Source organism: Labrys sp. ALF-8 (assembly GCF_059699065.1).
This window is the reverse complement of the sequence record NZ_AP048537.1, coordinates 4,124,407-4,237,493: the sequence shown is the minus strand read 5'-3', so window position 1 is coordinate 4,237,493 and position 113,087 is coordinate 4,124,407. Positions and strand designations below refer to the sequence as shown.

The window sequence follows — 113,087 nt, the reverse complement described above, 5'->3', positions numbered from 1 at the left end:
GCGCTCCTCGTAGGAGCCACCGTCGCGGGTGGCGCCGGCCTTTTCGAGCAGGCCGCCGTCCGGACCATGGATGTCCTTTTCGGCAGGCTTGCCTTCCATCCAGTAAGCCCACTCGTAAGGCTCCATGTGCTCCTTGGCGGTGTCGAGCACGGCCGAATAGTAGCCCTGGCGGTTGAGGTAGGCGCCGGCCCAGCCCGAGAGGAACCAGTTGATGAACTCATAGGCGGCGTCGAGCTGCTTGCCCTTCAGCGTCTTGGGCAGGGCGAAGCCCGAGGCCCAGGCGCGATAGCCTTCCTTGAGCGGCTGGAACTTGCACTCGATGCCCTTGAGGCGCACGGCTGTGACGGCCGGCGACCACATGGACTGGATCACGGTCTCGCCCGAGGCCATCAGGTTGACGCTCTCGTTGAAATCCGACCAGAAGGCGCGGAACTGGCCTGCCTTCTTGGCCTCGATCAGGGTCGCGATCGTCAGGTCGATCTCGTCCTTGGTCATGTTGCCCTTGTCGGCATATTTGTGCTTGCCGGAGGCTTCCACAACCATGGCGGCATCCATGATGCCGATCGAGGGGATGTTGAGGATGGCGGCCTTGCCCTTGAATTCGGGATTCAGCAGTTCGGACCAGCTCTCGATCGGGCGCTTGATCAGGTCGGGACGGATGCCGAGCGTGTCCGCGTTGTAGGTGGTGGGGATCAGCGTGATCCACTCGGTCGGATCGGCCGAGAACTTCTTGGAATGCTGCCCTTCGAGGTAGAACACCTTCTTGGGCGCCGTGCCCTGGTCGCCGATCTTCTTGCCGTTGATCTCGCCCTTGGTGATCACGGTGGCGAGCTTATCGACCAGCTTGATCTTCTTGGCGTCCATGCCCATCAGGTTGCCCGACGGCACCAGCTTCTTGAGGCTGAAATACTCTGTGTCGACCAGGTCGAACGAGTTGGGCTGGGTGATGATGCGCTTGGTGACGTCGTCCGTGTCCACCGAGACGTACTGGATCTTGACGCCGATATCCTTGAAGGCCTGCTCGGCAATCGCCGGGGCCTGGTTGGTGGCGGTGGACAGATAGCGCAGCGTGATCGGATCGGCCGCATGCACGGCGGGGGCTGCCAGCACGCCGGCGCCGGCAGCAGCACCCGCCAGCGCAATGCCTCCCTTCAGGAGGTCGCGGCGCGAAAGGCCGCCCTGTTGGTCTTTCTTCATCTACAGTCCCCTTCTCGATCGGATTATCTTTTGAGCGCGGGCCCTCAGTGGGCACCGCCTTCAAGTTGGTGGGCGTCCGACGGCGCCCACGAAAGCGTGGCTCGCTCCCCCTCCTCGAAGGGGTGAGACAGGAAAAGCTGCTCTGGCACCATGGCCGTCATCTCGCCGCCACGGTCGTCCTTCACCTGCACGGAATAGCCGGTGCCGGCGAATTCGATGCCGGTCGCGGTCACGAAGCGGCTGGCGGCCGTGGCCTCCCCCTCGCCATGGGCGAGACTGACGCGGTCCTGGCGGACGGCGATGGCGCGATCGCCGAGGTCGATGACGTTGTGCCCCCCCACGAAACGGGTCACGAAGGCTGTGCGCGGGCGGTTGAAGACGTCTCCGGCCGTGCCCTGCTGCTCGATCCGGCCATTGTTCATCAGCACCACGAGATCAGCGAGCGCGAGCGCCTCGTCCTGGCTGTGCGTGACGTGCACGAAGGAAATGCCGAGGCTCTTCTGGAGGCGCTTCAGTTCGCCGCGCACCCGGATGCGCAGGAAAGGATCGAGAGCGGAGAGCGGCTCGTCGAGAAGCAGCGCGGAAGGCTGGGTGATGAGGGCTCGGGCAAGCGCAACGCGCTGCTGCTGGCCGCCGGACAACTGCGAAGGGAGGCGGTCGGCGAATTTCTCCAGTTCCACCACCTTGAGCATGGTCCTGGCCTTTTCGAGACGCTCCCGCTTGGCGACGCCCTTCATCTTGAGGGAGAAGGCAACGTTCTCGGCGACCGACAGATGAGGGAAGAGGGCATAGCTCTGGAACATCATCGCCGTGCCGCGCTTTGCTGGCGCGAGGTCCGTGACGTCGATATTGTCGAGCAGGATATCGCCGGAGGTCGCGATCTCGTGGCCCGCGAGCATGCGCAGAGACGTCGTCTTGCCACAACCCGAGGGACCGAGCAGGCAGCAATAGGTCGCCGCCGGAATCTTCAGGTTGATGGCATCGACGGCCTTGGACGAACCATAGGCCTTGGTCACGGACGCAAACTCGATCAGCCCCTTGGCAGTGCCTGTTTCAGTCGCGGTATTTGCCACATCCAACCTCATTCAGGATTGTCGACAATCCCTATGCATGGGCCGTGCCAAATGAAATTTCGTGATTCATCAACGCACTAAGAATTACTCCAGGACGGCTGCCAAAATATTGTACGTCGATGTGCAACATATTTGAGCAGTTTCGCCAGATATAGCTTCATGCTGCATCGCCACAACGTGTCAGCGATTGTCGACAATGAACATTTGACCGTCTTGACAAACGCCACTCGGCAGGCGTGAGATGTAATACTGGCGACTGTCGACCGCGACTCGATCCACGGAACGATTGCGTTCGGCCTCGTTAAGCTTTTCATTCTGCAGTCATGGCCTGCTGGGGATCATGCTCGACATCGAGTATTCTGGGCTGCCGTCCAACAAGTCCTCCGGTCTTCAGACCGAGAGGGAGATATTTGAACGTATTCTTGGCGCCATTGCCGAGCGCCGGCTGCCGCCCGGTACCAAGCTCACGGAGGAGAGTCTCGTCGAGATCTTCGGCGTCACGCGTGCACGGGTCCGCAAGGTCCTGCTTCTTCTCTCCCAGCGCGGCGTCATCGTGCTCGAACCCAATCGCGGTGCCTTCGTGGCCCAGCCGGGCAGAGAGGAGAGCATCGCCCTCTTCCATGCCCGCCGCGTGATCGAAAGCGAGACTACCGCGCTGGTGGCGGCCCTGCCGGAGCCGGACCACTTGCTCGCCATGGCACGGCTCGATGCCCATCTGGAGGAGGAAGCCGGCGCGCGACTGGCGGAACAACCGGGCGCCATCATCCGTCTTTCCGGCGAATTCCATCGGTTGGTGGCCGAATTGGCGGGCAATCCGGTGCTAACCTCGATCATCGAGAACCTGGTCTGGCGCACTGCCCTGGCCCTCGCGACGCACGCCGCGCGCCATGATACGGACTGCTCGCCGTCGGAGCATGTCGCCATCGTCGATGCCATGCGCGCGGGAGATGGGCCGTGGGCAGTGCATCTGATGATGCACCACCTCGACCACATCGTCCTATCCGTGCAGGAATAGGCGCGAAAACGCCTCGAATCCCTGGCTTTTGTCGGCCGCCCTGGCGCCGATCCAGGCTGCCTCGGCATCCGGCACGCCGTCCGCCATCCGCAGGAACTTCTCCTTCAGGGCCATTTCGGGCAAGGGGTGACCGGGATCGCCGAATGCATCGGTCCTCTCTGCCACGCGAACCGAGCCATTCGTCATGCTCAGTTCGATGCGGCAGGGACGCTCGGTCGGCAGCCGGCGGGTCATCGCCGGATCCTCCACCACCCTGACCCGCTCCGCCAATGCGCGGATGGCGGGATCCCGAAGCTTCTCCTCCCCGAAGGCATCGATCCATACCGACCCATGCATGAGGCGAAGAGCGAGCACGAAGGGGATCGAAAAACGCGCACCGATGGGCGTGACCGGGCCGGTTTCCTTGAGTGCCGATGCGGGAGCGAAGGTCGTGACACGGATCGTCTCGATCTGGAACGGATCGATGCTTGCCTCCGAGAGCATGCCTTCGATCACTTCCAGCGCACCCTGCGTCTCCCGGCAGGACGAGGCCAGCTTGAGGAAGGGTTCGGCGATCAACCAGCGCTCCCCAAGGCCATCCACCAGCTTCTCGTGTGCGAAGCGCGAGCCGGTTACGGAGCCGAAAACCACAGCGATGCCATTGGGTTCGCTGCTCATCCCGGCTTGTACGAGATCGCAGGCAAGCAGGCCGTTCTGGGCGGCGACGCCCGCATAGATGTTGCGGATGGCGCTGCCGCGCAGACTCGCCGTGACGCTGGTCGCGAGGCTGAGGCTCGCGGCGAGTTCCAATGCCGTGAGGGTCGCCTCGGGCGAAAAGCCGCGCAGCCGCGCCACGGCGGCGGCCGCGCCGATCACGCCCCAGGTCCCATGCGGATGCACGGCCGGACGCAAGGTCGTGGCCATACCCGTGCGTGCGCCGGCCTCGTAACCCACCAGCACCGCATTGAGGAACTGTTCACCCGGAAGATCCGGCCGTACGCTCCACTCCGCGAGCGCGGCAGCGACCGCATGGATGGCCGGATGCCCTCCGGCGGCGTAGTTGCCCTCATCGAGTTCGACCGCGGTACCGGCAAAACCTGTCAGGAAGGCGGCGGTCGCCGCATCCGCCTTGCGGGGCTGGCCGAACACGCTCGCCGCACCGGCATCGGCATAGCGGCGCCCGATCGCCTGCACATCGTTCTCCCGCCATCCGGCTAGGATGGCACCGAGCGTATCCGCCAGCACCAGCCCCGTCTGGTGGCGGATGGAAGGCGGGATGCGGTTGATGTCGGTCGACTGGATGAAGGAAGCGAGATCTTCGAAGGCGGGCATGTGAAATCCGTTTCAATTGCGGATATCCCCATGCAAGCACCGGGCCAGATTCAGCACCTCCTGCGCAGCACGAACCGGCGCGGCTCCGGGTGTGGCTTCAGCCTGACATACGTGCCCTGGCTGTCCTCGGTCAGGCTTCCGGACAGGCCGTTCAAGTTCGGTTCGGCGAGTTCCGCGTCATGGAAACCGGGAAAATGCAGGAATGACTCAATCGAGACCGGAGGCAGCCGCATCGAAAGCATCTCCGCCTCCAGCGACAGATGGGTGATCCTGCCCAGGAGGTTGGTGCGCATCAGAACGGCTTCGTTCCGGATGAGCGAGAGATGACGCTCAGCATCGATGACAAGGCGCACCTGGCCGGCCGGGCTGGCGAAGGGACCGAGATTCACGGGCCTGCCGGTATTGACGAGTTCCCAGTCATTCCACAGGCTGACGTCGGTGACGGCGGCGACCCCGAGCTTCGCCATGAGAGCGCCCCAGCTGTAGAAGCTCTCGGTATCCGGCTGGTCCAACGGTTCGCCCGTTTCGGCATTGTAGTTCTCGGGACAGATGCGCTCCCCTTCCCAGACATGGCGGAACAGCGAGAAGCTGTGCTCGGCGAGGGCCTCTGCCCGTCCATCCGCCCCGACGCGCCTCAGGCCCTGGTAAACGAGAAAATTGAACGGCGGCCAGATCCTGCCGCGCCAGTAAGTGTTGTCGGCGAAGGCCGGATCGTCGCGGCTGACGCCGGGGATGATCGGATCACCGCCGAAGGTGGCCGGGTCATCGAGCCAGCCGAACAAACGTTCGGCCTGCTCGGGAGTAGCGGCTCCGGCCAGCAGTGGATAGAAGCTGGTCGGCGCAAGGCTGCGCACGAACGCACCCGAGAAAAGCCGGTTGGCGAAGATGCCGCGACGTTCGTCCCACAGGTGCTCCCGAATGCGAGCGCGCGTGGCCTCGGCTCTCGCGGCGTGGTCGGCGGCATCGTCGGCACGACCCAGTTCCGTGGCCATCAGGCCGAGCATTTCGGCATCGAGCGCAAGCAGGCTGTTGAGACCGACGTCCCAGCCGTCGAGCGTGCGGGTGCCGGGGTCCCAGCGCATCTCGTCGTGGACCGGCGAATTGTCCATGGCCGACTCGTTGCGGGCACCGAAGGACGTACCCTTGTAAAGGCCGTCTCCGACATCCGAAGTTCCGAAGGAGGCGAGGCCGGACCGATTCGGATCGCGTTCGCGCCACCACCAGGCATGATTTCGAGCCAGGACGTCGTAAGAGCTTTCGAGAAGGTCGCGGGAGCGCAGCCGCAGATAGAGCAACCAGACCACGAAACTGCCGATCGGGCTCTGGCTGCGGTCGATCCAGGCATCGTTCGCCGTGAGCAGGCAGGCCAGGTTGCCCTGCGGCGTGGCGTTCGCCAGCGCGACCGCGACGTTCTCGCGCGCCAGCCCGGCGTCGAGCTCTCCCGCCAGGAGGGCGGCATAGAACTGGTCGTTCAGCCACACGCCGAAGCCGCCGAACTTTCCAAGGTCCCAGTTCCGGCTGATCCCCGTGTAGGATCGCCGGTTGATGCCGTCCCACACCGTGTTCCAGGCGACGACGTCGCGCAGCGCGTCCAGCGCAACGGCCGGGCCATCCTCATGCGTGGGCGCGACGGGGACAGCATCAGGCATCGCCAGCAGCGCCTGGGCTTTCACCACGGCGAGATCCTCCCGGTCGGCGACGGCCACGGCGAAGCGATTGTCGCGCATCATTTCCAGGTTGAAGCGCAGCATCAGTACAGGCGCCGAGGCCGCGCGGGACCCCGTGTAGAAATAGCCGTGCGTCTCATAGTCTTCCGCTGCGGCCCGAAGCGAGGCGTGGCCTGTCACCAGCACGGGAGCAGCCTCGCTCACCAGCGCCACGAAACGCTCTCCGATGCGAATGATGGCTGCCCCGGCCACGGAATCGTAGCGAGCGTCGCTGCCGTCCGCCGAGAAGCAGAGGTTGATCCAGAAGCGAAGCCCCCATTCGCCCGTCCCGACGGTTCGCCAGGTTCCCACCAGGCCATAGGGATCCGGCTTGAGATAGCGCCAGGACAGGCTCGTGCCGGCATGGCCAAGCTCCAGTTCCACCAGCGAAGCATCGAGCGTATGGCGCCCGAGCTTCACGCCATCGCCGGATCCGAACAGGCTTGCCTTTCCCGTGCTGGCGGCAAAGGCGAGCGGCGTCACCCGCACGCCGAGCGGCAGGAATACCATCTCGGCCGGCCGGCCCGACCAGCTGTTCCACGCCCTGTGCGAGGGGACGATACCGGGGGTCATGTCAGCCAGCCAGAACGACGGTATGGAAAGGCGACCAGGCCAGTCTCATGGCCTGGCCCGGGACGATCTGCCGTAGCTCGCGGTTCTGCGACAGGATCTTGATCTCGGTACCATCGGCTCCCGCCGCCAGGAATGTCGAGACGGCACCGGCGTAGATGATCTCCCGCACGGTCACGGTGTAGCTGTTTTCACCCACTTCAGGCTCGCCCTCCCCTACGATGCGCATTTTCTCCGGCCGCACGGCTAGCGTGACCTGCGTCCCCGGCTGCGGCAGGGCGTCGTCGGTGCGAATGAGGCTGCCGGCGACGTCGACACCCTTCGCCTCGGCCCGGCCCGTGAAGAAATTGGCGTCGCCCAGGAACGAGGCGGCAAAGCGGGTGCGGGGGCGCTCATAGATATCCAGGGGTGCGCCTTCCTGAATGATGCGCCCGCCATCGAGGATCGCCACGGTATCCGATAGCGTCAGGGCTTCCTCCTGGTCATGCGTAACGAAGATGGTCGTCAACCCGCTTTCGCGCTGGATACGGCGAAGTTCGATCTGCATGTCCTGGCGCAGCCTACGGTCGAGAGCCGAAAGGGGCTCGTCGAGCAGCAGGACGCGCGGCTTGGTGACGATCGCGCGGGCGAGCGCGACGCGCTGCTGCTGACCGCCCGAGAGCTGCTTGGGCTTGCGCTGCTCAAAGCCGGTGAGGTGCACCATCTCCAGCGCGCGTTTCGCCTCCCGGCGGGCGGCCTCACCCTTGATACCCTGTCGGTTCAAGCCGAAGATCACATTGTCGAACACGTTCATATGCGGGAACAGCGCATAGGACTGGAACACCATGCCGACCTTGCGCTGCCAGAGCGGGACGTCGGTGACGTCCTCACCGCCGAAGCGGATCCTGCCTTCGTCCGGCGATACGAAGCCCCCGATGATGCGCAGCAGCGTGGTCTTGCCGGAACCGGAAGGCCCGAGCAGGCTCGTAAACTCGCCCGCCCTGAAGGATGTGCTGACCCGGTCCAGCACCCGGAGGGAGCCGTAGCCCTTGCTGATGGAGGCCACCTCAACGCCGATCACGATTTCCTCCCAGGTTGGAGAGTTGGGCGAAGATCAGCACGAGGACGGCCGAGACTCCGAGGAAGATGGCCGAGATCGCATTGATCTCGGGCGTGAACCCCTTGCGGATCGAGGTGTAGATCTCGACGGGCAGCGTGCTCACGCCAGGCGTCGCCAGGAAATAGGAGACGACGAACTGATCGAGGGACACCGCGAAGGCAAAAAGGAGCGCCGCGACGATGCTCGGCGCCAGCAAGGGCAACGTCACCGCGAAGAAGGCATGGACCGGCGTGGAGCCGAGGCTCATGGCGGCTTCCTCGAGTTCCGCGCGCAGGGTCTGCATGCCGGTACCGACGATCAGGACGACATAGGGGATGGCAAGCGCGACGTGGCCGATCAACATCGCATGCAGGCCACGCCCGATGCCCGTCCAGAAGAAGAAGACCAGCATCGCCGTACCCGTGATCAGCCAGGGGATGGCGATCGGCGGTAGCAAGAGCAGCTTGAGCAGGGATTGTCCGCGAAAGCTGCGGCGGTTGAGCGCGAGGGAAGCCAGGGTTCCCAGGGTCGTTGCGACGATCGAGGTCACCAGGGCGATGAGAAGGCTGTTATACGTCGCCGAGAGCAGAGGGCCGTTCCCGGCCAGCACTCTGAACCAGTGGAAGGTGGGCTCGATCGGCAAGGTGTAGAGCGGCGAGGCGTTGAATGCCATCGCCACCATCACCAGGATCGGCAGATAGAGAAAGACCAGGGTGGCGCCGAGGAAGGAGCGGGCGAGCGCGATCATCATGGCCTCCTTACTGCGTTCCCACGCGCCCGGCGAGGACGCGCGAGGAAGCAGCGAAGATCAGGAGGACGACCGCCAGCATCGTGAAGGAGAGCGCGGCGCCGAGCGGCCAGTTGAAGGCTGCGGTGAACTGGTCCTCGATCACCGTGCCCATGGTGACGCCGATGCGGCCGCCCAGAATGCGCGGCTCCATGAAGCTGCCGATCACCGGCACGAAGATCAGGATCGAGCCGGATATCAACCCCGGCAGGCAGAGCGGGAGCAGGATCTTCCAGAACACCATCGGCGTCCGGGCGCCGAGGCTTCTCGCCGCCTCGATCGTCGAGTCCTCGATCGCCGACGCGGAGAGGTAGCAGGTGAGGATCATGTAGGGCAGGTAGGCGTGCACCAGACCGATGATGACGGCGGGAAAGGAGTAGAGAAGCGAGAAACTCGGCGCGGCCGGAATGACGAGGTGAAGGGCGTAATCGAGAATGCCGCCCTCACGAAGCACCATGGTCCAGGAAAAGACCCGCACCAGGCCGTTCGTCCAGAAAGGCAGGATGACGAGCAGGAACAGCACGTGCTTGGAGCGTCCGCTCGTAGCCCTGGAAAGCGCCAGTGCGGCCGGAAGGCCGATCAGGGCGCACAGGCCCGTCGTCCAGAGTCCGATCTGGATGGAGGTCCAGGCGACGTCGAACAGGTATGGACGCTTGATGAACGCGAGGTAGTTGTCGATCGTATAGGTGAGTGGTCGACCCGGGATGGGCGAGGCCTTCAGGAAGCTGAAGAACAGCATGGCGCAGAGCGGCAGGAACACGGCGAGCGTCAGCCAGCCATAGGCAGGCATCAGCAGGGCGGCGGTGCCCCAGCCCTGGCGGAAGCGTCTCGTCGGGGGAGGCGCGGGCATGGCTGTTTCGTCTGCGGTCGACATCATCCTGATCCGGAAGGCGTTCGGGCATGGCGGCGCCATTGCCAAACTGAGTCAGGGCAGGATGCCAAGCCCCTGCCCTTCCTCGCCTTTTTCTACTTGGCGTAGAAGGCCTTCACTTCCTCCCAGAGATCATTGAAGGCCTGACGGCGATCATCCGGCAGGGCGGCCATGAAGGTCAGCTTGGTGAGGTATTCGGCCTTGTGAATCTGCCGGTTGAGATCATCGGCCGGCAGTTGCTCCATCGCGCTCTGGTTGGCCGATGCCGGTGCGCCCGCCTCCTTGGCCCAGGTAAGGTAGAAGGTCGGGTCGATCATGTAATTGATGAACTTGAGCGCATCCTCCTTCTTCGTGCTCGATACGGGAACCGCCAGGCTGTCGAGCCAGCCGATCGCTCCCTCCTTCGGCACGATGAATTCCACCGGCAGATTGTGCTGGCGGATCGAACGGACGGCGGCCCCCGACCAGTAGACCGAGATGTCGAAGGAATTGGCGGCGAAGGCCTTGTTCCATTCGTCCTCGCTGGACCATGTCAGCTTGAGGTTGGCCTTCATCGCCTTGAGGGCGTCGGTGACGGCCTTGAGATCCTTGGGATCGTTGGCGTCCTGGCCGGTCAGCAGGGCACCGATGCCGACCGAGGTGACCGCATCGTCGAACAGAGCCAGCTTGCCGGCATATTTGGGATCGGAAAAGATCGCCCAGCTATCGGCGCTGATGCCCTTGCGGACCGCGAGCGAGTTCATGCCCCAGAGCCAGGCGACGCCGTAGACCTTGCCGTCGACCTTCAGGTTGGCATGTTCCTTGAGCGCCGGCGCGAGCCCCTGGGCATTGGAAATGGCGGTCAGGTCGATGGGGTCGATCAGCCCCTCGCCTTCCGCCTGCTGGGTGCGCGCGCTGTTGATCAGCACCACGTCATAGGCGCCGGGATTGGTGCGCAGCTTGGTGAGCATCTCCGGCTCGGAATTGAAATAGTCGTGCTTGACGGTAATTCCGGTGGCGTCGGCGAAGGCCTTGAGCGCAAAGGCTTCGTCCGTGCCGTAGCCCTTCCAGTTGAGCACGGTGATTTCCTTCGCCTCGGCAAAGCCCGGGCGCGCCCAGGCGCCGGCGAGGACGGCCCCGCCCAGGGCGGCCGTAAAGCGGCGGCGATTGATCTGATAGCTCATGGTTCCGGTTCCCTTGATCGATGGTGACAGCATTACTTTGTTGTTTTGATCCATCTGGGCGTTCGCTTCTCTTGCGAGAGATCCGCCCTATCTTATTGTATTTCCTGGCCTCATGCCGCCAGGAAAGCGTCCAGCTCCTCCGCATGCGGGGCCGTCGCCGGGCCCTTCCGGGTGACGGCGAAGGCCGCGGCGGCATTGGCACGCCTGGCAGCCTCGACCGTGCCGTGGCCGGCTGCGAGCGAGGCGAGAAACACCCCGGTATGGGCATCGCCCGCCCCGGTGGAATCGATCATGCGGACGGCCGGTGCCGGCACATGCCTGCCCGCCGCTCCGACCTCCGTGCCGAACAGCCAGCAACCGGCCGGTCCATCGCGGATGATGAGCAGGGCGCCCGACGGCAGGCGGCCCCCAAGAACGGCGGCTGCGTCGGCGATATCCTCCGACCCGGCCAGCAGCCCGGCCTCGCGGCGATTGAGCGTGAAGACATCGACGCGCGACAGGATGGCCGCCATGACCTGCTCCGGTATATCTGCCACGAGAGGACCGGGATCGACCGTCACGAACGTATCCGGCGGCAGGGCCGCCATCCAACGGGCAATGGCGAGGCCAAGCGCGGGATAGCAAAGGTCGTAACCCGAAGCGAACAGTGCATCGGTCGAGGCGAGTTTCAGCTCTTCCAGTCCTTGCGGGCCGGGGCGGGCCTCGACGCCGGGGCTGGTGATGAAGGTGCGTTCACCGTCAGGCTCGACCAGCACGATGCAGAAGCCGCTGTCGCCATCCCTGTTGGCCGGCGTCAGCGCCTCGATGCCCTCGGCTGCGAGCGCGGCACGAATGCGGTCACCATATGGACCGGTGCCATGCTGCCCGGCGAATACCGCCTTCAACCCGTTCCGCGCCGCAGCGGCGAGGATATTGAAGCCGCCGCCGGCGCTGACGAAGGCTCCGGAGCCCAATACGTCGCCACCCCGCGGCGGCAGGGACGGCACGTCGATGCGCACATCCGCAATGACGCTTCCCACCGACAGCAGCCTGGTTGGGCGAGGTCTCGTCATGCGATGCGCACTCCGGCTCGCCTCGCCGGCGGCAGGATGGAGGCGCTGCCCCGCAGGGTCAGCAGGCGGTCAGCCAGGCCCTTGAGGTCGAGCGCGGGATTTGCCGCCTCGAGGTCGGTGACCACACCCGGCGGAAATCCCTCCACGCCATGGCATGCGCCGGCGATCGCTCCGGCGATGGCCGCGACCGTGTCGCAGTCACCGCCCAGGCTGGCCGCCAGCCGGCAGATCAACCAGGGATCGTCCGGCACGAGGGACATGATCGCCATGGCGGCAGGCACGGCCTCCTGGGTCGCCACGCCGGTGCCGACGATGTCGTAGATCAGGTCGAGCGCCTCCGCTTGCTGCTTGCCGCGCACGAGCCCGATGGCCCAGCCGATGCGCGCAGCGATGTCGCCACCGGCGAAATAGTAACCTCTCCGGGCGCCCAGCCGGGCGCCTTCAACGGCGGCTTCCAGCGCCTCGCTCACCGTCGAACCATCGATGGCGGCGCTGACCGCGGCAGCCACGGCGCTGGCGCCAGCCAGGCCTATGGTGGTGTTGTGGGTGACATGGCCCGACTGGAACACGGCGTCGACCAGCGCTTCGACGGGTCTGGCGGGGAATGCTATGCCGACGGGGGCCACGCGCATGGCGGCCCCATTCGTTGCGCCCGTCCTGCCTGTCTCGTCGGTCGGCATGCCCTCCGCGATCAGAGTCAGCGCCTTGCGGGTGGAGGGACCCAGCAGGTCAGCCGAGCCGGCGGCGATCATACGCGTTTCCCAGGCGAGGAGTTCGTCGGCGAAGCGGCGCGGCTCGACATAGCCGCCTCCCTCCACCAGCAATTGGCCGAGGATTACCGCCTGGTCGGTATCGTCGGTAACCCGCCCGGCGGGCATGCCGCGGCTGATCGGATTGTCGTCGGGGGCCGGCTCGAAATGGTCGAGGATGCCGTAGCGCGCGGCCACAAGGGAACGAGGCATATATTGCGTGGGCATGCCCAGGGCGTCGCCGATCGCCAGGCCGAGAAGCGCACCGCGAGCACGGCTTTGAGCGGATATGGCCATTGACGCCCTTTCAGGAAGGAAGCCCGAATATCGTTTGTGTACTAACGATATTCCCCACACAAACCACAGACTGTCAAGAGGCGCCCGAAGAGGTGTAACCTGTTCTCACGCCGCCGCCTTGAACCGGAAAAGGAAAAGCCGGGGGAGCCCCCCGGCTATCCTCGCCCGAAGATCAGGACGGCTCGCGAACATAAGGAATTCGAAGCCGGCTGCAACACTATGCGCGGAGATCAGAAATCGAACTTTTCGATATTCTCCTTGGTGAAGGTGAAGGGCGGTCCAAGCAGAATTTCCGAGCCGTTGACGACATTGAGTTCGCCGAGCTTGCCGGCCTTGACCTTGGTGTCGCCCGGCTTGAGGGTGCCGTCGGCCGTGGCGCGCAAGACGTACATCGCGGCATAGCCGAGATCGACGGGGTTCCACAGCACCACGGACTTCACGCAATCCTTGGCGACGTAGGGCTTCATGGCGTTGGGCGTGGCGAGACCGACGACGGCGATCTTGCCGCACTGGCCGGCCTGCGTCACGGCTTCGGCGGAGGCCGGGGTGGCGACCGACGTCATGCCGAATATCCCCTTGAGATCGCTGCCATACTTGTTGATCAGGGTCGTGGCCTGCGAGAAGGACAGGGCGTTGTCTTCCTGGGCTTCCACCGTTTCCAACAGCTTCAGCTTCGGATGGCATTTTTCGGCATAGGCCGCCATTTCGGAGATCCAGCGCGCCTGGTTCGGCGTGGTGAAGGTGGAGGTGACGATGGCTACGCCCGCATCCTCGCCCGTTTCCTTGACCATGTTGTCGACCATGGACTTGGCGATGCCGTTGAACTCGGCCTGGTTGACGAACCACTGGCGGGCGTCCGGCGTGGAGTTGGCATCGTAGCCCACGACATTGATGCCCTTGGAGAGTGCCTTCTTCAGCACAGGCGCGATGGCGACGGGATCGTTGGCCGCGAAGAGGATGCCGTCCACGCCCGAGGTAATGTAGTTGTCGATGAAGGTAATCTGCTCGTCGATATTGGCCTTGGTCGGGCCGTCGGTCTTGGCATCGACATTGCCGAGCTCCTTCGCGGCATCGGCGATGCCCTTGGAGGTGGCGTTGAAATAGCCGATGCCGATGAGCTTGGGCACGTCGACCACCTTGATCGGCTTGCCGTTGCGGTCGGGCGCACCGGTGACGGCACCGCCGTCATAGGGCTTGGCCGCCGCCGCCGAAGGCGTCGCGTCGCAGGCGAGCGGATTGGTCGGCAGGTCGTCACCCCCGGTCCAGGCCGACGCGGCATGCGCGAGCCCGACAAGCGAGACGCTCATCGCGAGCGCCAGAGTCAAACGTCTCATGGTCTTCCCTCCTCTATGGGCCGGCATTCGACCGGCTGTTATGACAGTTGCATTGCCCGCAGGCGTTGGCCTCTTATCGGAGCAGGCGCGGAGCGGCGACCGACGTCGCGCGCTCCGTGTGCCTTTCCCTGCAAGGCCAGCCCCCGTGGTTACGCTGCCCGCCTGCGGCCGGAATAGCGGCTGAGCAGGACGATCAGATTGCTGAGCAGCACCGTCAGGATCAGCGCGGTGCCGATCAGGATGATGGTGCTGTCACCCTTGTAGCCCCGCAGCAGCAGGCCATTCTTGAGCGCCTGCATGAGCGCGAGGCCGAGCGCGGTCCCGATGATGGTACCACGCCCGCCGAAGATGCTGGTCCCCCCAAGCACGACGGCAGTGATGGCGTCGAGCTCCCAGCCCGTTCCCATGTCCGACCGGGTGGTCGTCACGCGAGAGACGAAGATCACGCCGGCCAGCGAGGCGCACAGGCCCGAGGCTCCGTAGATCACCAGCTTGGTGCGGTCGACCGAAATGCCCGAGAAACGCGCGGCGACCTCGTTGGATCCGATGGCATAGGTGGAGCGTCCGAAAACCGTGAGGCCGAGAATGCAGGCGGCGACGATGGCCGCGACGAAGAGCACCCAGACCTGGACCGGAATGTCGAACATTTGCCCCTGGCCGAACACGAGGAACCATTCGGGATAGCCGCGCACGGAGCGAGCCTGGCTGATGCCCTCGGCAAGGCCGCGATAAAGGGCCAGCGTCGCCAGGGTGGCGATCAGCGGGGGTACCTTGAAACGGGTGATGATGAGGCCGTTGACGACGCCGCACAGCGTGCCGATCGCAAGCGCCAGGACGATGGCGAGCGGCAGCGGCAAGCCGACATTCTGCCAGAGCACGCCCAGCAGGATGGCGACCACGCCGACGATGGAGCCGACCGAAAGATCGATGCCCCCCGTCACGATGACGAACGTCATGGCGAGCGCGATCAGGCCAACCTCCGTCATCAGGCGGGCCTGGTTGAGAAGATTGTCGATGGTGAGGAACTTGTCCGAGGACTCGGACAGGAAGGCCAGGACAACCACCAGCAGCAATGCCAGGACGGTTTCGTGGCGAAGAAGAAGGGAGCGCAAGTTCATATCGCCTCCCCCTCAGACCATGCGGTGGCGGCGGATCATGTCCGCCAGCACGGTGATGAGAATGAGCACGCCGACGATCGCCTGCTTCCAGAACACAAGGACATTCGAATAGGGCATGAAGGTCAGGGCCGATGTGATGGTGGCAAAGAGCATGGCTGCGATGGTCGAGCCGATCACGGTGCCCGTGCCGCCAAGGATGGAGACGCCGCCGATCACCGCCGCGGTGATCACGGTGAGTTCCAGGTTGGGCGGCACGGTGGATTGGATCACCTGCAGCTGCGTGGCGAAGAGCAACGCCGCCAGGCCGGCGAAGAAGCCGTGGATCGCGAAGACGATGACGGTGACGGGCTTGGCGGGGATGCCGGCTGCACGGGCCGCTTCCGGATTACCGCCGACCGCATAGATGGAACGGCCGAAGGCGGAGTAGCGCATCCAGAATGCCACGACGATCGTCAGCACCACCATGATGACGATCGGCGAGCGCACGCCGAACCAGTAGTGCTGCGCAATCAGGAAATCCGGCGGCAGGTTGCTGATCCAATTGCCGTTCGTGGCGAGGATCAGGGCTCCCTTGAGGATGGAGAGCATGCCGAGAGTCACCACGATCGAAGGGATGTTCGCATAGGCGACCAGCATGCCGACGAAACTGTTTATGGCGATGCCCACCAGCACCGGCACGAGCCAGGCCATCCAGACGGGATAGCCGCTGGTGGCGAGTGTACCGGCTATGGTGGCCAGCACACCGATCAGAGAGCCGATTGAGACGTCGATATGGCCGGAAATGATCACCATCGCCATGCCGATGGCGGCGACGGCGATATAGGCATTGCCCGAGAAGATGGCGTTGAGATTGCTGACGCCCAGAAAACGCGGATTGTAGAGGCCCACCACCACGAAGAGCAGGATGAGCGCGCCGAGCACCACGAGTTCCTGGCCGAGCCCGCCGACGAGGCGGGACATCGGTCCGCGCGAGGCACCGACGGGGAGAAATGCACCGTCCGACATCAGAACTCTCTCCCATACGCACGACGATCTCGAACTGTCATCTCACCCGGGTCTGTCCAACCGCTGCGGCGCTTCATGGGGACACTGACGGCCTGTCGCAAACCCCTCATCACGCGGCTCCCTTAAGCGCCTGAGACCCCGTCATGGCGGCGCCCACGGCATCGGGGGTCGCCTCGTCGCGGTTGAACTCGGCGACGATGCGCCCGGAATTGATGACCAGGACGCGGTCGCTCATGCCCAGGACCTCGGGCAGTTCGCTCGAGATCATCAGGATCGCGACACCCTGCTCGACCAGGCGTCCCATCAAGGCATAGATCTCGGCCTTGGCGCCGACATCGATGCCGCGCGTCGGCTCATCCATGATCAGGATGCGTGGATCGGCCTCCAGCCATTTCGCCAGCACGACTTTCTGCTGGTTGCCGCCGGAGAGTTCCTTCACCACCTGCTCCGGCCCGCGCGCACGTATGCCGAGGCGCTTTATCGCTTCCACCGAACGCCGGATTTCGTCGCCGAAGCGGATGGAGAAGCCGTTCGACATCTTGTCGAGGACGGCCATCGATACGTTCTCGCGGATGGTCATCGGCCGCACGAGACCCTGCGAGCCGCGATCCTCAGGCACGTAGGCGATGCCCAGGTCGCGGGCCACGCGCGGCTCGCCGATGACGACCTTCCTGCCGTTCACCAGGATCTCGCCGGTGGTGGCGGGGGTGATGCCGAAAATGGTAAGTGCCAGCTCCGTGCGTCCCGAGCCGATCAGGCCGGCAAGGCCGAGGATCTCGCCGGAGTGCAGCGTGAGCGAGATGTTCTGCACTTTCTTGCCGTGCGACACCTCGCGCAGTTCGAGCGCCACCTCGCCACGGGGCACGTCGATCTTCGGAAACATCTGCTCGATGGAACGGCCGACCATCATCGAGACCAGCGATGCCTCCGTGACCTCGGCGATGTCGCGCGTGCCGATATAGGCCCCGTCGCGCAGCACCGTGACGCGGTCCGCCAGTTCGAAGATCTCGGGCATGCGATGCGAGACATAGATGATGGCGACACCGCGCTCGCGCAGCTTCTTGACCACGCTCATCAACCGGCGGACGTCAGCCTCTACGAGAGCCGCCGTCGGCTCGTCCATGATCAGCACCTTGGCATCCTGCGACAGGGCCTTGGCGATCTCGACACGCTGGCGATTGGCGACCGACAGCGTACCGACCTTGGCATCGACGTCGAGATCGTGACTGTCCAGTGAATCGAGGAGCTGGCGCGCGCGCTGGCGCATCGTGCCCCAATCGAGGCCACCCCAGCCGAGTCGCGGCGCGTTGCCGAGGAAGATGTTCTCCGCCACCGTCAGTTCGGGAAAGAGCAAAAGTTCCTGGTAGACGGTGGCCACGCCGTGGCGGCGCGCCTGCCGTGGGGAATGGAAGACCACTTCCTCGCCCGCAACCCTCAAGATGCCACCGTCAGGCTGATGAACGCCGGCGACCACCTTGATCAGCGTGGACTTTCCGGCTCCGTTCTCGCCCAGCAAGGCATGGACCTCGCCGGGGCGCACATCGAAGCTGACATCCTTCAGGACCCTCACGCCGCTGAAGGATTTCGAGACGCCGCTCAACTCGACGGCATTGACGCCCGCCATGGCTCAGGCGACCCCGGGCCGAAGCGAGCGATTCTTCCCAAACTCCATCGAGCCGTACCTCCCTGGGACCGCCCATGACTATCGTGGGCAAAGACCTGCCGGCGCCGCTCTGCGGTTCATCCGACAAATCCATACTATAGCAGCGGCGCTCCAACACAACCGGGCGCCATATGTCTGACGGTAGGTAAATCCTCACTCATGGTCAATCAAAGCCGCTCAGACTTAGCGGGTCTTTTCTATTGCAGCGCAGTATTCGCTCACCATCGTGAGCGAATGCATAGAAAAGTGAGCGGATATGCAGATGACCCGGCAAGATGCAGGCCGATTTATCGTTTTCGTAACCACCTACGGCGGGAAGGCGCAGAGCTTCAAGACTTGCGGTTCAAGCGACGCCCCGCTGAATCATGGATGAAGGCGGAATCACCGGCGGGCTCCGCACCGGGAGACCGGAGCTTGAACGAAGGTGCCGCAACATGAATTGTCCGCGGCAGCGGCGCCAGGGCCGCCGCCGTGTGGCGTCACATCGCCTCGGCATGGACGAGATAGCGCAGCGGCCCATGCGTCACCGCACCGAAGGGCCAGCATGTCGCCAGGACCAGATGCCGGCCGGGGGCCGACGGGTCGATTCCGGACTGGTCCCAGCGCCTGACGTCATGACCGGTGACGCGAAAACGCGCCGTGCCGCCGTCGCGGCGAGTGACAAGAATTTCATCGCCGATGCGCACCGCCGCAAGGAAGGCAAAATGCGTGTCGCGATGAGCCGCGTAGACGGCGGTGCCATCCTCGCCGGCATCGGGCGTGCCGACGACATGGGCCGGTCCGAAGGCGAGGGCCTGGCCGCTGGCCCCCTCCAGCGCCACCGCACTCTCGCCGAGGCGCGGCACGCCGATGCGTGCGACCGGATAGGTATCGAGCCAGGACCACGGCTTGACCACCTGGCCTGTTGCCACCGATTGCTCGAACGCACGATCCAGCAGGATCTGTGCGAGGAATGCCTTCGCGTGGATCCACAGTCCCTGCCCGGCCAGGACAAGACCGGCACAGATGGCGAGGCCGATCAGGAGGCGGCGGACTGCCTGGAGCATCGATCCCTTTCGGATGCCCTGGCTTCCGGGGCTGGACACCGGGTTGGCGATGGCGGTCAGGGACCGCCACTCCATGTTGCCGATCTCGGTCATGCCGCCACTCCCCGCCGACGGGTGAGGAGGCCGAAGCCGAGCCCGATGGCAAGCAGGCCGATCCCTGCGATCAGTCGCAGTTCCGCGTCCGTCGCGGTTTGCGGCAGGGCGATCGAAGCGGCTTGCCCGACGGTCCTGACGTTCTTGCCGTCGAGATCGGGCAGGGCCTGGCGTTGCTCGCGATCGACCACCGTATCGCCACGTATGCCGAACACCTTGTCGAAGTCCCAGCCAGCCGGCAGGTTCAACGGGATATCGGACCGCGACAGCCGCACGCCGCGCGGGCGCACCGGCGTCTTGTCGACGGCCACCAGGCTGGTGAGTCGCGTGACGAGGTGATGGTCGAGGGCGAGCACCAGGATCTGCCTGTCGGCTTCCTCGCTCGATATCTGACGCAGGGTCTGCGCCACTTCTGCATCGTCGATCTTGCGGCGGGCCCAGAGCTTGGAGATGCCCACGCCGCGGGCCGCGTCGGCCAGCGGCATCGTCACGGACCAGGGTTTGCCGTTGAGCAGGCCGCTGATCCGCGCCGCGCCGGAGAGGTCCTTGACCTTGGCGGCCAGGACCAGCGTCTCGCCGTGATAGAGGTCCGGCAGGATGCGGGGCATCACATCGGCATCCGCCTCGGAGAAGCTGACGTCGACATTGGTCATGGCCGGATTCTCCAGCTTGTCGATCAGTTGCTTCATGCGCTCCTGTACCTGCTCCACGGAGCCGATCTGCATGAAGGCGCCGCCGCCGAGTTCGGCGGCTCGGGTCATCAGGTAGGAATTCGGAGCCGAACCGATGCCGACCATGAACACACGCGAGCGGCCGCGGTGGGAGGCGATGGCGTCGAAGAGTTCCTGCTCGTTGTCGATGCCGCCATCGGTGATGAACACGACCTGGCGCAGGAAGCCGTTGTCGCCGGGATGCGTATCCTTGAGGGCCTCGAGCATCGGGGCGACCATCATGGTGCCGCCGTCGGCTTCGAGATGTCCGACATAGTCCTGAGCGCGGGCGATGTTCTCCGCCGTGGCGGGCAGCGTGCCGCCGAACAGGTTCGTGAAGGTATCGTCGAATCGGATGACGTTGAAGCGGTCCGCCGGGGAAAGACGGCCAAGCGCGTAGGAGAGGCTGACCCGGGCCTGCTCGATCGATGTGCCTCCCATCGAACCCGAATTGTCGATGACGAAGGTGACGTCCCGCGGACGCTGGTCGGTCGCATCCGTCCGCACGCTGGGAGGCGTGACATAGGCGAGGAGATAGTCGTCCCTGCCGACATGTTCGCGGAACAGGCCGACCTGTGGGGTCTGGTCGGGCTTGGCCTTCCAGTTCAGCTCGAAGTCGCGATCGGCCGGCACGCTACCAGCGGCAAGTTCGATATGGCGACTGTCGGCCGCGGCCCCGGTGATGCTGACTGCGTGATAGGGGCTCTTCACCTCGCCGAGCGCGAAGCCGGCATTGAGGTCGACGCGGATCTGCACGGGATTGACGGGCCCGTTGCTGCGGGGATCGAGCACTGGAGCCTGTTTGGCAGGGGCGGCCGAAGGTGCCGGCGCCACGGTGCCCCACCCCTTCCCGTCCTGGAACTGCACCGTTTGGGCGGGGCCGGCGCTGCCGGGGGAGAACCGGGGAGCGACCACCAGCGGCACGCGCAGGGAGAAGGTATCGTCGGCCTGGTGGACCGGCTCCTGATATTCGATCTGGATCACCACCGTGTCGCCCGGACCGATATTGGCGATCGAATTCATGAACATGTTCGGACGCTGCTGCTCGACCAGGGCAGCCTTCTTGCCCTCTGCCTTTGCACGCTCATAGACGACCCTCGCCTGCTGCTTCTCCTTGACGTCGGCGACGACGACGCGCTGGCCGACCACCATCTTCATGGTATCCACGGCGGCGCCATCGGACAGCGGATAGACATAGATGCCTTCCACCCATTGTCTGGACGGATTGTAGAACATCTGCGTCACCGTCGCCCGGATGGTCGGGCCGCTGACCGTGAGTTGAACGTCGGTGCCGGTGCGCACCGCCTCGACATACTGCCCTGGCTCGTCCGTGCGCATCAGCAGCGAACCTGCCTTGACATCGTCGACAGTCAAGCGCTGCGGCTTCCCGGCGGCGTGGGCGCCGAAAGCGACGAGCAGGACGCTGGCAAGGATCAGCAGCACCAGCAGCAGACGCTCCGTGAGCGCGATGAGCGCGCGCCTGGAGATGCCGGAATGGGGCTGCCGTCGTCTGCCGGTTTGGCGGCCGGCAACCGCTTGTAAGCTGTGCATGTCTTCCTCGAAGTGAACGGTTCGGGCCGTCATCGGCCTTGTTCCGTTCTCCCTCGCAGGGGCCTGTGCGCACGAGCTTCATTAACTGCTTTTATTAGCCATAAGCCGCCAAGAACCGTCTTGTAAGGCGTGGATTCGTGCGGCAATGTCCGGTTTTGTACGTGATTGTGCTGGCCTGACTGGAAAGGCCGGCAGACGAGGCCGAGCATCTTGAGTTCCGACACGGACTTCAGCAGCGAACATAGCCACGAGATCGCCACAGCGGTGCGCGAGGCGCTGGCCCGGCGGCGCATTTCCCGGCAGACACTGGCGGAAAAGGCCAAGATCAGCCTTTCGACGCTGGAGAAAGCCTTGTCCGGCCGCCGGCCTTTCACGCTGGCGACCACGATCCGCCTGGAAGAGGCACTCGGCACAGCCTTGAGGGGGAACGACAGGCCCGGAAAGGCGGCGCCTCCCGCACCCGCGGTGGCGCTCGCCCCGGAGCATCTGGGTTCCTACACCCGCAACGCCGTCAGTTGGCTGACGGGACAGTATCTGACGCTCCGCCCTTCGTTCGGCGAAGGCAACGCCATCTTTGCCTACCGGACGGAAGTGGCGTGGAGCGACATCTCCTCCTGCCTCGTTTTCCGCGAGGCGGAACGGCTCGATACCGCCTTCAACCAGCAGGGCCTGGTTTCGGTGCCCAACCAGTCGGGCCACGTCTATTTCGTCACCTCCATGGCGGGACAGTATCGCCTCGCCGTTTTCGGCCGCCCGACGGTGGCAGGCGAGATGTACGGCATCCTTACCACGCTGCGCGCCGGCAAGGGCACGCAACTCACGCCCGTCTCGGCCGCCATAGCGCTGGTGCCGATCGCGCCGGGAACCGAGACGAGCCTGGACTTCGGCCGCATCGGTCCGGCCCATCGCAACTACGAGGCCTACCGTGCCTTCCTCGAACGCGTGACCGCCGAGGAGTTCGCCTGGTTCAAGCCGGGCAACTGAACGGCCCGCTGCGGGAGGCGCTGCCGTGCGGGGCCGGCTTCCATCAGGCCGCGCGGCCGAGAGTGCCGGGATCGGCTCCCGCGGCGAAGACGAGGCCCTCGTCCTCCCAGCCGGCGATGCCGCCGATCATGATCTTCACACGGCGGCCAAGCCGCGCCAGCCTGAGGGCGGCCCTGTCCGCGCCGTTGCAATGGGGACCGGCGCAATAGGCAACGAACAGGGTGTCGTCCGGCCAGGCGGCCATCCGGGCGCCGGTGATCTCGCGATGGGGCAAATGGAGCGCGCCGGGAACGTGGCGGCGCTGATAGGCCTCCTCCGTGCCGACAACGTGCAGCAGGACGAAATCCTGTTCGCCGGACCTGAGTGCCTGCGCCACGTCGGCGCAATCGGTCTCTAGCGCCAGCCGCTTCTCGAAATGTTCGATGACGACACTTGCCGGCGCGGCCGGAATTTCGCTGACGGTACTCATGTTTAGCTCCTCGCTTTGGGACGACAAGGTTCTAAAGCCGATCGGCATCGAAGCGCAGCTGGCAGGATTGCCATATACCGTCAATATCGCGCCAATCCGCCTGGTCGGCCGGGGGGCAGCCCGCACGGCGTCCAGCATGCCGGGGGTGTTGTCAGCCGGACACAGCCGGGAATTTTCGCAGTTCCGCAAGTCGCCGGTTAGGGCGCCGCGTTGAAGAATCCAAGGATCAGGGCATTGTTTGACTGTTGAATTTTCTGGAATCGGGGCTGATTCCGTTCAACTCTTCGGGGCTTCCATCATGCGTCGTCTTCTGACAGGCCTGTTCCTCGTTTCGAGCCTCAGCGCTCTCTCCTCCTCGGCCAACGCGGCCAGCATCTTCGAGAAACTGTTCAACACCCAGCGCCAGCCCGCCAATGCCGGTGCGGTTGCCGCCGTCTCGCCGGTCCCCCGCGAGGTCGTGCGCTATGACGGTCGAGAGAAGCCCGGCACCATCATCGTGAACTCCCCTGAGCGCCGTCTCTACCTCGTGCTGGATGACGGGACGGCGTTGCGTTACGGCGTCGGCGTCGGGCGTCCCGGCTTCGAATGGGGCGGTGTGCACCACATCACCCGCAAGGCGGAATGGCCCGGCTGGACCCCGCCGGCACAGATGCGCAGGCGCCGGCCCGACCTGCCCGCCTATATGGCCGGCGGCATCCAGAATCCGCTCGGTGCCCGGGCCATGTATCTGGGTTCGACCCTCTACCGCATTCATGGTTCCAACGAGCCGCAGACCATCGGCCAGGCCGTGTCCTCCGGCTGCATCCGGATGACCAACGACGATGTCAGCGACCTTTATGGCCGTGTGAAGGTCGGCACGCGGGTGGTGATCATCCGCGGCTGATCGGGAAGCCGGCGGGCACTGGCCCGCCGGCTCGCCTCGTTCCCCCGACGCGCCCTATTCGGCCGTCCAGCCGCCGTCGACGGAGAGCGTCGTTCCGGTGATCTGCTTGGCCGCGTCGGTGCAGAGGAACACCGCCACCCCGGCGATCTCATCGACGGTGACGAACTCCTTCGTCGGCTGGGCGGCGAGCAGCACGTCGTTCTTGACCTGCTCCTCGGTCATGTTGCGCGCCTTCATGGTGTCGGGGATCTGCTTCTCCACCAGCGGCGTCCAGACATAGCCGGGCGCGATGGCGTTGCAGGTGACACCGTCGCGCGCCGCTTCCAGCGCGACCGTCTTGGTGAGACCGGTGACACCATGCTTGGCCGCGACATAGGCCGACTTGAAGGGCGAGGCGACGAGGGCGTGCGCCGAGGAAGTGGAGATGATGCGTCCCCATTTGCGCTGCTTCATTCCCGGCAGCACCGCCTTGATCGCGTAGAAGGACGCAATCAGGTTGATACGGATGATGGCTTCCCACTTGTCGTCCGGAAACTCCTCGATGGGCGAGACGAACTGGATGCCGGCATTGTTGACGAGCACGTCGAGGCTGCCGAAGGCGGCTTCCGCATCCTTGACCATGGCGGTGACCTCCTCGCCATTCATCATGTTGGCGCCCGAATAGCGGCACTTCACCCCGAAATCGGCCTCGATGGCAGCGCGCTCCTTCTCGATGGCATCCGCATCGCCGAAGCCGTTGATGGTGATGTTGGCGCCCTCGGCCGCAAAGGCACGGGCGATGGCGAGGCCGATGCCGCTGGTCGAGCCGGTCACCAGGGCATTCTTGGACGTCAGAACAGCCATTTGAAATCTCTTGGAGGTGAAAAGGGGAGGCAGGCGCACATGCACCAGCCCGGAGGCTGGCATGCCGAGATGTCGCCCTTATTACACCTGCGGAACCGCGAGGCTCGGACATGGGCCTGTCATGCTGCCGTGCAACATAATGAACGCTTGCCCGTCCATTCCCCTTTTCCGATCCCGAAGGATATCCCGTGGAACAAGCCGAAGTTCTGAAGCGCGCTTATGCGATGCCGCTCACCAATCCGTCTTATCCGCCCGGTCCCTACCGTTTTTTCAATCGCGAATACGTCATCATCACCTACCGCACCACGCGCGAGGCTTTGGAAAAGGTGGTTCCCGCGCCGCTCGAGATCGATGAGCCGCTGGTCAAGTACGAGTTCATCCGCATGCCCGACTCCACGGGCTTCGGTGACTATACCGAAACCGGACAGGTCATCCCCGTGCGCTTCAACGGCGAACATGGGGCCTATGTCCACTCCATGTATCTCGACGACGATGCACCCATCGCCGGCGGCCGCGAGCTCTGGGGTTTTCCCAAGAAGCTCGCCAAGCCCAGGATCGTGCATGAAGGCGAGGTCGTGGTCGGCACGTTGCATTACGGCAGCGTTCTGTGCGCCACCGGCACCATGGGCTACAAGCACAAGGAGGCGGATCACGAGGCCATCAAGGCCTCGCTCGAGGCGCCGAACTACCTGATCAAGATCATCCCCCACGTCGACGGCTCTCTGCGCATCTGCGAACTGGTGCGCTACCACCTCATCGACGTCCACCTGAAGGAAGCCTGGACGGCGCCCGCCGCCCTCGACCTGCATCCGCATGTCATGGCCGATGTCGCCAAGCTGCCCGTGGTGGAAGTCGTCTCGGCCGTGCATTTCACCGCCGACCTCACCCTCGGCCTCGGCGAAGTCGTGCACGACTATCTCGCCGACCAGACGGCGCGTGAACCCATCGCCAAAACCCTGCTCGATCCCATCGTTTCGCAAGGGTGAGTTTACGTGCCGGTCTTCGGACCAGCGCCCGGGATGCCCGTGCCGGTGCGACCACCGGCACGCCAAAGCATCCCTATGTAACCTCTTGCGTATATTCCCGAAGGACCGCTTCCGTGCTCGAACGCAACAGAGACAAGGCCGCACGCGCCACCATCGAAGAAATCTCGGCCCAGTATGACCGTATCGCCCTGGTCTTCCAGGGAGGCGGCGCGCTGGGCGCCTATCAGGCCGGCGTCTACGAGGCCCTCGCCAATGCCGGCTGCGAGCCGAACTGGCTGTCGGGCGTCTCCATCGGCGCGATCAACGCCTCGATCATCGCCGGCAACGAGCCGCGCCACAGGCTGCAGCGCCTGGAGCAGTTCTGGCAGACGATCTCGGGCCGCAAGATCTGGGCCTATACGCCGGAAGGCGACATCTTCCGCGATATCCGCAACCGCACCTCGTCATGGATAACCATGACGCAGGGCCAGCCGGGCTTCTTCAAGCCCCGCTTCCCCAACCCCTGGTTCGAGCAGTCCGGCGCGGACGGCGCGACGAGTTTCTACGACACCGAGGAGCTGCGCCACACGCTCGAAGAACTGATCGACTTCGACATCCTCAACGACGGCAAGAAGCGTCTCAGCGTCGGAGCGGTCAACGTGCGCACCGGCAACTTCGTCTATTTCGACACCGATCACGTGCAGATCGGGCCGGAGCACATCATGGCGAGCGGTGCCCTGCCGCCGGCCTTTCCCGCCGTCCGCATCGAGGGCGAATATTACTGGGATGGCGGCATCGTCTCGAACACGCCGCTCCAATACCTGCTCGACCAGGAGGAAGAGCGCAGTTCGCTGGTGTTCCAGGTCGACCTCTTCAGCGCGCGGGGTGTCCTCCCCCGCAGCATGCCGGACGTGCTGTCACGCCACAAGGACATCATGTATTCGAGCCGCACGCGCCAGAACACCGACAATTTCAAGCGCATCCACGGCATCAAGACGCATCTGATCGATGCTCTCAAGCGAATCCCCAGGGAGATGCTGACCCGGGACGAGCAGGCGCTGATCGACACCCATGTGAAGCCGGGTGCCGTCAACATCGTGCACCTCATCTACCAGCACAAGAACTACGAAGGCCATGCCAAGGACTACGAATTCTCGGGCACCTCGATGCGCGAGCATTGGAGCATGGGCCTCGAGGACACCCAGCGCACATTGCGGCACAGGCAGTGGCTGACACCGCCGGCCGACACGGAAGGCGGCGTTGCCATCCACGACCTGCACCGCGAGGACCCGACATAGGGAATCGGCGATCGGACCATGGCGATCGCGTTCTGAAGGGCTTGTGCCGCTCCCGCTTCCATCCTCTCCCCGTAGACCGGGAGAGGATGGAGGTGAGAAGCAGGGTCGCCTTACGCGATCTCGCAGATGCCCCGGCGTTTCCCGAACTCCGGCTCACCTCTGCCCCGGCCGTTCCCGCGACAAGCCCTTCTCCTGCAGTTCCCCGAGATAGGCTGCCCAGCGTTCGTCCCGGTCGCGACCGAGTTCCGCAAGATAGGCCCAGGTATACAGGCCGGTATTGTGCATGTCGTCGAAGGACAGGCGCACCGCGTAATTGCCGACGGGATCGACGGCGAGGATGGCCACGTTGATCTTTCCGCCGACGGTCTTGCGCTCGGCGGCACTATGCCCCTGGACCTCGGCGCTCGGGGACATCACGCGCAGGAATTCGGCGCTCAGCGCATGGGACTGGCCGTCGTCGAAACTGACGGTCAGCGTCTTCTTGTCCTTGGACAGGCGCAATTCGGTAGGCCAGGCGCTCACTGCTTCTTCCTTTTGCCAGGTTCACACGCCACATAAGGACGTGAACGGGGTGGTGCAAGCCGGATTTGACGCAGCGCGCCGGCCTTTACGGCTGCTATCCCACACCTTAGAACAGTGACAAAGGGGATATGCCCCTTCGGAGTATTGGACGTGCTGGATGATCATGCCATGGCGGGTATGCTGCCGATGATCGACCCCTTCGGGCGCGCGATCAACTATTTGCGCGTGTCGGTGACGGACCGCTGCGACTTTCGCTGCGTCTACTGCATGTCGGAGGACATGACCTTCCTGCCGAAGAAGGATCTGCTCACCCTCGAGGAACTCGATCGACTATGCACCGCCTTCATCGGCAAGGGCGTGCGCAAGCTTCGCTTCACCGGCGGGGAGCCTTTGGTCCGCCGCGACATCATGAAGCTGTTCCGCTCCATTTCGCGGCACCTCGACAGCGGGCGCCTGGACGAATTGACGCTTACCACCAATGGCTCCCAGCTCGCCAAATATGCCGCCGAACTCAAGGACTGTGGTGTCCGGCGCGTGAATGTCTCGCTCGATACGCTCGATCCCGCGGCCTTCAGGGCCATCACGCGCTGGGGCGACCTTGGAAAGGTGCTGGACGGCATAGACAAGGCCCAGGAAGCCGGCCTTGCCGTCAAGATCAACGCCGTCGCCATCAAGGGAATGACCGAGCAGGAAGCAGGCGGCCTGATCGAATGGGCGCATGGCCGCGGCATGGACCTCACCTTCATAGAGGTGATGCCGATGGGCGACGTCTCCGGCCATCGTGTCGACCAGTACCTGCCCCTCTCCATGCTGCGGGCGCAGCTCCTGGACAAATATACGCTTGAGGATATCCCCTATGCGACGGGTGGGCCGGCCCGTTACGTCCGCGTCGGGGAGACCGGCGGGCGCCTCGGCTTCATCACCCCGATGACGCATAATTTCTGCGAAAGCTGCAATCGCGTGCGGGTGACCTGCACCGGCACGCTCTACATGTGCCTGGGACAGGAAGACGCGGCGGACCTGCGCGCGCCGCTGCGCGCCTCCGAGGGTAACGACCTCCTCGACGCGGCCATCGACCGGGCCATCGAGCGCAAGCCCAAGGGCCATGACTTCGTGATCGACCGGCGCACCCGCCAGCCCTCCGTCAGCCGCCATATGAGCGTGACGGGCGGGTGAGGCATTTCGCCTGATCGCATCCCCCGGCCCCGAGGGGGCATGGTAGGTGCTTCAGCGGCGTGAGGCCGGAGTCTCGCGCGGCTCCTGCCTCCCTGAAATCCGAAAGTGCCTGCCATGCCCGGAACCTATGATGTCATCGTCGTCGGCGTCGGAGGCATGGGCTCGGCGGCCTGCTACCAGCTTGCAAAGCGTGGCGTGCGCGTGCTGGGCCTCGAAAAGTTCGAGATCGGCCATGCGATGGGATCCTCCCACGGTCTGACCCGTATCCTTCGCCTCGCCTACTTCCAGGGGGAAGCCTATGTCCCGCTGGTGCAGCGGGCGCGTGAACTCTGGCTGGAAACCGGCAGGATTACCGGCGAACCGCTCTTCTACGAGGTCGGCGCGCTGGATATCGGCCATCAAGGATCCGGTGTCGTCGAGGACGGCCTCGCGGCCAGCGAAAAGCATGGCCTGGCCCATGAATTGCTGGATCGGAGGACGATCGAGGAACGCTATCCGGCCTTCACGCTGGATGCCAGCCATATCGGCCTGTATCAGCCGCAGTCGGGCTTCGTGGCGTCCGAGCGCGCCATCCTGGCTCATGTCACCCTCGCCCTTTATCACGGCGCCGAAATTCATGGCTGTGAGCCCATGCTGGACTGGGAGCCTACCGCGAATGGCGGCGTGAAAGTCACCAGCGATCGCGGTGTCTACGAGGCCGGGCGCCTGATCCTCTCTCCCGGTGCCTGGATCGGCGATTTCGCGCCGGGCCTGAAGGCCTCGACGGAAGTTGTCCGCCAGACGCTGGGCTGGTTCAGCCCCGTCAGGCCGACTCTCTTCGACATGGCGCGCTTTCCCGTCTTCACCCTCGAGGCAAGCGAGGGGCATTTCTACGGCTTCCCGCTCTGGCAGCATCCCGGCTTCAAGCTCGGCTCGCCTCATTTCAGCGGCGAGCCCTATGATCCGCACCTTCCGGACCGGCAGCCCTCCGTCCAGCAGCGCGACCTTCTGCGCGCCTGCCTCGCCAAGCATATTCCCGCCGCCGATGGCGACCTGCTGGGGCTCAAGGCCTGCATGTACACCATGACGCCGGACGAACACTTCATCATCGATACGCTGCCGGGCTTCGAGCAGGTTATCGTGGCCTCCCCCTGTTCCGGCCATGGCTACAAATTCGCCAGTGCCATCGGCGAAGCTCTGGCGGAACTTGCGATAGCCGGCCACAGCCGCTTCGATCTCGGCATGTTCAGCCTGCGACGTTTTGCTTAAGATTTGACCGCTTTGTCTTTGCCAAATCGATGTTGCAAGTATAAGTAGAGCAATATTCTTACCTTGCCGGCGGCCCCGCCCTTCCCGCACCGGCAGCGTCCCGATTGCACCATCCATGACGTCCGCTCGCTCCCACTGGTTTGGCATCGCCGCGATGGTTCTCGCGACGGGGCTGTTCATCGTCTCCGATTCCCTGATGAAGCTGACCGCGCAGGCACTGGAACAGCCCTTCCAGGTGCTGTTCATGCGCTGCTTCTTCGGCCTCGTTTCCTGTGCATGTCTCGTGCTTGTCACCGGCCAGTTCCGGAAGATCGGCGGCGTGCTTCACTGGCGCCCACTGCTCAGAGGTTCGTGCGAGGCCGCCTCGACCTTCTTCTACATGGCGGCATTGGCCAACATGCCGATCGCAGATGCCATCGCCATCGGACAGACCGCCCCTCTCCTGGTGATCATCGCCGTTGCCGTGATCTTCCGCGAGCGCATCGGGGCCATTCGCCTCGCCCTGGTTTGCGCCGGATTTCTCGGCGCCGTGCTGGTGGCCCAGCCTACGGGCTCCGGCCTTTCCCCCGCGGCCATCTACGCCTTTCTCACGGCCATGTCGGTGGCGATGCGGGACCTGCTTACCCGTGGCGTGCCTTCATCGATACCCACCTTCGTCGTGCTCCTGGCCAGCACCTTCATCCTCACCCTGACCACCGGCGCGGCCACCCTCGCCTTCCATCCGTGGATCCCGCCCAGTCCCTCGCAATGGCTGACGATGGTGGCATCCGGTTTCATCGTGACCATCGGCCAGATGGCGATCTTTCTCGCCTATCGCCGGACACCGGCCAGCGTCGTCGCGCCCTACTACTACAGCTTCACGGTCTGGGCGGTGACGGCGGGCTTCGTGGTCTGGCGGGAGGTTCCCAACAGCCTCGCCGTCGCGGGCATGATCCTGATCGTCGGGAGCGGCCTGGCCCTTCTCTTCGTCAATCCGCGCAAGGTGCAGGAAGCCGTCGCCTGATGAGCAGCCTCGCCTTTACGGAAGCCGACCTCGGCCAACAGCGCGCCAATCAACGCGGTATCGTGCTGATGGTCGGCGCGATGGCGAGCTTCGTGGGCAACGATGCCCTTGCCAAGCTCGCGACCGGGCTGATGCCGGTGAGCCAGGTCATCGCCATTCGCGGCGTCTTCGCCTCGCTCTTCGTGCTCGCGCTCATCTTCGCAACCGGCCTGGGCCCACGTTTTCGCCAGATCTTCCAGTGGCCGGTGCTTTTCCGCGGCTGCATGGAGGTTGCGGTAGCCGTGACCTCCCTCATCGGCCTTTCGCACGTCCCCCTCGGTACCGCGACCACGATCGGCCAGATCACGCCGATCCTGCTGCTGGCGCTATCGGCCATCCTGCTCAAGGAGCGCGTGGACGGCCGTCGCTGGCTGGCGGTCATGGTCTGCTTTGCCGGCGTCATCCTGGTCGCCCATCCTGCCGCGGACGGCCTCAACGTCTTCATCTTCTTCACCCTCGCCTGCGCCGTGCTGACGGCGATGCGCGACCTGCTGACCCACCGCATGGGTGCGAAAGTGCCCACTTTGCTGGCGACGCTCGGCACTACTACGATCGTCTCGCTGGCCGGTTTCGGCGGCTCCGCCTTCACGACATGGCAGCCGCTCACCGCTCACGGCCTGGCGATCGTCGTGTTGGGAGGCGTTTGCCTGGTCGGCGGCCATGCCCTCGTCATCGCCGCCTATCGCGGCGTTTCGGTATCCGTGGTCAGTCCCTTCCGATATTCGGCCATTGCTCTTTCGGTGGTCGTCGGTCTTGTGGTGTTCGGCGATTTGCCGGATGTGTGGACGGGGCTCGGCATGGTGCTGATCGCCATCAGCGGTCTCTATGCCGCCCGCCGGGAAATACGCCGACGCCGGGCCATCGAGGCGGCCCTGGCCGCGGAAGGCAACTGAACAAGGAAACGAGCATGGCTGAGCTGCTGGTCGAGACGGCGGGTGCGGTCCGGACACTGACCCTGAACCGCCCGGCCAGGCTCAATGCCTTCACCGCCTCCCTCCATGCCGAGTTGCGCAAGGCCCTCGCAGCCGCGATGGAGGATGAAGGCGTCAGGGTCATCGTGCTCACCGGATCGGGACGTGCCTTTTCCTCGGGGCAGGACCTCACGGAGGATCTGCCCCGCGATGCCGATGGCGGGATCGATCTCGGTCCTGCCCTGGAACGCGATTACAACCCGCTGATCAGGCAGATCGTCGGCGCACCCAAGCCGATCATCGCCGCTCTCAACGGCCCGGCCGTCGGGGCGGCCATGAACATCGCGCTGGCCTGCGATATCGTGCTGGCTGCGCGCTCCGCCAGCCTGCAGGAGGCATTTGCCCGCATCGCGCTCATCCCGGATGCCGGCGGCACCTGGATCCTGCCGCGCCTCATCGGCCCCAAGCGCGCGCTCGCACTCATGCTCACGGCCGAGCCCGTACCGGCTGAAGAAGCTCTTCGGCTTGGCCTCGTCTACAAGCTCTACGAGGACGCCACCTTCCCCGAGGAGGTCGCCGCCTTCGCAGTGCGGCTTGCCCAGGGGCCAGGCTTGGCGTACCGCCTGATGCGCGAGGCGGTGCTGGCCTCCAGCGGCAACGACCTCGAGACCCAACTGGCCCTGGAAGCCGCTCTTCAGCGCAAGGCCGGCGTCTCCCTCGATTTCAGGGAAGGCGTCGCAGCCTTTCTCGAAAAGAGGACGCCACGCTTCAAAGGCCGATGAAGCAAGCGTTGCACTTTGTTAAGATGTGTTCGTGGGGAATTTGGCCGAATATGGTGGTCTGTTGAGAGAGGGTTTATCTTGAGTCGCTCGCGCTGGATCCTGCTGACGCTGTTCGCCGTCATCGCCGTCGCCGCCATTTATGTCGGGATGAACCCCGAAATGGCGAGCCGTTATGCCCAGGCACAGCGCGATGCCGCCCTGAGTGCCGACAGCAAGGAGACGATCACGCTGGTGATCGGCCTCGCTATCGCGGCCTATCTTGGCTGGTTCTTCCTCATCCGCAAAAACTGAATTCGCCGGGACGCAGAAGCCGGCATGGCCGATCCGCGAAGCGCACGCCAGAAAAACGAAACCCCGCCATTGCTGACGGGGTTGCCTTGCGACAAAGACCGGGATCAAACCTTTCGGCGATGCGCCGGCCCTTTCATCTCGGTGAGCCTGCCCTCCAGTACATCCGTGGTAGGGCTGCTTCCTCGACCGGGTATCCAACGCGTCCGCCGGATCGCCCTTGTATGCGGATATAAGAGCGCCCTGTGACTATTTCAAGACAGCCCCGGCCCAGCGGCATCATATTCTGCGCTGCTGGCCGTTTCCTTCAATCCCTGTCGGGCGCGCCGAGCGGAAAGAACTTCCGATAGGGACGCGCTTCGGCCACCACGCGCTTCACCGAAGCGCGAGAGAGCAAGCGCGATCGATAGGCACGCAGTACAGGGTATTGCGGCCCGATCTCATGGGTCCAGTCCGCATAGAACAGGAAGGGCGCCGCGCCGCAGTCGGCGAGCGTGAAGGCGTCGCCCGCCGCCCAGTTGCGCCCGGCAAGCGTCGCGTCCAACCAGCCATAAGCCATCTCCAGAAGCTCCCGCGCTTCCTTGACACCGCGGGGATCCCGCTCGCCCTCGGGCCTCAACCTGTCATAGACGACCCGCTGCTGCGGAGCGGAAACGTATTGGTCGAAAACACGATCCAGAATGCGCACCTCGAGCGCAGCCCTCGGATCCTCCGGCAGCATCGGCACGGGACCGGGATGATAGAGCTGCAGATATTCGACGATGCAGCTCGTCTCCATCACCGTGCGAGCGCCGTCTGTCAGGACCGGGAAACGCCTGACGGGCCAGAGGCTCGCCAGCTCAGCCATGCTCTCGGCATCGGCCAGCATGCGAAACTCGAAGGGCGTGTCGTTTTCATACAGGGCGATCAGGACCTTCTGGCAGTTCGACGAGAAGGGATGAGCGTAAAGTGTCAGCGTCATTGCCCACTCCGGAAAGCATACTGATTGCAAATTGAAATCAGTTGCCTTCTAACCCGACCGATCCTATTTTGCAACCAGTATCGAGAGACTTCCCATGAATGCCGCGCACAGGTCGGGCTGCCCGATCAATCTGACCATCGAGATGCTGGGAGACCGCTGGAGCCTGATCATCATCCGGGACGTGATGTTCGGCAACCGCCGCCATTATCGAGAGCTTCTGAACCGGTCGGAGGAAGGCATCGCCTCCAATATTCTCGCCGACCGACTGAAGCGCCTGGTCGATCTAGGACTGTTGAGCCGTCGGGATGACCCCACGCACAAGCAGAAGGCGATCTACAGCCTGACGGAGCCAGCCATTCAGCTTGTGCCCCTCCTCGCCCATATGGGAGCATGGGGCCGCCGGCACACGCCGGTGTCGGAGCAGCTATCCATTAGGGCTCAATTGCTGGAAGAAGGCGGCCAGCCGATGTGGAATGCCTTCATGGACGAGCTGCGCATGCTGCATCAGGGCGCTCCCGATCCGGGCCGCTCGGTGTTCTCGGAACTACAGGCGGCCTATGACGAGGTGTGCGCCCGCCACGGAACGATCGAAACGGCACGGTGACGCCGTCGCGCCAGCCTCTCCTGTCACCTGGAATGGTGCACCATGCAGCTGGAGTAAAACGCTGTCAGGCTGAATCGCAGATCCAGCTTAACATTCGGATATCACAAGAATTTTTCGATTCGACCGATTCCGTCTGAAGGTAAAACAGGTTAGATTCCCGCGCCCAGATCGTGTTCGGGCCGGGGCGAGAGCGCCTCGAGATCGTAGAGCGTGTCGCGATAGAGCGTGGTGATCCAGTTCCAGAACATCAGATAGCCATAAGCCCGCCAGCTGTTGGCGGGATCGGACTCCGCGCGGTCGCCCGGGAAATAGTTGTGCGGCAGCGGCGTTGCCGGATTGAGCGAGAAGTCGCGCACGAATTCGTTGCGCAGCGTCTCGGTGTCGTATTCGAGGTGATTGAAGCAGAACACGTCGCCGGTCGGCACATGTTCGACCAGACCGATGCCGGTGAGCGGCGAGTCCGCCAGCACGCGCAACTCGGGCGTGGCCGCGATGCCGTCGGGGTCGACGCCCGTCCAGCGAGAAACCGGCGTCGGGAAGCTGTCGGGAAAGCCGCGCATCAGTTCGGAACGCGGCGCCTGCACGCGCTGCTCGAACACGCCGAACAGCTTTTCGGGGTACTGAATCTTCTCGATGCCATGATCGGCGTAGAGCAGCGCCTGTCCGCCCCAGCAGATGCCGAAGCGCCGGAACACGTTGTTGCGTGACCAGGCGAGGATTTCCTTCAATTCGCTCCAGTAGTCCACTTTCTCGAAAGGCAGCGTCTCGACCGGAGCGCCCGTGACGATCAACCCGTCGAAGCGTTCCTCCTTCACCTCGTCGAGCGTCCGATAAAAGGCCTTCAGATGCTCGAACGGCGTGTTTCGCGGCTGGTAAGTGGCTGTGGTGAGCAGGCTGAGTTCGATCTGAAGAGGCGTGTGGCTAAGCAGGCGGGCGATCTGCACCTCGGTGGCGATCTTGGTCGGCATCAGGTTGAGCAGGAGGATGCGCAGGGGGCGAATGTCCTGACGGAGCGCCGTGGCATCCGGGATGACTTCGACACCTTCCTGCTGAAGCGCAGCTTCAGCAGGAGACCGATCGGGAACTTTGATAGGCATACTCGTAACTTTCCCTGCAGCCGCCCGCCGAACCGGCACGCCGCGCCAAACCCGAACCACGGAGCGAGGCCCGCTGCGAGCACCAAGCGGCTATCTAAATCTTTTTGGTGAATTGTTAAGGGGAGGAATTTCTCGAAAGGGGCCAACAAAGCCTCGATACTGCGATCCGCATGAAAGCGGAAGGCGCCACCGTGATCGTAGAGCGAAAAACGCCCGCCGACCGCAAGCTCCTATCCGCCCGCAGCGCCGGACAACCGCCCGAACGGGATGATCTCCGGACTTTCGTGGCCGTGGGCCGTGCCGGCCCAGTCGCCGAACCATTCCAGCACTTCGAGTCCGGCCTTGCCTATCAGGTCGGCAAGCTGCTCCTGCGGCGGAAAGGCGATGGAGGAGCGGGCGGCAAACACGCGCTTGGTTCCAGAGAGTTCGTAGAAAGTCTCGTAGTGGGCCACCGCCGCCTCTTCGTCATAGGTCACATCGTTCCACGACAAAACTTCCCCCAGATACGGATCGGTGAAGACACGCCGGGAGAGATCCGGCATCCATTCCTGCCATTCGCGCGTCAGGGGATTGCGGCTGTCGAATATGAAGTGCCCCTGCGGCGTCAGGTGGGAGGCGATCGTTCGCAGGACGGCGAGCCTGTCGTCATCGGTAAGGAAGACCTGGAAGACATGCCCCGTCAGAACGATGAGGTCGAAGCGACTGCCGAGACGGATCGCGCGCGCATCGCCTTCGACCCAGCGCACATCATCGCCGCCGGGCCTTGCCCGGGCGATATCCAGCATGGCCTTCGCCGGGTCGACCCCGACGACATGCGGGATACCCTCCTTCGCCACGGCGGCGGCGAGCGCCCCCGTGCCGCAGCCGAGATCCAGAAAGGAAGCATGGCCCTTCGCCCGCTCCAGGCAGGCGGCCGGGCCGGCGTGCCAGCCATTGTCAATATCATAGAACCGCGCGAGGTCGGGATCCTCGTAAAGCCTGTCCATCGCGTTTCCCGGTCTCCTAAAAAAGCGAGGATGCCCTCGCCTTTCACCCCTTCTTCTCGAGCCTCGCCACCAGGCTCGAAGTATCCCAACGACTGCCGCCCATCACCTGAATGTCGGCATAGAACTGGTCGACGAGCGCCGTGACGGGCAACTGCGCGCCATTGTGCCTGGCGGTGGCGAGGCAGATGCCGAGATCCTTGCGCATCCAGTCGACGGCGAAGCCGAAGTCGAACTTGCCCTCGTTCATGGTCTTCCACCGGTTCTCCATCTGCCAGGACTGGGCGGCACCCTTGGAGATCACACCCATCACTTTCTCGAGGTCGAGCCCGGCTCTCTTGGCAAAATGGATGCCTTCCGAGAGGCCCTGAACCAGGCCCGCAATGCAGATCTGATTGACCATCTTGGTCAACTGGCCGGCGCCTGCAGGGCCCATCAACTGGCAGGCCTTCGCATAATGGGCGATCACCGGCTCGACCCTGGCATAGACATCGGGATCGCCCCCGCACATCACGCCGAGGACGCCATTCTCCGCGCCGGCCTGGCCGCCCGAGACGGGCGCGTCAATGAAGCCCAGGCCAAGCTTACCGGCAGCGGCGTAGAGTTCGCGCGCGACATCGGCGGAGGCGGTGGTGTGATCGACGAAGACGGCGCCCTTCTTCATGCCCGAAAAGGCACCCTGCGGGCCTGTCGTCACCGAGCGCAGGTCGTCGTCATTCCCGACGCAGGCGAAGACGAAATCCGCATCCCGGGCCGCCTCGGCGGGAGCCGCGGCGCTGGCATTGCCGAACTTCTCGACCCAGGCCTGTGCCTTGGCCGGCGTGCGGTTGTAGACGGTCATCTCGTGGCCGCCGCGCACGGCCAGATGCCCCGCCATCGGAAAGCCCATGACGCCAAGGCCGAGAAACGCCACTTTCATCGCAGAACTCCGGTATCTGATCGGCGAGCCGAGGCCGCCGGTGTGAATCAATAAATCGAGAACGGGAAATATTTGTCGTTGATGGTCTTGTACGTACCATCCGCCACGATATCGGCAATCGCCTTGTTCAACTTTTCCTTCAGGTCCGTATCGTTCTTGCGCACGGCGATAGCCTCGCCCTCCCCGAAATACCGGGCGTATTTGACGAGATCGACATCCGCCTTGACCTCGCAGCACACGGTGTCCGGTCTGCTCAGCCAGTTGGAAAGCAGGATCTTGTCGGAAAAGACGGCATCGAGCTTACCGATCGCAAGATCCGCATCCGCCTCTTCCTGCGTCTGATAGGACCTTATCTGCGCTCCGCCCGGCTGGATCTCGCCCTTGAGAAAGGCGGCCTGCACGGTATCGCCCTGGACGCCGATCACCCTGCCCTTCAGTCCCACGGCATCCCAGGCGGTTATGCTGGAATCCTTGCGGGCAGCGAAGCTGGAGGGACGATCGTAATATTTGTCGGTGAAGGCAACCTGACGCTTGCGCTCCTCGGTGATCGCCATCGAGGAAACCACGGCGTCGTACCTGCCGCCGTTCAGGCCCGGGATGAGACTATCCCAGTTCGCGGGTTCGATGGTGCATTGGGCCTGCATCCTGGTGCAGAGCGCCCTTGCGATGTCGATGTCGAAACCGCCGGGCTGGTCCTGGGCGTCGAGATAGTTGAAGGGCGCATAGTCGGCTTCGGTCGCGATCCTGATCGTCTTCCACTCCTTGGCCGACGAAGGACCGGCCAGCAGAGTCACGGCAAGGAGGGCGAGAACAGGGAATCGAGACTTGCTTGAGCGTTTCATGCCGCCAATCCGGCACGCAAATATGGCGTTCATATGCGATTGCGCCGACGGGTGCGCACGCGCGCCGCCATCATCGCGTCGAAGGCCTCGCGCGCCGCCTGGAGTGCCGGCGTCTCGCTGAAGCGCGAGGGGAGACCTTCCATCAGGGCAAGGCGCTCGGGTTCCGTCATTTCTACCCAGCGCCCGATCTCGAGGCTGGTGCGGCCGCAACCGATGCAAAAACCGCTGGCCGGATCGATGCGGCAAATCGCGACACAAGGAGTGGAGGTGATCTGCATGGCTTGGGAAGGATTACCGCAAGAGGCAACAGGCGTTTGAAACAGCGAGCGAACCGGCGCCCCGACATGAGCGTTTGGTGTCGGGATACGCCGCATATATCATCGAACTACGCGATATGAGGCGGACCGGCAAGTTTATCAAGCTGCCGGGCCGCCGTGGCTTGCAGTTCCACGCCCTCCCTACCGGACTGGTGTCCGCTGCCGGGAACAGCCTACCGTATTAAGCGCGAAGGACTGGTATCGGATCGTCCGCCTCTTCGACACTGCGACACGTATCTGCAAGGCTGTCCCTCATTCTCAGGACATGGGCGCTCCGCCGCGTTGCCTGTCGTTCCGTGCCAGGGCGGATCCGATGGAGGGCGGTTCTTCGGCCACCCCTCCTCGGTGCTCCATTCCCAATCAAGTCGGCTGGCCGCCGTGCAGAGCGGCGATGATCTGGGGCAGGTTGTCGGCGACGAATTGATTGGCTTTCGTCGGATCGATACCGAATTTCTGGGCGAGCGAATTGACCATCGACGTCCCAAGCGTCTGCTCGATCTGTTCCGCCGTCACCTTCTGGTTCGGCCCGTCGCTCATCCATGAAGCGACCGCCTGCCCCAGGCCGCCCTGTTCGAGTTTCTCGACGAGACCCTGCGTACCATTGATGCCGTGCTGCGAGAGCACGTCGGGTAGATGCTGGGCCAATTGGCCCATCGCCGACTGGCCCGCTGGGCTTTCGGCCAGATTGATCAAGTTATCGAACAGTCCCATTTTCATCGGCTCCTTGCTGCACTGCTCTTACTGCGCGGGCGCGGGGGTAGGTGCCGGTGGCACCGGGGCCGGCTCGGCATGGGTGATCTCGTCGGGATACTTCTTGGCCTGAAGCTTGGCGGCATCCGCTGCCTTCTGCCTTTTCTTCAATTCGTGTCCGGCCACACAGCCACCCAAGGCGCCGAGCACGGCGTGATGGCCGGCATAATGCCCGGCAATGCCGCCAGCAACGGCTCCTGAAATGCAACCTACAGCTTGGGCGGGTTGAGTGCTTGCGGGCAAAAGGGCTGGCAGCACGAGGGCGAGACAGAGATAGGCGGACGACGTACGCATGGATCCATCCACGAGACTTCTACGAGCGCCCAGCCCACACAGACGATAGCCAACTGTTACGGAAGGTCAATGCTGCCCTTTTGGGTAGTGAGACTGGCAGGAGAGACGAGGTGCTCGCAATGCCTCGCCCCGGCTTCGAGGGGGAACATGTCATCCAACGACCGCAAAGAGCGAAGCCCTGCAGCCACGACGAGGGACGGGACCGGGCCTCCTGCTTCGAACGGCCGGGACGGCCGGACATTGACTACAGTCAAAACCGGTGTCTTTTGCTTCGAGCCAGGAATTCGGCCGTCGTTGCGCGGGAACCCTGAAGCGTCAGCCATGACGGCGTCCATGCCGAGGCCTCATACTGATCGCGGCCCGGATTGGGGCCGATAGGAGGCAAGATGAACCGACTTGTAACTGCTGCGATGGCGCTGGCGACGACGTTCGGCTTCGCCGATGCGGGCCACGCCGCTAGTAAACTGTCCGTCTCGTTCAGTTGGTGCAGCAGCACGCCGGCGACCAAGGTCAGCGGTATTCCAAAGGGCACGACGAAGCTGAAATTCCTGCTGAAAGACCATCAGGCGTCCGGCTACCATCACGGTGGCGGCACCTTCCCCGTATCCGGGCCGTCGGTATCGATCCCCTGCAACGGCCTCCAGTCCCGCGACTTCGAGGGCCCTCATCCGCCCCCACCGCAGATCCATGACTATGAGTGGATTGTCACGGCGGTGGATTCCAGCGGGAATACGGTCGGCACCGGATCAGCGGTGCGCAAGTTCCCGCAGTGATCGATCGGCCTGGGGTGGATCGTTCCTTGTCCAGGTGTGGCAGCCACGGCCTCAGGGCGGACCTTAATCTTGCGATTGACGACCACGCCTGCCGCCTTCCGGCGGGCGCTTTTCACATCTGCCAGATACCGTCCCATCCAAATGTCATTCGGCTTTTGGATCAAAGCGATGGGCCGAAGATGCCATATATCGGCATGAATGCTCCGTGACTTTCCCAATTACGAGCGCCAGCCCAGCGGCGCCAGCGCGCCAGCAAGAAAGGCGATCTCCGCCAGCATGACGGCCGCGCCGCAGACGTCACCCGTCTGCCCGCCGATCTGCCATCGGGCCAGCCGGGCCACGCCATAGGCCGCAAGGAAGGCGAGCGCCGGCGCGAGGATCGCCTCGACGTGGCCCGTGGCGATCCAGGCAAGCAGTGCTCCCGCAACCAGGGAGGGAGCCGCCCCAAGCCGCCAGGCGTCCAGGGAGAGCCGGCCGGCCGCCGCTCCGGCGCCGTCGCTGCGGGCAGGCGACAGCAGCACCAGCGGCAGAAGCCCGGCGATGCGTGAAACGGCCACGGCGGCGATGAGGACGAGACTGGCAGCGGGCGCGCCGCTCGCAGCGGTCAGCACCGAGGCGAGCAGGGAAATCTTAGCCATCAGCCCGAGGACCAGCGCCGCGGCACCGTAGGAACCGATGCGCGAATCGCGCATGATTTCGAGCTTGCGCTCCATGGTTCGTCCGCCGCCGAACCCGTCGGCGAGATCGGCGAGACCATCCTCATGCAGGGCACCCGTCATCACCACCAGCGCCGCGACGGCGAAAATCGCGGCAGGCGTGGGCGGCAAGCCGAGAAAGCTGGCAAGCACCAGCACGATGGCTGCGCCGATACCCAGCGCCGCCCCCGCCAGGGGTGTCACCGGGGCGAGACGTTCCATGTCGGGTCGCCCGTGAGGATCGATCTCGAAGTCGAACTCCGGCACGGGCAGCCGTGACCAGAAGCGCACGGCCTGGAGGAAGCTGGAGGGGATATCATTCACGGCAACGGCGCTTCCGGCATTCGCGGATGAATTCCAATTCGTTCGCGGATAGATATTCCATTGGCGTGCCCCGCACCAATGGCCGATGTCAATTGGATAGTTGTCCGGGGTTCCAACATGCCCGTCGTCCCTGGCGCAGCCGCAGTCGCCTCGCGGCCTTTGCGCAAATCCCCCATCGGTCTATAAGCCCCGTATCCCCTCCCTTCGAAAGCGTCCTTCCATGGCTCTTGCCGGCACCGCCCTGCCCTTCGACGATATCCGCGACCTCGCCCGCTCCATGCCCGCGCTCGATTCGGAAGCCGTGGCGAAGGTGCGCCAGCGTGACGGCCAGTTGACCAAGCCGCCGGGCAGCCTGGGGCGCCTGGAAGGGCTCGTCGAATGGCTCGCGGCCGTCCAGGGCAAGGCGCCGCCCACGGTGTCCCGCCCGCTGGTGGCGATCTTCGCCGGCAACCACGGCGTCGTGGCACGGGGCGTCTCACCCTATCCACAGGAAGTTACCAGGCAGATGCTGGAGAACTTCTCGGCGGGCGGGGCCGCGATCAACCAGATCTGCACCGCCTTCGATCTCGGCCTCAAGGTCTTCGACCTCGCGCTCGACATTCCCACGGGCGACATCACGGTCGAGGCCGCGCTGGACGAGAAAGCCTGCGCCGCCACCATGGCCTTCGGGATGGAGGCAGTGTCCGGCGGCATCGATCTCCTGGTCCTGGGCGAGATGGGCATCGGCAACACGACCATAGCCGCAGCGATCTACCACGCCCTCTACGGCGGCGAGGCCGGCCATTGGGTTGGCCGCGGCACAGGCGTCGACGATGCGGGCCTCGCGCGCAAGACCGCCGCCGTACGCGATGCCGTCGCCTTCCATCAAAGCCATGTGAAGGATCCGCTCGAAGTACTGCGCCGCCTCGGGGGCCGCGAAGTCGCCGCCATGGCTGGAGCCATCCTGGCCGCTCGCAGCCAGCGGGTCCCCGTCGTGTTGGATGGCTATGTCGTCTGCGCGGCCGCGGCCATTCTGCACGCCATGGACCCGGCCCTGCTCGACCATTGCGTGGCGGGTCATGTCTCGGCCGAGGGGGCGCACGCCGACGTACTGGAGCGGCTCGGCAAGAAGCCGCTGCTTGATCTCGGCATGCGACTCGGCGAAGCATCGGGGGGTGCGCTGGCGGTTTCGCTGATCAAGGCGGCACTGGCCTGCCACACCGGAATGGCGACGTTCGCCCAGGCCGGCGTGACGGACAAGGCGTAACATACCGTTACATTCTGTGTAGGGATGGGGCGGCCTTCGCCGCAAAGTGATCACGATCGCACGGTAAACGCGGACGTGATCGGAGGAGTCGATTATGTTCAGGACGATTACGGCGGCCGCCGCGGTGCTTGCCCTCGCGGCGCCGGCACTCGCCGGCGAGAAGATGGATCCGCGCTGCAGCCAGTACGGCGCAGGCTTCGTGTATTCCCCCGACACCGGCATGTGCATCAAGGTCAGCGGCGAATTGCGTGCCGACTACGGTTTCAGCCGTCAGACGGGTTTCGGCAAGCAGAGCGGCTTCGGCTCCAGCGTGAAGGGCCAGATCGACGCGTGGGGCAACAGCGACTTTGGTCCGTTCCGGGCCGTCATCGAGCCGACGGCCCGCAAGTTCTGATCGCGCCGGGAGACTTGGCGCAATCGCTTCAAATCGCAAAGAGACGTCTGGACAAAGAGTTAGGCCGAGAAGGCATGCTGGCCTGAGCGGATTTTTGCCGTGGCGCCTGCCAGACCCGCCGGTCCACTCGGAGACTCGAGATCGTCGAGGTGGAGGTCTCACCATAGGCCCGTCTCCCCCCGCCGGACGCTGCAGATCAAGTCTAAAATTTAGCGGCTTTCGTGCTCGCCATGTGCGTTTTCGCACAGACCGTTTGATGATTTTGTGACGTCTCGCGGGACAGTGCGGCCTCGCGGCGCCTGGGGGCTTTCTTTGAGTTGAAGTCTCCCGATATTTCAGTCCATACCCGTCATGCGGGTAGGTCATTCAAACGGCCATGCAGCGCCACAAGAGAACAGGCGACCCGGTCGCTCAAGATAGAACAGACTCCGGCATGAGGCACATACAGCGTTTCCTTGCCCCCCTATCCCCAGCATCCGGTCAGGACGCCCTGCCATGCGCGTAACAGTGGTGGGATGTGGCGATGCATTCGGGTCGGGCGGTCGATTCAATACCGCCAGCCTGGTCGAGATCGAGGATCCGCAGGACGGAAAGCGCGTCTGCCTTCTGGATTGCGGCGCCACCACGATGACGGCGCTGAGCGCCATGGGCATCGATCCCGACCGGATCGACCTCATTATGCTGACCCATCTGCACGGCGACCATTTCGGTGGCATTCCCTTCCTGCTCCTCGATGCCCAGTGGGTACGCAGGCGCACACGCTCCCTGCGCATCATCGGCCCGCCCGGCACGATCGAGCGTGTCTCCACCACCATCGAGGCGCTTTTTGCCGGCGCTACCATGGAAACACCCTGGAGCTTTGCCTGGAGCGTCGAGGACATGGCGCCCGGCACCCATCGCGAGGCCCACGGCTTCTCCATCCGCACCACCGAGGTCATCCATCCCTGCGGCGCCCCCGCCACCGCCGTCCGCCTCGAGGCCGGCGGCAAGGTTTTCGTCCATTCGGGCGACACCGAATGGACGGAGGCACTGCCCGTCATCGCCAGGGGAGCCGACCTGCTCTTCCTCGAATGCTTCGCCACGGAAGAGACGCCGCCGCACCTCGACTATCAGCGCCTGCTCTCCCGGCGGGGCGATTTCGACGCCAAGCGCGTGGTGCTGACCCATATGGGACCGAGCATGCTCGACTATCGCGACCAGGTCGACCGCACTTTGTTCGCTCTTGCCGAAGACGGCATGGTCATCGACGTCTGAGGGCGAACTCCGGAATCTTCCGGACGATAGGCGCCGACCTCAATGCCATTTCCTTCGGCAGTGCGGGCAATGCCGCGCCTTCTCGATGCGGTTCCGGCACCCCCACTGCTCACATCGGCGGGGCGGAGCCGTTCTGGCCGATGGCGACGTTGTTCGTCTTCCAGCCCTTTCCGTCCGCCTGCGCCGCGATGAAGACCTGCACGCCTGGCTTGATGTCGGCATGCCGAGCCGCATTGAACTGCACGACGGGCACATCGGGCGGGATCACGATCTTGCGGCTGCCCCCGGGAAAGGTCAGTGTCAGTTCACGTCCCTTGGCATCGGCGGTGACCTCGCCCGTCACCGTGCCGTTCGTCATGCGCGCGCCGGGCTGCGAATCCCAGTCACGCTCGCCCTCCCCGCTCTTCACGCCCGGAGGAAAGACATGGACCTCCAGCGAACGGCCCACGCCGTCTGCCTGGGGCACCTGCGCCGTGCCGATGAAGCTGCCGGTATGGATGGCTTCGACGCCGATCGGAACGACTACCCGCACGCGCCAGTCGGGCGTCAACGCCACCGCCACGGTCTGACCATCCCTGGTCTTGAGGCTGAGCGTGCTGCCGTCGAGCGACGCGACCTCTCCACGGAGGATCTTGCGCGGCGCATCCTGGGCCGCGGCTGGCATGATCAAGGCGAGCGCGACGGCGCCGCCCAGCCAAACTGAATAGGTCATCGTTCGCACTCCCTGCTCCCGAGCACGGCGCAGCATAGAGATCCGGAGCGGAGGCGCGATTCACTTTGGCGCGAGCGGAAATCCGGAAGCTCGGCTGTTCAGGAATGAACTTCTTCCGCGTTCACGCGATCGTCCGCGACATGCTTGTAGACGGTGGTGCGTGACAGGCCGAGTTGGCGAGCCGTGGCGGAGACATTGCCCTCCGTCGCCGCGAAGATCGCTCGGATCTCACTGCATCGGCGACTCGCAAGGGGGTTCTGGCGGCAAGCTGGACAAGCGGTGCCGCTTCGCTCCAACGGAATCTCATCAAGCGCTGCCTCGTCTATGAAACCGCCCTTGCCCCGGATCAGGGCCTTCTGGAGCGTGCTGCGCAACTCGCGGATATTGCCCGGCCAGGGGCGGCGGCGCAGCAGCCCTATCGCCGCATCGGTGATCGCGGTTCCCGGCGCGAGCTTCTGCACGAGGTGTTGAGCGACGAGCGAGAAGTCCGTGCGCGCGGCCAGTGGCGGCAAGGCAATGGTGAGTGCGGCGAGTCGGTAGAACAGGTCCGAGCGGAAGCTGCGGTTCGCCACGAGTTCGCGAAGGTCCCGGTTCGTGGCGGAGACGATCTGTACGTCGACCCGGTGGCTGCGTTGCCCACCCACGGGCCGGACCTCCATGGAATCGAGGAAGCGCAGTAGTGCCGTCTGGGCCGGTAGGGGAATGTCGGCGACTTCGTCCAGAAACAGCGTGCCCTTGTGCGCGGCGCGGGCGAGACCTGAGGAGCCCTCGTTGCGCGCGTTGGTGAAGGCCCCTCGCTCGTGCCCAAAGATCTCGGCGATGAACAGCGTTTCCGTGATGGCACCGCAATTGACGGCCACGAAGGCGCCGTCCCGGCCGCTTACGTCGTGGATATGGCGGGCCATCAGTTCCTTGCCCGTTCCGGTCTCGCCGGTGATGTGGATGGGCATCTGCATCGCCACCGCCTGGGGAATATCGGCAATCGCATGCCTCAGGCTTTCGTCGTCGCAAATGAAATCGGGCTTGGGGGAGCCTGCAGCCGGGACGGAACGGATGGGGATAGGCGATGTGGCCAGGAGCAGAGAGCGGCGCTGGCCGATCTGGCGGCAGACCATGAGGACGGCGCTTCCGGCCCGGTCACGAATGGTGACCACACCGCCGTTGAGAAGCGTGTCGATCGTCCGCCCGAAATCGCCGTCGAAAAGATCCTGGAAGGTGCTGCCGGCCACCGTCGGCAATCCCGCCAGCAAGGCGATGCCGGGCCTGTTGAGGGCGGCGACGATGCCGTCGCGCGAGATGGCGAGAAGTCCGGCGGACAGGGTGTCGAGATACTCGCCTCGTGGATGAAAGGCGAGGATGAAGCTCTCCGGGCAGTCCTGGAAGATCAACCCGTTCTCGATCTGCGCGGCGGCCATCCGCACCAGTGCGTGCGTGTGCTGCTGGCGCGCTTCGTTGGCGCAGGAAGCGTCGAGGAGCCCGATCACCTGGCCGCGTGAATCGAGGATGGGCGAGGCCATGCAACTCAGATGCCCATGGCAGGTGAAGTAATGCTCGCGTCCATAGATCGCGACGGGCTGCCCCGCCATGGCGGCAAGGCCCAGGGCATTGGTGCCCCTGTTGCTCTCGTCCCACCGGCTGCCGGGGATGATGGCCCGGCCCGCGGCGCTGTCGGCAAAGACGGGATCGCTGATCGTGTCGAGCACCATGCCCGAGGCATCGCCGAGGGCGATCATGAAATTGGAACCGGCGATCTGGGAGTAGAGAAGCTGCATCTCCGCCAGGGCGAGCCGGCGCAGCCCCTCCGTCGCTTCGCGCTTTCGGCGGACCTCGGCGAAGGGCAGCACCTCCTCGCGGGGCTTCGCATTGGGATCGAGCCCGTTCTCGCGGCAGCGCTGCCAGCTCTCCGCAACCAGTTCGGGCAACAGCCCGGCCGGAAAACGCTCGCCGCGCTCCAGTGCGAATCTGGCGCGATCCATGCTCGACAGATGCTGCATGGTTCCTCCCGGCACCTTCCTGTTTTCTCCGAGTATCAGCCGAATTGCACAAACCGCAATGACCAGAAACTGGACAGTCTCCCTGTCCAGCCTGTCCACGCCGTGGACGCGGCATTTACGCAACGAGGCAGATAACCCTTTGATTTATCGACGCTCCATCGCCTGGCACGACGGTTGCTGTACTTCCTGGACTGGCCGGTCAAGGCACAGCTTGTGGAGGAAACGACATGAAGGCCCAGGTTCTGGAACGCTATGACGACGACCTGAAGTCCAATGAATGGGTGACGCTCAAGGACGTTCCCGATCCGAAGATCGAAAAGTCCAACGACGTCATCGTGCGCATCGGCGGTGCGGGCGTCTGCCGCACGGACTTGCACATCATCGAGGGTGTCTGGCGCCCGCACATGGATCCGAACGCCAACCAGTTGCTGCCGCTGATCATGGGCCATGAGAATGCCGGCTGGGTCGAAGAGGTCGGCAAGGAGGTCGAGGGCATCAAGGTCGGCGATCCCGTGATCGTGCATCCCAAGATTTCCGGCGGCACCTGCCTGGCCTGCCGGCGCGGCATGGACATGCATGCCCCCGGCAAGTTCCCCGGCCTCGACTGTAATGGCGGCTACGCGCAATACCTCTGCACCTCCGAGCGCAACATCGTGCCCCTGCCCCGGTCGCTGGCGCCGAAGGAAGTGGCTGCCTATGCCGACGCCGGCCTCACCGCCTATCGCGCGGCCAAGAAGGCCACCCGCCATCTGCTCCCCGGTGAAAGCTGCGTGGTGATCGGAGCCGGCGGCCTGGGGCATATCGGCATCCAGTGCCTCAAGGCCATGTGCGCGGCAGACGTCATCGTGGTCGACAAGTCGGATGCCTCCCTGCAACTCGCCGGCAAGATCGGCGCCGACAAGCTGGTCAAGGCAGACGGTAACGAGGTCGAGGCCGTGCTCGCCCTCACCGGCGGCGCCGGTGCGGAAGCCGTGATCGATTTCGTCGGCGAGAAGGGCACCACCGCAAAGGGGCTGGCCATGACGCGCTCGGCCGGCAGCTACTATGTTGTCGGCTATGGCGAGGATATCAGGATCCCCACCGTGGACATGGTGATCACCGAGAAGAACATCGTCGGCAACCTCGTCGGCACCTGGGCCGAACTCGTGGAGCTGATGGCCCTGGCCGATCGCGGACTGGTGGAACTGACCACCGTGGAATACTCGCTGGCGGACGCCAACCGGGCCCTGCACGACCTTCACAACGGTCGCATCCACGGCCGCGCCGTTCTTATTCCTTGATTGTGTGCCTGAGTGTTCGAAGCGTATCGGCACACCGCCCAGCCGCCGGGAATCCCCGGCGGCTGGGCGAATACCGGTATCCGAAAAGTCGCCCCCGCTGCGAGTGCCGTTTCTGCGACTTCCCGCTCGGAAGACGGCACTGGTTCCGGCCAAGATATCAAAAAGGGACAGAAAACCATGGGGAGGAACGCCATGTGTGGCGTGATCACGAGTCACAGCCCGCGCCGCTTCCAGCAGGTGAGCCGTTCGCTGCGGATCGCCGGCCAATCGACGACCGTCCGGCTCGAGCACGCCTTCTGGGCCGTCCTCGACGAAATCGCCGAGGACGAGGGAACCACGACCGCCCGCCTCCTCTCGACCCTTCATGAAGAGGCGCTGGAATTCCACGACGAAATGCCGAACTTCGCTTCGCTGCTTCGCACGGTGTGCCTGCTCTATCAGGAAGGACGACTTGCAGCACGGCCGGTCTGAAGCACCCCGGGGAGGTCGGCCCTCATTCCCCTGCTTCAATTCACCTGCTCCGGCTTCTTCATGCGGTCCTCGGCGATCCAGCGGGCCGCGAGGACCAGCGCGCCCATGGCGAAATCCTTGCCGTGGCGCTCGATCATCCGCTGCGCAATGGCCTCGAGTTCCTTGAAGAAGAGATCCTTGCTCTGCTCTTCTGACAGTTTCTGTTCGGTCATGTCGATCTCCCTGGAATTCACTTGAAAAGCTGGGGCGGAAAGGTGAGGAGCGCGGCGCTGCCCTCACTGTCGCCGACCGCAAGGTGCCGGCCGTCACCGGTCCAGGCCAAGGCCGTCACCGGTGCGCCTGCGACCCTGACGACGAGTTCATCCTCGCTGCGCAACTGGGCGACGACGATCTGGCCGTTTGCGTAGGCCGCCGCCACGAGATCCCGACGCGGATGGGCGGCCACGACGTCGACCGCCACGAGTCCGGGACGTCCCGTGGCAATCGCCTCGCCTGCCATGCCGTCCTGGAGCAGCCACGCGGCGATGCGATAGGCGCCAGACGCGATGAGTGCGTTGACCGGGACGCTCCATGAAAGACTGCCGACGGGCTTGGGAAAATTCATCACCGTGTGGGTGCTGCCGCGCGCCGCGCCGATCAGGCTGAAGCCGCCGGTCGCGAGTCCGCAGGCGACGTGGCTGCCGCTCTCATTCCAGCACAGCGAGATGGGGGGTGCCGGCAGGGCCGTCACCCGCAGAGCGAACGAGGCGCCTTCCAGCGTCCAGATCGCGAGCTCCTGGCCGCACAGGCCGGCAATGTGCGTTGAATCGGGAGAAATGGCGAGGGCGTCGATGGCATCCCCGTCCTCGAAACGGCTCTTCGCCACGGCCTCGCGTCCGCGCGCGACATAGAGGTGCTCGCCATCCGTAGCCACGGTGAGGCCCGCGAGCGTGCCCCGGTGGTCGAGCGAAATCACCCTTCCGCCGACATTGAACAGGGTATCTCCGGCCTCGCCCTGCGCGCTGAGGCGCTTCACCTCGCCTGCTTCGGTACCGATGATGAAGGATGCCGCGACGTAGGGTGCCAGCGGCACGGCGCCGCCCGATTGCCCGGCGGTGCCGATGAGGGGCATCGGCGGCTTGCTGCGCGGGAGGATCCGCATCTGGCCGAGATCGCCGCTGATGCGAATTCGGCTCTCGGGCGTCTCGGCTTCCGCCACCGGGCCGAGGGCGACGGACCCGTCCGCGGCTGCGAAGGCCACCGTGGAAAGATCCGGGCTGAATCGAATATCCGTGATCGCGGCCGGGCGCTGCCAGGTTCGTCCAAGGAGTTCGAAGAGGCCGAGGCCGGGTCTGCTATGTTCGTTCATCGTTTGCCTCCCGCGAGGCCGGCCATCGCAATCGCGAGCTGCCGATCGATTTCGGCGATCTCCTGCTCGCAATCTTCAAGAAGGCCGGCACATTCATTCTGGTTCTGCTGGGCCGCGGCGAACTGATCACGGGCCGTCTCAAGGGCATCGGCGAGGTCCGCGTCCGAAGGGCGGCGCTGCAGCTCCAGCTCGATGCGCAGCATTTCCATCTCCACGCCCGCGAGCTGCTGCGTCGACTTCAGGATCCGGGCGTTGAGGGTTGCCGCCTCGCCGACGGCGGCGAGCCGCCTGGTCAGCAGATCGGCGCGATGGAGATCCTGCTCGCTCATACCGCCTCCTCCCCCGTCCCGCCGCCGCTCGAAGGATCCTCGAGGCCGGCGAGCATGGCCGGCAGGTTCGGCAGCTGCGCCATGAACTGCCGCTCGGCCATCTGCACATGGCTTCGCAGCTGATCCCAGATATCGACGCGCAACAGCGAGGAACTGTCGCCGATCAGGCGCTCGACATCCTCGATACGGAACTGTCGCGACAAGGCGACGCCCGAGAAGACGAAGTCGCGCAACAGAATGGCATGCCTCTCCACGAAGACGTGGATCAGGGGATGGGTGTCCTGCGTCACCCCCTTCGCCGCGAGCTCCGCGATCATGAAGTCCTGGAAATGGCGCTGCAGGCGGAACTGGCTCTCGCCGAGGAACTTCATCGAGAAAATCAGGTCGCGGGACATCAGGCCCAGAAGTTCAGTCGAGACGTCACCACGTGGCGGTTCGAAGTCCGGTGATGGGGCGTTGGTGCGAGACATCGCAACGATCCCGTAAATCAAAATCCAATAAACACCGTTATTCTCAAAATATAGACGCAAACACAAATGTCGATAGGAATTTATATCGCAAATGCACAATATAATGCTGCAGTCGCGAAATACAATGTAAATATTACACTTGGATTTTACAACTGTAACATATCTTTACAATGCCATTTCTACGGAAACCGATTTACGCACTGCACATACCATCTCAACTGCCCGCTTTAGAAGCATTCAGAACTTGGCACGCTCCTTGCTCCACCGGTGGACATAAGAAGCCCATCGCCTTTGTTGAGCGATGCCAGAAGAACGAAGGAATGGAGGAAATCCGGTTGGGAACCTTGCTGCGCCCTAGCACCGTGGGACGCCCTGAGAACTCCGGCCGATTCCCCAGAACCTTTGCCGCGATCCACTTGGGCGACTGCCTGGCCCGGTGTGCACAGCACTCCGCCCGGCCCTTCGTCCGCACTCCTTACAGCGGCTCTTTCGGCCGCTCCCCGCCGGCGCCATTGGGGCGGCCGGCGCAATCTGGTGGAGGCTTATTGCTATGACGTCTTTGACGCTCAACAAGATCACCTCGCAGCGCGGCATATCCGTCGGCGAGGCAACCAAGAAGATAGCCGATCTTGGCTGGAATCCCACTTACGTCCAGGAGGCCATGACCTTCCCGACGGACTACAAGATCAGCAAGGCACCGCGCGATCCGATGAAGCAGGTGCTGCGGTCCTATTTCCCCATGCAGGAGGAAAAGGACAACCGTGTCTACGGCGCGCTCGACGCGGCCCTTCGCGGCGACATGTTCCGCAATGTCGAGCCGCGCTGGGTCGAGTGGATGAAGCTGTTCCTGGCCATCATCCCCTTCCCTGAAATCTCGGCCGCCCGCTCCATGGCCATGGTGGCCCGTCTCGCCCCCGGCGAAGACCTGCGCACCGGCTTCACCATGCAGATGGTCGACGAGTTCCGCCATTCCACGATTCAGATGAACCTGAAGAAGTGGTACATGGAGAACTATATCGACCCGGCCGGCTTCGACATTACAGAGGAAGCCTTCGGCAAGTGCTATGCCACCACCATCGGCCGCCAGTTCGGCGAGGGTTTCATCACCGGCGATACAATGACCGCCGCCTGCATGTACCTCACGGTCGTGGCCGAGACAGCCTTCACCAATACGCTGTTCGTCGCGATGCCTTCGGAAGCCGCCCGCAACGGCGACTACGCGCTGCCGACCGTCTTCCTCTCTGTGCAGTCCGACGAGAGCCGCCATATCGGCAACGGCCACTCGCTGCTCATGGCCGCCCTCAAGGAGCCGGAAAACCACCTGCTGCTCGAGCGCGACCTGCGCTACGCCTTCTGGCAGAACCATGCCATCGTTGATGCCGCCATCGGCACCTTCATCGAATATGGCACCACGAACCGCGACAAGAACAAGGAGTCCTACGCGGAGATGTGGCATCGCTGGATCTTCGAGGACTACTATCGCACCTACATGCTACCGCTCGAGAAATACGGCATCAAGATCCATCACGACGACGTCCAGGAAGCCTGGAAGCGCATCACCGAGAAGTTCTACGTCCACAAGGTGGCGCAGTTCTTCACCGTCGGCTGGCCGCTCAACTTCTGGCGCATCGAGGCCCAGACGGACAAGGACTTCGAGTGGTTCGAGCACAAGTATCCGGGCTGGTATGCCCAGTTCGGCGAATTCTGGAAGTGGCACGACAAGCTCAGCCACCGCGGCGAGAAGATCCTCACCTTCAACGAGCAGGTTGGTTACGTCTATCCGCATCGCTGCTGGAGCTGCCTGGTCCCCTGCCTGATCCGCGAGGACATCGTCGTCGACGAGATCGACGGCAAGCTGCATACCTTCGCCCATGAACTCGACCGTTGGACGGCCGTGGAGGCCTTCTCCGACGAGTATCAGGGGCGTCCGACCCCGGCGATGGGCCGCTTCAGCGGCAAGCGCGAATGGGAGACGCTGTATCACGGCTGGGATCTCGCCGACGCCATGAAGGATCTCAACTTCGTGCGTTCGGACGGCAAGACCTTGATCCCGCAGCCGCATCTGCGCTTCGATCCCAAGGAAATGTGGACCCTGGACGACGTCAAGGGCCACACCATCCTGTCGCCGCTGACGCTGCTGCGCGAGATGTCTCCGGCCGATCGCGAGAAGCATCTGGCCGAGTATCGCGCCGGCTTCACCATCAACCCCTGCCACTGAACCCGCCGATTCGCGGATGCCGCCCAGCGGCCCCCGCGACCGGACGGATCGCGCCCCTTCCCTTCATCGGGAGGGGGCAAGGGACAGTCTTGGAGGAAGGACCGATGAGCGCGGCCCACACTGTGCGCCTGGAACCCGTCGGCGTCGAATTCGAAGTTGAGGACGGCGAGACCGTGCTGAACGCCGCCTTTCGTCAAGGCATCGCGTTGCCGCACGGCTGCAAGGAAGGGCAATGCTCGGCCTGCAAATGCGTCCTGCTCGACGGCGAAGTCGACATGCTGAAGTACTCGACCTTCGCGTTGAACGACATGGAGAAGGATAGCGGCCACATCCTTCTGTGCCGTTCGATCGCATACTCGGACATGGAAGTCGAACTCCTCAACTACGACGAGGAAGTCCTGTCCAAATCGATTGCCGTGAAGACTTATCGTGGAAGCATCGAGAAAATCGAACGCCTCACCCATGATATTCGCGGCATCGAGATCACGCTCAGTTCCCCGATGAAATTCTGGGCCGGCCAATATGTCGACATCACAGTCACCACGGAAAAAGGGGAGACGCTTACGCGCTCGTTTTCCATGGCAAATACGCCGGACGAAACCCAGAAACTCTCATTCATCATCAAGAAATACCCACAGGGAAAGTTCTCCGGAGAGCTCGATGCCGGAGGAATCCAGGTCGGCGGCGAAGTCACCGTCACCGGCCCCTACGGAACCTGTTTCAGACGGGAAGAGCGCGAAGGACCCCTGATCCTGGTCGGTGCAGGCTCGGGCATGTCGCCGGTCTGGTCGATCCTCAACGACCACCTGGCGAGCGGAGAGCAGCGGCCGGTCTATTTCTTCTACGGCGCGCGCACCAAGGACGACCTCTTTCATCTCGATCGCATCGCCGCACTCGTGGAGCGCCATCCGGAGGTGAGCTTCATCCCGGTGCTCTCGCATGCCGGCGATGACGGAGACTGGGAGGGAGAGCGCGGCTTCGTGCATGAGCGCGTCGACGCCAAGCTCAAGGAAATGGCCTTCGACGGGCACGGAGACGTGTACGCCTGCGGCCCGCCGCCGATGATCGATGCCTTGCAGCCCGTGCTGTTCATGAACGGCTACGAGCCCGAGCATGTCTTCTTCGATCGTTTCACCACTTCGTCGGGCGCCAGTTCGCCCGGCCACTAGACCATCGCGCCGCAGCGCGGCGCGACAACCAAGACCCAGGCCGCCTCGAGGAGGCCGAACCAGCGCACCACAGCAAGGGAGTGAACACCATGCCTGCAGTATCCAGTTCAGTCGGATCGGGCGCCGCCGGCGCCGCCATCTTCGCCGACTCCGATAGCCGCAAATATCGCTATTACGATCCGAAGGGCCAGCGCGCCACGCATTACGAGGACGTGACGGTCGACGTCCAGCCCGATCCCGAGCGCTATCTGATCCAGAACTGGATCATCAACTTCTCGGACGGCCGCGGCGCCTACGTCAAGGACAACACCGCCGCAAGGAGCTCCAACTGGCACGCTTTCCGCGCTCCCGACCAGGAGTGGGAACGCACCCACTACCAGCGCCAGTCCAAGATCGAGACGATGGTGCAGAGCGTCATCGCCAATGGCCGCAAGGCCGGCGCTCCCAAGACCTTCGACAAGGTTTGGGTCAGCATCCTGCAGCATCATCTGGGAGCCTGGAAACACGCCGAGTTCGGGCTGGGTACCTCGCTGATGCAGGCCCAGCGCTACGGCTACACCCAGATGATCAACAACGCCACGCTGACCAACTCCTCCTACAAGCTGCGCCTCTCGCAGGACATCACCCTCTACCTCGCCGAAATCGGCATGGATATTCCCGGCTGGAACGACGAGCTCGGCAAGAAGACCTGGCTCGAAGATCCGGTGTGGCAGGGCACCCGCGAAGCCATCGAAACCATCATGGGAACGGCGGACTATCTCGAACAGTACTTCGCCATCAACATCGTGTTCGAGCCTCTGGTCGGCGAACTCTTCCGCTCGGGCTTCCTCATGCAGGTGGCGGCGGCCAACCACGACTTCATCACCCCGGCGGTGATCTCGGCGGCGGAGGCGGACTACGAGCGCAACCTCGCCAACACCATCGACCTCATCTACCTGCTGGCCCATGACGAGAAATATGGCGATGCCAACCAGCAGCTCTTCCGGGGCTGGCTGAAGAAGCATCGCGCCCTCGCCGACAAGGCCGCGCAGGGCCTGCAGCCGATCTGGTCCATGCCCCACTCCAAGCCCGTCTCCTTCGACGACGTGCGCGCCAGCTCGCACGAGCGGCTTGGCCAGATCCTGGGCGAGCTCGGCCTCGCGAACTGACCGACGGCAAACACAAGGGAGAGACGCACATGTCACTTACGGCCCGCGATGCCTCGCACGGCAACATCTTCAAGTCGATGAAGGACATCACCTTCGAGCAGACCATATCGCACCAGTGCGGGGTCACCATGAACGACTCGGTCGAGGCCCGCGCCATCGCCGAGTTCATGAGCACGAAACCCGACGTGACCATCACCTACCAGCCTGCCCTGATCCGCATCGACGGCAACGGTAAGTTGATCTTCAAGATGGATGAGATCAGCGAATATCTCGGGCGCGAGATGACCGCGGAGATCTTCGAGGTCAATACGTCCACCCACTATGGGCGCATGGTTCGTGTCGATGACAATACGGTGATCCTCTTCGGCAATATGGACGAGGTCTTCGAATACATCTGAACCCGATAGCGCGAACTGGCGGTGCGCACCTGCGCACCGCCGGCTCAACCGTCCATGCCGAAATAGAGCAGTGATGACATGCCAAGGAAAATGAAGGCAGCGATCTTCGTCGAAAAGGGGCGGATCGTCCTCGACGAAAAGCCGATTCCCGAGATCGGTCCGTCCGACGCCCTGATCCGCGTCACGACGACGACGATCTGCGGAACGGACGTCCACATCCTCAAGGGCGAGTATCCCGTGGCGAAGGGCCTGACGATCGGCCATGAGCCGGTGGGCGTGATCGAAAAGCTCGGATCGTCCGTGCAGGGGTTCAGCGAAGGCCAACGCGTCATCGCCGGCGCCATCACGCCGTCGGGTTGGAGCCATGCCTGCCTTTGCGGCTGCGGATCGCAGGACGGTGCCGGTACCAAGCACGGATGGAAGGCCATCGGCGGCTGGAAGTTCGGCAACACAATCGACGGATGCCAGGCGGAATATGTGCGCGTACCGGACGCCATGGCGAACCTGGCGCCTGTTCCGGACGAAGTGACGGACGAACAGGTCCTGATGTGTCCGGACATCATGTCGACCGGTTTCGCCGGCGCCGAGACCGGCGGCATCAGGATCGGCGATGTCGTCGCCGTTTTTGCGCAGGGGCCTATCGGCCTGTGCGCCACGGCCGGCGCGAAGCTGATGGGCGCGACGACGATCATAGCCATCGACACGGTGCCTGCGCGGCTCAGCATGGCCAAGCGCCTGGGGGCCGACTTCGTGGTGGATTTCAAGAAGGAGAATCCCGTCGAGGCCGTGATGCGCCTCACCGACGGCCGCGGTGTGGACGTGGCGATCGAGGCCCTCGGGACGCAGGCCACCTTTGAAGCGGCGTTGCGGGTCCTCAGGCCAGGCGGCGTGCTTTCAAGCCTGGGCGTGTATTCGTCCGATCTGAAAATACCGCTCGATGCCTTTGCGGCCGGCCTGGGCGAGAAATCGATCCGCACCTCGCTCTGCCCGGGAGGCAAGGAGCGGATGCGCCGGATGCTCGACGTGATCAGGAGCGGACGGGCGGATCTCGGCGGCCTGGTCACCCATCGCTTCAAGCTCGACCAGATCGAGGACGCCTACGACCTCTTCGCAAACCAGCGGGACGGTGTCCTGAAGGTCGCGATCACGACCTGAACGTTCGCCCCACCCGCCCGACGATCGGAGGAGAGACCATGTTCGAGGCACCAGCCGCCCCATACTCCGAGGAACGGCAGCTCCCCCCGGAAGCCAAGGAGTGGCCGTCATTCGACGCGAACGCCGGCCGCGTCGGAACATGGACCGGGGCCGACGCCGCTCGGCGGGTTGCCGCCGGCGGGCATGCGTGTGCGGGAACAGCGGCCGGCAGATGTACCTCCTGCCCCCTCGCAACCGCCCGGCACGGCCGGGGGGACAAGCTCCCGGATACCCGCGCCACAAAGTTGGAAATCACCTCGCCGGCCTAGGTTCCGAAGCAACGGAGATAGAACAATAGGCCAATTTCTTCAGCTACTTATGAAAATTCATCAAAGGAGGAGAACATGTATATTACGCCTGAGGGTAAGGAAATCTTCGTCGTCGACGGCCACACCCATTTCTGGGACGGCAGCCCTGCGAACCAGCGCAACATCCATGGCAAGCAGTTCGTCGAGTGCTTCTATGCCTACCACACCGCGCTGAGCCCCAAGGAGCAGCTGTGGCCGAAGGACAAGTTCGAGAAGTACAGCGCCGACGACCTTTATCGCGATCTGTTCATCGAAGGCCCCGATGACGTCGCCATCGTGCAGTCGACCTATCTGAAGGACTTCTACAAGAACGGCTTCAACACGATCGAACGCAATGCCGAAGTGGCCAAGCGCTATCCCGAGCGCTTCATCGTCAATGGCTCCTTCGATCCGCGCGATGGCGAGAAGGCGCTCGAATACATCCACTTCATGAAGGAGACCTACGACATCAAGGGCGTGAAGATGTACACGGCCGAGTGGAACGGGGCCTCCAAGGGCTGGAAGCTGAACGATCCCGACGCGTACAGGTGCTTCGAGCTGTGCGAGAAACTCGGCATCCGCAACATCCATGTCCACAAGGGGCCGACCATCATCCCCCTCAGCAAGGATGCCTTCAACGTCGACGACGTCGATTATGCAGCCACCGACTTCCAGGGCCTCAATTGGATCGTCGAGCATTGCGGCCTGCCGCGCCTCGATGATTTCTGCTGGATCGCCGTGCAGGAAACCAATGTCTATGGCGGCTTGGCCGTCGCCCTGCCCTTCATCCACTCCCGCCCGCGCTACTTCGCCGAGGTCATCGCGGAACTTCTGTTCTGGGTCGGCCAGGAGAAGATCCTGTTCGGTTCCGACTATGCCATCTGGACGCCCCGCTGGCTCATCGAGAAGTTCTGGGCCTTCGAGCTGCCCGAAGACATCAAGAAGGAGCGCGGCGTCGACCTGACACCCGAGATCAAGGAGAAGATCCTCGGTCTCAATGCCGCCCGCCTCTACGACATCGACATCGAAGCGAAGAAGGTGGCTCTCGCCAGCACGCCCTTCAACATCGCGGCGGAGTGAGGGCCATGGCCCTCCTTCCATCCGAATCCCGCCGCCAGGAAGAGCTCTGGCGGCGGCTCGCGGAGGTCGATGATCCCGAGCTTGACGAACCCATCACCGACATGGGTTTCGTCGAGCGGGCGGAAGTCGCCGATGACGGACGCGTTCTCGTCGACTTCCGCCTGCCTACCTACTGGTGCTCGCCGAACTTCGCCTTCCTGATGCTGGATGGCGTGCGCGAGGCTCTCGACGGCTTGTCCTGGCGCCCCGCCTACGAGGTGCGGCTGCAGGATCACATGTTCGCGGACGAAGTGAACGCCGGCGTCGCGGCCGGCAGGAGCTTCGGCCAGATCTTCGGCGATCTCTCCGGCGATTGCGACGTGCGGGCCTTGCGCGAGACCTTCCACGCCAAGGCCTACAAGCGGCGGCAGGAAGGGGCGATCCTCGACCTCAGGCAGGCGGGCCTGGCGGACGAGGCCATCGTGCGCCTCTCGCTCGCCGGCTACGAGGCTCGACACTTTCCCGAGCCGGAAGCGCAGTTCCGGCAGCGGCGCTATCGCGAAGCCCTGCTGCAGCGCAGGCCCGCTATGACGCTGAAGGACCGTGCTTTCCAGACATGGGAAGGCGAGCCCATCGGCATCGACGGCCTGGAAGCCCATCTGGGCGAACTCAGGAGCATCCGCATCAACATGGAGTTCAACGGCGCGCTATGCCGTGGACTGAAGACCACCCGTTACAAGCAGGCAGAGTATGTCGGCGGGGAGCCGACCCTCGTCGACTTCATCTTGAACCGCGTACCGAGCCCCGCCGCCGACCCCGCTACGTCGACGCCTGTCGGCTGAAGCGCCGTTCGGCGACAGCAAATGACCGCCGGCAAAAGGCGGAAGGAGGATTCATGCCCAAATTGATCATCCACAATTCCCATGCCCGGCGCGCGCTTGCCCGCGGCGTGGCGCAGCTCGCGGCGGCCGTCGAGCCCACCCTCGGCCCCAGGGGGATGAACGCCATGATCGACCGTCCGATCGGTACGCCGATCGTGACGCGAGACGGCGTCAGCATCGCCTCCGAGATCGAGCTGCATGACCGCTTCGAGAACATGGGCGCCCAGGTGGTGCGCGAAGTCTCGATGCAGACCAACGAGGTGGCGGGCGATGGCACGACCACCGCCATCGTGCTGGCCAACGCCCTCGTGCAGAAGGGCATAGAGGCCAATGAACGCGGCGCGAAATCGGTCGATCTCGTCAAGGGCATCGATCTCGCCGTGGACGCGGTGATCACCTCGCTGCGCAAATCGGCCAAGCCCGTCAAAGGCAACGGTACCCTCGCCGCTGTGGCCAACATTGCGGCCACCGATCCTGCCCTCGGCAAGCTCGTGGCCGACGCCTTCGAGCGCGTCGGCGAGGACGGCGTGATCACCACCGACTTCAGCGTGACGACACAGACCACGCTCGACGTGGTCGAGGGCATGTCCTTCGACCGGGGATACCTGTCCCACCACATGGTCACCGACCAGGAGAAGATGGAGGCGGTTCTCGAACGTCCGCTGATCCTGATGACCGACCTCAAGATCAAGGACCCCGCCTCGCTCGACGCGGCACGCGCCATCGCCGACAAGGCCGGGCGCCCCCTGCTCATCGTTGCCGAGGAGGTCTCGCCCGAGGTCGTCGTGACGCTGCTCGGCAAGAGCGGACCGGGCAGGTACCTCGTGGTTCATCCGCCGGAGTACGGCCATTGGCGCAAGGCGCTCCTCGAGGACCTCGCCATCCTCACCGGCGGGCGGGTGATAGCACGCGACCTCGGCGGCAGGCTGGAAGACATCACCAAGGAAGATCTCGGCAGCGCCGAGCGGGTGCGCACCAACGCCACCCATACTACGGTGATCCATGGCGGAGGCGACAAGGCGGCGATCGCGGCCCGTCGCGTGCAGGTGCAGCGCCAATACGACAACGCCCCGCCCAATATCGAGCAGGACAAGCTGCGGGAACGCCTGGCGAAGCTCTCGGGCGGCACGGCGGTGCTCTATGCCGGAGGCGTCACGCCCGTCGAGCAGAAGCGCACGATCCAGTTGATCGAGGACTCGCTGGCGGCGGTACGTGCGGCTGTCGAGGAAGGCGTCGTTGCCGGCGGCGGCACTGCTCTCGCGCAGATCGGGCCGGTGCTCGATCCCGTGCTGGCCGCCAGCAAGGGCGACGTCGCCGAGGGCGTCAGGCTGGTCAGGGCCGTGCTGACGCGTCCCCTCTGGCGCATCGTGACCAACGCGGGCGGCGATCCGGAGGCCGTGGTGGAGCGCGTGAGCTCGGTCAACGGAGGCTTCGGCTACAATGCCGCGCTCGGCGACTACCAGAACATGTATGAGGCCGGCATCGTCGATCCCGTGCGCGTCACCTGCGCCGCGCTGCAGAACGCCGCTTCCGTCGCCAAGCTGATCCTCACCACGGAGACACTGGTGGGCGATCTTGCCGAGGACGAGGATCCGACGGCCGGCCCGGCGCTGGGTGGCGGATCGGAGTTGCTCGGCAGACCTTGATGGGTGGACTCAGACCGCGGGGATGGCGGCGGAACCGTCATCCCCGGTGAGCGAAGCGGAGGAAGAGGATCAAAGGCCGGAGCATTCCACGAATCCTGGTGAGCCTCGTGCTTCCCCTTCGCTGTGCCGGTGCCGAAAGAGGATTGCGGCGCCCTATACAAATCCCCGGCGAATGCCGTGCTGTTCGAGCTTGCGGTATAGCGTCGGCCGGGAGATGCCGAGCCGGCGCGCCACGCGGCTGAGATTGCCTCCCTCGGCCGCGAGGACACTGCGGATTGCCTCGCCCTCGGCCTCCTCAAGCGTGAGGGCAGTGCCATCGGCCGCCCTTTGCGGCGACGGAAGACCAACCGCCCCTCGCCTGCCGCCCTGGGCGATCTCCGCCGGGAGATCCCGCAGCGTGACGTCGCCCCCATTGCTGAGAAGGTGGAGCTTTTCCACCAGATTGCGGAGTTCGCGGACATTGCCGGGCCACGCATAGGCCAGAAGGGCGTCCAGCACCTCGTTGACGAAGGTGAGCCGCTCGCCACCGATGCGGTTCGCCAGTCTCGTGTTGAAATGCTCGAGAAGCAGCAGGATGTCCTCTCCCCGTTCGCGCAGCGGCGGCACCTGGATGGTGACGGCGCCGATCCGGTAATAGAGGTCCCGGCGGAAGCGGCCGGCCTCAACCTCGGCCCGCAGGTCGCGATTGGTGGAGGCGATCAGCCGGACGTCGACCGGCCGCTCGCGGCTGTCGCCGATGCGGTTGACCACCCTGTCCTCGAGCACCCGCAGCAGGAAGGGCTGGATGTCGAGCGGCATCTCGCCGATCTCGTCCAGGCTCAGCACCCCGCCATTCGCCCGCTCGAAAACACCTGCCTTGCCTTCGCGAGTCGCCCCCGTGAAGGCGCCGCCGACATGTCCGAACAGCTCGCTGCCGAAGAGTTCGCGCGTGATCGCACCGCAATTCATGGCGACGAAGGGCGTATGCTGGCCCGAGCAGCTTCCGGCATGCACGAGCCTTGCGAAGAGTTCCTTGCCGACTCCTGTCTCGCCTTCGATCAGGAGGGACGTCAGGTCGCCGAACTGCGATACCCGGCAGGCGACGTCGACCGCACGGCGTATGGCCTCGCTCTCTCCGACGATCAGGGACGCCGCTTCGCGAAGTTGTCCGGAGCGGCCGCCATCGCGCGTGGCCAGGGCAGGTGCCGCCGGCGCGGGCGGGAACACCAGCGCCGCCCCGCGAAGGTCGCCGTCGAGTTCGAGCGGATTGATGTGGCAGGAACGGAACTCCCGCGGCAGCGAACTCACCAGTTCGTCGAGCCCGCGCGGATCGCGCAAATCCGTCAGCCGGCGGGGGCGGCCCTGCCTGGGGCGGCCGAGCAGGTCCTGCTCGATGACCTGCGGCAGGTTTGCCGTGTAGACCACGCGGCCGTGGTGGTCGACGATCATCAACCCGTCCGAACGGTGATAGCGGGGCGCGGAAGTGATGAAGGTCTCCAAGAGGCGGGTCCGCTCCTCGCTCTGCTGGTCGGCGAGCGCCTTCTCGATCTCCCGAGCAGCAGCCGCGACGAGAGCGGTGTTGTGGGGCCTGAAGATGTCCGGATGCCCCGAGAGATCGACCACCCCGATGATCTTGCCGTCGAAGGGATCCCGGATGGGCGCTCCCGCACAGGTCCAGCTCTTGATGCCGGCGCAGAAATGCTCCGCCGCGTGCACGAAGACGGGCTGGCCCGTCCACAAGGCGGTTCCGATCCCGTTGGTGCCGACAACGCCTTCCGTCCAGGTCCCGCCCACCGCCAGATGGATGTCCATGCCGTCATGCAGGGTGCGCTTGTCGCCGGCCGCCTCGATCAGCGTGCCGTCCTCATTGGCGAGGACCAGCATGGCGCCCGTGCCCTGCAAGAGCTGGCCGAGAGCGTGGAACGAACGGCGGGCGGCCAGGACGAGTTCCAGGCTTGAACGGCTGAGCCTTTCTATCTCGTCCTTGTCGCTCGTCAGCGGCGCCTCGTTCTGCAGCGCATTGATGCCGCCGGAGGTGCATCGCAACCAGCTGTCCTGGATCAGGGTGCGGACGGGCGCGCGATCACGGGACAGCCCGGTCTGGCCCGAGAGCAGGCTTTCCCAGGCCTTCATCGTACGGCCTTCGTCGTAATCGAGTTCCGCGATCGGCAGGGGCCGTCCCTGATCGTTCGGGCGCGGGATCAAGAGCTGCTTTCCATCGGAGCCGACATCTATCGCCATGAGTGCTTCACATCGCTTGTTCGAATGTCATCCTTGCCAATGTGATTTCCATTCCCTGGGCGGAGCCGGGCTTCATTCAAGGCCCAGCCGCCTGCCGATTTCCGCCGCCAGTGCTTCCTCCCCCTCGTCGCCGTCCAGAAAGCAGCCGTCGAGTTCCCCGAGCGTGCTTGCGATCTCGTCGTCGAGAGGCGCGAAGAAGCCGTTCTCCTTGGTGGCCAGGACGAAGACGTCCCGCCCCTGGCGGGAGCGCAGTTCGCCAAGGTGATGCATCTGCCGGCTGCTGTTCTCGTCGACCAGGATCACCCTCCCGTTGAGGCTGACCCGCACCACGGGCCGAGGCTCGTCCGCGGGCCGGCTCGAACCGAGATCGTGGATGATGAGCCCCTGGGGCTTCGGAGCCTCCTTCGGGACCTTGGAGGCCGAGTATCGGCCACTGGTCAGATGGTCGGCGAGGCGGGTGATGGTGCCGCGATTGTCGTTCAGGAGGCGTCGCAGCCTCGCATCCTCTGGGCGCGGACCATCGCGCCTGGATATGATCTCGACCATCGAACCCTCCCAGATCCCAGTGGTCCCGAGTGCGGCAGCCGTCCTTGTCCACGGACTGGTTCTGCTTGCTGCCGCTTCCCCATCCGGCTGTTGTAGCGCGACTTGGCGCTGCTTGGGTAGTAGCTGAATGCTACATCCTCGCGGAAGCTTTCACGGCTCCTCCATGCCCGCCATCGATCGAGAGAATGTGATCGTTCCCTCGCCCGAGCAGCCCGGGCCGGCGCGCCTCAGGCGGCGGCCTTGGCCTCGACGGCCCGGCGTACATGCGCAGCGGCCTCGAACAGGACATCGAGCCCGGCCCCCTGCTTCACGGCCTCCGTCGCCAGATGCCGGCGATAGAGACGCGCGCCCGGACGGCCCGGGAACAGCCCGATCATGTGTCGGGTGATCGAACTCAGGCGCACGCCTTCCGCGAGCCGCGCCTCGATATAGGGCGCCATCGCCTCGATGGCCTCGAAGCCATCGGCAACCGGTGCAGTCTCCCCGAACAGCACGGGATCCACGGCAAGCAGGATCTCGGGGTTCTGGTAGGCTTCACGCCCGACCATCACCCCATCCAGGTGCTCGCAATGCGCGCTCCAGGCGCCGACGTCCTTGATGCCGCCGTTGATGGCTATGGTCAGATCCGGGTTGGCCTGCTTCAGGCGATAGACACGATCGTAGTCGAGCGGCGGCACGTCGCGGTTCTCCTTGGGGCTGAGCCCCTTGAGCCAAGCCTTGCGTGCGTGCACGACGAGCGCGTCGACGCCTGCGGCACGAACGGCTGCCGTAATCGCGTCGAGCGCCACCTCGGGATCCTGCTCGTCGATGCCGATGCGGCACTTCACGGTGACAGGCAGGTCCACGGCCGCCTTCATCGCCGCCACGCATTCGGCGACAAGCTCGGGCTCGGCCATCAGGCAGGCACCGAAACGGCCATCCTGCACGCGATCCGAGGGGCAGCCGACATTGAGGTTGACCTCGTCATAGCCGAGATCGGCACAGATGCGCGCCGCCTTCGCGAGCTCCCCGGGATTGGAACCCCCAAGCTGCAGCGCCACCGGATGCTCCTCGCCCGAAAAGCCGAGCAGACGCTGCCGGTCGCCATGGATGACGGCACCGGTGGTCACCATCTCGGTGTAGAGCAGCGCATGCCGCGACAAGATGCGATGAAAGAATCGGCAATGCCGATCCGTCCAGTCCATCATGGGCGCGACGGAAAATCTTTGTCTTTGATAGTCACTCATTCTTGTACATCAAATTCCCGGATCTCCAGGGCTCCGCCGGATTTGTACGCCGTATGGCCCTGCTCGATCTAATTTACGTTCCGAATGCACACCGATTGCACACGAAAATGGCTGTGTTTATAAAGCTCGCCTCCGGCTCCTGGCACGTCCAAGCTCGACGCAGGGGTCGCGAGCCAGCTGAAATTTCCAGCGTCGCGGGAGGCCGGGCGCTGCGCCCCAAGTGCCGACGTTAAAGCCACCCATGGTGAAACACCGGTCAGTCGTTGAGGATATGGCCACCTTCGACAAGACCCCACCTCGATGCAAGGCCGTGACTTTGGCTCTTCTGAAGCGAGAACTCGTAAAAAGCAAGATTTCTGCACTCGATCGTGAGCGGTTGACCAAGTTTGGCAGTCTTCGCGCCGATCAAGGCACCGGGCTTATTGCCTCCGGCAATCGATGTCGGCGTGATCACACTCGTTTTGCCGCATGCAGCAGCGATCCACGGGCTTGGTGCTAGCTCCCCCCGTGAATATCGCGCCTCTGGCTCTCCGGCGGTCCGACCCGATAGGCAAAGTCGATCGAACGCCGGAAGATCAGCGTTTCGCAAGATCGGTCAGAAGGCCTGTCAGCAAACCTCGAAGGACCGAAAATCCTTGCCGGTGCCCCGATCAAGCTAATGTCTCTGCGGTTCCAGCCGATGAAAGAACCGCTCGAGTTGTGCGACTATCGTGAAGAATGTGATGCCCGACAACGAAGCCAACAACACTGCGGCGAAGAGCCTCTCAGCCTGATAGTTGAATGTCGACTGGATGATGACCGCGCCAAGGCCCTGGTTTGAGCCGATCCATTCGCCGACGATCGCACCGATGACGCAAGTGGTGGCGGAGATGCGCAGCGAAGCAAAGAAAAGCGGTACCGCGCGCGGAGCACGCAGGCGCCAGAACATCTCCCACCCACTTGCCGACAGCACATGCATCAATTCGAGTTCATTGGTGGTCGCAAGGTTCAACCCTCGCGCCATGTTCACCAATGTCGGAAAGAAGCAGAGCAACGCGGCAATGATGATCTTCGGCAGCATGCCAAGGCCAAAGATGAGAATGATGATCGGTGCGAGCGCGAGTACTGGAATGGTGTTGAACAACAGGACAATCGGAAAATACGCAGCCCGGAATCGCGAACAATAGGCGAAAACGATAGCCATGAGTACGCCGAGAACATTGCCGAGCAGAAAACCCAAGATGGCTTCGTACCATGTCGGAACTGCATTCTGCAGCAGAAAGCGCCATTCCGTTGCAAATGCGCGCATTACGGCTGTTGGCGTTGGGACGATGTAGACCGGAACGCCGAGTGCAGGTACCAGCCACTGCCAGATGGCGAGTAATGAAAAGGCACCGACGACAGGCAAACCCACCGTCTCCGCGAGAGACAAGCGACGCTCGATCATCTGGTCAAGCTCCCCCTTCCCTCAACAATTGACGCAAATGCGCCGCGACCTCTTGAACCTCGGCGCTTTCACGTCGACAGAGACCGTTGTGATCCTTCACGGACGAAAGATCGATCAGGGCCTGGACTCGCCCCGGATTGGCTGCAAGCACCAGCACACTCCCGCCGAGATAGATGGCTTCGGTAACGCTGTGGGTGACGAAGAGGATCGTCGCGCCCGTTTCGCGCCAGATGGCCAGGAGTTCGTCGTTCAGGCGGTCACGTGTGATTTCGTCGAGCGCGCCAAAGGGCTCGTCCATGAGCAGAATCTCCGGCTCGCATTGCAGCGCTCGCGCGATTGCGACCCTTTGGCGCTGCCCGCCGGAAAGCTGATGTGGATAGCGGCCGGACAGATGGGAGAGACCAACGAGGCCCAGCCAATGATCCGGCCTCGGGTTCGCCGATCGTAGTACGTTTCTCTTTCCAACCTGCAGCGGCAATTCGATATTCTGCTTGACCGTGCGCCAAGGCAGCAGGGTTGCCTCCTGAAAGACGAAAGCAACCTGCCTCCGGCGACGCGCATCTGACGGCGCCTCGCCCAGTACCGACAGGCGACCGTCGATGATGGGAATCAGGTCAGCCACCGCGCGCAGAAAGGTCGATTTACCGCAACCCGAGGGGCCGAGGATCGTCAGAAACTCGCCCTTGCCGACAGCAAGGTCGACGCCGGACAGAACGCGTACAGGCTCGTTCGGCCCGACATATCCCAGGGATAGTCCTTGTGTTTCGATGGCCAACGCGTCCGACAACAGATCCTCACGCCAGCTTGGGACGGTCAGCAGCCGTCATTTCCAGGATCTTCGTCGAGTAGCAATCGTCCAGCTTGGGAGCACCGGATTTGAATTGACCGATCTTGTTGTAGACGGAGATCTGTTCTGCAATTGCCGCCGGATCGAAAACGCCCCAGCCGTCCTTGCCGGTCACTGCGTCGAAACTGAGCGACAGGATTCGCGGCACGGTCTTCAACTCAACGGCAAGGTCGAGTTGAGGATAGGCCTTCACCGTGAGCTCGACCGCATCCTCGGGGTGGTCGTGTGTCCAAGCCCACCCCTTGGCAATCGCACGTAATGCCTTTGCCAGCGTGTCGGCATGGTTCTCCAAAGCATCGTCGGTGGCGAAATAGACATTTGCGTAAGAGGGCAGGCCCGTATCCTTCATCATAAGATCGATCCTGTCGGTACCGATCACGGACAATGCCTGTGTGTTCGTGATCCATCCTGTGACGGCGTCGACCTGCCCCGTCGTCAGGGGCGTCATGTCGAAACCAATATTGGTGATGGTCAGGCTCGATGGATCAATGTTGTTCTTGAGAAGGATGGCGTCCAGCACGTAGCGCGCGGTAGGCTGAATGCCGATGCGCTTGCCGATCATATCCTGGACCGTGCGGATCGGTGCCTTTGGAAGCGAGTAAAAGGCGAAGGGAGCCATGCGGAAGCCGCATGCGAAAATCTTGATCGGAACACCCGATGCGCGGGCAAGCAGTAGTTGAGCGGAGTCCGAAAACTGACCAAGCTGTGCCTGACCGGTCACGACCGGCGGCACCGTCGCTGAATTGGGGCCGCCGGGGGAGAACTCCACATCCAGGCCCTCCGCCTGAAAGAAGCCCTTCTCGACTGCGACGATGTCACCGATCTGGCCATTGCTCATCAGCCAGTCGTATTTGATGATGATTTTGGCTGGATCCGCCTTGGAATTGCGTGGGATGAGTATGGTGCTTCCGGGTATCGCCGCCGCAAAGGCATAGGCGGCGCCTCTCAGCACGGTACGTCTGTCAATAGCGCCTGATTCTGTGCGCGGTAGCATCGCTCTTGCCTTTCTCTTATATTTTATCGGATAGGCGACGGCGCGGCATGGCACTGGTCCGGATCGATGTCACCGATCGGGCCGCCATCAGACCACGCATAGATTTCCCAGAGATTGTCATCAGGATCGGCGAAATAGCAGCACCGCGCATTCCAGCTGTAGTCTTGCGGTTCCGCTTGAAAACTCACGCCGGCTGCCTTCAGGTCCGCATAGGCCGCATCAACCAGGTCTGGAGAAGCCACCTCGATGGCTGCGCAGGCCTTGTGCACGCCCGGCGGAGCACGGCGACTTGACACTCCCGTATTCTCTGCGATGTGGCCGATCTCCCAGAGGGCGAGCGTGATGCCGGCCCCCTTGAAATCGGCGAAGCCGGGAGCCCGACGCCGCGGTTTGAAACCAAGGCGATCTACATAGAAGGCCGAGGCTTTTTCGACATCCTCAACCAGAAAGCAGATATCGGTAATCGGATTGGATTGGGCGAATGCAGCCATATGGACTCTCCTGATGCGAAGAGTTTTCCAGGCGCATGGCCTCCGAAGATTTCAAATTCGTGCGATCTTCTTATGCAAAACTGCTGACTTCCATTAAAGGCGGATGGAGTGCCTATATTCCTTCGGTGTCACGCCCACCAAACGGCGAAATACACTTGAAAAATGCGCCTGGCTGGAAAAGCCTGTCGCATAGGCTATGCTGGCAAGTGTTTCCCTGCCATCGGCAAGGTAGAGGCGTGCTCTTTGGATTCTGCGCTCCAGAATGAAACGATGGGGCGCCACGCCGGCGACTTTCTTGAATTCCCTGCTGAAGTGGAAGGGGCTCATGTGAGCCAGGCTCGCCAGTTCTCCCACGCTGAGGTCGGCCTGTCCGAGCAGGTTCTCGATATGGTCGATCACCCGTTTGAGATTCTCCGATGTCATTGGGCGCTCGCTCGGGACGGGCGCGGCTCCTAGGAGTCTCACAACACAACAGACGAGCGCCATTCCAAGGTGCTCCACCAGCAATGGATCGGTACGATCAGCCTGCTCGACGGCAAGGGCAAGGGACAGCGCGACCTGCAACGTCGTCGGATCGGTGGTCGCGCTCAGCCCGTCGCCATGCAAATGCTCAGGATTGAAATCGCCATTGATCAGATTGCTGTAGAGCTTCGGCGATTGAAAGATGGAAATATACTCAGCCTCGTCACCATCCACTTCGAGAGGGATGGTGGCCGGTTGAAAGCCTAAGGTGAACGGCGCTCTATTGACCTTGTGAAAGCTCCCGGTGCCAAGGCGATAGGCATATCTGTGGTGGGCGGTGCGGTTGATGGAGATACGGTGCAGCGAACCTTTTGACGCCATCTGCCCCGCAGAACTGCGATAGGTCTCCACGATCATATCGCGTTGAATGAAGGCCCGGTAATTCTCAAGCGATGGCCGGCTGATTGAAAAAATCTTCGGATCGATGTCGAGCATGTACGTTCTCCATGGCGGAGATAAGCAAGCTTCGCGCCAAGATCCAAACCCTATCGGTTGTCGAACCGGGAAAAACTCGACCTCGCGGGAACTCGCTCCACTCTCGACTACCGGCTCGACCGGTGGGGCTGATCCCGAGCGTGCGCTAGGCCGCTTCTCCTTTCCGCGCCGGTTTACGGTGCCATGCCCCGCACGGCGTCGATGAAAGCCCTGAGGGCCGGCGCCATCTGCCTTTGCCTTGGATAGCACAGGAAGATCCCGGGAAAGGGTTCTGCCCAATCCAGCAACAGCGGCACCAATCGGCCGGCGGCGATATGGTCGTGGACCGCGTCCTCCACGCAGAATGAGATGCCGATGCCGTTCAGCGCCGCCTTCAAGGAAAGTTCCTTGTCGTTAACGATCAGCGGACCGTCCACCGCGACGTCGAACCACCTCCCCCCCTCGAAGAACTCCCAGGCATAGGGCTGCTGCCGGCCCGGCCAGCGCCAGCGGATGCAGCTGTGCGCCAGGAGTTCCCTCGGATGCGCGGGCGAGCCTCGGCGTTCGAGATAAGCAGGAGAAGCGACCGCGATCTGTTTGAGCTCAGGGCCGAGCCGCACGGCGACCATGTCCTGCTCAATGACCTCGCCGATCCGCAGCGAGACATCGAACCCGGCGGCGACCACGTCCACCACCTCGTCGTCCAGCGTGATGTCGAGGACGATCTGCGGATAGGTTGAGGCAAACCCCGCCAGGATCGGCTCGATATAGTAGTCGGCGGCCGAGCGGAACGCGTGGATCCGCACCGTGCCCGCCGGACGGTCGCGGGCTGTCCGCGCCTGTCCCAGGGCCTCCCCCAGTTCGGTCATGGCGGGCCGCAGCCGCTGGAACAGATTCTCGCCGGCGACGGTGAGCGAGACGCTCCGTGTCGTGCGAAGCAGCAGTTGCACGCCGACGCTCTCCTCCAGGCCCCGGATCGTCTGGCTCAAGGCCGAGGGACTGATGCCCAGCACCTCCGCCGCACGGCTGAAGCTCAACGCCTCGGCGACGGCAACGAAGGCGCGCAGATGATTGTAATCGCTGCTGGGGAGAAGATCGTTCATGGAGCAAGAAGACCACTTTTAAGCTGAACTAACAAGGTCAGGTAAAATCGCCGATATTATTTCGAGCCAGACGCGCTGCTACCTCCTTCCCGAACAAGGAGATACGTCATGACAACATGGTTCATCACAGGCGTTTCACGCGGCCTCGGCCTGGCGCTGGCGCAGGCGGCCCTCGCCGAGGGCGATAGGGTGATAGGTACCGCGAGGAGCGGCGCACCGGAACTCGCCGGGAGCGAGCGCCTCCATATCCTGCCGGCTGATCTGTCGGACGCCGCCGCGCCCGAGACTCTCGTGCGACAGGCCTTCGACATCGCCGGCTCGATCGACGTCATCGTCAACAATGCCGGCTACGGCCTGCTGGGAGCTCTGGAGACCGCGACGGACGAAGAAATGGAACGGCTCTTTGCGGTCGACGTCTTTGCGCCGGCCCGCATCGTCCGAGCGGCCCTCCCGCATCTGCGTCGGCAGGGCAAGGGCCATATCGTCAACATCACCTCGATCGCGGGCCGCGCCCCGACGACGGGTTCGGCGCTCTATTCGGCTGCCAAGCACGCGCTCGAAGGCCTGTCGGCCGCCCTGGCGCTGGAAGTGGCGCCCCTCGGCATCAAGGTCACGGCGGTGGCGCCCGGTGCGTTCCGCACCGACTTCCTCTCGGACCATTCGATCCGCTGGAGCGATCGCGAAGACGCCGCCTACGCCGAAACCATCGGCCGCAGCTCCGCCGCCTTCTCGGCAGCACACGGCAGGCAGGCGGGCGACCCTGCCCTCGCCGCGCGGGCCATCATCGCCGCCGTCCGCTCGCCACAGCCCCCGCGTCATCTGCTGCTGGGCTCGGATGCGCTCAGGCGCGCCCGTGAGAAGCTCGACGCCGTGATCGAGGAGATGGACGCCTGGGACGAAACCACCCGCAGCACCGACTTCAAGGAAGGCGCCTGACATGGGCATGCAGACATCCGGCAACCATCCCTATGTAGGAATGTGGGTTACGGCAGATGGTCATGTCCGGCAGGAACTGCTGCCGGACGGCCGGTACGACGAGGCGAGAGGTCCCCGAAAGAGCGCCTACCAGGGCCGATATGAAGTTCGGGGCAGCCATATCGACTATTGGGACGACACAGGCTTTACCGCGGATGGCGAGTTCGTCGATCGCGATACGCTGCATCACGGCGGCATGGTCTTCCGTCGCGAGCCGTAGACCACCCTCCGGTCGTCGAAATCCCGACGTCACCGGCCGGCAACAGCGAAAGATGCATGGGCGGCTACCTCCCTTACCGATAACGCCTCGGCCGGGTCGAGACCGCCAAGGATGCGACGGTGACGCCGTTCGTGACGGCCCTCGCCAGATCGCTGCTCTCGACCAGGCTGGCGAAATAGCCGGCAGAGAAAGTATCCCCGGCCCCGATGGTGTCGACGACATCCACCTTTGGGGCCGGCACCGCCACATGCTCGTTGCCGCGCCAGGCCAGGGCACCGTCCGGCCCGCATTTGATTACCAGGCTGGCGCCATCGGGCATGAGGGGCCGGATGATCGCGGCGGCAGCCTCGACCGTATCGGCGCCGGTCATTCCCCGTGCCTCGATGTCGTTGACGAGGACGTGCTCGCAATGCCCGACCCAGGCTGCCACACGGGTTCGGACCTGGGCCGTCCAGCCACCGTCGGGCCAGCCCGTATCGAGTGCGACACGATAGCCGCGGCGTCGCAGGATCGCGATCAGTTCGTCGTAGTCGGCCAGCAGGGCCGGAATGACGAAGGGCCCGACCAGCAACGCCACGCGCCCGTCACCCGCCTCTTCCAGTTGCGACAGCACGTCGGAGAGCTTGAACGAATGCAAGTGGCCGGTGGTGGTGAAGAAGGTACGCTCTCCATCGGGATGACCGATCCCGACCGAAACCGTGGTCGCCCCCTCGGCCACGGTCCAGGCCTCCGCGCGCGCACCGAAAGGCTCGGCAAGCCAGCGGCCCAGCATGTCGTCGCCTCGGCTGGCAATCAGCCGATAGTCCACTCCGAGCACATCGAGAGCCAGCGCGGTATTGCCGGCGGCACCGCCGACGCGAAATTCACTCTCGGGCACGATGACTTCCGTGCCCGGCTGCGGCCATGGCTCCTGCGGACCCATCACGAGATCGACATTGACGTTGCCGATCAGAAAGAGCGGTTCCCTCATAGCTCCGTCGTCACCTTGGTCGAGCGCAGGGGCTCCCCGACATGGGTGACCCGCCGTGCCGCGAAGGCGACCAGGAAGGACTGCAGCGCCGGCAACAGCGCGAAGATGGCCGCCATGCCTTCCTCCCGCGGAATGCGGACGGTGACGGCGTCGGCAATATCCGCTTCGCCCGAAAGGTCGAACACCACCACCGGCGACCCGGCTGCGCGGCAGGCCGCCGCCAGGCCCGGCGCGAGGCCGGCCGAGGGGCCGGCAGCGCGCAGAAGCACGATGCCGCTCGCCGGAGACAGCATCTCCATCGGGCCATGCCGCAATTGCCCGCCCTCCAGTGCCAGGGCCGGGAGGCGGGCAAGTTCCATCACGCAGAGCGCCCCGGATTCGGCCACGCCCTGCAGTTCGGCCCGCCCGCTGAGAATGAGGGCTGTGCTGGCCCCTACGGCGGACAGGGCTGCCTCCAGGTCGGGACGGACAGGCGCGACGAGCACGTCGAGCGCGGATTCCGCCGGGAGCCCGAGCGCGGCGAGCACCGAAAGGTGGAGCGCATGGCTGACAAGGAGGCTGCGCGTGGCGGCGAAGGCCCGTTCCGGCCCTCCGACGCCGACGAGCCCCGGCACGCCACGGCCAAGCGCGCTGGCGGGATCGAGCGTAAGGCCGAAACGCTCCTGCCTGCCGGACGGACGCTCAAGGAAGGCAACGATCTCCCCCGAATTGCCGGATTGGGAAACGAGCAGAACCGTCCGCTCGCGGTCGGGCTGGGGCGTGATCAGCAATTCCGACAACACTTCCGTTTCGACCTCGACGCCAAGCCGCCGGTACAGGACGGCGGCCGCGCGGTTGACCCAATGGGAGCCGCCCATCGCAGCCAGGGTCAGCCGCCCGGTGCGACGTATGCTTTCCGCCAGTTTCGACGCAACCGGCCCGGCGCCATGAAAGGAGGCCCGCGCATCGGCATGCTGGCGTGCCATTTCAGCTTCGATCATCGTCAGGCCGGAGCCCGGTACGATTGTACTCATGATATCAACCCTTGACGCTGCCGGCCGTAAGGCCCGCAACCAGTGACTTCTGCAGGATGAAGGCGATCAGGACGGGCGGCAGCGCCGTCAGCAGGCCCGCGGCCGAAACCAGACCGAAATCCGTCGCCCTGCCGGCGGCGAAATCGGCGATGGTGACGGTAAGGGTCTTGGCATTCTGATTGGAGGTGAAGAGCAGGGCGTAGAAGAACTCGTCCCAGGCGAGCAGGATGGCGAACAGCGCCGCCGTGGCCACGCTCGCCCGGGCATAGGGCAGCGTGACCCACCATAAGGTCTGCAGCGTCGAGGCACCGTCGATCGCCGCCGCGCTTTCAAGCTCCCCGGGCACCGCATCGAAGGCCGATTTGATGAACCAGGCGGTGAAGGGTGTCAGGATCGAGCAGTAGACGATGATCAGGCCGAGCACGTTGTTGAGAAGCCCAAGCATGGAGAGCAGGAAATAGAGCGGCAGGATCAGGGCCACGGCGGGCGTCATATAGGTCGCGAGCACGCTGTAGAGCACCGCCGACACGGCGCGATTGCGATAGCGCGAAAAGGCCCAGCCCGCCGGTATCGCGACCAGCAGCGACACAGCGGTCGCCCCGAGCGAACTGCCCAGGCTGTTGCGCAGCGCCATCAGGAAAGCCTCGCCCGGGCTGTTGGCCTCGAAGGTGAGCAGGCGGGCATAGCGGCTGAAATCGAAATGGCGCGGAATGAGCGACAAGGGCTTGGTCGTGAGATCGGCCGGCAGGGAGATGCTCATCACGCCGAGCCAGAGCACCGGTGCCAGCGTGGTCACCAGGAACAGGGCGACGCCGCAATAGAGGAGGAAGGTCATGAAGGGGTTGCGCTGCATGATCAGGCCTCCTGTCTGCGCATCAGCCGGACATAGAAGCCGACGAAGACCATGCAGATCAGCACCACGATGAGGGCGTAGGATGCGCCCGACCCTACACGCATGAAGCGGAAGGACTCCTCGTAGACGAAGAAGCTCATGGTCTTGGTGGAACTGGCCGGGCCGCCGCGCGTCATCACGTAGAAGATGTCGAAGACCTTGAGCGCCTCGATCGAACGCAGTACCAGCGCCACCAGCAGCGGCGGCGCGATCACCGGCCAGGTTACCGCCTTGAAGCGATTCCATGCATTGGCGCCGTCGAGCGTAGCCGCACCGTAGAGATCCGCCGGCGCCGATTGCAGCGCAGCCAGCACGATAAGCGCAACAAGCGGATAGTTCTTCCAGACATCGGCCACGATCACGGCATTCATCGCGCTGCCTTCCGTGCCGAGCCAGCTGCGATAGCTCTCCATCAGCCCGCTCTGGGTCAGGACCGCGTTCATCACGCCGAAATCCGGCTGGTAGATCAGCCGCCACATCAGGGCATTGACGATGGTCGGTATCGCCCAGGGCAGCACAAGCAGAGCCCGGCAGAACGTGCGCCCATGAAATTTCTCGTTCAGCAGCAAGGCGACGGCGATGCCCAGCAGGGCCTCGGCGCTGATCGAGACGACGGTGAAATAGATCGTACGCCCAGCCGCGGCCAGAAACTCGGAATCGGTGAAGGCGTAGGCGAAGTTCTCCAATCCGGCGAAATGGGCCGCCCCGGGTCCCGCCATCAGACGGGCATCGGTGAAAGCCAACCAGCAGGTCATCAGAATGGGATAGCCGACCGCCGCGAACACGATGACGAGCATCGGGCCGAGCAGAAGCCATGGTGAGGGCATGCCCACGCGGCCGCTCATCATAAGGCAGGTTCCTTCCGGTGGAGCTTGGTGGGCCGGCCATCGGACCAGCCTCTGGTTGGTATGCCGATCCTCGCCGGCGTTCGGTTGCTCGATGGCAGAGGTAGCGCGCCCCTTGTCATTGCCGGGCCTGACCCGGCAATCCAGCCCGCCATTGGGAACGGGCGCCGCATGCCCGGGTCGAGCCCGGGCATGACAACGATCGGTGCTCCTATCTCCTCACCTGATGCGGGCTGCGTCCTTGGCCGCCGCTGCCAGGGCATCGGCGGGGGAGGCCTTGCCAGCGAGCGCATTCTGGATCTGCGCCTGCAGGATGGTGGAAAGCTCCTGGTATGACGCCACCGTGGGCCGGGGAGTCATCAGGCCGATGGAAACATCGGCGGCCTTGACCAGGGTCTCCTGCCCCTTGGTGACGGCGGGATCAGTATAGGAAGCCTTCCAGATCGGCAGGCTGAGCTGGGCATACTGATCCTGCACGGGCTTGGAGGTCAGGTAGGTGATGTACTTCCAGGCCAGATCGGGCTTGGACGAGCCAGCGGTGATGCCGAGAGCCATCGAACCGTTCACCGCTGAAGCCGTGCTCTTGCCCTCGACGCCCGGCGCGGGAACCACACCGACCTTGCCGACCACCTTGCTTTCAGCCGGGTCATTGGCCTTGGCGTACATGTAGGTCCAGTTGAGCGCGAAGGCCGCGTCGCCCGCGGAGAACACCTTGCGGACATCCTCTTCCAGGTATTCCTTGGAATTGGGGTTCGAGATGCCGTCCTTGAGGGTCTGCGCCATGTAGGTGACCGCGTCGAGCGAGCCGCCCTTGTCGAAGACAGGCTTGTCCCCGTCGAAGAACTTGCCGCCATAGGCCGCGGTCAAGGTGACGTAGTCGCAGATGACGGCTTCGGCCTGCGACCAGCTCCAGACGATGGGATATTGCACCAGGCCCTTGTCCTTGATGATCTTGGCATCCTTTGCCAGTTCATCCCAGGTCTTCGGCGGCTCGGCGATGCCTGCCTTCTGCAGGATCTCGGTGTTGTAGAACAGATATTTGGTGTCGAGGATCCACGGCATGCCATAGGTCTTGCCGTCGTAGTTCACCGTGGCCCAGGCACCGTCGAACACCTTGGAGCGGTCAAGATCCTTGAGCCGGTCGGTGACGTCGACCAGCACCCCGTTCTGGGCGAAGGCCGCAGGCCAGATCACGTCATAGAGCACGACGTCATAGCCCGAGCCACCGGCCGCCTTGGAGGCCACGATCTTGTCGTAGAGGGCCTCGTAGGGAACGAATTCCATGTTGACGGTGACGCCGGGATTTTCCTTCTCGAAGGCGGCCGTCATCGCCTTGACGTCGGCGTCGCTATAGGCGGCCTGCGCCATGAAAAGCGCATTGAGCGTCTCGGCGGCGGCCGGCGACAATCCCGCCAACGCCGCCATTGCCAGCCCGGCCATCAGGCCGGCGGCGCCTCTTCCCAGTGGAAACTGGGTCAGCTTACGAATTCCAGACATTGCAACCATCTCCCGCTTGCAATTCGAACGGCGACCCGCGGCCACCCTGCATTGAGGACGCGGGGAGTTCTTGGTGCTCCCGGCAGTTTTCGCGTACCCGAAAAAATTATTAACTCAATTTGTTTGAATGTAAACATGCTGCCATAGTCATCGATGAAGTGGTGAGTGGGGTTTGGGTACCATGGCAAGGCGCGAGGCGGACAAGGCGCTCCAACCGGGCCGAAGCGTTGCAGGGACGAATCTTGAATTCACCCGCTCCCACAACCGGCGCGTCGTGCTCGATACGGTCCGCCGGCTGGGGCCGATGTCACGGGCCGAGATCGCGCGGGAGACGGCCCTGACCAATCAGACGATCTCCAACATCGTCGAGGAATTGGAGCTGGCCGGTTTTCTTCTTCCCGGTGCGCCCAGGCGCGAAGGGCGGGGCCAGCCTTCCATCCCCTATGCCATCAATCCGCAGGGTGCGTGGTCGCTCGGCTTCCATGTCGATCACAGCGCCATCATCGCGGCCCTCGTCGACCTCACCGGCAAGCCGGTCGCCATCCGGGAGATCGCCGCCCACCGCCCCTCGCCCCGGAGCGCGACCCCGGCCTTGCGGCGGCTCGCCGACGAGTTGACGAGCCAGGCCGGCATTCCCTCCTCGCGCCTGCTCGGCGCCGGCGTCGCCCTGCCCGTGCGTTTCGGGGTCGGGGCCATCACCACGGCCGGCCCGACCACCCTGCCCGGATGGGATGATCCAGATGCCAGGCAGCATATCGCCGAGGCCCTCGGACAGCCCGTGCAGATCGAAAACGATGCCATGGCCGCGGCAATCGGCGAGAGGCTGCATGGCGTCGCCCGCACTATCGGGAGCTTCGTCTTCCTTTTCCTCGACGAAGGGCTCGGCGCCGGCGTCTTTCTGGCGGGGCAACCCTGGCGCGGCGCCTCGCTCAATGCCGGCGAGATCGGCCATATGATCGTGGTGCCGAACGGCAAGCCCTGCCCCTGCGGCAATCGTGGTTGCCTGGAACGCTACCTCTCCTTGAACGCGGCTCAGGAATTTCTGGCCGACGAGCCCGGCTCCCCTGCCTTCTCGGACCCGGACTTCGCCGCGTCGAGACTAGTCGAGCGCTGGATCGAGGAGGCAGCCCCTCACCTCGCCACTGCCGTCAACATCCTGGAATCGACGCTGGACCCGGAAACGATCCTGCTCGGCGGGGTGGCGCCCGCCGGCGTGCTCGCAAGCCTGATCGAAAAGGCGATGCCGCTGCCGATGTCCGTCGGCTCGCGTAGCGGCCGCATCCTTCCCCGCCTGATGGCCGGCTCCGTGGGACACCATACCGTCGTCCTGGGTGCCGCCTCACTGCCGATCTTCGACGAAATCAATCCCCGCTTCGACGTGCTGCTGAAGCACTGAGGCGCCGGATCCGGCGGCCGCTGGACTTCCGGGTACACGGACCACCGCTGCGCCGCCGCTGTCCTGGCCGCCAGCCGTAAAGCCCTGTCGCTAGCTTAGATCGAGATGATGCTTGTGCTTGTTCTCATACATCAGGAGATCCGCGCGCCTGGCGACCGACTCCAGCTTTTCCTCGCCTTGGCTCGTGGCCGCTCCGATCGAGAGGCGGAGCGCCTGCTGGGAGTAATATTGATTGTTGATCTCAACGAGGCGCTCGATGTTCTCCATCATGGCGGTTGCGCCTCTTTCGTCGATATAGGGGAGGACAACCGCAAATTCGTCCCCGCCGATACGCGCAGCGTGACCGGGAGCCTTGACCGCCTCGTTCAGTATCTCGCCGACGCGGCGCAGCAAACTGTCGCCGGTCGCATGCCCCCATTGATCGTTTACGGCCTTGAGCCCGTCGAGGTCGATGACGATGATCGACACCGGCAAATGACGATTGCGTTCGAGCCGGTTCAACTCATCGACGTAGAAGGCGCGATTGAACAGCTTCGTCAAGACATCGTGCTTGCCGAGATACTCGAGATAGGCCTCCGCCTTCTTGCGCGCGGTTATATCGGTAAGGGCGACTTGCACCTGCGACCAGTCGGCTTCGTACCCGGGCAGGATGGACAATTGCAGCAGGAGATAGCGTTCCGTGCCATCGAGCGCGTGGTTGAGCACCTCTCGCCGCTGAAAGAGGATGCCGTTCCACAGATCGATCAATTGCTCGCGAAAATGCGTCGCCATGTCCGTCTTGAATACGCGCGGCAGGTTCTGCAGGAGCGTCGGCTTGTCGGGCGCGAGAAAGAGCGTCAGCGTCTCCTTGTTCACGTCCAGGACACGGATTTCGCTCATGCATTGGCGCACGAATTCGGGATGTACGTCCGTGAAGACGCGGAAGTCGACAATGCCGCGACGCCGCAGGTCGTCCATCAGCTGCTTGATGCGGCTAAAGTCCTCCACCCACAGCGAAACCGGTGAGTGCTCGAAAAGAGCCGAGGCATATTGCTGCTGCTTTGCCGTCTGCCGACGCGCGCCTTCGAGGAGGGTCACGTCTTCTATGGCCAGCAGGACACGGTCCCAAGTCTGCTCGTGTCCGGGCAATATAATGCCACGAAGCTGAATGTCGAGGCGCTTGCCGCCGAGCGTGTAATTGACGGTGTTGCTATGGAATTCAGTCGCGCCGTCCCAGAGCTGGCCTAATTCATCGATGTGCGCTTCAAGCATATCGTCGCGCAGTACACGCCCCAGATTGGTCACAAGATGATCGACACTATCTGCTTCATAAAGCGAAAGGGTCTTGCGGTTGACTCTGAGCACGCGGATGAGGCTCGAACAAAGCGCCAACTTGTCGGGCTCAGTCGAAAGAAGCGCTCGTAAATTAGTGACACCCTCTTCGCGCCAATTCTCGAATTGCTTACGCAAGGCAGTGTAATCTTCGAGCCAGAGCGACATGGGAGCCAAATCGAAAATATTGTCGCTATCTTTCAGAAACGTCTCGACGCCCATTTAAGTACTCTAAATACGTATCCCACGCGCTACTGGAGACTAAGCCTAGCTGAAGTCGCGATTACTTTATACAAATTTCAGCGAGGCGAGCCAAACCATAACAGAAGGCTCGGCATCCCCGGCGCAGCGCTCTTGTCGGCGGAGCTATCGGAACAGGTCGCAGCGGTCAACAGGCGAGCCGCCTTGCGCCTGATCCTACGCCCCGCTGCCTGGATCAGGAGCACGGGACACGAGGAGCTTGTCGATCCTTCGCCCATCGAGGTCGATCACCTCGAAGCGCCACCCCGCGGTGGCGACGCTCTCGCCGACGTCGGGCAGGTGCCCCATCTGGCCGAGCACGAAACCGGCCAACGTGTGGTAGTCGGCATCCTCCGGCACTTCGCCCAGCCTCAGTCTGTCGAAGGCCTCGTGTACCGGCATCATTCCATTGAAGAGGAGAGAGCCGTCTTCCCGTTCGACTACGTCCGGCTCGTCGCCCTCCGCGGGCAAATCACCGGCCATGGCTTCGAGAAGATCGGTTTGCGTGACGATGCCGGCGAGCACGCCATATTCGTCGATCACGACGGCGAGGCGAACCGGTGCCTTCTTGAATTGATCGAGCACGCGGAAAATCGAGGCCCCCTCATGCACGATCAGCGGATCACGTAGGACAGCCATCGGATCGGGCGAACGGCCGTCGAGCATCTGGTCCAGGATATCGCGCTTGAGCACCATCCCGAGCGGTTCGTCGATGTTGCCGCGCCCGACGAGGATCTGCTCATGCGTGCATTCGCGGATCGTGCGCATGATCTCGGCGCGGCTGTCGTCGGGATCGAACCAGTCGACATCCCTGCGAGGGGTCATGATGTCGACGATCGGCCGGTCGCCGATGTTGAATACGCGCTCCACCACCTCCTGCTGGGCCAGGTTGAGGATGCCAGCCTCCTGGCTCGCAGCGACCAGGAGCTTGAGTTCCTCCGCCGAGTGCAGCGAATGTTCGTCGGCCCCGGGCTTCAGGCCGAAGAGGCGCAGGACGAGGTTGCCAAGCCGATTGAGGACGAGGATGGCGGGCTTGAAGAGCAGGAGGAATAGGCCGAGGGGACGTACCACCCAAAGAGCGGTGATCTCGCTGCGCTGCAGGGCCAGGCTCTTGGGAGCGAGTTCGCCCAGGACGATATGCAGCGAGGTGATCAGGATGAAGGCGATCGCCACGGCGATGGCGTGCGATCCGGCGATGGCCCAGGCCTCGGGCAGATAGGCGAACAGGGGTTCTATCAGGTGAGCGAGCGCGGGTTCGCCGATCCAGCCGAGCGCCAGGGAGGCGATTGTAATCCCCAACTGCGTTGCCGCCAGATTGGTGTCGAGGTTGTCGACCGCCCGCTGCAAGGCACGGGCATTCATGCGGCCGGCATTGACCAGTTCGGCCACGCGGCTGCGCCGTATTGCGACAAGGGAAAATTCGGCTGCGACGAAGAAGCCGTTCGCAAGGACGAGGAGCAGCACGACGGCGATTCCAATCAGGTCCAGCAGTCCGTCATCCAGATCCGACATTTGTCTCCTCGCGCAGATTCGAATACCACCCGGACTGTATAGGAACTGGCGGCCCGATCCGAAAAGCTCGCGCGCTCGATTTCGTTTCTCGGGCAACACCAATTTGGGGTTGTAGCTGATGAAGCCGGGCCGGAGACAGGTGGCGCGAGGGTTCGCGCGCAGACCTCAGGACGGTCCTCCCCCGACATGCCCTGGCTCCGACTTCTGCAACTGCTCTCCCCAGTCGCGCATGCTCAGCAGGACGGGCTCCAGGGACTGGCCGAGTTTCGTCAGTTCGTATTCCACCCTCGGGGGGACCTCGGGAAACACGGTTCTCTTCACGATTCCATCCGCTTCGAGTTCGCGCAGCTGCAAGGTGATCATTCGCGGGGTAGCGGATGGGGTGACGCGGCAAAGGGCATTGAAGCGCAGCTTGCCGTGCAGGAGATGAAAGACCAGGACCGGCTTCCAGACCCCGCCGATGACGGAGAGCGTCGCTTCGACCGCGCAGCCGGTTCGGCCGGCCTTTCGCTGCCTGGTTCGGCGGGCAGCACTATCATTCATGATACTACATGTCCCATTTGTACGTACTCCTCATCTCCAGACTAGAGGGTTATCGTCCTGTGCGAAAGGGCGCGTACCGTGAAGCGGCGGTCCGGCGCACCGGGAGAAAAGCCATGGATGGAATCGAATACATAGGCCTCGTAGCCAGCAGTCTGGCAACGATCGCCTATCTGCCGCAAGTCGTGAAGACCTGGCGGACCCGCAGCGCGAATGACTTCAGTCTCTCCACGCTACTCTTGCTGGAGGCCGGTTCCAGTCTCTGGATCTACTACGGCTTGCTGCGAGGCGCACCGGCAATCTGGATCGGCAACGGCGTCACACTCGCGCTCGCAGGCTTCATTCTACTGGTCAAAATGGAGAGCGTCCTCTTTGCCGGGAGAGTGCGGAAAAATTGCGGGGCATGAACGGCTGGCCTGCCCCGCCGACCCCGCGGGCGGTACCCGGCACAGGATGTTCGCGTCAAAGTAGAGAGCCATCGCCCGAACGGGATGAAAATTTCGAAATTGCAGGCCAGCGTGCTTGATGCTGCCTATTTTTCATTCCACACCCTGCAGGATGAGGAATGATCAGCCGGAACAGCAATGGGCGTGGCGGTGGTGCTTGCTTGCCGCCCTTGTCGTTCATCTGCTCGTCGCCGCGATCGTGCTGCCCAGCTCACTTGTAACGCCGCTCAAGGAGGAGCAGGCGATAACGGTGGAGCTTGTGCAATCGGCCGGCCCTCAGGCGCAGGCAAAAGCCGAAACTCCGCCGCCAGCCCCCCCAAAACCGCAGACAGGAGGTCCAACGCCCCCGTCATCGCCGAAGGATGCTGGCGCACAGCCGCCCCCGCCAGCTGCGCTGGAGCCGGTCTTTCAATTTGGCGACAAGGACCGCGGTCCCCAGAAGTCGACGGGCGGGAATGGTTCCGAACGGGGTCCGGCCTCGCCGTCCACGCGGACCGATCCGGCCAAGCAGAACATTCCGCGGACCTTGGCCGTGACGACCGCGGCGACGGACCAGGTTCCCCAGGCGACATCGACGAAGACACCGGCTCCAACGGCGGGAGATGCCACCGCGGCGCAGCAAGGCTTGCAGCTCCACGAGGCCAAGACCTTGTTTTCGCAGGCCCCGACCAACGATCTGAGTTCGATGATGGCGATAGGTACGGTGCCGCGCGGCGACCGGGCGGCCCAGCTTTGTTCAACGGAACTGGGCGAGCAGTTGGTTCATGCCTCGCCGGGATACTACCCCGACAGCCTTCCGCTCTTTCGGCTCAAGGAAGGCACTGTCCTGGATGTTCCCAAGGCCGCGTTCCACTCGAACTCGCAATGGTACGCTCTGAGCTATCGCTGCGAGGTCGACCCGCAGGCGACGAAAGTGGTGAGCTTCGCCTTCCACATCGGACAGCCGATACCGCGCAGCGATTGGAGCAGCCTCGGGCTTCCCTCGCAATAGAGACATCTGGAGCCTGATCGCGCCCGCTGCCCGGCGAAGTCGCCCTCTTGCGCGGCAGCCCGGAAAAATCACTGCAGGAATCGCCTGAACTGCCGCAGCGAGACGACGAAAAGCACTCCTCCTATGACCAGGAGAGCGAGCAGTTGGGGCCAGACCACGCCAAGCCCCGCGCCCCTGAACAGGATGGCCTGCGCCAGTATGACGAAGTGGGTGTTGGGCGCCAGGAGCATGATGTCCTGAATGATCTGAGGCATGCTCTCACGCGGCGTGACACCGCCGGACAACACCTGCAAGGGGAGGAGCACCATCATCAGCAGCAGACCGAACTGCGGCATGGAGCCGGCGATCGTCGCGAGAAAGATGCCCATGCAGGTCGTGGCGAAGAGCTGCAGGGCGGCGCCGAACAGGAAAAGCGCCACCGAGCCTTCGATCGGCACTTTCAGGATGCCCTGGACCACGAAGACGAGCGACATCGCCGAGGCGGCAAGCACGACCAGCCCCATGGACCAGATCTTGCTGATCATGATCTCGTTGGGGGTGACCGGCATGACCAGCAGATGTTCGATCGTGCCGTGCTCGCGCTCGCGGATGAGAGCCGCCCCGGTCAGGATGATCGACAGCATGGTGATCGACGAGATGACATTGGTGATGGCGCCGAACCAGCCCTTGTTCAGTTCCTGGTTGAAGCGCGAGCGCAAGGCGAGATTGACGGGGACCTCGCCTGCCCCCCGATAGCGGTTCAGGAACTCGCTGACCTCGCTGGAGACGATCGACTGAACGTAGCCCCCGCCGGTGAAGGCTTGCGACATGCGCGTGGCATCGACGTTCAGCTGGATCGTCGGCGACTTGCCGCCCAGGAGATCGCGCTGGAAATTCGGGGGAATGTCGAGTGCGAACGTATCGAGACCGGCATCCATGCGCCTATCCATCTCGTGCTGGGAGATGATCTTCGGAACGGTGAAGTAAGGCGGGTAGAATGCGGTCAGGATACGCGAGGAGGCTGGCGATTGGTCCTCGTCCACGACTGCGATGGCCGCGTTGTTGAGGGTCTCGGGCATCGCCGTGGAGGCCGTGTAGATCGACAGCGAGAAAGCATAGAGGATCAACACCACCAGAACCGGATCGCGGGCGAGCCCGCGCAGTTCCTTGAAGCCGAGCTGGACGATATTGGCCATGCGCATGATCAGCTCGCCTGTTTCTTCAAAAGAACGGCTCCCAGGCCCAGGAGAACGGGAACCATGATCAGCAGGGGGACGAAGGATCCCGCCAGATCACCGAAACCCAGCGCCTTGGAGAAGGTGCCGCGGGCAATCGTCACGAAATAGGTCGTCGGATAGACTTGGCCGATGAACGCACCGGCGCCCCTGAGGGAGGAAACCGGATCGATCATGCCGGAATACTGGACCGCCGGAATGAGGGTGATGAGGGCGGTGCCGAAGATCGCCGCGATCTGGCTGCTGATGAAGGTGGAGATCAGCAGGCCCATGCCCGTGGCGACGATGACGTAGAGCAGCGCCGCGAGGCTGAGCGTGGCGAAGCTCCCCGTGAGCGGCACGCGGAAGATGAAGACCGCGAAGCCCGTCAGCATCAGGAAATTCAGCATGGCGAGCGCGACATAGGGGATCTGCTTGCCGATGAGGAATTCCAGGCGGGTCACCGGCGTCACGTAGAAATTGATGATCGAGCCGAGTTCCTTCTCGCGAACCACGCTCAGCACCGCGAGCATGGCCGGGATCAGCAGCAGCAGCAAGGGAATGACGGCCGGCACCATGGCGACCAGGCTTTCAACGCCGGGATTGTAGCGGTAGCGCAGCGCTATCTGGAAGTCGCCCACGGTGGCGGCGTCGCCGTAGAGTTCACGTGCCTTCTGCGTCAGCCAGGCCGTGTGCATCCCCTGGACATAGCCCTGGACCGTCTCGGCCCTTGTAGGCATGGCACCGTCGATCCAGACCCCGATCTCGACATTGCGGCCTCGCGCTACGTCACGGCCGAAGCCCGGGGGGATTTCCAGCGCGAGACTCAGTTCGCCGTTCCGCATGCGCAGGTCGAGATCGTTGTAGTCGGTGATCGGCGCCTTCTCGGTGAAGTAGCGGGATCCGGCAATCTGGAGCGTGTAGTCGCGGCTGATCGTCGTGTCGTCGCGGTCCAGCACGGCAAAGGAGAGGTTCTCGACGTCCATATTGATGCCGTAGCCGATCACGAACATTAGGATGACGCTGCCAAGAATGGCCAGCGTCGCGCGGATCGGATCGCGCCGCAATTCGAGCGCCTCTCGCCGGGTATAGGCGAACATTCGCCGGAAATCGAAGGCCGAACGGACCGCTGGAGGAGTGGCCGGTGCCTGCCTTGCGGCCTCCGTCCCAGGCTGCGCGGGTTGAGAAGGATGCGCAGGCGCTGGCTGGTCGCCGATCGCCTCCTCCAGATAGGCGATGAAGGCTTCCTCCAGGGTCGCGGCCCCGCGCTTCTCGGTGATCGCGCGCGGCGTATCGCTGATAAGCACCCTGCCGGCATGCATCAGCGAGATCCGGTCGCACAGCTCGGCCTCGTTCATGAAATGGGTGGAGACGAAGATCGTCACACCGTCCTTGCGCGACAGTTCGGCGAGGATTTGCCAGAACCCGTCGCGGGCGACCGGATCGACGCCCGAGGTGGGTTCGTCGAGAATCAGGAGGTCGGGTGCGTGAATCATCGCCACCGCCAGCGACAAGCGCTGGCGAATGCCGAGCGGAAGGGCGTCGGGCAGCGCGTCCATGACGCCTGACAGATCGAAACGACGACCCATCTCCTCGATCCGTGCCGGAATGGTCTCGACGGACAGGCCGAACAGGCGCGCGTGAAGATCGAGGTTCTGGACGACGGTGAGTTCGGAATAGAGCGAGAAGGCCTGGCTCATGTAGCCGACGCGCCGGCGCACCTCGATATCGTTCGGGTCCACCTGACGGCCGAACAGCCTTGCTGTTCCCTCGCTGGCCGGCAGAAGGCCCGTCAGCATCTTCATCGTGGTCGTCTTGCCGCAGCCGTTCGAGCCAAGAAAGCCGAAGATCTCGCCGCGGGGGATGCGGAAGCTGACGTCGTCGACGGCCGTGAAGCTGCCGAAGCGCATGGTGAGATGGTCGGCCTCGATGGCTATGTCGCTCGTGGCGTCGGGGGAACGCGGCGGGATGACGACCGTGCTGTGGCCGCGGCGCCTTTCCTCCGGAAGAAGGGCCACGAACGCGGCATCCAGATTGGCGGTGGTGGTCTGGGCCAGCAATTCAGCGGGCGTGCCCGTCGCCAGGACATGGCCCGCATCCATGGCGACGAGCCAGTCGAACCGCTGTGCCTCCTCCATGTAGGCGGTCGCCACGATCACGCTCATGCTCGGCCGCTCGCGGCGAATATCGTCGATCAGTTCCCAGAACTGCCGGCGCGACAGGGGATCGACCCCCGTCGTCGGCTCGTCGAGGATCAGGAGATCCGGATCATGGATCAGCGCGCAGCACAGGCCGAGCTTCTGCTTCATGCCGCCTGACAGCTTGCCCGCAGGCCGGTCCGGAAACGGCGCCAGTCCCGTCCGCTCGAGCAGATCATCGATACGGCTCTGGCGCTCCTGTCGCCCCTGGCCAAACAGCCTCCCGAAGAAATCGACATTCTCGAACACGGACAGCGTCGGATAGAGGTTTTTGCCGAGCCCCTGGGGCATATAGGCGATCCGCGGACAGCTGCGCTCGCGGTGCCTTGCGTCGGCGATATCGCCGCCGAGCACCTCGACCCGCCCCTCGCGCACCACGCGGGCCCCGGCGACAAGGCTCAGGAGGCTGGACTTGCCGACACCGTCGGGACCGATGAGCCCGACCATGATCCCGGACGGGATGTCCAGGCTGATCCCGTCGAGTGCCCTGGTCTTGCCGTAGGAAAGCCCCACTCCCGCGAGTCGGACCACCGGGGCGGAGGGTGCCTCGCCACCGGCCGGATACGACAGTCCCCCGTTCATTGCACCAGCGCCTTTGTCAGGCTGTCTGGCCATTCGGCGCTGGAGTCGAGCCGGACATAGGCCATGCCGGGGAGACCGGTCTTGACCTGCTGGATATATTTGCGCAGCAGTTCCGGCTGAATCTGCGCCTTGATGCGGAACATCAGTTTCTGGCGTTCTTCCTCCGTCTCCACCGTCTTCGGCGTGAACTGCGCGACATCGGCGACGAAACTCGCCTTGGCGGGAATCACATATTGCGGCGCCGCGTCGAGCACGAGGCGGATCTCGGTACCGATCGCGACCCTCCCCGCCTGTGCGGTGGACAGGAAGAAGGTCATGTAGACATCGCTGAGATCGACGAGGTTGAGAACGCGCCCGCCGGCGGACAACACCTCACCCGGCTGGGCGACGCGATACTGCACGCGGCCATCGCGAGGCGACTTGAGCGTGCTGTCGTCGATATCCGCTGTGATGCTTTCGATGGCGGCCTTCGCCGCGTCGACTGCCGCCTCCGCATCGACCACCTGCGCCTTGGCGGCGCTGATGGCGGCGTCTGACGCGGCAAGCGATGCCTTTGCGGCCCCGACGGCGGCACGTGCACCCTGAGCCGCGGCCCTGTCGTCGTCCAGTGTCTGCTGGGAGGTGGCATTGGTCCTGACGAGTTGCTCCGAACGTGCCAGCTTTCGCTCCGCCGCATCGAGTTCGGCCTCGCGCTGCTCGATGACCGCCGATGCGCTTTCCCGTTCGGCCTCGCGCTGGGTGACCAGGCTCTTCGTCGTGTCGACGCTGATCACCGCCCGCTTGAGCTGCGCTTCGGCCTGGCGCCGCTGGGCCTCGAGCTGCTCGGTATCCATATGCGCCAGCACCTGGCCGGCCTTCACGAAGTCTCCCTCGTCGGCGAAAATCTCCTTGATGCGCCCGGCGGTCTTCGTCGAGACATCGATCTCAACTGCCTCGATACGTCCATTGCCGCTTACAAAGCCAGCGGGTAATCCCGGGCCATCATACAGCCTCCAGGCGTAGTATCCCCCTGCCACCGCTACGGCTGCGACGACTGCCAGCAACCAACCCCTTATCGACTTCATCATCTCACAGCCTGGCGCTCAATTGCCCTGAACTCGTCGTTTCATAAGGAAACCATACTTCCCGACGGATATCTCGACCGGAAAGTAGCCATGCTTGGCCTGGCGACTTTGCTCCAGATCAATTCGAGCGGGTTGAAGAGAACGGGGTTTCGATCGAGGTCTGCGCCGGAGCCCGGCGACGGGAAGCGAGCGATGGCGGCTGCGAACGAGGCCAGCCAGTGCGCGGGAGAAGTTCGGCCTTCGCGGCGGGCCTGTGCTCTTGGCCGAAGGCAAAAGACATGCACGGCCCGCGACGGCATGGGCTCGGTCAGGCTTCGTCTGAATGACTAGCGTGGAGCAGATTGGCCTTTATCCGCGTCAGCGTCTCGAAAAGATGCTCTTTATCTTCATCTTCTATGCCGATGAGAGCCTCGACACCGGCCTCCACTCCCATTTCCTTCATGGCGTCGACGATATCGCGCGCCTCCGGACTGAGGAAAAGCAGCCATACGCGCCGGTCCTCGGGATGGCGTCGCCGCTCCACGAGGCCACGTTCCTCGAGCTTGTCCAGGATCCGGACCAGGGCAATGGCACCGATCTCCAGCGTTTCGGCCAGCGCGGCCTGATGTACGCCTTCGTTGCATGAAAGACACCACAGCGTCTGCCATTGCGCACGGGTAAGGCCCAACCTATTTGCCCTCTGTTCGAATCTCTTCCGCAGGAGGCGGCCGATCTCGTCCAAGGCGCAATCGAAATTCTGCTGAATAAACATGGAAAAAGACGCCGATATTATCGTAAGCATACTTATATTTATGCACCATATAACAAGCTTGCTTCCTTTGCAACGGCACCACAACGTCAGGCTGATGAGACAAACGGTTCCTCACGCAGAGAGTTTCGAGTGGCTCAGCAACAACCGGCAGCAGTCCGCAGCGCCCCGACTCGGACGAATCTCGCCCCTAGGAACGAAGGCGCCGATCCGCGCAGCCGGAGGTCTCCGCCTGCCACGAGCGAGCCGCCCCGCAAATGAAATGTGAAAGATCAGGAAAGTAAAGTCTCCGGCATCGAAACAGGTCTTCTCCGTTCCCATGTCCACGCCCACGTGCGCACGAGGACGAAAAAGCCTGATTGAGGAGGTCAATTCTCAATCAGGCTCAGTATGTATAGGGGTCTCGCGAACTCCTATAGTTCCAATATATAGGCTCAATTTTCCCAGTCAAGGGCATTAAATTCGAGTCTTTAGAGCGAATCAAAAGTACACGAAAAGAAAATTGTTAAAACCAAGAGTACTCTCCTTCCGTCATAATTTCAGCATTCGAATTTGAATATTGCCTCAAGCTGAAATAAAAATCCCGTCCATAAAAATTTCCTTCGCGAGTAATTCCTAACCGGATGCACATCGAGAAACGTTTTAAGATGGCTATCCGGATGCCAAGAGACCGTCCTTGATAGCTGTCGGTGCGTCGTTATTCTGATTTAAACTTTCTTATTTAAAATAAAATTGGAATGCAATTGATATACATACGATTGTAATTATAACATTTACTCCTGAAACAATATCAGTTTGCAACAACATGATATCATTTCAATGTGAAATTATATCAATAAAATCAGCGAATTATGTGACTGCTTTGCAACAAGTACCCATCAAAGCGCATGATCATCGAAAACTAATCTCTGTTTCTTGTTGCAAATAGCTGAGACCCGCAGCCATTTTATGCTCCATCCTTCGCTCCGATGGGTCGGAATTTCGATCCCGAACCCGGGGGATGGAATTCGGGGTGTCGTGCTCGACGTTTGACCGCGTCCTAGTACGGATAGATATAAATTGGAGATATAATCATGACGATGAAGGCATTACTTCTCGGCGCAGCCGCGGGGGTCGTCTCAATCGGCTCAAGTCAGGCTGCTGATTTGCCGATGACCAAGGGCGAGGCAGTTGAATACGTTAAGGTTTGCTCGACCTTCGGCCCCGGTTTCTTCTATATTCCCGGCAGCGATACCTGCCTCAAGATCGGCGGCGAAATCCGTGCCGACTACCGCGTGTTCGGCGGCAACGGCTTCACCCGCAATGACAACCGTTCGGCCTTCAATACCCAGGCTCGTATCTGGTTCGATGCCCGCACCCAGACCGATTGGGGTCTGCTGCGCTCCTACTTCCAGATCAATGCCGACTCGCATCCGATCAGCCGCCAGGGTCGTTTCCAGGCGTCGTCTCCGGGCAGCTTCTACAACGGCAACACCTTCACGATCGACAAGGCCTTCATCCAGTTCGGCGGCCTGACGGCTGGTTACGCCCATTCGTTCTTCGGCTTCTACGATAACGAGTACGGCGACACGATCTGGGGCGCCTATTACAGCGAGGTCAATACCGTCAACCTGCTCGCCTACACCGCCCAGTTCGGCGGCGGCTTCAGCGCAACGCTCGCGCTTGAAGACGGCCGGGACCATCACGTCGACGGCGACCTTGTCCTCAATGGCACGAATCGAAGCCTTGCCTATGGCGGGCAGCAGGTTCCGGACATCGTCGGTCAGTTGCGTTACGACGCCGATTGGGGCTCATTGGCAGCTCAGGCAGCAGGCCATCAATTCCGTTCGGGCGAGGACTTTATTCCGCGCGAGAACAAGTATGGCTGGGCGGCCGGCGCCACCGCCTTGTTCAAGTTCCCGCAGTTCGTCAACGGCGGCTACGTGATCTTCGAAGGCCAGTATGCCGACGGTGCCCTGGATTATCTCGGCGCCGGCAATACCTGGCTCGCCCAGTCGGATTACTTCGCAGCGCCCTCGGGCCGCGTCGATGCCGGCAAGGGCTGGTCGATCACCGGTGAACTTGGCGCCGATATCACGCCGCAGCTCAAGGCCGTCCTCGTGGGCAGCTATATCGACGTCAAGTATGACAGCCTCGGAACGAACAATCAGGACATTAGCCTGAAGGAGTTCACGGTTACCGGCAACCTGACCTACACGATCGTCAAGGGTCTGACGGCTGCCGCCGAGGTCGCCTACACCCACGGCTCCCTCGACAACGCCGTCGTCGAGCTGGGCAATGGCAGACCACGCGACGACTACAATGTGTGGCAGGGCGGCATTCGCCTGAAGCGGACCTTCTAAGTCCGCGCTGCATCGACGACGACATCGAAGGCCCGGCCGTTGAAACGGCTGGGCCTTCGGGCATTCGGCGGCCCCGACACATGCCGGGATGCGATATTCATTTTTCGCGGAGTGACGTGGCGATCCTCACGCCGCCACTTCAGTACCAGGCGTCCTGCATCTCTCCCTTCTTGCGGGCGATGAAATCGAGAAGAGCGTCGTCGACAGCCTGGTCGAGCGGCGGCGCCTCATAGTCGGCCAGGACCTTCTTCCAGCGCTGGTTGGCCCGGGTCGCTGCATCGTGCGAGCCTGCCGCCTCCCATTTCTCGAATGGATCGTTGTCGGCCGTTTCCGAATCCCAGAATGCCGTCTCGTAATTCGCCAGCGTATGCCTGGAGCCGAAAAAGTGGTTGCCCGGGCCGACCTCCCGGAAGGCATCGAACGCCAGTTCATTGTCGTCGATCTTCACGCCGTCGAGATAGCGATGGAGAGCACCGCAAAAATCGGCGTCCAGCATGAATTTCTCGTAGGACATGGAAAGCAGGCCGTCGAGGAAACCGGCCGAATGTAGGATGAAGTTCGCCCCGCAATGGGCGGCGGCCAGCATCGACATGGTGCTCTCGTTCATGGCCTGCGCATCGGGCAGCTTCGAAGTGGTGAAGTTTCCGGAACAGCGCAGCGGCAGGTTCAATCGGCGCGCGAGCTGGCCGACTACCATCGAACCGATCGCGGGTTCAGGCGTGCCGAAGGTCGGCGATCCCGAGCGCAGCGACATGGAAGAGAGGAAATTGCCGAAAATCACGGGCGCACCCGGCCTTTCGAGCTGCGTCAGCGCGCAGCCCGCCATGGTCTCGGCGAGCGATTGCGCGATCGCCCCGGCATTCGTCACCGGCCCCATCGCGCCCCCTAGGATGAAGGGGACGATCACGGCGGCCTGGTTGGCACGGGCATAGGCCCGCAGCGACGTCGTCATCGTCGCATCCCACACGAGCGGCGAGTTCACGTTGACGTTGCCGAGGATGACGCAATTCGCGTCCACGAAATCGCGGCCGAAGACCAGGCGGGCCATTTCGATCGAGTCTTCGGCACGGGATTCGGCCGTCACCGAGCCCATGAAGCCGCGATCCGAATATTTGATATGGCTGTAGACCATGTCGAAATGGCGCTTGTTCACCGGTACGTCCACCGGTTCGCAGATCGTGCCGCCTGAATGGTGGAGCCAGGGCGAGGACTGCGCCAGCTTCACGAAATTGCGGAAATCCTCGATCGTCCCGTAGCGCCTGCCCTTGTCGAGATCCATCACGAAGGGGGAGCCGTAGGCCGGGGAGAACACGACGTTTGCACCGCCTATTTTCACGGACCGGGCGGGATTGCGGGCATGCTGGGTGAACACGGCCGGCGCCGTCTTCAGGATCTCGCGCAGCATGCCGGGCTCGAACTTGACGAGTTCGTCCTGGATGGTGGCCCCGGCCCGTTTCCACAGAGCGATCGCTTCTGGGTCTCCGCGAAACTCGATCCCGACCTCCGCGAGAATGCGGTCGGCCGTCTCCTCGATCCGGAGGAGGCCGTCTTCCGACAGGATGTCGTAGGTCGGAATGTTGCGGACGATGAAGGGACGGGCAAGCCCCTCCGTCCTGTGGGAGCGCATCTCGCGCCGGGCGCTGCGCCCCCCGCGTTGAGCAGGACGGACGGATCCGGTCGTGTCCGCAGCCACTGTATTCGTCATGATGGACTCCCCTGGCAACGAAAAGCCGGCGCCCCCGCTGATGCCGGATAGCGCCCCCGGCGAAATTCTCGTCTGCCAGGCGAGGCGATGATACATGGGATCGTAGGGGGTCGTAGTTCGGATGCGACTCGTCGAGGTCGGTTTGGAGACTGCGTTCCCTATATGACGGCCGTGAAGGAAACGGCCAGGGCGAGAACTTCTATGTTTTTGAAATAAAATGCATTTTCTTTCCCGACAGAGGTAATCGTCCCTTTACCATGTTTGAGTCTGTTCGCGTTTCAGCTGCTCGGTAAAAAGACTCCGCTTGAAATGTTCATGTTTTGTTCTAGTTTGGGCGAAACGGATTTCGCCCATGACGATACGCATGCCCATTCCTGCCGACGAACGTGCCGAGAAGCTGGCGAGCCTGCGACTGCTCCTGCCCCGGCTGGAACATGTGCATGCGGATGCCGGCACCCTGCCCTTCGGCATCGAGACCGTCGACGCGAAGCTGCCGGGCGGCGGCCTAGCGCTCGACGGCCTCCATGAAATCTCGCCGCGGACCATCTTCGACGCGGCTTGCGCCCTCGCCTTTCTGGTCTCTCGGCTGGTCCTTCTGCAGGACAGGAACAGGGTCTGGCTGGTCACTTCGCCCCGCGGGGTTGGCGGCCTTGGACGGCTTTATGGCCATGGGCTGCGCAGGCTGGGCCTCGATCCTGCCAGGCTCGTCCTCGTCCATGCCGGCAGCGAGATCGAGGCTGCGTGGGCACTCGAGGAAATCCTGCATTCCGGCGTCGCCGGTGCCGTGGCGGCGCTGACGGGCGGCGGTTTCGATGCCGCCATGAGCCGGCGCCTTCAGCTTGCCTCGGCCTCGGCGCCCTGCCCTCTCTTCCTGCTGTGCCCTCCCCTCGCTTCACCCGCCACCGTCGCCGTCACGCGCTGGCGCATCGGTTCGGCACCGGGTGCGCGAGACCGGTTCGGTCTCCTCTCCGCCTGGCGCTGGCGCGTCCGGCTCGAACGCAGCCGCAACGGGCAAAGCGGACTCTGGCTCATGGAGTATGATCATGTCGCGCATCGTCTCGATCTGGCTGCCACGCTGGCCGATCCAGCGTTTTCTGATTGCTCAGTCCAAAACACCAAAGTCGCCTGAAACGGTCGATCCGCGCAGTCCCTTCGTCCTCACCATCGATGCTTCTGGCGGTCCGCGCATCGCCTCGGCCAGCCGGCTGGCGGAAGAGGAAGGCCTGGCCGCCGGGGGACTGGTGGCCGATGCACGGGCCAAGGTGCCCGGCCTGCAGACGCGTCCGCTCGTAGCGGAAGCCGATGCGTCCGCACTGCATCGGCTTGGCCTGTGGGCCCTGCGCTACACGCCTTCCGTCGCCGTTTATCGCGAGGCGGACGGCGCGGACGGCCTCTTTCTCGACATCGCCGGCGCCAGCCATCTCGCCGGCGGCGAGGAAGCCCTTCTCGCCGACATCGTGAAAAGGCTGCGCCATTTTTCCCTGGGAGCGCGGATCGCCCTTGCCGATACGCCGGGAGCGGCATGGGCACTATCCCGCTTCCATCCGCAGGCGAGCTTCATCCTGCCCGAAGGCGCCGATCCTGGCCCGGCGCTGGCCGGACTGCCCATGGCCGCCCTGCGCCTGCCCGATGGTCTTTGCCAGACATTGCGCCGCCTCGGCTTCAGGCAGGTCGGGGATCTCATCGGCAAGCCGCGTGCGCCCTTCGCCTCACGCTTCGATCCCCTCCTGCTGAAACGCCTCGACCAGGCGATGGCCATGCGGGACGAGGCTCTGGCCCTCCTCGAATCGCCGCCGTTTTATCACCGCAGCCGTCAATTGCTGGAGCCGGTGGTGAGCCAGACTGCCGTCGTGCACGTCGCCACCCGCCTGATGCAGGATCTCGTGCCGCTCCTCACGCGGGACGGTGTCGGCGCCCGCGTATTGCAACTTCGACTTTTCCGGGTCGACGGCGAGGTGCGCACAATCCATATCGGCCTTGCCTGCGCCACGCGCGATCCCAGCCACGTCGCAAGGCTCGTCGCCCTCGATCTCGAACGCCTCGGCGAAACCATCGATGCAGGCTTCGGCTTCGAGACCATCGGCCTCGCCGCCACCCGTACGGAGAAGGTCGGCAATCGCCAGGACAGGCTGTCCCTGCGCGAAGGCCCGCGCCGACCCGATGTCGTCGGTCTCGCCGGCCGCCACTCCGAACTGATCGACGCACTGCGCCAGCGCCTCGGTCCCGGCGCAGTGCGGCAGCTTCATCCCGAGGAGCGGCATGATCCCGCCCGGGCCGAAACGGAACGGGATGCGGAAGAAGTCGAGCCCGCCTGGCCGCGCCCCGATCCCTCGCGCCTGCGCCCGCCCTTGTTTCTCGATAGGCCAGAGCCGCTGCAGATCATCGCCACGCGCCCGGACGGCTTGCCCGGCCATTTCCGCTGGCGCGGGGCTCCGCACCGCATCATCGAGCTGCAGGGACCTGAGCGCATTGCGGCTCCCTGGTGGGAACAGACGGCTCCCGCCCTGCCCACTGTCGCCAAAGAGGAATTCGGCTGGGGAAAGACAGGCGATGTGCCAGCCAGCATTCCGGCCGGCGAAACCACAGCGAGCCAGAAACGCAACCGCTTCGAGGACAACGAAGCCGGACGCGAGCGTTCCGTGCTGCTGCCGGCCCCGATGCGGCAGGATCACTATGTCGCGGAGACGCAGGACGGCCAGCGTTTCTGGCTCTGCCGCGAGGCGGAAGGCTGGTTCATGCGGGGCCTGTTCGCATGAGAACCGGGAGCGAAGAGCCCGGCCCAAACACGGAGCGGCGATTACCAATCGCCGTCCTCGAAGCGCCGAGTTTACAGGCGGAGGCGATGCCGATCGGTGATCGACACTCCAAGCCCGCACCCGTCCCAGGAAAAGCGGATCCCGTCGCGTCCGGCTATGCCGAACTCGCCGTCACCACGAATTTCTCCTTCCTGCGCGGCGCTTCCTTCCCGCAAGACATGGTGAAGCGGGCGCATGAACTCGGCCTGGCCGGCATCGGCATTGCCGACCGCAATTCCTTCGCCGGTGTGGTCCGGGCACTGCGCGAGGCGAAGAAGCACCCGCATCTGCGCTACCTGCCCGGCGTTCGCCTCGTCACCACCGATGGTTTCGAGGTCATCGCCTATCCCATGGACCGCGACGCCTATGGCAGGCTCTGCCGCCTCCTCAGCGAAAGCAATACGCGCATCAAGCGCCAGAAGGGCGAATGCCTGTTCGGCTTCGAGAAGATCCTGCCGGCGAGCGAGGGCCAGATCCTCATCGCCCTGCCGCAGGGCGAACCGGACGAAACCTTCGTCGCCAGGGTCTCGGCGCTCGCCCGTGCCGCTCCGGGCCGCGTCTACCTTGCGGGCCACCACCGCCTCTCCGGCGACGAACCCCGCCGCCTCGGACGCCTCTCGGAACTCGGCGACGAAATCGGCGCTCCCATGGTGGCCGTCAACGATGTGCTCTACCATGTGCCGGAGCACCGCGCGCTCGCCGACATCCTCACCTGCATCCGGGAAAAATGCACCCTGGCGGAAGCGGGGCTGAGGCTGGAGATCAACGAGGAGCGCTACATCAAGCCGCCCCGGACGATGGAGAGGCTGTTCGCGGATCATCCGGAGGCCCTGGCGCGGACGCTCGAGATCATCCGGGCGTGCACGTTCGATCTTCTGCAGCTGAAATACGAATATCCGGAAGAACCCATTCCACCAGGCAAGACGGCTCAGCAACATCTGGAAGACCTTGCCTGGGCCGGGGCCGAACGGCGCTATCTCTATGGCGTGCCGGACGATGTCGTCGTGCGCATCAAGGAAGAACTCCGGCTCATCGAGAAGCTGGAGTTCGCTCCATATTTCCTCACGGTGCATGACGTCGTCGATTATGCGCGGAACATTCTCGGCGTCCTGTGCCAGGGTCGCGGTTCGGCGGCAAACAGTGCTGTTTGCTATTGCCTCGGCATTACCGAGGTCAATCCGGACGAGACCAAGCTTCTGTTCTCCCGCTTCATCTCCGAGAAGCGCGGAGAGCCGCCGGATATCGATGTCGATTTCGAGCATGAGCGGCGCGAGGAGGTCATCCAGTACGTCTACCGGCGCTATGGCCGGACGCGGGCCGCGATCTGCTCCACCGTCATTCACTACCGATCCCGGCGGGCCGTCGGCGAAGTCGGCAAAGTGCTGGGCCTGACGCCCGATGTCACCGCGGCTTTGTCGAAGACGGTCTGGGGCATGGGCATGCAAACCTGGACACCCAGCCGCGTGAGGCAGGCCGGCCTCGATCCCGACAATCCCGTCATCCGGCAGGCCCTCTATTTCACCCAGGCCCTCACCGGTTTTCCCCGGCATCTGTCGCAGCATGTCGGCGGTTTCGTGCTCACGCGCCGGTTGCTCAACGACACCGTTCCGATCTGTCATGCAACGATGGACGAGCGCACCTTCATCGAATGGGACAAGGACGACATCGATGAAATCGGCATGATGAAGGTCGATGTCCTGGCGCTGGGAATGCTGAGCTGCATCCGAAGAGGCCTCGATCTTCTGAAGCAGCATTACGGGAGGCAGCTCGGCGACATCGCCCAGTTGCCGCGTGGAGACAAGAAGACCTACGACATGCTGTGCGAGGCTGATTCTGTCGGCGTTTTCCAGGTCGAAAGCCGGGCTCAGATGTCGATGCTGCCGCGCCTCAGGCCGCAGGAATTCTACGATCTCGTCATCGAGGTCGCCATCGTCCGCCCCGGGCCGATCCAGGGCGGCATGGTGCATCCCTATCTGCGGCGGCGGGACGGGATCGAGAATGAGCATTATCCCGCCCCATCACCGGAGTTTGGCCCCGCGGATGAACTGAGAAACGTCCTCTCGCGCACCAAGGGTGTCCCCCTCTTCCAGGAACAGGCCATGGAGATCGCCATCAAGGCGGCCGGCTTCACGCCAGACGAAGCGGATGGCCTGCGGCGAGCCATGGCAACCTTCCGCCACACCGGCACGATAGGCAACTACAAGACCAAATTCATCGGCGGCATGGTGCGGCGCGGCTATGAGCAGGCTTTCGCCGAGCGCTGTTTCAGCCAGATCGAGGGCTTCGGCGAATATGGCTTCCCCGAGAGCCATGCCGCCAGCTTCGCCGTGCTCGTCTATGTCTCCGCCTACATCAAGTGCCACTACCCGGACGTCTTCTGCGCGGCGATCCTCAACAGCCAGCCAATGGGCTTCTACCAGCCGGCACAGCTGGTGCGCGACGCCGAGAAGCATGGCGTCGAGATCCGCCCCGTCGACATCAACTACAGCGACTGGGACTGCACGCTGGAACCGGCCACCGATCCGAGCAGGCATCGCTTCGCCGTTCGCCTGGGCATGCGGCTGGTGACGGGCCTGAACGAGGACGACATCCGGATGATGGTGGGCGGACGCGGCAACGGCTATGGCAGCCTGGAGCGCTTCGGCTCGGCGAGCGGCCTCACCCTCTCGGCCATCGAGAAACTGGCCGAGGCCGACGCCTTCCGCTCGCTCCACCTGGACAGGCGCGAAGCGCTCTGGGCCGTGCGCCGCTTCGAAACCATCGGCATCGGGTTCGGCAAGGCCAGCCGGGACCTGCCGCTGCTCACTTCCGATTTCGACGACAACCTCTTTCCCGAACCGGCGATCGCCCTGCCGACGATGGAGCAGAGCGAGCATGTCCTTGAGGACTACCAGACCACGGGCCTATCCCTCAAAGCCCACCCCTGCAGCTTCCTGCGCCCGGAACTCGAGCGCCTCGGCGCCATCACCAACCACGCTCATCGCAGCGAAACGTTCAAGGAGAACAGCCTCGTCACCGTTGCCGGCCTGGTACTGACGCGCCAGCGCCCCGGCACGGCCAGCGGCGTTGTGTTCATGACCATCGAGGACGAGACCGACATCGCCAACATCATCGTCTGGCCGAAGACCTTCGAGAAATACCGCCGCGCCGTGATGAACTCGCGCTTCGTCGCCATACGCGGCCGTGTCCAGCGTGCCGGCCTCGTGGTGCATGTGATCGCCGAAAGCGTGTTCGACCTCTCCGCCGAACTCTCGCGCCTGCGCGAAGGTATCGCCGCGCCGGCCGCCCAGCTCGAACTGACCTTGTTCAAGAGCCGGGATTTCCATTGAGGGGGCGATGGCTGTCATCGAGCAGATTCAATTCAACCTCGATTTCGGTGAGCAGCCGCCGCTCGCCACGGTGCGCCAGCGCCTGCTCGCGGCCTATGGCCCTCAACGGGACTCACGCCGCCACAGCCCGCACGAACAGTTCGTGAAAGCCCTGATCAGCGCCGAGACCTATGATTCCGAATCCGAGAAAGCCTTCCAGGCCCTGCAGGCGCATTTCCACCCGCTCGACGAACTGGCAAAGGCAAGCGCGCAGGAAGTGCTTGCCCACCTCTCCACCGTCACTCATCCGGAGCGGAAGGCCGGACAACTCGTTCGTTCGGTTGCCCGCATCGTCGCCGAGCGCAGCCGCTTCGACCTCTCCTTCCTCGCCGCTCCACAGTGCGATGGCAAAGCTGAAGACCTATGAGGGCATCGGCCCCAAATGCGCCGCCGCGATCCTGAACTTCAGCATGCTGCGCCGGCGCATCTTCGTCGTAGACCGCCACATCAAGCGCTTCGGCATTCGCTTCGGATTTCTGTCCGAGGATGCCGGATTCGAGAAGGCGCACCTGCAGATGATGCGCCTGATACCGTCAAGCTGGGACGCAGACGATCTGTATGAGTTGCATTGGCTGCTGAAGCGTTTCGGCCAGGAGGTCTGCACCAGCCAAAGACCGCTCTGCGAACGCTGCGGATTGGCCGATCTGTGCAAGTTCGGAAAGCCCGGGCAGCCGACAGGCAGGGACGGCGCGAAGTCGCAGCGACGGGGCTGAGCATTCGCCCTGGCACATGGAGACCCGCCGAACGCGGAGGGTCGCTCACCGTTCGACCTTCCCGGAAACGAGGTACACGCCGGCAAGAAAATGGCGGTCCGTGACCGCCACTGCGGTCATGCCTGCGTCCGCTCGATCAGCGACAGCCAGTTCTCGTGAGCGATCTTGCGCAGCAAGGCCTCCGAATAGCCTGCTTCGCGCAGTCGATCGACCAGACGCTGGAGGCCGGCGGCGCTGCCGATGGCGTTGGGAATCACCGCTCCATCGAAATCCGAACCGAATGCGAGGCCGTCCTCGCCTAACCGCTCGAGCAGGTAATCGAGATGGCGCACCATGATATCGAGATCCGTATCGGCCCGCATGGCGCCGTCGGGTCGCAGGAAACCGGTGGCGAAATTGAGACCCACCACGCCGCCGCTCTCCCGGATGGCCGCGAGTTGCTTGTCCGTGAGGTTTCGGGCGGATTCGGACAGGGCATGGACGTTTGAATGGGTGGCAACGAGCGGGGCCGTGCTGATTCCGGCAACATCCCAGAACCCCTGCTCGTTGAGATGAGAGAGGTCGACCACGATGCCGCGCCGGTTGCACTCGGCCACAAGGGCCTTGCCCGCATCGGTGAGGCCCGGGCCGACATCGGGGGAGCCCGGGAAGCGGAAGGGTACGCCGTGGCCGTAGATGTTGGAGCGGCTCCAGACCAGCCCGATCGAGCGCAGGCCGGCGGTGTAGAGCACGTCCAGCATGGCGAAGTCGGGATCGATCGCCTCGGCACCCTCGATATGCAGCAGCGCGGCGATCCTGTTCGCCGCCATTGCCGCGCGGATTTCGCCGGCGGTGCGGCAGACCGCGACGTCGTCGGGCAGGGCCTGCTCCAGCCGCAGCATGATCGACAGCATCCGAATGGTCGAGGCCTGCGCGCTCTCGATCGGCAGCATCGGCGGCAGCGGCACGTCATAGCGCTGCGCCTGCGTCACCTGCGACAGGTCCGTCGATTTGATCGGCGGCGGGAACATGGCAAAGAAGCCGCCGGCGAAACCACCCGCCCGCGCCTTGGGCAGGTCGATATGGCCGGATCCCGCGCCTTTGCCGAAAACCTCCTCCGGCGGCTTCTCCTTCTGGAGGGCAAGGCGCAGGAGGGTGTCGTTGTGGCCGTCGAAGATGGGAATGGCGGCAGGCACTTCGGCGGACGAACTCATGGACCATATTCCTGAGGAAGCATACCGGTCTGGAGACCGGAACGGCGGCAGGCGGGCCTAGGAAGCCTGACCGACAAATCGCCGGAACCTCGGCTTTTGTCATCGCCGCGCTTGTCCCAGCGACGCAGGGCAAAGGCGGAGGCCGAGGAAGGCCGGGCCCGGATGCCCGGGACAGGCCCGGGCATTACAAAAAATGCGGCTCTCTGCTGCCGAGCGGATCTCAGGGTAGGTCCCAAGACCTGCCCGCCTTCTCAGCTCCGCAGCGACTTCAGATGCGCCACGAGACCCTTGGTCGACGCGTCCAGGCCATCGACCGTCGCGCCCTTCACCACCGGCAGGAGGCGGGACGCGAGTTCCTTGCCGAGTTCCACGCCCCACTGGTCGAAGGAGTTGATGCCCCAGATCACACCCTGCGTGAACACCTTGTGCTCATAGAGGGCGACGAGGCGGCCGAGCATCCGCGGGGTGAGCTTGCGATAGGCGATGGTGGTCGTCGGGCGGCTGCCGGGGAACACCTTGTGCGGGGCGAGAAGCTCGATCTTCTTGTCGTCGAGGCCCTGCGCCTTCAGCACCGCCCTCGCCTCCTCCAGCGAACGCCCGTGCATCAGGGCTTCCGTCTGCGCCAGGCAATTCGCCATCAGGATGGCGTGGTGGTCGCCCATGCCGGTCTCGTGCGGCTCGGCCGCGATGAGGAAGTCCGCCGGGATCACGCTCGTGCCCTGGTGGATGAGCTGGTAGAAGGCGTGCTGGCCGTTGGTACCGGGTTCGCCCCACACCAGCGGTCCGGTGTCCGACGTCACGGGGGTGCCGTCGAGATGGACGCGCTTGCCGTTCGATTCCATGTCGAGCTGCTGAAGATAGGCCGGGAAACGGCCGAGGCGCTGATCATAGGGCAGCACGGCATGAGCGGCGTAGCCCATGAAATTGCGGTGCCAGAGGCCGATCAGGCCCATCAATACGGGGATGTTCTTTTCCAGCGGCGTGGTGGCGAAGTGATGGTCGATCTCATGGCCGCCGGCCAGGAACTCGCTGAAACTCTCCGGACCGATGGCGATCATCAGGCCGAGGCCGATCGCGGACCACATCGAATAGCGCCCGCCGACCCAGTCCCAGAAGCGGAACATGCGGTCCTTGTTGATGCCGAAGGCCTCCACGGCGACGATATTGGTGGAGATGGCGGCGAAGTGATCGCCCACCGCGCTCTCGCCCAGCGACTTGGCGATCCACTGGCGCGCTGAATGGGCGTTGGTCATCGTCTCGATGGTCGTGAAGGTCTTCGAAGAGACCAGGAAGAGCGTGCGCGAAGGATCCAGGCGCGAGAGGACGTCCGACATGTCGGCGCCGTCGACGTTGGAAACGAAATGGGCGCGCGGCCCATCGGCGTAGGGCGAGAGCGCGCGCGCACCCATGGCCGGGCCGAGATCCGACCCGCCGATGCCGATGTTCACCACATCGGTGATCTTGTCGCCGGTGGCGCCGCGCAGTTCGCCGGAACGAATCTTGTTGGCGAAGGCGTAGCAGAGTTCGAGTTCCGCATGCACGTCCGGCACGACGTTTTTGCCATCGACGCGGATGTCGGCGTCCGCCGGCGCGCGCAGCGCCGTGTGGAGTACAGAACGGCCCTCCGTGGTGTTGATCGGATCGCCCTTGAGCATCTCGTCGCGGCGGGTCTCCAGATTATGCGCCCGCGCCAGCTTGAGCAGCAATGCGAGGGTCTCCTCGCTTACGCGGGTTTTCGAGAAATCCACCAGTACATCGTCGAGCGAGAACGAGAATTTGCCGAAACGATCGGGATCTGCGGCGAAAAGGTCTCGCGTGGTCGTCGCCCCCAGGGCCTGCTTATGGGCTTCGAGATCCTGCCAAACCTTTGCGGCCTGTGAATGATCCATAATCGTTCCCTTCCTCATTGTCTGAAGGCATGCAAAACTGAGGCGTCTCTTGTCACCCGGCTTGGGGGCAGAAATCAATATTGGAACTGATAGCGCATGACGATTTCGGACAGCATCAAGGCTCTCGTTCCTGAGGTCACCGAGTGGCGACGGGATATACATCGCCATCCCGAACTGCAATATGACGTTCATCGCACCGCCGCGAAGGTAGCCGACCTGCTGCGAAAGTTCGGTTGCGACGAAGTGATCGAGGGTATCGGCAAGACCGGCGTCGTCGGCGTGATCAAGGGACGGCCCGGGCCGCGCGCCATCGGCATGCGCGCCGACATGGACGCCTTGCCCATCGAGGAAACCACCAATCTCGCCTATGCTTCGAGCGTACCCGGCAAGATGCACGCATGCGGCCACGACGGCCATACCGCGATGCTGCTCGGCGCCGCCAAGACACTGGCCAGCCAGCGCAACTTCACCGGCAATGCCGTCGTGATCTTCCAGCCCGCGGAGGAAGGCGGCGGCGGCGGCAAGGCGATGGTGGAAGATGGCCTTATGGAGCGTTTCGCCATCGAGGAAGTCTACGGCATGCACAACCTGCCGGGCCTGGCTCCCGGCCACTTCTCGATCTGTCACGGGCCGATCATGGCCTCCAGCGACGTCTTCGACATCGACGTGACCGGCAGGGGGGCGCACGCGGCCAAGCCCCATGAAGGCATCGACCCTGTGCTGGTCTCGGCCCACATCATCAGCGCCCTGCAGACCATCGTCTCGCGCAACACCGATCCGCTCAAGAGCGCCGTCGTCTCGGTGACGGCCATCCATGCGGGAGAGGCCTACAACATCATTCCCGCCAGCGTGCATATGCACGGCACCTGCCGGGCGCTCCTGCCGGAGATTCGCGACCTGCTCGAAAGGCGCGTGATCGAGGTGGCGGAACTGACCGCGCGGGCCTTCGGCGCCAGTGCGAGAGCCGTCTATTCGCGTCACTACCCCGTCACCCGCAACCACGCCTCGCAGACCAAGTTCTGCGGCGAAATCGCAAGGCGCGTGGCCGGCCACGACAATGTCGACATCGAGGCTCCGCCTATGATGGGCGCCGAGGATTTCTCCTACATGCTGGAAGAGCGCCCCGGCGCCTTCATCTTCATCGGCAACGGCGACAGCGCCGGCCTTCACAACGCCGCCTACGACTTCAACGATGCCATCATCCCCGCCGGCATCAGCTACTGGACGCATCTCGCCGAGACGAGGCTGGCTGGGTAGCGGCGGGCGCGGACGTCCCCGTCCGCACTTGCCCGTCGCAGAACGCGTCGTTCCCGGCATTCGCCGACATCCAGGAGCGGACGGGGACGTCCGCGCTCCAAGCAAGGCATCCCATGACAGCCCCTGATCCGCGTCCCACCCTCAACGCGCCCGACGACGATCCGCATCTGTGGCTCGAGGAGATCGAAGGCCCGACTGCCCTTGCATGGGTCAAGGAGCGCTCGCAGGCGACGCTCGCGCTTTTCGGCGATGGCGCCTTCGGCCGGGACCGCGACACGCTCACCGCGATTCTCGACCGGCCGGACAGGATTCCGAACATTACCCGGCGGGGACGCCATCTCTATAATTTCTGGCAGGACGCCGCGAATCCGCGTGGTGTCTGGCGCCGCACCACCTTCACCTCCTATGTCACGCCGGAGCCCGAATGGGAGGTGGTGCTCGACCTCGACGCCCTCGCCAGGACCGAGCGGGAGGACTGGGTCTGGGCCGGCTCGACAGTGGAGCCGGTCGAAAGGCAGCGGGCGATGCTGCGGCTTTCGCGCGGCGGCAGCGATGCGGTCGTCCACCGCGAATTCGACATCCAGACGAGGAGCTTCCCGGCGGGCGGCTTCCTCCTGCCCCAGGCAAAGGGCGGGGTCGCCTGGCTCGACCAGGATACACTGCTGATCTCCACCGCCCTGGGAGAAGGCATGGCGACGGCATCGGGCTATGCCCGCACCGTACGCCTGTGGCGCCGAGGCGCGGATCCGCTGACTGCGCCGGTGGTCTTCGAAACCCGGCGCGACTTCATGTCGGCCTGGGGCGGCGTTGACCGCACCGGCGGAGCGCCCCGGGTCTGGTACATGGAAAAGCCGGCATTCTTCGAGACGAATGGCTGGCTTGGCGATGCCACCGGCCCCAAGTCACGCATCGAACTGCCGCCCGACGCCCATTGGGATGTCTTCGGCGACTGGCTCGTGGTGAAGCTGCGCACCCCCTGGTCGCCGGCCGCCCGCACGTATGAGCCGGACGCGCTGCTCGGCATCGGCCTTTCCGCGTTCCAGGCAGGCAGTCGCAATTTCTCGATATTGTTCGAACCCGCCGCACGCCGCGTCCTCGAGGGATTCTTCTGGAACGACGGACAACTCGTCCTGTCCATCCTCGACAATCTCAAGCCCCGTTTCGAGATCGTGACGCCGTCGCCGGCCGACTGGCAGCACCATACGATCGGGACGCTGCCGGCGACGGGCGTGGTGCAGGTCTGGTCGCTGGACTCCGAGGACGCCGACACCAATGGCGAGGTGCTCGTGGCACTGCAGGACCCCATCACTCCGCCGCAGGTCTCGCTCATGGATGTGAGCCGGCCCGAGATGCTCGCAAGTCCCAGCGTGCTCAAGCGAGGGCCGGAGGTGTTCGATGCAGCGGGCCTCAGGGTGACGCAGCACGAGGCGATTTCGGTCGACGGTGAGAAGATACCCTATACCCAGGTGGGACCGTCGGCTGAGACCGGGGACGCACCGGTCCATATGACGGGCTATGGGGGCTTCGAGGTCACGCTGCAACCCACCTACGCGGCGTCCGTCGGCAAGCTGTGGCTGGAGCGGGGAGGCACGCATGTGATGGCCAATCTGCGCGGCGGCGGGGAGTTCGGCTCGCGCTGGCACGAGGCCGGCCGGCGGGAGGGCAAGTTCCTCTCGCACGAGGATTTCGCAGCCGTGGCCGCCGACCTCGTGCGCCGAGGTGTCAGCCGGCCGGGCCGCATCGCCGCCGAGGGCGGTTCGAACGGCGGCCTGCTGATCGCCAACATGCTCACGCGCCATCCGGAGAAATTCGGGGCGTTCTTCTGCACGATCCCGCTCGTCGACATGCGCCGCTACACCAGGCTGCTCGCCGGCGCGAGCTGGATCGATGAATATGGCGATCCCGACAAGCCCGATGACTGGGCCTTCCTGCAGAGGATATCGGCGTATCACACGGCGGGTCCCGGCGCCTATCCGCCAATCCTGCTAGCGACCACCCGCCGCGACGACCGCGTGCATCCCGGCCACGCCCGCAAGATGGCTGCCAAGCTCGAAAGCCTTGGCCACCGCGTGCACTTCTACGAACCCGAGGCCGGCGGACATGGCTACGGCAAGGACAACAGCGAACGCGCCTCCTTTATCGCGCTCGGCTACTCCTTCCTCCGGAAAGCAATCGGCTGGGAGGACGGAAGCTGAGCTTCTCGCAGTCGGGAAAGGAAGACGTCGCGTCCTTCGCCGACTGTGCTAACACCAATCGCCCGCCGGCCCTCCCCACCTTGCATCGTGAATCTCCATGACCAACCTCTCCCTGCCCACCTATGACGATGTCGTTGCCGCCGCAGAGCGCATCGGGCCCCACGCCCATCGCACACCCGTCATGTCCTCCCGTACCTTCAACGAGGAAATGGGCGCGGAGGTATTGTTCAAATGCGAGAACCTGCAGCGCATGGGCGCCTTCAAATTTCGGGGCGCCTTCAACGCACTTTCGCGCTTCGATGCCGAGCAGCGCCGCCACGGCGTGGTCGCCTTCTCGTCCGGAAACCACGCGCAGGCGATCGCCCTGTCGGCCCGCATGCTCGGTATTCCCGCGACCATCATCATGCCGCACGACGCGCCCAGGGCAAAGGTGGAAGCCACCAAGGGTTATGGGGGTAGCGTCGTCTTCTATGACCGGTACAGCGAGGATCGAGAGGCGATCGGACGCGAGTTTTCGCAAAAGCACGGCCTGACGCTCATCCCGCCCTACGACCATCCCGACGTGATTACCGGCCAGGGCACGGCCGCCAAGGAATTGTTCGAGGAGGTCGGCGAGCTGGATGCCTTTTTCGTCTGCCTCGGCGGTGGCGGCCTGCTGGCCGGCTCGGCGCTGGCCACGAGAGCACTCTCGCCTGGCTGCAAGCTCTATGGCGTGGAGCCCGAGGCCGGCAATGACGGCCAACAATCCTTTCGCAAGGGAGAAATCGTCAGGATCGCGACGCCGAAGACCATAGCCGACGGCGCCCAGACGCAATATCTTGGCAACTACACCTTCGGCATCATCAAGCGCGACGTCGACGATATCCTCACCGCGAGCGATGCCGAACTCGTCGATTGCATGCGCTTCGCCTTCTCGCGCATGAAGCTGGTGATCGAGCCGACAGGCTGCCTCGGCTTCGCCGCCGCCCGGGCAATGAAGGACCGCTTCAGGGGCAAGCGCGTCGGCGTGCTGGTCAGCGGGGGCAATGTCGACATCGAACGCTTCTGCGAACTGATGGGTTAGCCTGAGATCGCGGGAATGCCAGGGGCACCTGGCGCCATTCACCGCGCCAGGGCGGCGAAATCGCCCTTGAAGCGGGCCACGCATCGCCCGCCATATTCGATTTCGGCCATCACCGGGATGCGAGCCTTTCCCCGCCGCGCAAATGTTTCCAGCACGTGCGGCCAGTTGTCCGGCTCGACGAGGAAGGAACGGGCCGAGACATCGCCTTCGGCCGGTGCGAGGTAGTCCATGTGAACGGCACCGACGACCAGGCTGCAGTCGAGCCCCGCGTCCCGGAGCTTGAGATGCGCGAGCGACCATGCCGCGAGCGTGGCGAGGGTCGCCAGGCTGCCGCCGAAGAAGGTGCCGTGATGGTTGATGTTCGGCGCGAGCGGTGCGCCGAGGCGCACGGACTCGCCCGTGATGTCGAGAACGTGCACCTGCATGGCCCGTGTCAGCGGGATGTGGTCATGGAGGTCGGCTTCGAGTTCGGCGGGCTGCAAGGGGCACCTTCCCGGTAGCGCGGACAGCACGACGCTACCCGGCTATGCCGTCCTCCGGTCATGCTCGATCACGGCATTGAGCAGCACCTGCGCCCCGGCCGCGCATTCATCGAAGCTGGTCGATTCCGCTTCGTTGTGGCTGAGCCCGCCCTCGCATGGCACGAAGATCATCGTGGTGGGTGCGACGCGGGCAATGTAGGCCGCATCATGGCCGGCCCCCGAGACCATCTTGCGCTTGGCAAATCCTGCCTTTTCGGCACCATGTTCGACGCATTCGATCAGTTCGGGTGCGAACTTGACGGCGGGAGAGTTCCAGATGCGCTTCTCCTCATAGGCGAGCTTCATGGGCGGCAGGGCAGCTTCGAGAACGGCGCGGAATTCCCGCTCCATGACGTCCAGCGCCTCCTCGTCGGGATGGCGCAGATCAACCGTGAAGAAGACTTCGCCGGGCACCACGTTGCGGCTGTTGGGCTTGTTCTCGATCAGTCCGACGGTAGCGACGCCGGGCTGGTGCTTCTGGCCGATGGCATCGACCGCCTCGATGATGCGGGCCGCGCCCAGCAGGGCGTTCCTGCGCAGATACATCGGCGTCGCGCCGGTATGCGCATCCTGGCCGGTGACCGTGACCTCGTACCAGCGCATTCCCTGCACGCCGGTGACCACCCCGATCATCTTCTTCTCGTCCTCGAGAATCGGCCCCTGCTCGATATGCAGTTCGAACATGGCCTGGAACTTGTGGGATCCGGCCTTTTCCGTGCCGCGATAACCGATCCGCTCCAGTTCCTCCAGGAAGCTGATGCCATCCCGGTCCGCACGCTCATAGGCATATTGCGGCGTGAACACGCCGGCAAAGACGCCTGATGCCAGCATGGCCGGCGCGAAGCGCGAGCCTTCCTCGTTGGTCCAGTTGATGATTTCCACCGGCGCATTGGTCTCGTAGCCCTGCTCATGCAGGGTCCGCATGGCCTCCAGCGCTCCGAGAACGCCGAGGACGCCGTCGAACTTGCCACCCGTGGGCTGGGTGTCGAGATGGGAGCCCATGGCGATCGGAGGCAGGTCGTTGTTCCGGCCGGGACGCACCGCGAACATATTGCCGACTTCGTCCACCGTCACGGTGCAGCCCATGGCCTCGCATTGCGCCTTGAACCAATCACGCACCTTCTTGTCCTCATCCGAGAGGGTGAGGCGCCTGATGCCGCCCTTGGCCGTGCCACCGAACTTGGCGGTCTCCATCAGGCTGTCCCAAAGGCGCTGCGGGTTGATGTTGAGATTGGTCAGCATGATCAAGCCTTTCTGGAATGTGGAGCCGGGCGATCAGGAAAGATCGTGCAGCGCCTTGCCGCGGGGCGGCGTAAGTAGAAAATCGCTGAAGGAGACATGGAGGCCAGCCCTCTCCGGCGTGCAGCACATCGGGCCGACCTGATAGGACGCCGCCTCCGGAAAGGGGGCGAGCCGCATCAGCGGCCAATGTTTGCCGTCGGCGGAATACTGCAGCCGGAGCACGCCGTGGGAAACCGTGATCCGCATGCGGAAATCTGCGGGATCGCCGATGAAAGGGCCCGTCGCCCAGTCGGATCGGCCCGTCGTCAGCACGCTGCCGATCATCGGAGCGCCGTCGTTGTATTCGATGCCCGCCTTAAGCCAGGCCTCCTCGCCAAGCCGCACCATCAGCCCGGCCTGGTCGTAGAGCGTCTCGAAGCGGGCGCGCACCCGAACCTCGGCGGTGAAGGCGCCGGCACTGTCGAGGAAGAAAAAATGGCCGCTGTCGCGCGTGAAGCCATAGTGGGTTTGCCGCCAGAAATCGGTGGCCTCATTCGTCACGACATCGAGTACGCCCTTCTCGAGCGACCACGTCGCCGGTTCGTTCAACCAGCGTCCGAGGCGGAGGGAAGAAAGCTCGACATAGGTAGGCATTGCGGATCCGGATTGGCGTGCCGGTATGGGAACCGGCACGCAGTTGCAAATGCAGCCGTCAGGGGCCGGTCTGCAATCCGGCCCACCATTTCACCTACGGCGTCACTTCGATCCGCGACACGGGCCTGGGCTTGTTCAATTCCTTCCAGGTCGCGTTCGCCACTGCCGAGGCCGGGAAGGGATCGCGGGCGACGAAGGTACCGTCGCCCTTCTGAGCCCGGATCTCCTTATCCTTCCAGGCGATACGGCCACGCGAGAGCGTGACGATCGGCAGACCGGTGCATTCATAGCCCTCGAAGACATTGTACTCCACGCGGCTGAACTGGTTCCTGGCGCGGATGGTCTTCGTGGCAGCAGGGTCCCAGACCACGAGATCGGCGTCCGAGCCAACCGCGACGGCGCCCTTCTTCGGATAGATGTTGAGGATGCGGGCGATGTTGGTTGAGGTCACCGCGGCGAACTCCTCCTTGGTGAGGCGCCCCGTCTTCACGCCGGCCGTCCACAGCACCGGCATGCGGTCTTCCAGGCCGCCGGTCCCGTTGGGGATCTTGCGAAAATCGCCGAGCCCCATGCGTTTCTGCTCGGTGGTGAAGGCGCAGTGGTCGGTCGCCACCACCTGGAGCGAGCCCGAGGCGAGGCCGGCCCAGAGCGAATCCTGGTGCGACTTGTTGCGGAAGGGCGGCGACATCACGCGCTGGGCAGCGTGGTCCCAATCCTTGTTCTGATACTCGCTGTCGTCGAGCACGAGATGCTGGATCAGCGGCTCCCCGTAGACGCGCTTGCCCGCGGCGCGTGCCCGGGCAATGGCCTCGTGGCTGTCGCGGCAGGAGGTGTGCACAACGTAGAGCTGGCTGCCGGCCATGTCGGCGATCATGATGGCGCGGTTGGTCGCCTCTCCTTCGACCTCGGGGGGGCGCGAATAGGCATGCCCCTCCGGACCGGTCACGCCCTGGTCGATGTAGTGCTGCTGCAGGCGGAAGACGATGTCGCCGTTTTCGGCATGAACCAGCGGCAGGGCGCCAAGTCCGGCGCAGCGGCTGAAGGAGTGGAAGAGTTCGTCGTCATTCACCATCAGCGCGCCTTTATAGGCGAGGAAGTGCTTGAAGGTGTTGATGCCGTAGGTCTTCACCACGGTGTCCATCTCGTCGAACACCTGCTTGTCCCACCAGGTGACCGCCATGTGGAAGGAGTAGTCGGAGACCGCCTTCTCACTCTTGTGGCGCCATTCCTGATAGGCGGCGAGCAGCGACTGGCCGGGAGCGGGCAGGCAGAAATCCACCACCATGGTGGTGCCGCCGGAGAGGGCGGCGCGGGTGCCGGATTCGAAATCGTCGGCAGAGACCGTGCCCATGAAGGGCATTTCGAGATGGGTGTGCGGATCGATGCCCCCCGGCAGGATGAAGCAACCATCGGCGTCGATGATCTCGGCGCCCGCCGGCGCGGACAGTTTCGGGCCGATCGCCACGATGGTTTCACCGTCGATGAGAACATCGGCGGGCTTGGAAAAATCGTGGTTCACCACGATACCGCCACGGATCAGGATCGGCATGTTGTCCTCCGGAAATGAATAAACCCGGGTGCGCGGATATCCTGTCCGCCCTTGGAAACGCAGGGTTTCCCGCAAGATGCGGACAAGATGTCCGCGCACCCGGAGAAAACGCGGCGCCTGCACCAGGCGCCGCCAATGTCATGTCACAGCTTCTTCGCTGCGTCCGTCACCACGCTCGTCCAGGCGCCGACCGGCGGCTTGGTGATCACCGGAGCGTCGCCGCCGCCGGAGAGAAGCGTCTTGACGGTCGTCTCGGCGGCTGCCGGGTCGAGCGTGCCATCCGAGCCCTCGGTGAGCTTGTTCACCTCGCCGATCATATGCGTCTGATGCACTTCGGTCTGTGCGCCGGAAGCGTCGTTGTCGAGCACGATCTTGACCGCCTCGTCCGGATGCTCGCGGGCATAGTCCCAGCCCTTCATGGAAGCCTTGACGAACTTGGCCATGGTCTCGACGAACTTCGGATCCTTGAGGCGATCCTCGAGCACGTAGAGGCCATCCTCCAGGGTCGCGACGCCCTGATCCTCATATTTGAAGACGGTGAGGTCCTCCGGCTTCACGCCGGCCTCGATCACCTGCCAATATTCGTTGTAGGTCATGGTGGAGATGCAATCCGCCTGCTTCTGCAGAAGCGGATCGACATTGAAGCCCTGCTTGATGACCTTCACGCCTTCGGCGGAGCCGTCGGTCTTCAGGCCGAGCTTGGCCATCCAGGCCAGGAAGGGATACTCGTTCCCGTAGAACCACACGCCGAGCGTCTTGCCCTTGAAGTCGGCCGGCGACTTGATGCCCGTCTCATTGCGGCAGGTCAGTTCCAGACCCGAGCGCTTGAAGGGCTGGGCGACGTTGACCAGCGGCACGCCCTTCTCGCGGGCGGCGAGCGCGGCGGGCATCCAGTCCACGATCACGTCTGCCTGCTTGTTGGCGATCACGGTTTCGGGGGCGATATCGGGGCCGCCTGGCGCGACCGTGACATCAAGGCCGGCATCCTTGTAGAAACCCTTGTCCTTGGCGACGAGATAGCCCGCGAACTGGCCCTGCACCACCCATTTGAGCTGCAGCGTGACCTTGTCGGCCGCCTGTGCGGCCGTCATCGCGCCCAGGCCGACGGCAAAGGCAACGCCCGCCAAAAGTGCCTTCTTCATTCAGTCCACTCCTCTGTTGTCCTCGTCCTGCGTCATGCGCGCCGGTAAGAGGGATGCCAAAACGTCACGGCCCGTTCGACGAGCGCGATGATGCCATAGAAGATCGAGCCCGCCACCATGGCGACGGCGATCTCCGCCCAGACGATGTCGGTCTGCGACAATGCCGCCTGGGTGTTGATGCGAAAGCCCATGCCGATGGTC

At 63.8% G+C, this 113,087-nt stretch carries 103 protein-coding genes and 1 pseudogene (2 of these 104 only partly in view); 40 read left to right on the top strand and 64 right to left on the bottom strand.

Going from position 1 to position 113,087, the window contains the following annotated elements; genetic code table 11:
• Positions 1-1,197, bottom strand: partial view of an ABC transporter substrate-binding protein gene (locus tag AC6H34_RS19390; protein WP_448148287.1) — the 5' portion only. It extends 84 nt beyond the left edge of the window; 1,197 of the gene's 1,281 nt are visible here — the first part of the coding sequence; the start codon lies at positions 1,195-1,197; its stop codon lies off the left edge, out of view.
• Positions 1,198-1,241: 44 nt separating this feature from the next.
• Positions 1,242-2,231, bottom strand: a complete 990-nt coding sequence (locus AC6H34_RS19385; protein ID WP_497539918.1) for an ABC transporter ATP-binding protein — start codon at positions 2,229-2,231, stop codon at positions 1,242-1,244.
• A gap of 379 nt (positions 2,232-2,610) precedes the next feature.
• Here AC6H34_RS19385 and AC6H34_RS19380 point away from each other — a divergent pair, with 379 nt between their 5' ends.
• A complete protein-coding gene (locus AC6H34_RS19380; protein WP_497539793.1) occupies positions 2,611-3,285 on the top strand; it encodes a GntR family transcriptional regulator in 675 nt (224 codons plus the stop codon).
• Here AC6H34_RS19380 and AC6H34_RS19375 read toward each other — a convergent pair.
• The 14 genes from AC6H34_RS19375 to AC6H34_RS19310 form a co-directional block, all read right to left on the bottom strand.
• Entirely contained in the window at positions 3,268-4,596 is a 1,329-nt protein-coding gene (locus AC6H34_RS19375; protein WP_497539792.1) for an MmgE/PrpD family protein, read from the bottom strand. The genes AC6H34_RS19380 and AC6H34_RS19375 overlap by 18 nt on opposite strands.
• Positions 4,597-4,646: 50 nt before the next feature.
• On the bottom strand, positions 4,647-6,875 hold the full coding sequence (locus tag AC6H34_RS19370; RefSeq protein WP_497539791.1) for an MGH1-like glycoside hydrolase domain-containing protein: 2,229 nt from the start codon (positions 6,873-6,875) through the stop codon (positions 4,647-4,649).
• A 1-nt stretch (position 6,876) separates the two neighbouring features.
• Positions 6,877-7,932 carry an ABC transporter ATP-binding protein gene (locus AC6H34_RS19365; protein WP_497539790.1) on the bottom strand — a complete coding sequence of 352 codons (1,056 nt, stop codon included), beginning with the start codon at positions 7,930-7,932 and terminating at the stop codon, positions 6,877-6,879.
• Positions 7,919-8,698, bottom strand: a complete 780-nt coding sequence (locus tag AC6H34_RS19360; protein ID WP_448148292.1) for an ABC transporter permease — start codon at positions 8,696-8,698, stop codon at positions 7,919-7,921. The genes AC6H34_RS19365 and AC6H34_RS19360 overlap by 14 nt, the downstream gene beginning before the upstream one ends.
• 10 nt (positions 8,699-8,708) lie before the next feature.
• Positions 8,709-9,587: an ABC transporter permease gene (locus AC6H34_RS19355; RefSeq protein WP_497539789.1), complete on the bottom strand. Its 879-nt coding sequence runs from the start codon at positions 9,585-9,587 to the stop codon at positions 8,709-8,711.
• A gap of 116 nt (positions 9,588-9,703) precedes the next feature.
• Positions 9,704-10,771 (bottom strand): ABC transporter substrate-binding protein, encoded by a 1,068-nt coding sequence (locus AC6H34_RS19350; protein ID WP_448148294.1) that lies wholly within the window; start codon positions 10,769-10,771, stop codon positions 9,704-9,706.
• Between the two features lie 110 nt (positions 10,772-10,881).
• Positions 10,882-11,823, bottom strand: a complete 942-nt coding sequence (locus tag AC6H34_RS19345) for a PfkB family carbohydrate kinase (RefSeq protein ID WP_497539788.1) — start codon at positions 11,821-11,823, stop codon at positions 10,882-10,884.
• Positions 11,820-12,869, bottom strand: a complete 1,050-nt coding sequence (locus AC6H34_RS19340) for an ADP-ribosylglycohydrolase family protein (protein ID WP_497539787.1) — start codon at positions 12,867-12,869, stop codon at positions 11,820-11,822. Before AC6H34_RS19340 ends, AC6H34_RS19345 begins: the two co-directional genes overlap by 4 nt.
• 230 nt (positions 12,870-13,099) lie before the next feature.
• Positions 13,100-14,203 carry an autoinducer 2 ABC transporter substrate-binding protein gene (locus AC6H34_RS19335; protein WP_497539786.1) on the bottom strand — a complete coding sequence of 368 codons (1,104 nt, stop codon included), beginning with the start codon at positions 14,201-14,203 and terminating at the stop codon, positions 13,100-13,102.
• A 149-nt stretch (positions 14,204-14,352) separates the two neighbouring features.
• Positions 14,353-15,321 (bottom strand): ABC transporter permease, encoded by a 969-nt coding sequence (locus AC6H34_RS19330; protein ID WP_497539785.1) that lies wholly within the window; start codon positions 15,319-15,321, stop codon positions 14,353-14,355.
• A 12-nt stretch (positions 15,322-15,333) separates the two neighbouring features.
• The gene (locus AC6H34_RS19325; protein WP_497539784.1) at positions 15,334-16,326 is read right to left on the bottom strand and encodes an ABC transporter permease; all 993 of its coding nucleotides are present in this window, start codon (positions 16,324-16,326) and stop codon (positions 15,334-15,336) included.
• A gap of 109 nt (positions 16,327-16,435) precedes the next feature.
• Positions 16,436-17,950 carry a sugar ABC transporter ATP-binding protein gene (locus tag AC6H34_RS19320; protein ID WP_448148300.1) on the bottom strand — a complete coding sequence of 505 codons (1,515 nt, stop codon included), beginning with the start codon at positions 17,948-17,950 and terminating at the stop codon, positions 16,436-16,438.
• A gap of 518 nt (positions 17,951-18,468) precedes the next feature.
• Positions 18,469-19,035, bottom strand: coding sequence for a class GN sortase (locus AC6H34_RS19315; protein ID WP_497539917.1), 567 nt, complete (start codon positions 19,033-19,035; stop codon positions 18,469-18,471).
• 89 nt (positions 19,036-19,124) lie between these two features.
• Complete coding sequence (locus AC6H34_RS19310; protein ID WP_497539783.1) at positions 19,125-21,389, bottom strand: marine proteobacterial sortase target protein; 2,265 nt, start codon at positions 21,387-21,389, stop codon at positions 19,125-19,127.
• A 210-nt stretch (positions 21,390-21,599) separates the two neighbouring features.
• On the opposite strand from AC6H34_RS19310, the gene AC6H34_RS19305 reads away from it, so the two are divergent.
• Positions 21,600-22,373 (top strand): helix-turn-helix domain-containing protein, encoded by a 774-nt coding sequence (locus tag AC6H34_RS19305; RefSeq protein ID WP_448148302.1) that lies wholly within the window; start codon positions 21,600-21,602, stop codon positions 22,371-22,373.
• Between the two features lie 43 nt (positions 22,374-22,416).
• Here AC6H34_RS19305 and AC6H34_RS19300 read toward each other — a convergent pair whose 3' ends face one another.
• Positions 22,417-22,842, bottom strand: coding sequence for a rhodanese-like domain-containing protein (locus AC6H34_RS19300; protein WP_497539782.1), 426 nt, complete (start codon positions 22,840-22,842; stop codon positions 22,417-22,419).
• Positions 22,843-23,140: 298 nt separating this feature from the next.
• On the opposite strand from AC6H34_RS19300, the gene AC6H34_RS19295 reads away from it, so the two are divergent.
• On the top strand, positions 23,141-23,725 hold the full coding sequence (locus AC6H34_RS19295; protein WP_448148304.1) for a L,D-transpeptidase: 585 nt from the start codon (positions 23,141-23,143) through the stop codon (positions 23,723-23,725).
• 54 nt (positions 23,726-23,779) lie between these two features.
• Here the strand turns inward: AC6H34_RS19295 and AC6H34_RS19290 are convergent, their stop codons facing one another.
• On the bottom strand, positions 23,780-24,568 hold the full coding sequence (locus AC6H34_RS19290) for a 3-hydroxybutyrate dehydrogenase (protein WP_448148305.1): 789 nt from the start codon (positions 24,566-24,568) through the stop codon (positions 23,780-23,782).
• A 188-nt stretch (positions 24,569-24,756) separates the two neighbouring features.
• Here AC6H34_RS19290 and AC6H34_RS19285 point away from each other — a divergent pair, with 188 nt between their 5' ends.
• Together AC6H34_RS19285 and AC6H34_RS19280 are read left to right on the top strand one after the other, a co-directional pair.
• Entirely contained in the window at positions 24,757-25,554 is a 798-nt protein-coding gene (locus AC6H34_RS19285; protein WP_448148306.1) for an acetoacetate decarboxylase, read from the top strand.
• Positions 25,555-25,667: 113 nt separating this feature from the next.
• Positions 25,668-26,831 (top strand): patatin-like phospholipase family protein, encoded by a 1,164-nt coding sequence (locus AC6H34_RS19280; protein WP_448148307.1) that lies wholly within the window; start codon positions 25,668-25,670, stop codon positions 26,829-26,831.
• Positions 26,832-26,984: 153 nt separating this feature from the next.
• On the opposite strand, the gene AC6H34_RS19275 is transcribed toward AC6H34_RS19280, so the two are convergent.
• On the bottom strand, positions 26,985-27,353 hold the full coding sequence (locus tag AC6H34_RS19275; RefSeq protein WP_448148308.1) for a gamma-butyrobetaine hydroxylase family protein: 369 nt from the start codon (positions 27,351-27,353) through the stop codon (positions 26,985-26,987).
• A gap of 180 nt (positions 27,354-27,533) precedes the next feature.
• On the opposite strand from AC6H34_RS19275, the gene moaA reads away from it, so the two are divergent.
• The 6 genes from moaA to AC6H34_RS19245 all read left to right on the top strand — a co-directional run bounded on the left by moaA (position 27,534) and on the right by AC6H34_RS19245 (position 32,803).
• Complete coding sequence (gene moaA / locus AC6H34_RS19270; protein WP_448151313.1) at positions 27,534-28,529, top strand: GTP 3',8-cyclase MoaA; 996 nt, start codon at positions 27,534-27,536, stop codon at positions 28,527-28,529.
• Between the two features lie 114 nt (positions 28,530-28,643).
• Entirely contained in the window at positions 28,644-29,777 is a 1,134-nt protein-coding gene (gene solA, locus AC6H34_RS19265) for an N-methyl-L-tryptophan oxidase (protein WP_448148309.1), read from the top strand.
• Positions 29,778-29,892: 115 nt separating this feature from the next.
• The gene (locus AC6H34_RS19260; protein WP_448148310.1) at positions 29,893-30,780 is read left to right on the top strand and encodes a DMT family transporter; all 888 of its coding nucleotides are present in this window, start codon (positions 29,893-29,895) and stop codon (positions 30,778-30,780) included.
• Positions 30,780-31,712 carry a DMT family transporter gene (locus AC6H34_RS19255; protein WP_497539781.1) on the top strand — a complete coding sequence of 311 codons (933 nt, stop codon included), beginning with the start codon at positions 30,780-30,782 and terminating at the stop codon, positions 31,710-31,712. Before AC6H34_RS19260 ends, AC6H34_RS19255 begins: the two co-directional genes overlap by 1 nt.
• Positions 31,713-31,726: 14 nt before the next feature.
• Positions 31,727-32,512: an enoyl-CoA hydratase-related protein gene (locus AC6H34_RS19250; protein WP_497539780.1), complete on the top strand. Its 786-nt coding sequence runs from the start codon at positions 31,727-31,729 to the stop codon at positions 32,510-32,512.
• 78 nt (positions 32,513-32,590) lie between these two features.
• Positions 32,591-32,803 carry a hypothetical protein gene (locus AC6H34_RS19245; RefSeq protein WP_448148313.1) on the top strand — a complete coding sequence of 71 codons (213 nt, stop codon included), beginning with the start codon at positions 32,591-32,593 and terminating at the stop codon, positions 32,801-32,803.
• Positions 32,804-33,107: 304 nt separating this feature from the next.
• On the opposite strand, the gene AC6H34_RS19240 is transcribed toward AC6H34_RS19245, so the two are convergent.
• Positions 33,108-33,761: a glutathione S-transferase family protein gene (locus AC6H34_RS19240; RefSeq protein ID WP_497539779.1), complete on the bottom strand. Its 654-nt coding sequence runs from the start codon at positions 33,759-33,761 to the stop codon at positions 33,108-33,110.
• 94 nt (positions 33,762-33,855) lie between these two features.
• Between AC6H34_RS19240 and AC6H34_RS19235 the strand changes: the two genes are divergently transcribed.
• Positions 33,856-34,365 carry a winged helix-turn-helix transcriptional regulator gene (locus AC6H34_RS19235; RefSeq protein ID WP_497539778.1) on the top strand — a complete coding sequence of 170 codons (510 nt, stop codon included), beginning with the start codon at positions 33,856-33,858 and terminating at the stop codon, positions 34,363-34,365.
• A gap of 149 nt (positions 34,366-34,514) precedes the next feature.
• On the opposite strand, the gene AC6H34_RS19230 is transcribed toward AC6H34_RS19235, so the two are convergent.
• The 7 genes from AC6H34_RS19230 to AC6H34_RS19200 all read right to left on the bottom strand — a co-directional run bounded on the left by AC6H34_RS19230 (position 34,515) and on the right by AC6H34_RS19200 (position 39,567).
• The gene (locus AC6H34_RS19230) at positions 34,515-35,462 is read right to left on the bottom strand and encodes a homoserine O-succinyltransferase (protein WP_497539777.1); all 948 of its coding nucleotides are present in this window, start codon (positions 35,460-35,462) and stop codon (positions 34,515-34,517) included.
• A gap of 230 nt (positions 35,463-35,692) precedes the next feature.
• Positions 35,693-36,448 carry a class I SAM-dependent methyltransferase gene (locus AC6H34_RS19225; RefSeq protein WP_497539776.1) on the bottom strand — a complete coding sequence of 252 codons (756 nt, stop codon included), beginning with the start codon at positions 36,446-36,448 and terminating at the stop codon, positions 35,693-35,695.
• Positions 36,449-36,491: 43 nt separating this feature from the next.
• On the bottom strand, positions 36,492-37,364 hold the full coding sequence (locus AC6H34_RS19220) for an NAD(P)-dependent oxidoreductase (RefSeq protein WP_497539775.1): 873 nt from the start codon (positions 37,362-37,364) through the stop codon (positions 36,492-36,494).
• Positions 37,365-37,411: 47 nt separating this feature from the next.
• A complete protein-coding gene (locus AC6H34_RS19215; protein ID WP_497539774.1) occupies positions 37,412-38,206 on the bottom strand; it encodes a transporter substrate-binding domain-containing protein in 795 nt (264 codons plus the stop codon).
• A gap of 29 nt (positions 38,207-38,235) precedes the next feature.
• Positions 38,236-38,484, bottom strand: coding sequence for a DUF1289 domain-containing protein (locus tag AC6H34_RS19210; RefSeq protein ID WP_497539773.1), 249 nt, complete (start codon positions 38,482-38,484; stop codon positions 38,236-38,238).
• 399 nt (positions 38,485-38,883) lie between these two features.
• A complete protein-coding gene (locus AC6H34_RS19205; protein WP_448148320.1) occupies positions 38,884-39,234 on the bottom strand; it encodes a YidB family protein in 351 nt (116 codons plus the stop codon).
• 27 nt (positions 39,235-39,261) lie between these two features.
• The gene (locus AC6H34_RS19200) at positions 39,262-39,567 is read right to left on the bottom strand and encodes a hypothetical protein (protein WP_448148321.1); all 306 of its coding nucleotides are present in this window, start codon (positions 39,565-39,567) and stop codon (positions 39,262-39,264) included.
• A gap of 386 nt (positions 39,568-39,953) precedes the next feature.
• Here AC6H34_RS19200 and AC6H34_RS19195 point away from each other — a divergent pair, with 386 nt between their 5' ends.
• Positions 39,954-40,340, top strand: a complete 387-nt coding sequence (locus AC6H34_RS19195; RefSeq protein ID WP_497539772.1) for a hypothetical protein — start codon at positions 39,954-39,956, stop codon at positions 40,338-40,340.
• A gap of 218 nt (positions 40,341-40,558) precedes the next feature.
• Here the strand turns inward: AC6H34_RS19195 and cobS are convergent, their stop codons facing one another.
• Positions 40,559-41,359, bottom strand: a complete 801-nt coding sequence (gene cobS, locus AC6H34_RS19190; protein ID WP_497539771.1) for an adenosylcobinamide-GDP ribazoletransferase — start codon at positions 41,357-41,359, stop codon at positions 40,559-40,561.
• Between the two features lie 220 nt (positions 41,360-41,579).
• Here cobS and cobT point away from each other — a divergent pair, with 220 nt between their 5' ends.
• The 3 genes from cobT to AC6H34_RS19175 all read left to right on the top strand — a co-directional run bounded on the left by cobT (position 41,580) and on the right by AC6H34_RS19175 (position 44,253).
• The gene (cobT, locus tag AC6H34_RS19185) at positions 41,580-42,605 is read left to right on the top strand and encodes a nicotinate-nucleotide--dimethylbenzimidazole phosphoribosyltransferase (RefSeq protein WP_448148324.1); all 1,026 of its coding nucleotides are present in this window, start codon (positions 41,580-41,582) and stop codon (positions 42,603-42,605) included.
• A gap of 94 nt (positions 42,606-42,699) precedes the next feature.
• Entirely contained in the window at positions 42,700-42,999 is a 300-nt protein-coding gene (locus AC6H34_RS19180; protein WP_497539770.1) for a porin, read from the top strand.
• Positions 43,000-43,494: 495 nt separating this feature from the next.
• On the top strand, positions 43,495-44,253 hold the full coding sequence (locus AC6H34_RS19175) for an MBL fold metallo-hydrolase (protein WP_497539769.1): 759 nt from the start codon (positions 43,495-43,497) through the stop codon (positions 44,251-44,253).
• 109 nt (positions 44,254-44,362) lie between these two features.
• Here AC6H34_RS19175 and AC6H34_RS19170 read toward each other — a convergent pair whose 3' ends face one another.
• Complete coding sequence (locus AC6H34_RS19170; RefSeq protein WP_448148327.1) at positions 44,363-44,965, bottom strand: hypothetical protein; 603 nt, start codon at positions 44,963-44,965, stop codon at positions 44,363-44,365.
• Between the two features lie 98 nt (positions 44,966-45,063).
• Positions 45,064-46,959 (bottom strand): sigma-54-dependent Fis family transcriptional regulator, encoded by a 1,896-nt coding sequence (locus AC6H34_RS19165; RefSeq protein WP_497539768.1) that lies wholly within the window; start codon positions 46,957-46,959, stop codon positions 45,064-45,066.
• 227 nt (positions 46,960-47,186) lie between these two features.
• Between AC6H34_RS19165 and AC6H34_RS19160 the strand changes: the two genes are divergently transcribed.
• Positions 47,187-48,239 carry an NAD(P)-dependent alcohol dehydrogenase gene (locus AC6H34_RS19160; protein ID WP_448148329.1) on the top strand — a complete coding sequence of 351 codons (1,053 nt, stop codon included), beginning with the start codon at positions 47,187-47,189 and terminating at the stop codon, positions 48,237-48,239.
• A 192-nt stretch (positions 48,240-48,431) separates the two neighbouring features.
• A complete protein-coding gene (locus AC6H34_RS19155) occupies positions 48,432-48,710 on the top strand; it encodes a ribbon-helix-helix domain-containing protein (protein ID WP_448148330.1) in 279 nt (92 codons plus the stop codon).
• Between the two features lie 35 nt (positions 48,711-48,745).
• On the opposite strand, the gene AC6H34_RS19150 is transcribed toward AC6H34_RS19155, so the two are convergent.
• Genes AC6H34_RS19150 through AC6H34_RS19135 form a run of 4 tightly spaced genes read right to left on the bottom strand, consistent with a single transcriptional unit; the run spans position 48,746 to position 50,857 of the window.
• Positions 48,746-48,922 (bottom strand): hypothetical protein, encoded by a 177-nt coding sequence (locus AC6H34_RS19150; protein WP_448148331.1) that lies wholly within the window; start codon positions 48,920-48,922, stop codon positions 48,746-48,748.
• 17 nt (positions 48,923-48,939) lie between these two features.
• On the bottom strand, positions 48,940-50,058 hold the full coding sequence (locus AC6H34_RS19145; RefSeq protein ID WP_448148332.1) for a WD40 repeat domain-containing protein: 1,119 nt from the start codon (positions 50,056-50,058) through the stop codon (positions 48,940-48,942).
• A complete protein-coding gene (locus AC6H34_RS19140) occupies positions 50,055-50,387 on the bottom strand; it encodes a hypothetical protein (protein WP_448148333.1) in 333 nt (110 codons plus the stop codon). Before AC6H34_RS19140 ends, AC6H34_RS19145 begins: the two co-directional genes overlap by 4 nt.
• Positions 50,384-50,857, bottom strand: coding sequence for a hypothetical protein (locus AC6H34_RS19135; RefSeq protein WP_448148334.1), 474 nt, complete (start codon positions 50,855-50,857; stop codon positions 50,384-50,386). The genes AC6H34_RS19140 and AC6H34_RS19135 overlap by 4 nt, the downstream gene beginning before the upstream one ends.
• A gap of 550 nt (positions 50,858-51,407) precedes the next feature.
• On the opposite strand from AC6H34_RS19135, the gene AC6H34_RS19130 reads away from it, so the two are divergent.
• The 8 genes from AC6H34_RS19130 to AC6H34_RS19095 all read left to right on the top strand — a co-directional run bounded on the left by AC6H34_RS19130 (position 51,408) and on the right by AC6H34_RS19095 (position 60,857).
• Complete coding sequence (locus tag AC6H34_RS19130; RefSeq protein WP_448148335.1) at positions 51,408-53,075, top strand: aromatic/alkene/methane monooxygenase hydroxylase/oxygenase subunit alpha; 1,668 nt, start codon at positions 51,408-51,410, stop codon at positions 53,073-53,075.
• 104 nt (positions 53,076-53,179) lie between these two features.
• Complete coding sequence (locus AC6H34_RS19125; protein WP_497539767.1) at positions 53,180-54,244, top strand: NADH:ubiquinone reductase (Na(+)-transporting) subunit F; 1,065 nt, start codon at positions 53,180-53,182, stop codon at positions 54,242-54,244.
• A gap of 89 nt (positions 54,245-54,333) precedes the next feature.
• Positions 54,334-55,392 carry an aromatic/alkene monooxygenase hydroxylase subunit beta gene (locus AC6H34_RS19120; protein WP_497539766.1) on the top strand — a complete coding sequence of 353 codons (1,059 nt, stop codon included), beginning with the start codon at positions 54,334-54,336 and terminating at the stop codon, positions 55,390-55,392.
• A 29-nt stretch (positions 55,393-55,421) separates the two neighbouring features.
• Positions 55,422-55,790, top strand: a complete 369-nt coding sequence (locus tag AC6H34_RS19115; protein ID WP_448148338.1) for an MmoB/DmpM family protein — start codon at positions 55,422-55,424, stop codon at positions 55,788-55,790.
• 78 nt (positions 55,791-55,868) lie between these two features.
• Positions 55,869-56,945, top strand: a complete 1,077-nt coding sequence (locus AC6H34_RS19110; protein WP_448148339.1) for an NAD(P)-dependent alcohol dehydrogenase — start codon at positions 55,869-55,871, stop codon at positions 56,943-56,945.
• A 383-nt stretch (positions 56,946-57,328) separates the two neighbouring features.
• Positions 57,329-58,351, top strand: a complete 1,023-nt coding sequence (locus AC6H34_RS19105; protein WP_497539765.1) for an amidohydrolase family protein — start codon at positions 57,329-57,331, stop codon at positions 58,349-58,351.
• Positions 58,352-58,356: 5 nt separating this feature from the next.
• Positions 58,357-59,172, top strand: coding sequence for an iron-sulfur cluster assembly protein (locus AC6H34_RS19100; RefSeq protein WP_497539764.1), 816 nt, complete (start codon positions 58,357-58,359; stop codon positions 59,170-59,172).
• A gap of 53 nt (positions 59,173-59,225) precedes the next feature.
• Positions 59,226-60,857, top strand: a complete 1,632-nt coding sequence (locus AC6H34_RS19095) for a molecular chaperone GroEL (RefSeq protein WP_497539763.1) — start codon at positions 59,226-59,228, stop codon at positions 60,855-60,857.
• A gap of 153 nt (positions 60,858-61,010) precedes the next feature.
• Here AC6H34_RS19095 and AC6H34_RS19090 read toward each other — a convergent pair whose 3' ends face one another.
• The 9 genes from AC6H34_RS19090 to AC6H34_RS19050 all read right to left on the bottom strand — a co-directional run bounded on the left by AC6H34_RS19090 (position 61,011) and on the right by AC6H34_RS19050 (position 70,646).
• On the bottom strand, positions 61,011-63,077 hold the full coding sequence (locus AC6H34_RS19090; RefSeq protein WP_497539762.1) for a sigma-54-dependent Fis family transcriptional regulator: 2,067 nt from the start codon (positions 63,075-63,077) through the stop codon (positions 61,011-61,013).
• Positions 63,078-63,149: 72 nt separating this feature from the next.
• The gene (locus AC6H34_RS19085; RefSeq protein ID WP_497539761.1) at positions 63,150-63,623 is read right to left on the bottom strand and encodes a hypothetical protein; all 474 of its coding nucleotides are present in this window, start codon (positions 63,621-63,623) and stop codon (positions 63,150-63,152) included.
• Positions 63,624-63,850: 227 nt separating this feature from the next.
• Positions 63,851-64,849 (bottom strand): tRNA dihydrouridine(20/20a) synthase DusA, encoded by a 999-nt coding sequence (gene dusA / locus AC6H34_RS19080; protein WP_497539760.1) that lies wholly within the window; start codon positions 64,847-64,849, stop codon positions 63,851-63,853.
• A 655-nt stretch (positions 64,850-65,504) separates the two neighbouring features.
• Positions 65,505-66,275, bottom strand: a complete 771-nt coding sequence (locus AC6H34_RS19075; protein WP_448148346.1) for an ABC transporter permease — start codon at positions 66,273-66,275, stop codon at positions 65,505-65,507.
• A 4-nt stretch (positions 66,276-66,279) separates the two neighbouring features.
• Positions 66,280-67,062 (bottom strand): ABC transporter ATP-binding protein, encoded by a 783-nt coding sequence (locus AC6H34_RS19070; RefSeq protein WP_448148347.1) that lies wholly within the window; start codon positions 67,060-67,062, stop codon positions 66,280-66,282.
• Between the two features lie 7 nt (positions 67,063-67,069).
• The gene (locus AC6H34_RS19065) at positions 67,070-68,116 is read right to left on the bottom strand and encodes an ABC transporter substrate-binding protein (RefSeq protein ID WP_448151314.1); all 1,047 of its coding nucleotides are present in this window, start codon (positions 68,114-68,116) and stop codon (positions 67,070-67,072) included.
• Positions 68,117-68,139: 23 nt separating this feature from the next.
• Positions 68,140-68,607: a VOC family protein gene (locus AC6H34_RS19060; protein WP_497539759.1), complete on the bottom strand. Its 468-nt coding sequence runs from the start codon at positions 68,605-68,607 to the stop codon at positions 68,140-68,142.
• A gap of 93 nt (positions 68,608-68,700) precedes the next feature.
• Positions 68,701-69,564, bottom strand: a complete 864-nt coding sequence (locus AC6H34_RS19055; RefSeq protein ID WP_497539758.1) for an AraC family transcriptional regulator — start codon at positions 69,562-69,564, stop codon at positions 68,701-68,703.
• Positions 69,565-69,737: 173 nt separating this feature from the next.
• A complete protein-coding gene (locus tag AC6H34_RS19050; RefSeq protein ID WP_497539757.1) occupies positions 69,738-70,646 on the bottom strand; it encodes a LysR family transcriptional regulator in 909 nt (302 codons plus the stop codon).
• A 108-nt stretch (positions 70,647-70,754) separates the two neighbouring features.
• Between AC6H34_RS19050 and AC6H34_RS19045 the strand changes: the two genes are divergently transcribed.
• Both AC6H34_RS19045 and AC6H34_RS19040 read left to right on the top strand, forming a co-directional pair.
• Positions 70,755-71,582: an SDR family NAD(P)-dependent oxidoreductase gene (locus tag AC6H34_RS19045; RefSeq protein ID WP_497539756.1), complete on the top strand. Its 828-nt coding sequence runs from the start codon at positions 70,755-70,757 to the stop codon at positions 71,580-71,582.
• A 22-nt stretch (positions 71,583-71,604) separates the two neighbouring features.
• Positions 71,605-71,841, top strand: a pseudogene (locus AC6H34_RS19040) (Atu4866 domain-containing protein); the annotation flags it as partial.
• Positions 71,842-71,914: 73 nt separating this feature from the next.
• Here the strand turns inward: AC6H34_RS19040 and AC6H34_RS19035 are convergent.
• The 5 genes from AC6H34_RS19035 to AC6H34_RS19015 all read right to left on the bottom strand — a co-directional run bounded on the left by AC6H34_RS19035 (position 71,915) and on the right by AC6H34_RS19015 (position 77,001).
• The gene (locus tag AC6H34_RS19035; RefSeq protein WP_497539755.1) at positions 71,915-72,811 is read right to left on the bottom strand and encodes a carbohydrate kinase family protein; all 897 of its coding nucleotides are present in this window, start codon (positions 72,809-72,811) and stop codon (positions 71,915-71,917) included.
• Entirely contained in the window at positions 72,808-73,824 is a 1,017-nt protein-coding gene (locus AC6H34_RS19030; RefSeq protein WP_497539754.1) for an SIS domain-containing protein, read from the bottom strand. Before AC6H34_RS19030 ends, AC6H34_RS19035 begins: the two co-directional genes overlap by 4 nt.
• 4 nt (positions 73,825-73,828) lie before the next feature.
• Positions 73,829-74,680 (bottom strand): carbohydrate ABC transporter permease, encoded by an 852-nt coding sequence (locus AC6H34_RS19025; RefSeq protein WP_497539916.1) that lies wholly within the window; start codon positions 74,678-74,680, stop codon positions 73,829-73,831.
• The gene (locus AC6H34_RS19020; protein ID WP_497539915.1) at positions 74,680-75,561 is read right to left on the bottom strand and encodes a carbohydrate ABC transporter permease; all 882 of its coding nucleotides are present in this window, start codon (positions 75,559-75,561) and stop codon (positions 74,680-74,682) included. The genes AC6H34_RS19025 and AC6H34_RS19020 overlap by 1 nt, the downstream gene beginning before the upstream one ends.
• A 219-nt stretch (positions 75,562-75,780) precedes the next feature.
• Positions 75,781-77,001: an extracellular solute-binding protein gene (locus AC6H34_RS19015; protein WP_448151317.1), complete on the bottom strand. Its 1,221-nt coding sequence runs from the start codon at positions 76,999-77,001 to the stop codon at positions 75,781-75,783.
• Positions 77,002-77,239: 238 nt separating this feature from the next.
• Here AC6H34_RS19015 and AC6H34_RS19010 point away from each other — a divergent pair, with 238 nt between their 5' ends.
• A complete protein-coding gene (locus AC6H34_RS19010) occupies positions 77,240-78,454 on the top strand; it encodes an ROK family transcriptional regulator (RefSeq protein WP_497539753.1) in 1,215 nt (404 codons plus the stop codon).
• A 90-nt stretch (positions 78,455-78,544) separates the two neighbouring features.
• Here AC6H34_RS19010 and AC6H34_RS19005 read toward each other — a convergent pair whose 3' ends face one another.
• The 3 genes from AC6H34_RS19005 to AC6H34_RS18995 all read right to left on the bottom strand — a co-directional run bounded on the left by AC6H34_RS19005 (position 78,545) and on the right by AC6H34_RS18995 (position 82,060).
• Positions 78,545-79,987, bottom strand: coding sequence for a sensor domain-containing diguanylate cyclase (locus tag AC6H34_RS19005; protein ID WP_448148355.1), 1,443 nt, complete (start codon positions 79,985-79,987; stop codon positions 78,545-78,547).
• A 195-nt stretch (positions 79,988-80,182) separates the two neighbouring features.
• On the bottom strand, positions 80,183-81,517 hold the full coding sequence (locus AC6H34_RS19000) for a hemolysin family protein (protein WP_497539752.1): 1,335 nt from the start codon (positions 81,515-81,517) through the stop codon (positions 80,183-80,185).
• Between the two features lie 165 nt (positions 81,518-81,682).
• Positions 81,683-82,060 carry a winged helix-turn-helix transcriptional regulator gene (locus AC6H34_RS18995; RefSeq protein WP_497539751.1) on the bottom strand — a complete coding sequence of 126 codons (378 nt, stop codon included), beginning with the start codon at positions 82,058-82,060 and terminating at the stop codon, positions 81,683-81,685.
• A 113-nt stretch (positions 82,061-82,173) separates the two neighbouring features.
• On the opposite strand from AC6H34_RS18995, the gene AC6H34_RS18990 reads away from it, so the two are divergent.
• Complete coding sequence (locus AC6H34_RS18990; protein ID WP_448148358.1) at positions 82,174-82,464, top strand: SemiSWEET family sugar transporter; 291 nt, start codon at positions 82,174-82,176, stop codon at positions 82,462-82,464.
• A 196-nt stretch (positions 82,465-82,660) separates the two neighbouring features.
• Entirely contained in the window at positions 82,661-83,494 is an 834-nt protein-coding gene (locus AC6H34_RS18985) for a DUF930 domain-containing protein (RefSeq protein WP_497539750.1), read from the top strand.
• A 68-nt stretch (positions 83,495-83,562) separates the two neighbouring features.
• Here the strand turns inward: AC6H34_RS18985 and AC6H34_RS18980 are convergent, their stop codons facing one another.
• The 4 genes from AC6H34_RS18980 to AC6H34_RS18965 all read right to left on the bottom strand — a co-directional run bounded on the left by AC6H34_RS18980 (position 83,563) and on the right by AC6H34_RS18965 (position 89,282).
• On the bottom strand, positions 83,563-84,675 hold the full coding sequence (locus tag AC6H34_RS18980) for an ABC transporter permease (RefSeq protein WP_497539749.1): 1,113 nt from the start codon (positions 84,673-84,675) through the stop codon (positions 83,563-83,565).
• A 2-nt stretch (positions 84,676-84,677) separates the two neighbouring features.
• Positions 84,678-87,467: a ribosome-associated ATPase/putative transporter RbbA gene (gene rbbA, locus AC6H34_RS18975; protein ID WP_497539748.1), complete on the bottom strand. Its 2,790-nt coding sequence runs from the start codon at positions 87,465-87,467 to the stop codon at positions 84,678-84,680.
• Positions 87,464-88,531, bottom strand: a complete 1,068-nt coding sequence (locus tag AC6H34_RS18970; RefSeq protein WP_497539914.1) for an HlyD family secretion protein — start codon at positions 88,529-88,531, stop codon at positions 87,464-87,466. The genes rbbA and AC6H34_RS18970 overlap by 4 nt, the downstream gene beginning before the upstream one ends.
• 307 nt (positions 88,532-88,838) lie before the next feature.
• The gene (locus tag AC6H34_RS18965) at positions 88,839-89,282 is read right to left on the bottom strand and encodes a MarR family winged helix-turn-helix transcriptional regulator (RefSeq protein WP_448148362.1); all 444 of its coding nucleotides are present in this window, start codon (positions 89,280-89,282) and stop codon (positions 88,839-88,841) included.
• Positions 89,283-90,352: 1,070 nt separating this feature from the next.
• Between AC6H34_RS18965 and AC6H34_RS18960 the strand changes: the two genes are divergently transcribed.
• The gene (locus tag AC6H34_RS18960; RefSeq protein WP_497539747.1) at positions 90,353-91,621 is read left to right on the top strand and encodes a porin; all 1,269 of its coding nucleotides are present in this window, start codon (positions 90,353-90,355) and stop codon (positions 91,619-91,621) included.
• 139 nt (positions 91,622-91,760) lie between these two features.
• Here the strand turns inward: AC6H34_RS18960 and AC6H34_RS18955 are convergent, their stop codons facing one another.
• Positions 91,761-93,326 (bottom strand): trimethylamine methyltransferase family protein, encoded by a 1,566-nt coding sequence (locus tag AC6H34_RS18955; RefSeq protein ID WP_497539746.1) that lies wholly within the window; start codon positions 93,324-93,326, stop codon positions 91,761-91,763.
• A gap of 352 nt (positions 93,327-93,678) precedes the next feature.
• Between AC6H34_RS18955 and AC6H34_RS18950 the strand changes: the two genes are divergently transcribed.
• The 5 genes from AC6H34_RS18950 to AC6H34_RS18930 all read left to right on the top strand — a co-directional run bounded on the left by AC6H34_RS18950 (position 93,679) and on the right by AC6H34_RS18930 (position 100,202).
• Positions 93,679-94,455 (top strand): ImuA family protein, encoded by a 777-nt coding sequence (locus AC6H34_RS18950; protein ID WP_497539745.1) that lies wholly within the window; start codon positions 93,679-93,681, stop codon positions 94,453-94,455.
• Positions 94,370-96,082, top strand: a complete 1,713-nt coding sequence (locus tag AC6H34_RS18945; protein ID WP_497539744.1) for a Y-family DNA polymerase — start codon at positions 94,370-94,372, stop codon at positions 96,080-96,082. The genes AC6H34_RS18950 and AC6H34_RS18945 overlap by 86 nt, the downstream gene beginning before the upstream one ends.
• 86 nt (positions 96,083-96,168) lie before the next feature.
• On the top strand, positions 96,169-99,450 hold the full coding sequence (locus AC6H34_RS18940; RefSeq protein WP_497539743.1) for an error-prone DNA polymerase: 3,282 nt from the start codon (positions 96,169-96,171) through the stop codon (positions 99,448-99,450).
• Positions 99,451-99,457: 7 nt separating this feature from the next.
• Positions 99,458-99,856 (top strand): hypothetical protein, encoded by a 399-nt coding sequence (locus AC6H34_RS18935; protein ID WP_497539742.1) that lies wholly within the window; start codon positions 99,458-99,460, stop codon positions 99,854-99,856.
• Positions 99,834-100,202, top strand: coding sequence for an endonuclease III domain-containing protein (locus tag AC6H34_RS18930; protein ID WP_497539741.1), 369 nt, complete (start codon positions 99,834-99,836; stop codon positions 100,200-100,202). The genes AC6H34_RS18935 and AC6H34_RS18930 overlap by 23 nt, the downstream gene beginning before the upstream one ends.
• Positions 100,203-100,318: 116 nt before the next feature.
• On the opposite strand, the gene AC6H34_RS18925 is transcribed toward AC6H34_RS18930, so the two are convergent.
• Both AC6H34_RS18925 and pgi read right to left on the bottom strand, forming a co-directional pair.
• Complete coding sequence (locus tag AC6H34_RS18925) at positions 100,319-101,395, bottom strand: dipeptidase (protein ID WP_497539740.1); 1,077 nt, start codon at positions 101,393-101,395, stop codon at positions 100,319-100,321.
• Positions 101,396-101,646: 251 nt separating this feature from the next.
• The gene (gene pgi, locus AC6H34_RS18920; RefSeq protein ID WP_497539739.1) at positions 101,647-103,284 is read right to left on the bottom strand and encodes a glucose-6-phosphate isomerase; all 1,638 of its coding nucleotides are present in this window, start codon (positions 103,282-103,284) and stop codon (positions 101,647-101,649) included.
• A gap of 96 nt (positions 103,285-103,380) precedes the next feature.
• On the opposite strand from pgi, the gene AC6H34_RS18915 reads away from it, so the two are divergent.
• From AC6H34_RS18915 to AC6H34_RS18905, 3 genes are all read left to right on the top strand, one after another.
• Positions 103,381-104,541, top strand: a complete 1,161-nt coding sequence (locus AC6H34_RS18915) for a M20 aminoacylase family protein (RefSeq protein WP_448148371.1) — start codon at positions 103,381-103,383, stop codon at positions 104,539-104,541.
• Positions 104,542-104,654: 113 nt separating this feature from the next.
• On the top strand, positions 104,655-106,736 hold the full coding sequence (locus AC6H34_RS18910) for a prolyl oligopeptidase family serine peptidase (RefSeq protein ID WP_497539738.1): 2,082 nt from the start codon (positions 104,655-104,657) through the stop codon (positions 106,734-106,736).
• Between the two features lie 97 nt (positions 106,737-106,833).
• Complete coding sequence (locus tag AC6H34_RS18905) at positions 106,834-107,799, top strand: threo-3-hydroxy-L-aspartate ammonia-lyase (RefSeq protein ID WP_497539737.1); 966 nt, start codon at positions 106,834-106,836, stop codon at positions 107,797-107,799.
• A 38-nt stretch (positions 107,800-107,837) separates the two neighbouring features.
• Here the strand turns inward: AC6H34_RS18905 and AC6H34_RS18900 are convergent, their stop codons facing one another.
• From AC6H34_RS18900 to AC6H34_RS18875, 6 genes are all read right to left on the bottom strand, one after another.
• Complete coding sequence (locus AC6H34_RS18900; RefSeq protein WP_497539736.1) at positions 107,838-108,281, bottom strand: thioesterase domain-containing protein; 444 nt, start codon at positions 108,279-108,281, stop codon at positions 107,838-107,840.
• A gap of 42 nt (positions 108,282-108,323) precedes the next feature.
• Complete coding sequence (locus AC6H34_RS18895) at positions 108,324-109,568, bottom strand: Zn-dependent hydrolase (protein WP_497539735.1); 1,245 nt, start codon at positions 109,566-109,568, stop codon at positions 108,324-108,326.
• 27 nt (positions 109,569-109,595) lie between these two features.
• Entirely contained in the window at positions 109,596-110,195 is a 600-nt protein-coding gene (locus tag AC6H34_RS18890; RefSeq protein WP_497539734.1) for a DUF1349 domain-containing protein, read from the bottom strand.
• Between the two features lie 94 nt (positions 110,196-110,289).
• The gene (gene hydA / locus AC6H34_RS18885; RefSeq protein ID WP_497539733.1) at positions 110,290-111,744 is read right to left on the bottom strand and encodes a dihydropyrimidinase; all 1,455 of its coding nucleotides are present in this window, start codon (positions 111,742-111,744) and stop codon (positions 110,290-110,292) included.
• Positions 111,745-111,887: 143 nt separating this feature from the next.
• Entirely contained in the window at positions 111,888-112,886 is a 999-nt protein-coding gene (locus tag AC6H34_RS18880) for an ABC transporter substrate-binding protein (protein WP_448148378.1), read from the bottom strand.
• Positions 112,887-112,918: 32 nt separating this feature from the next.
• On the bottom strand, positions 112,919-113,087 hold the final stretch of the coding sequence (locus tag AC6H34_RS18875) for an ABC transporter permease (protein WP_497539732.1). It continues 950 nt past the right edge of the window; only the last 169 of its 1,119 coding nucleotides appear in the window; the start codon falls outside the window, past its right edge; it ends in the stop codon at positions 112,919-112,921.

What these genes read in the sequence shown, in the direction of transcription:
- AC6H34_RS19380 (WP_497539793.1), top strand. Translation starts at nt 2,611, where the DNA reads ATGCTCGACATCGAGTATTCTGGGCTGCCGTCCAACAAGTCCTCCGGT.
- AC6H34_RS19375 (WP_497539792.1), bottom strand. Translation starts at nt 4,596, where the DNA reads ATGCCCGCCTTCGAAGATCTCGCTTCCTTCATCCAGTCGACCGACATC.
- AC6H34_RS19370 (WP_497539791.1), bottom strand. Translation starts at nt 6,875, where the DNA reads ATGACCCCCGGTATCGTCCCCTCGCACAGGGCGTGGAACAGCTGGTCG.
- AC6H34_RS19360 (WP_448148292.1), bottom strand. Translation starts at nt 8,698, where the DNA reads ATGATCGCGCTCGCCCGCTCCTTCCTCGGCGCCACCCTGGTCTTTCTC.
- AC6H34_RS19355 (WP_497539789.1), bottom strand. Translation starts at nt 9,587, where the DNA reads ATGCCCGCGCCTCCCCCGACGAGACGCTTCCGCCAGGGCTGGGGCACC.
- AC6H34_RS19350 (WP_448148294.1), bottom strand. Translation starts at nt 10,771, where the DNA reads ATGAGCTATCAGATCAATCGCCGCCGCTTTACGGCCGCCCTGGGCGGG.
- AC6H34_RS19345 (WP_497539788.1), bottom strand. Translation starts at nt 11,823, where the DNA reads ATGACGAGACCTCGCCCAACCAGGCTGCTGTCGGTGGGAAGCGTCATT.
- AC6H34_RS19340 (WP_497539787.1), bottom strand. Translation starts at nt 12,869, where the DNA reads ATGGCCATATCCGCTCAAAGCCGTGCTCGCGGTGCGCTTCTCGGCCTG.
- AC6H34_RS19335 (WP_497539786.1), bottom strand. Translation starts at nt 14,203, where the DNA reads ATGAGACGTTTGACTCTGGCGCTCGCGATGAGCGTCTCGCTTGTCGGG.
- AC6H34_RS19330 (WP_497539785.1), bottom strand. Translation starts at nt 15,321, where the DNA reads ATGAACTTGCGCTCCCTTCTTCTTCGCCACGAAACCGTCCTGGCATTG.
- AC6H34_RS19325 (WP_497539784.1), bottom strand. Translation starts at nt 16,326, where the DNA reads ATGTCGGACGGTGCATTTCTCCCCGTCGGTGCCTCGCGCGGACCGATG.
- AC6H34_RS19320 (WP_448148300.1), bottom strand. Translation starts at nt 17,950, where the DNA reads ATGGCGGGCGTCAATGCCGTCGAGTTGAGCGGCGTCTCGAAATCCTTC.
- AC6H34_RS19315 (WP_497539917.1), bottom strand. Translation starts at nt 19,035, where the DNA reads ATGCTCCAGGCAGTCCGCCGCCTCCTGATCGGCCTCGCCATCTGTGCC.
- AC6H34_RS19310 (WP_497539783.1), bottom strand. Translation starts at nt 21,389, where the DNA reads ATGCACAGCTTACAAGCGGTTGCCGGCCGCCAAACCGGCAGACGACGG.
- AC6H34_RS19300 (WP_497539782.1), bottom strand. Translation starts at nt 22,842, where the DNA reads ATGAGTACCGTCAGCGAAATTCCGGCCGCGCCGGCAAGTGTCGTCATC.
- AC6H34_RS19295 (WP_448148304.1), top strand. Translation starts at nt 23,141, where the DNA reads ATGCGTCGTCTTCTGACAGGCCTGTTCCTCGTTTCGAGCCTCAGCGCT.
- AC6H34_RS19290 (WP_448148305.1), bottom strand. Translation starts at nt 24,568, where the DNA reads ATGGCTGTTCTGACGTCCAAGAATGCCCTGGTGACCGGCTCGACCAGC.
- solA (WP_448148309.1), top strand. Translation starts at nt 28,644, where the DNA reads ATGCCCGGAACCTATGATGTCATCGTCGTCGGCGTCGGAGGCATGGGC.
- AC6H34_RS19260 (WP_448148310.1), top strand. Translation starts at nt 29,893, where the DNA reads ATGACGTCCGCTCGCTCCCACTGGTTTGGCATCGCCGCGATGGTTCTC.
- AC6H34_RS19255 (WP_497539781.1), top strand. Translation starts at nt 30,780, where the DNA reads ATGAGCAGCCTCGCCTTTACGGAAGCCGACCTCGGCCAACAGCGCGCC.
- AC6H34_RS19250 (WP_497539780.1), top strand. Translation starts at nt 31,727, where the DNA reads ATGGCTGAGCTGCTGGTCGAGACGGCGGGTGCGGTCCGGACACTGACC.
- AC6H34_RS19240 (WP_497539779.1), bottom strand. Translation starts at nt 33,761, where the DNA reads ATGACGCTGACACTTTACGCTCATCCCTTCTCGTCGAACTGCCAGAAG.
- AC6H34_RS19235 (WP_497539778.1), top strand. Translation starts at nt 33,856, where the DNA reads ATGAATGCCGCGCACAGGTCGGGCTGCCCGATCAATCTGACCATCGAG.
- AC6H34_RS19230 (WP_497539777.1), bottom strand. Translation starts at nt 35,462, where the DNA reads ATGCCTATCAAAGTTCCCGATCGGTCTCCTGCTGAAGCTGCGCTTCAG.
- AC6H34_RS19225 (WP_497539776.1), bottom strand. Translation starts at nt 36,448, where the DNA reads ATGGACAGGCTTTACGAGGATCCCGACCTCGCGCGGTTCTATGATATT.
- AC6H34_RS19220 (WP_497539775.1), bottom strand. Translation starts at nt 37,364, where the DNA reads ATGAAAGTGGCGTTTCTCGGCCTTGGCGTCATGGGCTTTCCGATGGCG.
- AC6H34_RS19215 (WP_497539774.1), bottom strand. Translation starts at nt 38,206, where the DNA reads ATGAAACGCTCAAGCAAGTCTCGATTCCCTGTTCTCGCCCTCCTTGCC.
- AC6H34_RS19210 (WP_497539773.1), bottom strand. Translation starts at nt 38,484, where the DNA reads ATGCAGATCACCTCCACTCCTTGTGTCGCGATTTGCCGCATCGATCCG.
- AC6H34_RS19205 (WP_448148320.1), bottom strand. Translation starts at nt 39,234, where the DNA reads ATGGGACTGTTCGATAACTTGATCAATCTGGCCGAAAGCCCAGCGGGC.
- AC6H34_RS19200 (WP_448148321.1), bottom strand. Translation starts at nt 39,567, where the DNA reads ATGCGTACGTCGTCCGCCTATCTCTGTCTCGCCCTCGTGCTGCCAGCC.
- AC6H34_RS19195 (WP_497539772.1), top strand. Translation starts at nt 39,954, where the DNA reads ATGAACCGACTTGTAACTGCTGCGATGGCGCTGGCGACGACGTTCGGC.
- cobT (WP_448148324.1), top strand. Translation starts at nt 41,580, where the DNA reads ATGGCTCTTGCCGGCACCGCCCTGCCCTTCGACGATATCCGCGACCTC.
- AC6H34_RS19180 (WP_497539770.1), top strand. Translation starts at nt 42,700, where the DNA reads ATGTTCAGGACGATTACGGCGGCCGCCGCGGTGCTTGCCCTCGCGGCG.
- AC6H34_RS19175 (WP_497539769.1), top strand. Translation starts at nt 43,495, where the DNA reads ATGCGCGTAACAGTGGTGGGATGTGGCGATGCATTCGGGTCGGGCGGT.
- AC6H34_RS19170 (WP_448148327.1), bottom strand. Translation starts at nt 44,965, where the DNA reads ATGACCTATTCAGTTTGGCTGGGCGGCGCCGTCGCGCTCGCCTTGATC.
- AC6H34_RS19165 (WP_497539768.1), bottom strand. Translation starts at nt 46,959, where the DNA reads ATGCAGCATCTGTCGAGCATGGATCGCGCCAGATTCGCACTGGAGCGC.
- AC6H34_RS19160 (WP_448148329.1), top strand. Translation starts at nt 47,187, where the DNA reads ATGAAGGCCCAGGTTCTGGAACGCTATGACGACGACCTGAAGTCCAAT.
- AC6H34_RS19155 (WP_448148330.1), top strand. Translation starts at nt 48,432, where the DNA reads ATGTGTGGCGTGATCACGAGTCACAGCCCGCGCCGCTTCCAGCAGGTG.
- AC6H34_RS19150 (WP_448148331.1), bottom strand. Translation starts at nt 48,922, where the DNA reads ATGACCGAACAGAAACTGTCAGAAGAGCAGAGCAAGGATCTCTTCTTC.
- AC6H34_RS19145 (WP_448148332.1), bottom strand. Translation starts at nt 50,058, where the DNA reads ATGAACGAACATAGCAGACCCGGCCTCGGCCTCTTCGAACTCCTTGGA.
- AC6H34_RS19140 (WP_448148333.1), bottom strand. Translation starts at nt 50,387, where the DNA reads ATGAGCGAGCAGGATCTCCATCGCGCCGATCTGCTGACCAGGCGGCTC.
- AC6H34_RS19135 (WP_448148334.1), bottom strand. Translation starts at nt 50,857, where the DNA reads ATGTCTCGCACCAACGCCCCATCACCGGACTTCGAACCGCCACGTGGT.
- AC6H34_RS19130 (WP_448148335.1), top strand. Translation starts at nt 51,408, where the DNA reads ATGACGTCTTTGACGCTCAACAAGATCACCTCGCAGCGCGGCATATCC.
- AC6H34_RS19125 (WP_497539767.1), top strand. Translation starts at nt 53,180, where the DNA reads ATGAGCGCGGCCCACACTGTGCGCCTGGAACCCGTCGGCGTCGAATTC.
- AC6H34_RS19120 (WP_497539766.1), top strand. Translation starts at nt 54,334, where the DNA reads ATGCCTGCAGTATCCAGTTCAGTCGGATCGGGCGCCGCCGGCGCCGCC.
- AC6H34_RS19115 (WP_448148338.1), top strand. Translation starts at nt 55,422, where the DNA reads ATGTCACTTACGGCCCGCGATGCCTCGCACGGCAACATCTTCAAGTCG.
- AC6H34_RS19110 (WP_448148339.1), top strand. Translation starts at nt 55,869, where the DNA reads ATGCCAAGGAAAATGAAGGCAGCGATCTTCGTCGAAAAGGGGCGGATC.
- AC6H34_RS19105 (WP_497539765.1), top strand. Translation starts at nt 57,329, where the DNA reads ATGTATATTACGCCTGAGGGTAAGGAAATCTTCGTCGTCGACGGCCAC.
- AC6H34_RS19100 (WP_497539764.1), top strand. Translation starts at nt 58,357, where the DNA reads ATGGCCCTCCTTCCATCCGAATCCCGCCGCCAGGAAGAGCTCTGGCGG.
- AC6H34_RS19095 (WP_497539763.1), top strand. Translation starts at nt 59,226, where the DNA reads ATGCCCAAATTGATCATCCACAATTCCCATGCCCGGCGCGCGCTTGCC.
- AC6H34_RS19090 (WP_497539762.1), bottom strand. Translation starts at nt 63,077, where the DNA reads ATGGCGATAGATGTCGGCTCCGATGGAAAGCAGCTCTTGATCCCGCGC.
- AC6H34_RS19085 (WP_497539761.1), bottom strand. Translation starts at nt 63,623, where the DNA reads ATGGTCGAGATCATATCCAGGCGCGATGGTCCGCGCCCAGAGGATGCG.
- dusA (WP_497539760.1), bottom strand. Translation starts at nt 64,849, where the DNA reads ATGAGTGACTATCAAAGACAAAGATTTTCCGTCGCGCCCATGATGGAC.
- AC6H34_RS19075 (WP_448148346.1), bottom strand. Translation starts at nt 66,275, where the DNA reads ATGATCGAGCGTCGCTTGTCTCTCGCGGAGACGGTGGGTTTGCCTGTC.
- AC6H34_RS19065 (WP_448151314.1), bottom strand. Translation starts at nt 68,116, where the DNA reads ATGCTACCGCGCACAGAATCAGGCGCTATTGACAGACGTACCGTGCTG.
- AC6H34_RS19060 (WP_497539759.1), bottom strand. Translation starts at nt 68,607, where the DNA reads ATGGCTGCATTCGCCCAATCCAATCCGATTACCGATATCTGCTTTCTG.
- AC6H34_RS19055 (WP_497539758.1), bottom strand. Translation starts at nt 69,564, where the DNA reads ATGCTCGACATCGATCCGAAGATTTTTTCAATCAGCCGGCCATCGCTT.
- AC6H34_RS19050 (WP_497539757.1), bottom strand. Translation starts at nt 70,646, where the DNA reads ATGAACGATCTTCTCCCCAGCAGCGATTACAATCATCTGCGCGCCTTC.
- AC6H34_RS19045 (WP_497539756.1), top strand. Translation starts at nt 70,755, where the DNA reads ATGACAACATGGTTCATCACAGGCGTTTCACGCGGCCTCGGCCTGGCG.
- AC6H34_RS19035 (WP_497539755.1), bottom strand. Translation starts at nt 72,811, where the DNA reads ATGAGGGAACCGCTCTTTCTGATCGGCAACGTCAATGTCGATCTCGTG.
- AC6H34_RS19030 (WP_497539754.1), bottom strand. Translation starts at nt 73,824, where the DNA reads ATGAGTACAATCGTACCGGGCTCCGGCCTGACGATGATCGAAGCTGAA.
- AC6H34_RS19020 (WP_497539915.1), bottom strand. Translation starts at nt 75,561, where the DNA reads ATGAGCGGCCGCGTGGGCATGCCCTCACCATGGCTTCTGCTCGGCCCG.
- AC6H34_RS19015 (WP_448151317.1), bottom strand. Translation starts at nt 77,001, where the DNA reads ATGGCCGGGCTGGCAATGGCGGCGTTGGCGGGATTGTCGCCGGCCGCC.
- AC6H34_RS19010 (WP_497539753.1), top strand. Translation starts at nt 77,240, where the DNA reads ATGGCAAGGCGCGAGGCGGACAAGGCGCTCCAACCGGGCCGAAGCGTT.
- AC6H34_RS19005 (WP_448148355.1), bottom strand. Translation starts at nt 79,987, where the DNA reads ATGGGCGTCGAGACGTTTCTGAAAGATAGCGACAATATTTTCGATTTG.
- AC6H34_RS19000 (WP_497539752.1), bottom strand. Translation starts at nt 81,517, where the DNA reads ATGTCGGATCTGGATGACGGACTGCTGGACCTGATTGGAATCGCCGTC.
- AC6H34_RS18995 (WP_497539751.1), bottom strand. Translation starts at nt 82,060, where the DNA reads ATGAATGATAGTGCTGCCCGCCGAACCAGGCAGCGAAAGGCCGGCCGA.
- AC6H34_RS18990 (WP_448148358.1), top strand. Translation starts at nt 82,174, where the DNA reads ATGGATGGAATCGAATACATAGGCCTCGTAGCCAGCAGTCTGGCAACG.
- AC6H34_RS18980 (WP_497539749.1), bottom strand. Translation starts at nt 84,675, where the DNA reads ATGCGCATGGCCAATATCGTCCAGCTCGGCTTCAAGGAACTGCGCGGG.
- rbbA (WP_497539748.1), bottom strand. Translation starts at nt 87,467, where the DNA reads ATGAACGGGGGACTGTCGTATCCGGCCGGTGGCGAGGCACCCTCCGCC.
- AC6H34_RS18970 (WP_497539914.1), bottom strand. Translation starts at nt 88,531, where the DNA reads ATGAAGTCGATAAGGGGTTGGTTGCTGGCAGTCGTCGCAGCCGTAGCG.
- AC6H34_RS18965 (WP_448148362.1), bottom strand. Translation starts at nt 89,282, where the DNA reads ATGTTTATTCAGCAGAATTTCGATTGCGCCTTGGACGAGATCGGCCGC.
- AC6H34_RS18960 (WP_497539747.1), top strand. Translation starts at nt 90,353, where the DNA reads ATGACGATGAAGGCATTACTTCTCGGCGCAGCCGCGGGGGTCGTCTCA.
- AC6H34_RS18955 (WP_497539746.1), bottom strand. Translation starts at nt 93,326, where the DNA reads ATGACGAATACAGTGGCTGCGGACACGACCGGATCCGTCCGTCCTGCT.
- AC6H34_RS18950 (WP_497539745.1), top strand. Translation starts at nt 93,679, where the DNA reads ATGACGATACGCATGCCCATTCCTGCCGACGAACGTGCCGAGAAGCTG.
- AC6H34_RS18945 (WP_497539744.1), top strand. Translation starts at nt 94,370, where the DNA reads ATGTCGCGCATCGTCTCGATCTGGCTGCCACGCTGGCCGATCCAGCGT.
- AC6H34_RS18940 (WP_497539743.1), top strand. Translation starts at nt 96,169, where the DNA reads ATGCCGATCGGTGATCGACACTCCAAGCCCGCACCCGTCCCAGGAAAA.
- AC6H34_RS18935 (WP_497539742.1), top strand. Translation starts at nt 99,458, where the DNA reads ATGGCTGTCATCGAGCAGATTCAATTCAACCTCGATTTCGGTGAGCAG.
- AC6H34_RS18930 (WP_497539741.1), top strand. Translation starts at nt 99,834, where the DNA reads ATGGCAAAGCTGAAGACCTATGAGGGCATCGGCCCCAAATGCGCCGCC.
- AC6H34_RS18925 (WP_497539740.1), bottom strand. Translation starts at nt 101,395, where the DNA reads ATGAGTTCGTCCGCCGAAGTGCCTGCCGCCATTCCCATCTTCGACGGC.
- pgi (WP_497539739.1), bottom strand. Translation starts at nt 103,284, where the DNA reads ATGGATCATTCACAGGCCGCAAAGGTTTGGCAGGATCTCGAAGCCCAT.
- AC6H34_RS18915 (WP_448148371.1), top strand. Translation starts at nt 103,381, where the DNA reads ATGACGATTTCGGACAGCATCAAGGCTCTCGTTCCTGAGGTCACCGAG.
- AC6H34_RS18910 (WP_497539738.1), top strand. Translation starts at nt 104,655, where the DNA reads ATGACAGCCCCTGATCCGCGTCCCACCCTCAACGCGCCCGACGACGAT.
- AC6H34_RS18905 (WP_497539737.1), top strand. Translation starts at nt 106,834, where the DNA reads ATGACCAACCTCTCCCTGCCCACCTATGACGATGTCGTTGCCGCCGCA.
- AC6H34_RS18890 (WP_497539734.1), bottom strand. Translation starts at nt 110,195, where the DNA reads ATGCCTACCTATGTCGAGCTTTCTTCCCTCCGCCTCGGACGCTGGTTG.
- hydA (WP_497539733.1), bottom strand. Translation starts at nt 111,744, where the DNA reads ATGCCGATCCTGATCCGTGGCGGTATCGTGGTGAACCACGATTTTTCC.
- AC6H34_RS18880 (WP_448148378.1), bottom strand. Translation starts at nt 112,886, where the DNA reads ATGAAGAAGGCACTTTTGGCGGGCGTTGCCTTTGCCGTCGGCCTGGGC.